This window comes from Paenibacillus sp. N22P23, from assembly GCF_059383735.1.
Map to the genome: position 1 here is coordinate 2,074,404 of NZ_JBXENT010000001.1, position 115,343 is coordinate 2,189,746.

A 115,343-nucleotide genomic window follows, 5' to 3' on the forward strand; every position below is an offset into this window, starting at 1 on the left:
TACAAGCTCGATTTGGCCCGCCTGAACGGTTAACCGTTCAGGCTTTTTTTTATGGCTAATCGTTACTATTCGCCTCTCAGCCAGCGTGCTGCATCCAGAGCATGATAAGTAATAATCAAGTCTGCACCCGCGCGTTTCATCCCTGTCAACGTCTCCAGAACAACGGCGCGCTCATCGATCCATCCGTTCGCCGCAGCCGCTTTAACCATGGAATATTCGGCGCTCACGTTATAGGCCGCAACCGGCAAATCAAAAGTCTCTTTCAGCATCCGAATGACATCCATATAAGCTAGCGCAGGCTTTACCATAAGAAAGTCTGCCCCTTCGATAATGTCCGCTTCCGCCTCACGCAGCGCTTCGCGAGCATTTGCCGGGTCCATTTGATAGGTCTTCCGATCGCCGAATTGCGGCGTGGAATGTGCGGCTTCACGGAACGGGCCATAGAAAGCGGAAGCATATTTGACCGAGTAGGACATAATCGGCACATTTTCAAATCCTGCCGCATCCAATCCTTCGCGAATCGCGCCGACAAACCCATCCATCATATTCGAAGGCGCAATAATATCTGCGCCAGCTTCTGCTTGAGATACCGCTGTTTTGACCAGCAGCTCCAGCGAGGAATCATTGTCTATTTCGGCATTGCCCGAGCGTGCATCGTGATGGATCATGCCGCAGTGTCCATGGTCCGTAAATTGGCACAAACATGTATCTGCAATAACCAGAAGCTGCGGAGCCCATTCTTTAATCGCTCTTGTTGCCTGTTGAACGATCCCGTTCGTATCGTAAGCAGAGGAACCAACAGCGTCTTTCGAATCCGGAACGCCGAAGAGGAGCACAGCTTTCACACCGGATTCAACGACTGCAGCCACTTCTTGCTGAAGCAGGTCAAGGGACAAATGATAAACGCCAGGCATCGAAGAAATCTCTTCCTTCACTCCTGTTCCATGTGTAACAAATAACGGATATATAAAGTCGTCCACGGACAAATGTGTTTCGCGCACCAGCGCACGCAGCGCGCCGGATTGGCGAAGTCTGCGGTTTCGTGTAATTGGAAATGCCATAATTTGAAAGCCTCCTTCTTAATTGCGATGCGCAAGCCTCGACTCAGCAATAGCATCAATAAGTCCATCAATGGTTGCATCTTCCGGCTGTATCGTAACCTTCAAACCGGCTTCTTCTGCCGTCTTAGCCGTTACAGGGCCGATGCAGGCGATATCAACACCCTGCAGCAATTCAAGGGGATCTTGCACGCCCATGCGACGCAGTACTTCGAATAAATTGGTTACCGTAGAGGAACTGGCAAACGTAATGACATGTACGCTGCGCTTCTGAAGCAGCTCAAGCGTCTCTTCATCCTGGTTGTCAGCTAGAATCGTTTCATAAACATCGATTTCAACAGGTGTGATCCCCTTCGCTTTAAGCTCTCGGGGGAGAACTTCTCGTGCCAGGTCACCTCTAGGCAGCAGTACGCGCTGGCCCGCGACTAGTTGGTCCGACAAGCTGTCAAGCAGATCATCTGCTTGGAACTTCACCGGCAGCACATCGACGAACAAACCGCGTTTCTCAAGCGCTTCGGCTGTCTTAGGCCCCACAGCTGCGATGCGTGCTTTGTAGAACTTCCTGATATCAATGCGAAGCTTGTTCAACCAAGTAAAGAAATAGTCTACGCCATTGACACTCGTAAACATAATCCAGTCGTAATGTTCTGCTTCATGCAGGGCACTATGGACCGAGGCCACAATCGCTGCATCTGTCGGCTCACGAGTCTCAATAACGGGGAATTCGCAAGGCTCGCCGCCGAGCTCCTCAATTCGTTCCGCCAAATCACTGCTTTGCGCTCTTGCCCGTGTAATCAGTACGCGAGTGCCGAACAGCGGCTTGAGTTCATACCACTTCAGCTTCTCGCGCTGCTTGACTACGTCACCGACGACAATGACTGCCGGCGGCTGGAAATTGGCTGCTTTGACGATCTCTTCAATCGTTTCCAGCGTCCCCGTAATCGTTCTTTGTTCAACCCTTGTCCCCCAGCGAATCAGGGCTACAGGTGTTTGTGCGGGCTTACCATGCTTGATAAGCTGTTCTGCTATATAGCCGATCTTAGCAACACCCATTAAGAAAACAAGCGTACCCGTTGCATGGGTAACTTTATCCCAATGGATGGATTGATCGAGCTTGTCCGGGCTTTCATGTCCCGTAATAATCGATAAGGAAGACGCCAAATCACGATGTGTAACAGGGATACCTGCATAGGCCGGTACCGCAATTGCAGACGTAATGCCAGGAACGATTTCGAACTCAATGTCATTGTGGTACAGCAACTCGGCTTCTTCACCGACACGACCGAAGATGGTTGGATCGCCGCCTTTCAGACGAGTCACGATCTTGCCCTCAAGTGCCAAATCAACGAGCAGCTGATTGATGTCTTCTTGTTTCATAGTGTGACGATCAGGCAGCTTGCCCACGTAAACCTTCTCTGCTCCCGGCTTTAAATAACGGAGCAGTCTGGGACTAGCTAAACGATCATAAACAACTACATCACATTTACTGATGCATTCTTGCCCGCGCAGCGTAATCAGCTTTGGATCGCCGGGTCCGGCTCCAACCAAGTAGACTTTCCCTTTGCTCTTCCCCTTCAGCAAAACGTTCATCCCCTTACTTCTGCTAAAATACGGTCTGCTCCTCTTGCTTTCAGCGCTTCTGCAGTTTGTAATCCCAATGCTGCCGGGTCATGTCCGCGTAACGTCTCTTTGAGCAAAATGCCGCCATCCGGTGAACCGACAATTCCTGTCAGCTCAAGAAGACACGATTCACCATTCTCACCGCTCTCCACAATCGTTGCATGTGCTCCAATCGGAATTTGACAGCCGCCATTAAGCGCTCCGAGGAAACTCCGTTCAGCGGATACCGTGAGAGCTGTGAGAGGGTCATTCAGAAGAGACAGCAAATGACGCACTTCTGCATCATCTGTTCGGCATTCGATGCCAAGTGCGCCTTGGCCAACGGCAGGCACACATAGATCTTCAGGCAGGTAAGAAGAGATCTTCGATTCCCAGCTCATGCGATGTAGTCCTGCTGCCGCAAGCACGATTGCATCGAAACCTTCGCTCTCCAGCTTCTTAATTCTGGAATCGATATTGCCTCGAATGGATTCGATCTGCAAATCCGGACGTGCGTTCTTCAACTGGCTAGAACGGCGCAAACTGCTTGTCCCCACCTTAGCCCCTTTAGGCAGGTCAGAGAACGTAAAACCATTCGACGTAATAATACAGTCCCTCGGGTCAACCCGTTTAGGAACCGCCCCATTCATCAATCCGTCAGGAAGCTCGTAAGGCATATCCTTCATACTATGTACGGCTAAATCAATCTCTTTATCAAACAATGCCTGCTCGATCTCTTTCACAAACAGACCTTTTCCGCCGACCTTGGATAACGTTACATCCAGAATGCGGTCGCCTTTTGTCACGATTTTGCGAATTTCGAACGTATACGGCAGTCCATGCTGCTCACTTAGTGCTTTAAGCTGATCTATAACTTGACCGGTTTGCGTCAAAGCCAGTGCGCTCTGGCGTGTGCCGACTACAATTACACGGGGTTCAACGTTGGTATGGGACATCATTATTTGCTCCTCTCAGCCGCTTGCAGCAGCCTGCTCATCCAATCTTCGATCTGATTCTCTGTATAGGTAACTCCTCGTGCATCGTTTTGTTCTGCTTGCTCTGCAACCTCTTCCGCAGCCAGTCGCAATACAGTCGTTCTGAGCTCCGGATTCAAGCTGCTCGACAGCACTCGCGTTCGCAGCAATCGAAGCCCTTCGACGTAATCTCCGTAACTTTCGTCAAATTGCTTGGATAACCGCCGCTTCAGAGCAGCAGCCAAAGCTGGGCTTGCTCCACCTGTCGTGACAGCTAGCAGCAGTTCACCACGTCTCACCGTGGAAGGCGTAACGAAGCTGCCTTCATCGCTGATATCCGCGACATTGACGAGTATACCGAGCTGATCACCCAAGGCTGCAATCTCTTCATTTACTTGACGATTATTCGTCGCGGCAAAGACAAGAATGGCACCTTGGAGATCCCCTTTCCTGTATTCCCTTTGCGTTAGCCGGATAGACCCTTCCCTAGCTAGCCCATGAAGCACAGGCGAAGCATCGGTCGCTATAACCTCTACCTGATCCGCCCCGCCATCGAGCAGCCCTTGCACTTTACGCTCTGCAACAGAGCCTCCTCCGACGACGACACAGCGCTTTCCTAGAAGCTTCACCATCACTGTATAATAGGTCTTCACGATTGCAACCAACTCCTTGGCTTCCTTTAAGACCAGCCGTGAAAATTAGAGGCTTGATTCATCAATACATTAAGCAGCATGACGCCGTAGCTGATCAAATTCAGCCTTGCGAACTTCCAGCCTGAACCGTCAAACCAGCGGTGCCCGAGCAAATTCCAGATGTATATCGCCAATGCTATAAAAGATGAAATAACCTTCAAATCAAGCAGAAGTCCATAGCGCCCTTCTATGAGAATCGAAGTAACAGCAACTGCCAGCGATAACATCAGCAGCGGAGCACCGATCAACGCTGCCCTGAACATGAAGCGATCCGCCACATCCAAGCTCGGCATTCTCTGCATACTCTTGGTCCACTGCTTTCCTTTAAGTCGAGCGAACAGAAACATATACATGCCTGAGAAAATCGCACTGATTGTAAGGGCGGCATACGCCAAAATCATCAGAATAATATGAACGACCAGCATGTTCTGCGCCAATTCCCATCTTTCAAGTGAAGCACCGGAGCCTACACCGAACAAATTGACGGTCAATACTGCGAACCCGATCACATTAACGAAGAAGACGATAAACTCCATCCTAAAAAAACGGCTCATCACCAGAGAAACTGTGATAAGCAGCCAAGAGAAAACGAGCAAATATTCAAACAATGAGATGGTGGTCATGTCCAGGTGCGAGATGATGCGATTCACTATAAAGCCTGTTTGCAGCACCCAGACGAAAATAAGCAGCCCTGTTCCCACTTGTTTCGCTTGCCGATTTCGATCAACGAAATCGGAGAAGTAAAACAGAAGGCTCAGGGCATAGATATAAAGCATTCCATCATAAAACCAATTTTGTGTAACCATAGATGGCCTCCGCAAACTTTGAACAAGTTATCTGGTAACCTAGAATCCCGCTATTGTTTACCGGATTTTAGTTTGTAATTGCCGCAATTGTACCTTTAAGTACCGGCATTGTATCTCCGTTAGACGCGACTTCTTTAGCCCCGGCAGGATTACGCTGCTCTGCGTTGTTCTCCGTTTGTTCAAGCGTGTCTTCCAAGGCGAATAGTTTCACAAACATATCCATGGCCTCGTCAGCATGCTTCTCTCCTGCCATTTCTTTAATGCGCAGAATCGGATCATGCATCATTTGGTTGACGATGCTCTTCGTCAGCTTGTGGATGACTTTAAGCTCGCGATCGCTTAAGCCCGGGAGCTTGTTCGCCAAGCTGTCCATCGTTTCCGCATGAATGTCAGTCGCCTTGTCCTGCAGCGCGCGAATTAGCGGTGCGACGCCTAATGTTTTGTACCAACCGCGGTACACATCCAGCTCAGCCGCAATCATCGTTTCAATCTTTGCAGCCTCGGCACGACGCTGCTCCATATTGCTCTCCACAATGCCTTCCAGATCATCGATATCGTACAGGAACACGTTCTTAACCGATGCAATGGCAGGATCAAGGTCACGCGGTACAGCAATATCAATCATAAAGAGTGGACGGGATTTGCGTTTCTGCATGGCAGCCGCAACTTGTTCACGGCCAAGTACGAACCCATCAGAGCCTGTGGAGCTGATGACAATATCTGCTTCATGCAAGCGGGAAATTGCATCTGCCATCGACAGCGGAGTTCCGTTAAACTTATCTGCCAGCTGCACGGCACGGTCATAGGTCCGGTTGACGACAAACACTCGTTCAACACCGTTCGCGTACAGATGCTTAGCTGTTAGCTCGCTCATCTTCCCGGCGCCGACAATCATAACCGTCTTGCCGTTGAATTGTCCGAAAATCCGTTTACCCAACTCAACTGCAGCATAGCTGACCGAAACCGCAGCTTCACCGATTGCTGTATCGGAATGTGCCTTCTTCGCAAGCGTTACAGCTTGTTTAAATATCGTATTAAACAATGTGCCTGTAGTCTTCTGCTGCTGCGCAAGAAGGAACGCATTCTTGACTTGACCCAGAATCTGCGTCTCGCCGATGACCATAGAATCTAGACCACAGGTGACACGGAACAGATGGTCAATCGCCTTCTCGTCCTCATACATATATAAATCCGAGGTGAACTGCTGTCTCGGCGTTTTAAACCACTTCTCCATGAAACTGCGTATATAATGTCCGCACAACGTCGGACGGTCAACTACAGCATACAATTCAGTGCGGTTACAGGTCGCAACAATGACACATTCCATAATGCTCTTCGTTTGCTTCAGCTGCTTAAGTGCCTCAGGCAGATCTCGTTCAGAGAATGTAAAGCCTTCCCTAACTTCAACCGGTGCTGTGCGGTAATTAAGACCGACGACTATAATGTGCATGCGCGTTCACCTGCCCTTCACTAATCATTTTTTCATCATTTAGTATAGCACAGTTAGACATGATGTACCCCTGCAAATATGAAAATTGTTTGAAAACGCGCGTCTTGGTTTATGGCATCAAAAAAGGCCACGGATTTCTCCACGGCCCCTCTTTAGTCATATGAAAATGCTACACAAGCTCAACTTGCTTCATATCCGCTTCCACGACTTGCAATTCACCCATACCGCGAACAAGCTTCTTAGCATGTGTTACTTTTGGTTTCAAAACAGACATCATGTAGTCAATCGCCAATTGCGGATCGACTGTTTCTCCACAAGTATAGCAATCAAGAGCAGCGAAGCCTCTCTCAGGATACGTGTGAATGGAAAGATGACTTTCTGACAGCAGTACGAGCACTGTTGCGCCTTGTGGCTCAAATTGTTTCGCTTGAACTGAGAGTACTGTAGCGCCGCATGCTTCTGCAGCCTCTACCATTTGGGCTTGTAAAAATTCCGCGTTGTTGAGCAGGTCAAAATCTACACCCCAAGTGTCAACAGCAACGTGTCTTCCGAAAGTTGAATATTCCATCTCTCGGTTCCCCCTTCCTAGGAATAAAATGTTTTGTAATTTCATCCGCTAGGACCTACGTCATTCACTGCCCGAGGGACTTTCCTCTCGCAACATTACCATGTCCTGAGTGAATCCTGGTTCCTATTCATTGCAACGAAAATAAAAATAACATCTATCGCTCAGAAATGCAACAGTTTTTTTTGGGCAGATTTAAGTTGACAACGTACAGAAAACTCCAGTTAACAACGTATGTATGAATTGTTGAGCTGGTGAAGGCCTCGAACAATTTTTACACAAATAAAAAAAGCCGCATATGAGCGGCTTTAAAAGAATGATTCTCTAAGGTTGTTCTTATGCCTCCATTAAGAAGAGTGCTTTCGCATGCTGTGCCAGACGTTGATCGATAAGCGATATTTGCCCGCGATCACTGCATTGATTGCGTAAATCGAGCAATTGATTAATCGCCCCTTGCACGATTTCAATTTCTTTCTCGATGTCGTTCACACGGAATGTCGCTTCAAGCTGACCGATCGTATCTTTGTATTCAAAGATCACTCTCGACTCATTGTTCTTGATTTCGACAATTTTGCGAACAGTTCCTCCGGCATAATGATAGATCATCGTATAATTAGGATAAATGCGATTGACGACTGCATCTCCGCGGAACATTGATACCGCTTTGCGCATTGCGTTCGTAAGCCTTGGATGTACAATACGGCATGAAAGTGCGCATACGTACAAATCTTGCTCACGTTCGAAAGTAAGGCGGACTTCTTCTCGTCCTGCGTCGTCCTCGAGAACCATCTCGTGATTGCCGTTCTCTAGTACCCGCATCTGCTGCTTAATATGCTGGTCTTCAAAAAACCGGACAAATCCCGCCATCTCTTCAGCCGTTAATTGCAGAGAAGCATTGACATACTCCGTGGCTATCCGCTGAGCCATAAAAATCTCCTCAATTCTATAAAGTAACGCGTTTGTAAATCAGTTGCTTACCTATATTATACCCGATCGAAGCGGTTTATTCCTGCCGCCCATTCGCGATATTCACGCATATTTCTGAATAATCAAGGAGATTTTACGAAGAGTCGTTGCTTTTATGCGTTATCCTCACTTTTCGATTGAAACTTCTTCTGTTTCTTCCGCTTCTTCGCTTGTTTCCTCTATCGATTGATTTATAATTGCCCAAAGCTCATCGCGGCCGAGGCCTGTCTCTGAAGAGAAGAGAACGTGATAATCTCCTGTTTGGAAGCCCAGCTTCTTCTTCACGATCTTCACATGCTTATCCCACTTACTCTTCGGAATCTTATCCGCCTTCGTCGTCACGACGCAAACCGGAATTTCATAATGCTTCAGCCAGTCGTACATAAGGCAGTCATCCACGGATGGCTCATGACGGATGTCGACAATAAGGAAAACCATATGCAGCGGCTCACGGTCGCTTAAGAAGGTCTCGATCATCGTGCCGAACTGTGCACGCTGTACTTTCGATACTTTGGCATAGCCGTAACCGGGGAAATCGACCAAGTATACTTCGTCGTTCACGCGGTAATAGTTGAGCTGCTGCGTCTTGCCCGGCTGCGAGCTCGTTCTGGCTAACCCTTTGCGCATAATCATCTTATTGATGAGCGATGATTTGCCGACATTAGAACGCCCTGCCAGAGCGAACTCTGGCAAGGCATCGACCGGATATTGATCTGGTCTAACTGCGGATATAACAAATTCTACATTCTTAATCTTCACGTTTGAGCAACCTGCTTTCCTAATGCGTCTGTACCGGTGCTGCTGCTTCCACCTTCACAAGCGCGTGCTTGATAACCTCATCCATCGAGCTGACCGGAACGAACTCCAAATCGGCTCTGACGCTGTCCGGTATATCGCGCAAGTCGCGCTCGTTATCTTTAGGAATCAGCACCTTCTTGATGCCCGCCCGATGTGCTGCGAGTGATTTCTCCTTGAGACCGCCGATCGGCAGCACTCGGCCGCGAAGCGTAATCTCTCCGGTCATCGCCACTTCTTTATCCACCAGACGATTTGTTAAAGCAGAAATAAGTGCCGTCGCCATCGTAATGCCTGCAGACGGCCCATCCTTCGGAATCGCACCTTCAGGAATATGGATATGGATATCATTCTTCTCATGGAATTGCGGGTCAATACCGAGCTCTATTGCACGTGAGCGTGTATAGCTGAATGCCGCTTGCGCAGATTCCTTCATCACATCACCGAGCTGGCCTGTCAATGTAAGCTTCCCGCTGCCTGGCAGCACCGTTACCTCAATAACGAGCGTATCGCCGCCAACCTCAGTCCATGCAAGGCCTGTGACCGCGCCGATCTGATCTTCGACTTCGGCCATGCCATACCGGAATTTGGACGGTCCCAGCCATTCTTTTATTTTCGCAGAATCGACCTTAATCGAAGTCACATTCTCGTCCGTTACGATCGCTTTTGCAGCTTTTCGGCACATGGCCGCAATTTGCTGCTCGAGATTACGAACTCCGGATTCTCTTGTGTATTCGCGAATGATTTGCAATAAGCCGTCTTCTCCGAGATCCACTTGTTCTTCAAGTAAGCCATGCTCGCGTTTCTGCTTCGGAAGCAAATAACGATTGGCGATTTGCAGCTTCTCAAGCTCGGTGTAGCCGGGAATGTACAGCACTTCCATCCGATCCAGCAATGGCCTTGGAATGTTGTGGATCGCATTGGCCGTCGTCACGAACATGACATTCGAGAGATCAAACGGCACTTCGATGAAATGATCGCTGAACGTGTTGTTCTGCTCTGGATCAAGCACCTCAAGTAATGCCGAAGCAGGATCGCCACGGAAATCCATCGCCATCTTATCGATTTCATCCAGCAAGAACACCGGATTGAGCGAACCTGCCGTCTTCATGCCTTGAATGATACGGCCAGGCATCGCGCCGACATATGTACGGCGATGACCCCGTATTTCAGCTTCGTCTCGAACGCCGCCAAGCGAAATGCGCACGAACTGTCTGCCAAGCGACTTCGCGATGGAACGAGCCATAGAGGTTTTACCAACCCCGGGAGGGCCAACGAGACAAAGGATCGGGCCCTTCAGCTTCTTAACGAGCTGCTGTACCGCTAAGTATTCCAGCACACGTTCCTTCGGCTTCTCGAGTCCGTAATGATCCTCGTTGAGGATACCTTCCGCTTTCGCCACATTCAGATCATCTTCCGTCAGCTTGTTCCAAGGTAGGGAAAGGAGCCAATCAATATAATTGCGGATGACACCGCCCTCGGCCGAAGTCGATGGCATCTTCTCCAAACGGTCGATTTCCTTCTCGACCTTCTCTTTCACTTTATCCGGAATACCGGAGTCCGCCATCTGTGCGCGAAGCTCTTCGACTTCGCCGGCACGGCCTTCTTTCTCGCCGAGCTCCTTCTGGATGGCTTTCATTTGCTCGCGCAAATAGTATTCCTTCTGTGTCTTCTCCATCTGCTTCTTAACACGTTGACTAATTTTGCGTTCAAGCTCCAACACTTCGCGCTCATTATTCAAAATATCAAGCAGGCGCTCAAGCCGTTCACGCACATCGATGGTTTCAAGAATATCCTGCTTATCCTTGATCTTCAGCGAAAGATGGCTGGAGATCACATCGGCAAGTCTGCCCGGCTCATCAATATCCGAGACAGCCGCCAATGTTTCCGGCGTCACTTTCTTCGACAAATTGATGTAATGCTCGAACTGGTTCAGCACCGTCCGCATGAGTGCATCAATTTCCGGATCTGTCGATTCCGCCTCCGGCAGTTCTTTAATCGTGACCTCGTAGTAGTCATCATTCGGCAAATAATCTACAATTTCGGCACGGACAACGCCTTCCACCAGTACGCGAATTGTACCATTTGGCAGCTTGAGCATTTGTCTTACTCTTGCAGCCGTGCCGACCCGGTAGATATCCTCCTGAGACGGCTCTTCAATATTCACTTCCGATTGCGAACATAGCAAAATCATATGATCGTCCAGCATGGCGCGATCAAGCGCTCGCACTGATTTCTCCCTGCCTACATCCAGATGCAGCACCATGCTGGGGTATACAAGCAGCCCCCGAAGCGGCAGCAGGGGCATACGACGACCTTTCCATTTAGCAGGTCCCATTCCAGCACCTCCGTCTTTGAAGCTTCCTCACAGATCTTTCGTAACCGATTCCCTCGGCCTTAAGTCTTAGGGCTTTCATCCATTTTATCACTCAACGGAATCCGCCTGCAAATAGGGCAGTCCGGTTGCGATAAATACATCGGCAGCAGGAGCCTGTGAAGCAGACTGAACTTGCATATCTTCAGCACCAAACACATGGCGGAACACCTCATCCACATGCTCGACAGGAATAACCTGCACACCTTGCAAATCAGCGAAAATCGCCTGCCAATTTTCTCTCGGAATCAATACGGTATCTGCCCCGGCTTGGAATGCCGCCTCTACTTTGGCAAGCACACCTCCGACAGGTTTCACATTACCGTGGATACCCACTTCACCTGTCATTGCAAGCTTATTGCTGATTGGCTCCCCTTTAATGGCAGATGCGATTGCTGTAGCCATCGCAATACCGGCAGACGGTCCGTCAATCGGTGTACCACCTGGGAAGTTAATGTGCAAATCATAATTCTCCGGCTTCATGCCCATTCTTCTGAGTACAGTAAGTACGTTCTCGATGGATCCTTTAGCCATGCTTTTGCGTCTAAGCGTTCGGCTGCTGCCACCGCCCAGCTCTTCTTCGTCTACAACCCCAGTAATCGTATAGACACCTTTTCCGGATCTTGCTCCTATTGCGCTTACCTCGATTTCCAGCAGCGTCCCCATATTCGGTCCATATACGGCAAGTCCGTTAACGAAGCCGACCTGTGGTGCAGACGGCACTTTACGGTCAGGACGCGGAGGAATTTGACTGCTGTTGACGACCCATTCAATATCAGCGGCCGAAATCGTATCCCTTTTCTCCGAAAGCGCAAGTCCGGCAGCGAGTTGGATCACGTTTACGGCTTCGCGGCCATTCGTTGCATATCGTGTTACAACATCAATGGCTTCTTGAGAAGGCGGCAAGCCGATTTTCTTGAGCGCATTAACTGCAATTTGCGATATCTCATCCGGCAGCAGAGGACGGAAATAGATCTCCATGCAGCGCGAGCGCAGCGCCGGTGGCAGCTCCTGCGGTGAACGCGTCGTAGCGCCAACAAGACGGAAATCAGCGGGCAAGCCATTTTGGAAAATATCATGGATATACATCGGGATATTGTTATCCTCGGAGTTGTAATACGCACTTTCCAGATACACCTTGCGATCTTCCAGTACTTTTAACAACTTATTCATCTGAATCGGATGCAATTCACCAATTTCATCAATAAACAGCATCCCGCCATGTGCTTTCGTTACAGCACCGGGTTTCGGCTGCGGGATGCCGGCGACTCCCATTGCGCCTGCCCCTTGATAAATCGGATCATGTACCGAGCCTATGAGCGGATCCGCGATGCCGCGTTCGTCAAAGCGAGCCGTTGTAGCGTCAATTTCCGTAAATTTCGCGTCTTGCAAGAAGGGCGAGGTTGGATTCTTCTTCGCCTCCTCCAGCACAACCCGTGCAGCGGCCGTTTTCCCGACACCAGGAGGCCCGTAAATGATGACGTGCTGCGGATTTGCACTGCACATCGCCGCTTTGAGCGCACGCAGACCGTCGCGTTGTCCCACAATATCATTAATCGTTTGCGGCCGTGTTTTCTCAGACAGCGGCTTCGTCAGCGAAACGGAGCGCAGCTTGCGCAATTTATCCATTTCTTTACGGGACTCTCGGTCGACAGCCGTTCGATTTGTTTTCTGATTGCGCAGCAAATTCCAGAAGTACAGACCAATCACGATAGCGAAAAACACTTGGATCAACATCAAAATCAAACTTAAACTCATAGCAATTACTCCTCTCTTAAGAAGACTAGCGGCGGTAGCTGATTCATTCCTCCTTCTCAGGAAGAAAGAAACGGATTCCACCGTTTTTCTTCATACAAAAAAAATCCGGCTTTGCGGGGCTCATACTGTTCAGTATTGCCCCCGGCCGGATGGAATAATCGCTATAAATACGTAAAGTTTGAATGGCTTTCCTATGTGGTTACATGAGGTCCGGGCTGATGCTTGCGCCCTGGAATTTCGCCGGTTTCTTCAAACACGCGGACAATCTCGTCAATTTCCTTCTTAAGCTCAGCAAGCAGCTCAGCTTCAGGCACTTTACGGATCATTTCTCCATAACGGAAGAGCATGCCTTCGCCTCTTGCGCCTGCAATCCCGATATCCGCTTCGCGAGCTTCGCCAGGACCGTTAACTGCGCAGCCAAGTACGGAAACCTTGATCGGCACCTTGATCTTGCTGATGTAGTCCTCAACCTCATTGGCAATGGAGAACAAGTCAATATCAAGTCGGCCGCATGTCGGGCAAGAAACCAACGTAGCCGCATTTGTAATCAGACCGAACGTCTTCAACAATTCACGTGCTACTTTCACTTCTTCAACCGGGTCCGCGCTGAGGCTGATCCGAACAGTGTTACCAATTCCCATTGCGAGCAATGCACCGATACCAGCCGAGCTCTTGATCGTTCCGGTATGAAGCGTCCCAGCTTCCGTAATACCAAGGTGAAGCGGATAACGAATAACTTCAGCCGCCATACGGTAAGCCTCGATTGCCATCGGCACATCGGAAGCTTTAAGCGAAACGATAATATCGTGGAAATCAAGCTCTTCAAGAATTCCGATATGGAAAAGTGCGCTCTCCACCATGGCTTCTGGTGTTGGATAGCCGTATTTCTCAAGCAAGTGATTCTCAAGCGAACCTGCATTAACTCCGATCCGAATCGGAATATTATTTGCTTTACAAGCTTTCACGACTGCTTCAACTTTCTCACGGCGTCCGATATTGCCCGGATTGATCCGAACTTTATCTACACCGTTCTCAATTGCAGCAAGTGCAAGGCGGTAGTCGAAATGAATATCCGCCACAAGCGGAATATGAATTCTTTTCTTGATCTCTCTAATCGCCTCGGCAGCTTCCTTATTGTTGACCGTAACCCGGACAATTTGGCATCCTGCTTCTTCAAGTCGTAGAATTTCGGCAACGGTTGCCTCAACATCAGCTGTCTTAGTCGTACACATACTTTGAATAATGACTTCATCACTGCCGCCAATCGTGAGCGGACCGACTTTGACCGGCACTGTATCTTTGCGCAAATACATCAGGTAACCTCTCCCATGAACGTCAAAGTCCACCCTTGCGATTAGCGTTGCCGCGCCGCAAGGGTGGAAGCATTTGAGGTGTTATTTATTGGATCAGGCGCTTTCTTCCTTCTTCTTGCCCTTCTTGGAAACAAGCTCTGGCATGATCCGGTCTTGAACGACCTTCTCTGTAATCATACAGCTGCTTACATCGTCACGTGAAGGTACTTCGTACATCACGTCGAGCATCAGCCCTTCAATAATCGCTCTCAATCCACGTGCACCTGTATTACGCTTAATCGCTTCTTTCGCGATTGCATCAAGTGCTGCAGCTTCAAACTCGAGTTTCACATTGTCCATCTCAAGCAGCTTCTGATACTGCTTCACGAGCGCATTCTTCGGCTCGGAGAGGATACGGACAAGCGCGCTCTCGTCAAGCGGCTCTAGTGTCGAGATAACAGGCAAACGTCCGACAAACTCCGGAATAAGACCGAATTTGAGCAAGTCTTCCGGTAGTACCATCGACAAATATTCACCCGGTTTCAGATCCTTCTGAGCATCTCCGGCAGCGTTAAATCCGATAACCTTCTTGCCAATACGGCGTTTGATCAACTGCTCAAGACCATCAAATGCACCGCCGCAAATGAACAAGATGTTTGTTGTATCGATTTGAATAAATTCTTGGTGCGGATGCTTACGTCCGCCTTGCGGTGGTACAGAAGCAACCGTGCCTTCAAGAATTTTGAGGAGCGCTTGTTGCACGCCTTCACCGGAAACGTCACGAGTAATCGACGGATTCTCGGATTTGCGAGCTACTTTATCAATTTCATCGATGTAGATGATGCCGCGTTCAGCTTTCTCCACATCGTAATCTGCTGCTTGAATAAGTTTAAGCAAAATATTCTCAACGTCTTCACCGACATAGCCGGCTTCCGTAAGGGAAGTCGCATCCGCGATAGCAAACGGAACATTCAGAATTTTAGCCATAGTTTGTGCCAGAAGCGTTTTACCTGAACCTGTAGGACCTACAAGCAAGATATTACTTTTCTGCAGTTCTACATCTTCAAGTTTATTCTGCGAGTTGACGCGCTTGTAATGGTTATAAACCGCTACAGACAGCGACTTCTTCGCTTGCTCTTGACCAATAACATATTGATCCAAGATATTGCGAATATCGCGTGGTTTCGGAATATCTTTCAGATCCAGCTCTTCTTCATGACCGAGCTCTTCTTCAACGATCTCCGTGCATAGTTCGATACATTCATCACATATATAGACGCCAGGTCCGGCTACGAGCTTGCGAACTTGATCTTGCGATTTGCCGCAGAACGAACATTTTAACTGGCCCTTCTCGTCGTTAAATTTGAACATGAGTTTTCACCCCTTCTTGTTGGTTCACGTGAACTACAGAGATGTTACGACCTTATCGATCAGACCGTAGTTCAACGCCTCTTCGGCACTCATGAAATAGTCACGATCCGTATCGCGATCGATTCTGTCATAAGGCTGCCCTGTCCGATCCACCAAAATTTGGTTGAGCTTCTGTTTTGTTTTCAGAATCCAATCCGCGTGAATCTTAATATCCGAAGCTTGACCACGCACGCCTCCAAGAGGCTGATGAATCATCACTTCACTGTTTGGCAGCGAGAAACGCTTGCCTTTGGCTCCTGCCGTAAGCAGAAGTGAACCCATGCTGGCAGCCAAGCCTACGCAAATCGTAGAAACGTCCGGCTTGATAAACTGCATCGTATCATAAATACCCATACCTGCGGTAACTGAACCGCCGGGCGAGTTAATGTACAGATGAATGTCCTTCTCCGGGTCATCGGCTGCAAGGAAAAGCAACTGCGCAATGACGGCGTTGGCAACATCGTCGTCGATCGCACTTCCTAGAAAAATAATCCGATCCTTCAATAAGCGGGAGTAGATGTCGTAAGAACGTTCTCCCCGATTCGTTTGCTCAACGACCATAGGCACCAGATTCATGCGATCAACCTTCTTTCGTAATCGACTTTTTTGAAGAAATCCACTTTTCCAGCGGTTAACGCCGAAAGCCGTTTCTTCTAATCCGTTCTTATTTTAACATGTTCCAGTTGTAATGTCATTTTTCTGACTATTACATTATACGATACGGGCAAATACATATGTATGTTTCGGTTCCCTGCCGCAAGCCGCAAAGCCGCGATTAGGATAAAATAAGGCACGTAAATACGTGCCTTATCGTTTCATTTCTTATGCAACTACTGGAGCTGTTTTGCTGTTGTCAAGCAAGAACTTGATTGTTTTGCGAAGAACAAGATCCTCTTGGATATTTTCCAAGTTGCCGTTAGCTGTGAAAATCGAACGAAGCTCTTCAACCGAGCGGCTGTATTGCTTCGAAAGGTTCTCAAGCTCTTCGTTCAGATCTTCTTCACCTGCAGTAATGCCTTCGTTCTTCGCGATTTGCTCAAGAACAAGGTTGTTGCGAACGCGTTTGATCGCGTCCGTGTGCATTTGTGTGCGAAGAGCTGTTTCGTCTTGACCGGAGAACTGGTAGTACAGATCCAAGTTCATACCTTGTTGACGAAGACGATTCTCGAAATCGCGAAGCATGAAAGAAGTTTCGGATTCAACCATTGCGTCAGGAATTTCAACTACTGCCGCTTCAGCTGCTTTCTCAACGACTGCTGTTTCACGAGCTGCTTCGTTTTCTTTTGTTTTTCTTTCAGCAAGCTTAGTTGCCAGGTCTTGCTTGTACTCTTCAAGAGTATCGAATTCACTTACGTCTTTCGCGAACTCATCGTCAAGTGCCGGAAGGCTCTTACGTTTGATTTCGTGAAGTTTCACTTTGAATACTGCAGGTTTGCCTGCAAGGTGTGCTGCGTGGTATTCCTCAGGGAAAGTAATTTCGATATCTTTGAAGTCGCCAGTAGCCATACCGATAACTTGATCTTCAAAACCAGGGATGAACGCGCCTGAACCAAGTTCAAGGGAATGACGCTCGCTCTTACCGCCATCGAATGCTACGCCGTCAACATAACCGTCAAAGTCGATTACTGCAGTATCGCCTTGTTCAGCTGCGCCTTCTTCAATCACGTTCAACTCTGCGTGACGTTGTTGCAAACGAGTAAGTTCAGCTGTGATTTCTTCTTCTGTAACTACTGCTTCAGCAGAAGGAATTTCGATGCCTTTGTATTCGCCAAGCTCAACTTCTGGCTTAACCGTTACTTTTGCAACATACTTGAACGCTTGGTCTTTCGCGAATTGCTGAACATCGATGTCAGGACGATCAACTGGAATTACGCCAGTTTCTTTCAATGCCGCTGCATACGTGTCAGGAAGCAAAATGTCGATTGCATCTTGGTACAAGCTTTCGATACCGAAACGCTTCTCGAAGATACCCCGTGGTACTTTACCTTTACGGAAACCAGGTACGTTTACTTTCAGAACAACCTTCTTAAATGCCTTGTCAATCGCTTCATTAACTTGTCCTGCCTCAACCTCTACGTTGATGGAGACAAGATTCTTGTCTATTTTTTCCCAAGTTGCTGTCATGTTATGCTTTCCCCTCCAAATTAAATAACGCTTCTGCGTCAGATCTTACCCGTAATAAACCATTCTATTATAATCAACATTTTCATTAATTTCAAGACTAGCCGCCATCACCGTCCAATTTTAATTGCGCGATTTGCCGTAACGACCTGCAGGCCTGCTCATAACGGAACCGAAGAGCGTCGGTAATCCCGTAAGTTTCCCGCACATCGTCGTCATTCACTCTGCCATATAGTGACAGTTCAAGCACTTGATGAAGTGCTGCTGAATAGCAATCCACTGTTTCATCGTCGTCAGATAGCAGCCGACTGTATGCCGTCGTGCCGTACAAGCATTGCAAGCACTCTTTCCACAGTTCTCTTGCAAAATGGGGCATCGATGCTTCCTGTACCTCTGTTACCGATTCTACCCGTTCTACGACCCTTGTAACCACAGGCGGAAAATCATCCATCGAAAGCGGAGTTGCTTCGATCTCGAGATCCACTTGCTCCCCGAGTCGTTCCAGCCTGATTGCTCCAGTTACTCCGCGCTTCTTCAAGGATTGCAGCGCCTTGAATTGAAGGACAGGATGTAAATCCGTTCTCGTCAGCCAAGTGATAATTGTTTCATCCACACTCGGATGCTTAATATAAGCTGCCCGCTCCAGTGCCAAGATTTGCTGATCGGCAACGGGATGATGCTGCATAATATAAAGAACCTGCTGCACGTAAGCTTCATCGTATTCACCGGGATTCAGTGTTTCCTGGCGAAGTGTTTCCTCATCGCCGTCCAATTCAGGTGAGTCCTTATGTATGCTGTCGTTCGAGTCTCCATAGCCCGGAAAAGCAACATCAAGCCATGATAATAAATTGGTCCATTCTTCGTAGTGACGCTTCTCTTCGCCCTGACAATTCAGCAAGAAACGAAGCAGTCCCTTAGCTTCTCCATATTGTTCGGATTCAAGCATGCGCGTCAGTTGGTTCTGATATTGATCCAGCATATTCGGAAACAAATATACATTCTCTCTGTTATCACCCTGCGAGGGGTCCGAGGTTGTAATAGAATCACCGCCTTATCAGTCAAACTGCCTGCAGAAATGCGTATTATGTACAGTTAGAGTTCGATTATATCACTCTCTGCTGTTGATTTCCATTTTAGCCTGTGCTATTATTTGTCTACTTTGTTTTTTCCATGCGGGTGTAGTTCAGTGGCAGAACGCCAGCTTCCCAAGCTTGAGGCGAGGGTTCGATTCCCTTCACCCGCTCCACCTTTTTGATAGGTGCGTAATTCAGGAAGAGAACCCTTAGTGGGTTCGAACGTTCCTAAACAATCGCTTGAAAAAAGTAGTTGCACTACCGGAACACTCCGTGATATACTACTTCTTACGTGTCCCAGTAGCTCAGTTGGATAGAGCACACGCCTTCTAAGCGTGTTGTCGGGGGTTCGAATCCCTCCTGGGACGCCATTTATACCTAGCGTTTCAGACACTACATAATCACTGACAGCCTCCTGTTGAATTATGCTTCGGCATATTTCCAGGAGACTTTTTTGTTATTTAGGCACGGATAGTGTTTTCCTATCGATTCGTTAGAATGTAAAAACAACAATCAGAAACTGATCAATTCGGCTAGAAGCCTTTGGTCGCTTGTTGCCTTCAATTATTCCCATGATTTCTCTCAAAATGTGGTACTATTAGTCTATCATTCTATCGAATAATGACTTTCAATGTCGGAGGCTGTCGAAATGAGCTCATTTGCCGATTCAAATCGCCATACGCGTAAAACCGCTTCACCCATTCAGCGTGAAAGCGCCGAGCTAAGCAGCCGAACAGCAGCCTCGCCAGCTGCCGGCAGAGAAAGCGAATCGGAACCCGGAAAGCTTCTGCAGATGCAGCGTGCATCGGGCAATCAAGCTGTGCTGCAGATGATGCAGTCAGGCAAAGGTACGATTATGCGGCAGACTGGCGCGGCTCGGATGGGTAGACCAGATCGGGTAAACAGTCCGGCATCTTCTACAGTTCCTGCGGCGCAGACACCTGTTCAAACACCTGCCCCGGCAGCGCCCGAACAGCAAGCACAAGAGGCAGCCGCTGCTCCGGTGGCGGCTCCTCCCGTTGCGGCAAGTGCACCGGCGGCTCCTGCAGCCCCAGCCGCGCCGTCTGGTCCAGCAGCGGCTGCTGCTCCTGCAGCATTCACACCACCACCTATCCCTGCCAATTTGAAGGGCAAGGCAGGGTACAGCGAGGTCTATAGCTGGCTGAAAGAGCAATCCTCGAAAGAAAAGAAATCCGCTCTCTTCGCTTACTTCGATGCCCTGACACCAGAACAGAAAATGTCTGCAATTCGAGCGATGAACGGCGGCAGCAAACGATTCGTCGACCTGGATAATGTGAAGAAAACGATGATCAAAGGTCTCATTAGTAAATCGGTCGATTGGGATAAATTTTCGTCATTCTCGCGAGACGCCAACAAAGTCGATTCAAAAAATTACAACGCGGACACCGACAAAGACTATGCCGCTTATGCTGCAATCGGCACTTCCGCTGCCACCGGCGGCGCAGGCGGTTCAGCTACAATTAGCGCCGGGTTAGGAGCGAGCCGTGCATTGCCTGTCGCGGAAGGCATCGGCCCTGCGGCCGGAGCATTAAGCGGCCTTGCTTCGATCTCCCAAATCTACAATGCCACCGACAACTATGATGAATCGCTAAGCAACACCGGCAAAGCGCAGCAAATCGTCGGAGAAGGCGGCGCCGGCGCGGCCGATCTGGCCCGTTTCAGCGCTGGCACCGTGAACAGTGTCCGTACCGTTGCAGATATGGGACTTAACGCCGGAGCAACCGTCGCAGCCGGCGCGGCTGGCATCGTTGGCGGCGCGGCCTATATGGTCAGCGGTGTAGCTGGTTATCGTGAGAACAAGAAGAACGCCAAGAACCTGCATGAGATGGAAGACAAAATGAAGCAGGCCAGCGATACGCGTGCCACTGATCTTGGACATGCCGCTAACCTGGGCGGTTCGACGCAGGAAATGAACAAAGAAAAGAACAAAGCAACAGCCGTCAAAGGCGCGCTTATGGTCGCAGGCGGTGCTGCACTCTTAATCGCAGCCGCTTCACCTGCCGGCCCGATCCTGATCGCACTCGCTGCGATTCTCGGCGGCGTTGCGGCGATCGTGAAATTTTATAAGAAATATAAACGGAAAGAATCGTTCGTCGATCGTGTCCTTAAAGTCGATGATGCGATGAAGAAGCCCGAGAATGAGAAAACGGGTAAAGATAAAGTCAGGCAGCAGCTTATTGAAGAGAAAGGCTTTAACAGCGTCGATCAGTGCTATGCCCAAATCGTGACGGATCTGGCTGGCATGCTGTTTGAATCCGGTGTACGAGGCGACGACGCGGACAGCAAGTCGATCATCGAGAGCATCGGACTCAAAGTTGACAGTGCCAAACAGAAACCAACGAAAGAAATGATTGCGAAGAAACTGCACAACTAGCAAAGGAGCTTGACTACCATGTCTTTTCAAGAAGACCTGATCAGTATCGATTACTTGAAACGTACGCTTCGCTTCTATGAGAACATCGACATTCCTTCTCAATTGATGGGGCCAACTGAAGAAGCCCCTTATACGTCCCTCATCATTCGATTTACCGAAATCGGAGAACGGGAAGCGACCATCGACTTGGAGATGAGCTTCCTGCCCGGCTTGCAGGAGCTGAATCAAGAAGGCGTGTATCTCTTTCAATCGTTCGCTGTGCTGGCTCCTCAAACAACGAAAGAACATGAAGTAGAGCTGATTAAGGCGATCAGCACCCTCAATATTCAGCTTCCGCTTGGCAGTTTCGGCGTCTTCCCTGAGGGCGGTGCACTCTATTTAAAACAAACGGCGATGTTATCGCGTGAAGGTCTCGTTAGCGGCAACGCCGTTAAACTGCTGGATCAGCAGAACGGTGTACTGCTGCATCAGCTGCATCAATTTACCGATTACTTGCTGGATGTCTCAGCAGGCAAACAGAAAGCCGAATCAACACGGTACTAAAGACGCAAACTACTCCTTGGAAAGGAGTGGTTAACAAGATGACATCCAACCAGCAAACACCACAAAGACCGACATCGTTCCCACCGCAGCATCAGAATCGACAGCCCGGGCTTGAAAGCGAAATGACCCCTCACCCGCAGTTTGAATCTTCAGCCTATAAGGCGGCAGGCAAGCTCTCAGGCAAGGTTGCCGTTATTACCGGAGGAGACAGCGGAATCGGCCGGGCCGTCGCACTCATCTATGCCAAGGAAGGTGCAGATGTTGCGATCGTCTATTTGGATGAAGACGGCGATGCGAATGAGATAAAAGGATTAATCGAAGGATTAGGCCGGAAATGCTTGACGATCGCCGGTGATATCGGAGATCCCGAATTTTGCAAGAAGGTCATCTATGATACGACTTCGCAATTGGGAGGTCTTGATATTGTCGTGAACAATGCCGCAGAACAGCATCCGAAGGATTCGCTTACGCTCATTACGCCACAGCAGCTTGAGCGGACGTTCAAAACGAATGTATTCGGCATGTTCTATCTGACCCAAGCAGCTTTGCCGCATCTATCCAAAGGTGCGACCATCATTAACACGACTTCGATAACTGCTTATCACGGCAGTGCCAATCTGCTCGATTATTCTTCGACCAAAGGAGCTCAGGTCGCTTTCACACGCTCCCTGGCGATGAATCTTGCAGCCCAAGGCATTCGCGTAAATGCAGTAGCACCAGGGCCGATTTGGACGCCTCTCATTCCGTCGACGTTCGATGAGAAGACAGTCGCGAAATTCGGCTCCGACACGCCTATGAAACGAGCAGGACAACCCGAAGAGCTCGCACCTGCTTATGTCTATCTCGCTTGCGAGGACTCCTCTTACATGTCCGGACAAGTCCTCCATATCAATGGCGGCGAGATCGTGAACGGATAATCTCCTGCCATACAAATCAAAGGCCGACCGCTAAGATAACTCAGGTAGAGTTAACAAAGCGGTCGGCCTTTATACTAAATTCGTTTTAACAGCCGCGCTATGGATCGGTCCGCCTCACGCAGTACCGTTCGTTTATCAATCGTTCTTACTCTACCTCGTTCCACAACCATCTTGCCGTCAACCCACACATCGGAAACATTCCCTCGTGAAGCCGCATAGACCACTCGTGAATATGGATCCGCATCATAGGATGGAAACGTATGAAAATCATTTAAGTCCAACAGAACGAGGTCCGCTTTCTTGCCTGGCTCAACACTGCCGATCAGATGATCCAGTCCCAGAGCCTCCGCCCCGCCAATAGTCGCCATGCGAAGCACCGTTCGGGCATTCATGGACTCCGGTCCACACCGTACCTTATGCAGAAGAGCGGTTAAACGCATCTCCTGAAACATATCCAGCGTATTGTTGCAAGGCGCGCCGTCCGCACCAATCCCCATGCCAATTCCCTGTTCCAATAGCTCTGGTACTGAGGCAATCCCTGATGACAGCTTAAGATTGGAGCCCGGACAATGGGTCATTTTCGTTCCCGTACGTCTGAGGATATCCTTCTCTTCATCATCAAGCCAAATGCAATGCGCAAGGACAAGACGCGGTGAGGTTAGTCCGATATGGTCCAAATACACAATATTTCGCATGCCGCGCTGGCGCATAACCAGCTCGATTTCTTCGCGATTCTCTGCCGCATGCGTGTGTACGAGCACCTGATAGTGGAACGATAAATCCCGTACCTCCTTCAGCAGCTCTTCCGAGCAGGAAACGACAAAACGGGGGCAGTAGGCATAACCGATTCGGCCATTGTCATAGCCATGCCACTTCTCAAGCAGTGCCGTGCTCTCCTCAACCGAACGTTTCGTATCTTCCTGCAAACCAACCGGCACATCGCCGCCGGCATCCATCATCACTTTGCCGGAGATCGCTCGAATTCCGCTGCTTGCGATCGCCTGGAAGGCAAAATCAGTATGGCTCACGGTCTCCATATCGAGAATCGTCGTCGTCCCGCTGCGCAATAATTCACCGATGCCAAGCATCGCGGAGTAATAAACCGATTCCTCATCATGCGCCGCTTCAAGCGGCCAAACCCGTGTCCGCAGCCAATCCATTAGCGCCATATCGTCTGCACGGCCGCGAAATATCGTCTGACACAAATGGATATGTGTTTGCACGAAACCGGGCAGCAGCAGCCTTCCTTTGGCTTCAACGACCGTCGTTGAGGCGGCATCATAGCCGCTCGTAATTTGGCCGCCAACAGAGACAATGACATCATCTTTGAACAATACATCGCCTACTACAATTTCATCCTGCTTATTCATGGTGACAATCGTTGCATTTCGTACCAAGGTTGTTCCCATAAGGCTGCCTCGCCTCCCTCACTTGGACTACGTGGTATTGTTTGTCAGTTATGCTTACATTGTACCATGTGTAAATGGGAAAGAGGCAGCATTTTACAGCATTAGGACCAATCCATTAATCGACCAATCTCCGCTCGAATGCCCGGGAACGACAGCACCTGTTCCTTGAAGGACTCTCGCTCCCCCCAATCCGTCTTCATCGTCGGCGTATCGAATAGTTCGTCGGTGATGTTGGTAAAGGCATTATGCATATTGTTGTCGTACCAATCGATTTCTGTCTTAGCATCGTTCTTCACAACTGCGATCATATCGTAATCGTTATCTCGAGAAGCGCCAAAGTAAGCGAGCAATTCAGGCGTGCCCGCGTCATTGGTATGAACTTCGATTTCACAGCTGGGACTACCCTCGCCTTTCACCGCGCGTCTAACGCGTGCATCCGTCACGATCATCTCAAACTCCCCTCTGGAAATAATCCCATCGTAGCAATATGATTCTTCGTCTCTGCCGAGCCCAGCTCGTACAATAGCCGATAAACATCAACAAGAATCCCATCTATACCTGCATTCATTTGTTTATCGCTTGCCGAGCTGAATGGCGTTGTGGCAAATTGGCCGGTTTGAGCTTCATCCATTGTGGCATATTCCTCAAACAGCTCCTGTAAACGGTTTAACTCTTCTTCATTTGCGGTGATCTCGAACTCAAAAGCTGTCGCTTCAGGATCCTCTAATATTGAGCCTGCCTGTACGGACACATAATAGGGTTTGCGTGCGTAAAATGACTCATCGTGATCATTGACCATATGGAAAGCACCCTCCTTCATTGCTCTAGCATCCCCCCACGGACAGACATTTTATCCATATTTTTCGCATAACCATCATAGTATCGCTGTTTGAAGCTCTAAGAGAAAGGAATGAGCACCATGTGTGGATTCACGGGCTGGATCGACTGGACCGATGACCTGACAAAACAATCCATCACTCTCGAGAAAATGACCGGAACGCTGGCTAACCGCGGCCCGGATGCATCGGGAACCTGGATCTCGCCGCATTGTGCGCTAGGCCACCGGAGACTCTCCGTTATCGATCCTGCGAACGGTGCACAACCGATGGTTCGTACGTCTGAGGACGATACGTATGTCCTTGTTTATAACGGGGAGCTGTATAACGCACCGGAACTAAAGCGTGAGCTCGAAAGCAGAGGTAGACGGTTTACGACAACCTGCGACACGGAGGTATTGCTCGTTGCCTACATGGAATGGGGCCCTTCTTGCGTGGAGAAATTTAACGGCATCTTTGCTTTTGCCCTATGGGATTCGAAGGAACAGCAGTTGTTCATCGCTAGAGACAGACTCGGTGTCAAACCGTTCTTCTACGCGAAACAGCTGGGACGGTTCGTATTCGGTTCCGAGCCGAAGGCGCTGCTCGCGCATCCTGCTGTCAAAGCGGAGGTTGGACCGGAAGGGTTGGCTGAAATCTTCATCGTCGGGCCTGCGCGTACGCCAGGTGTCGGTATTTACCGGGATATCGGTGAGCTGCTGCCGGGACACTGCGCCATCTATAACCGCTCCGGCTTAAGTGTCCGAACCTATTGGAAATTAGAAAGTAAGCCTCACACCGAAACCGTACAGGAGACTGCCAAAACAGTAGGCGATTTACTGAAAGATACGGTAGAGCGTCAGCTCGTATCCGATGTGCCGCTATGTACGCTGCTCTCCGGTGGATTGGACTCCAGTGCACTCACCTCACTTGCGGTCAATTACTACAATGAAACGGGGCAAGGTGTCGTTCATACTTTCTCCGTCGATTATGTAGATAACGATAAACACTTTAAAGCCCATGCGTTCCAGCCGAATGCGGATGCGCCCTGGATCGAGCGGATGACCACCCATCTGGGCACGATCCATCATTCGATGGTTTTTGATACGCCTGAGCTTGTTGCCTCACTGCGTGAAGCGATGCACGCACGTGATATGCCGGGGATGGCGGATGTAGATTCGTCCCTGCTGCTCTTCTGCCGCGAAATCAAGAAGGAAGCAACCGTTGCGATTTCCGGTGAAGCCGCGGACGAAATCTTCGGCGGTTATCCATGGTTCCACCGCGAGGAAGCACTCAATGCAGGTACGTTCCCTTGGTCGCTTGCGGCAGGCATGAGAGCTGATCTGCTGTCGCAGGACGTTGCCGCATGGATTCGGCCGTTAGACTATATTGGGGATCGATATTCGGATGCGATTGCCGAGGTGCCGCATCTGGCTGGTGAAGATGCTGCTGCTCGCAAAATGCGTCAGATGTCGTATTTGAACATCACAAGGTTCATGCCGACACTTCTTGACCGCAAAGATCGGATGAGTATGGCGGTTGGCCTAGAGGTACGCGTACCTTATTGCGATCACAGGCTCGTGGAGTACGTGTATAACATTCCATGGGAGATCAAAACAGCCGGTGACCGGGAAAAAGGGATCCTCCGCATGGCGCTCGAAGGTGTGCTTCCGCATGATGTGCTCTATCGGAAGAAAAGTCCTTATCCGAAGACGCACAACCCGAACTACCTCAATGCGGTGCGCAAGCAGGTCCTGGAAATCATTCATGAAGGTACCTCCCCGCTGCTGCAGCTTATCAACGTGAAGAAGATTCGCGAGCTCGCCGAATCCGAAGCTGCGAGCAGCAACTTGCCATGGTTCGGCCAATTGATGTCCGGACCGCAGCTGTTCGCTTATCTGCTGCAAGTTGATATGTGGCTGAGGGAATACAAAGTAGTCATTCGCTAATGATTCTAAATATAGGCTGTCTCAAGAGGTTGCACTTCGACTTTTGAGGCAGCCTTTTGTTGTGCCCGCCCATTATGTAGGACATGCAAAAAGACCGCCTTTACCGATACTCGGCATAAGGACGGTCTTCGTCGCGTCAATCCGATCAGCTCTTGTTAAACACCAGATACGCACGCCTGATTAAAATAATCGCCTGCTCCCTTGTTGTCTTACCAAGAGGATCGATGCGTCCGCCGCCGACACCGCCCATGACGCTTGCATTCGCGGCGAAGTGTACGGAGTTTTTGGCCCATGCTGCGATTTTGCCCTCATCTGCGAATGTCGTTTTGACACTGGTATCGTATGGACCGGTAGGTTTAGCCGCTTTGATCGCCCTAAGAAGCATCACGCACATTTCCTGCCTTGTAATCGTCGCATGCGGCGAGAACTCCGTTAACGTCGATCCGAATACGATGCCCATTTTATTCGCCTTCAGCACATCCGCGTTCGTCGTATCGGTGAACGGATTCGGGCTGATCGGATCCGCTTTCTTCCCGCTTAAGGATTCGTACAACTTCACGGCAACACTTGCAAACTCCTCGCGAGTGATCGGATCCTTGTATCGGCTTAATACAGCGTCCGTTGTCAAGTTGAGCTTGATCGCATCTTTCACATCGTGTTTGGCCCACTCGCTCGCCCCTGCCGCGAGTTTCTCCAGCATTTCTTCCGTAGGAGGCGCAGGCGGCTGCGTTGCCGGTCCTGGATCAGTAGGAGCTGGCGGCGTAGTCGTTCCGTCTCCTCCTATCGTGAGGTCCGGAAGTTTAATATTCGGGTTGAGTGCGCCTGTAATTAAGTCGTCATCCAGGAGCAGCCCAACCGTTACTTTTTTAGTTTTCACTAGAAGGCTCTTATCACCCGGCTTCAGGTAATCAGGCAGTTGGAACTGATCGATGACGGGCAGGACGGAATAGACATACAGCGTGTCGGAGCTGGTCTCTTTATCCAGATACGTCAAGCTGCCGGTATGGTCCATCGTATCGCGCACATAGAAGGTTTTGTCCGGACCCTTTCCTCCAACGCGTTTGATTTGGTAGTAGGACTCCATGTTGGTATTGTCCGACCATGACAAGGTAACAGAACCGTTCGCATGGGAAGTCGCTGTGAGATCCGTAATTCCGCCCGGTTGTCTGATTTTAAACGGACCTATTATGGTGCGTTGGTAAGTATTCGAGCCAATCAGCGGGGAGTATAACGTTTCTAACATAATTTGCGCGGAAGTAAGCGCTGGGTCCTCCGGCAAGCTGAAGGTGCCGTATGTTCCGAAGCCCGGGTCATCTACGTTCAGATTCAGAACGGGTTTCCAATTCAGTCCGTTATCCGGTGAATAAGAAAGTTTGGCATATTCCAGGCTGGTACCGAGTGCACGATCATCACCGAAACTAAAAAAGATCTCTTCTCCAGCCAGTAAATAGGGCAAACCACCCGTCTCGAGTTCAAATGCAAGCACTCTCACGGTCGCGTGTGCGCGAGTAGGCGGAATCACAACAAACACAAGCATCAAAGAGAGGATTAAGAAGGCTAACCTCTTGCCAAAAGAAAACCGAAATGCCACCACATCCACCACTCCTCATCCTACTGCACGCTATTTGTCGTTGGACACATAGCTGTCTTTTAAGATGTATATGAAAGGTCCAATGATCTGATTAACGTTGCCTCCGAAGCCGTAGACCATGATGCCGTCGCTGCCTTGCAAATCAATATCCACTTCCGTAACTTCGTCCTTTACAAGATGAATATCTTCCGTCAGCTGCTGCTTCTTACTGTTATACACTCTGACTGTCAGATCATCTTTGCCAACCAGCATCAGATGAAGTTTATTGTACATCGAGCCAAAATCCATCTTCACGTTGAAGCTCGGGCTATAGCTGCTTCGGAACGCGAAAGCACCTTTATACGTGTTGCCGCCGAATACGAGCTGACTCTTATCGATCACATCGATGAACTCAGCGCCATCATGCTGCGTCTTGACCTGTGAGGAGTAGAACGTCAAACCCGGAACAGAGGATCCGATTTGGATCGTTTTGGATTTCGGGTCGTACTTAACGGGGAGTTGGAAGCTGTTCGCCAGCACACGAAGTGGCAAATACGTAGTACCCTTGTATGTAATGGGCAGCGCTTGGTTGCCATTCTCATCTGTCGGCCGCCAGTTAGCACCATCCTTCGAAAACTTCAGGTCACCGTTAAGCACCGCTTTGATCGTGGTCACATTCGTTGTGGCATATGCGCCTCCTGCTGCGGAAAACATGGCTGTGGCAGCTAACAGTGCCACGAGTTTCTTCTTCTTCATTCCAATCCCTCCTCATACCATCCATAAAATAAATGCAATAATCTCCATCATTTTATATTGGATCGTAAGAGAACGGATATTGTCCGAAGGTAGTATATCGGTCGCAGCAGCCACTAAGAAGAAATCATGCGTCCTGCCATACTTAATAGCTGTTTCCGGTTCCTGACCTCAAGCTTCTCATAAATATGGGAGAGATGTTTCTTCACCGTCGTCTCGCTGAGATACAGCTTCGCTGCAATCTCAAGATTAGAGCGGCCTTCCATAAGCAAGGACAACACTTCCTTCTCACGACTGGTCAGCAGGTTCACATCAAGAATTTCTTCAGTCGGTCGCTCTGAAATGCCGGATAACGCAGCCATGCGATCCAGGTAAGCCTGCCGCTTATGCCCTCGCAAGTCGATAACAAACACCGGTGCAGGCGCATCCTCATCATAATCGTGATGAATGACCGGTTCTGCATCGCGCTCGCAGCCCAAGCTCTCGAAGATCGCCCTCGAAATAGGAAGAGGAGGAGGAGAAGCCACAACATAACCCGATGAAATTAAATGATTGATGAGAATAAGTCCTGAGGCTTGCATCATGACAGGATCGGCGTAATCGTAAGCATCCAGCGTCTTGACGAAGTAGCCTGCCATGAATGGGGGTTCGACTCTTAATTTGCGGAGAGCGCTCTCGGGAAGACCGGAGAAAAAAGCGGCAGAAAGTGGCTTCGTGCACAAATAATCGAGTGTTTGCGCGTTGATTGGAACAATGGCGGTCAAGCCGATTATTGCACCTTTGTCATTACGAACAAGCTTCACGATGGAAGGGTCAAGCTGATACAGTTCTTCCAATTGAATATGCTTCAGTCCATAAAGACTGTGCTGCCTCGTCAGCAGAAACTCCGTCTTCTCCCGTGTTTCCGGATGAATGAGCGAAATCGTGGTCGTCTTAGCCGTGATACGGCGATTCTCCATGTAAAACTCTGCATCAGCCCAATTGGCTGGGCTCAGTTCTTCCAAGCTGAAAGATGAAGGCTGATGGTAAAACAATGATCGGATGAGCTGATCACCGAGGTAATAAAACCAATCTTCGTTTTCCCTCATTAGAGGATCATTGGAACGCTTGAGCGTTTGATAATAGTAGCGAATGCATCGCTTCCAGAGCTTATCGCAGTAATCGGGGGCGCGCAGACGCATCTGTCTGTGAATTGCATCGCGAAGCAAATCATGCAGCAGCCAGCCATGCCCAGATCGCTGCACGAAGGAATAGCTGATTAAGGCCTTAAACTGCGCAGCCGTCACCTCTCGCTGCACAGCGAACGTGAGCAAATCCTGATTGAAATGTCGCAGGATAGCAACCGCTTCAACTAGTTCCCTCATTGCAGAATCCGGCACTTCCTTGAGCCAGATGTCTACGACCTGATCGAACACATCTTCATCCACAAAATTTGTCTGCTGCAGCCTACTGGATTGAAGCGCCGATGCAAGCAGCGAAAGCGTCAACGGATGACCTTTCGACTGTGACCAAATGTAATGAATCCCCTCTTCCTGCAGTTCATGATCCAACCTATTGAGATAATTGCGAATATCTTCATAACTCAGCTCTGCGATGGAGAGCCGTTCAATCAGTTGATTCCATGCCGGCGAAGACTGCCATTCTCCTCGCAAAGGGAAACGGCCGGAAATGATGACAAGAACAGCTGGATCAATACCGGCGATAAATTCGCGCATAAAGTGGTCCATCTCGCCGATCTCCTCATAAGTATCGAAAGCGAGTATGAGCTTCTGCTTGGTCGCAGCTTCCCTGATTGCCTTCATGCAGTTATCTTTCTGAAGGCTTGGATCATTCACTCGTCTGCGTGCTTTACGTAAATTCTGCTCGATCAGCCTATGCAGGTAGAGGCAGAAATCACCTGGATTTCGCGGCATCGTGCGGCAGTCCATAAGTATGAACCTGGCTTTTGCGCGCTCGGAAAGCCGGCGAAATTGCGCAAGAAGGAAGCTTTTGCCCGCGCCGCCCGTTCCGTGGACATTCAATATCCGTCCTTTCGGCGTCCTCTCCTTCAGTCGTTTCAGGAATAATCGGGTCTCTTTTTTTCTGCCTACAAAATAATGACGTTCCATCTGTTCAATATTTCGTGATACTGCCGCAGGCAGCTCTTCTTGAATGGACATAACCGATCACCTCTTTTACCGCGAATAAGGTTCCCGTACACGCCTCTGAAGTTTAATCAGTTATTCGGCAAAGAAGACAAACTTCCTCTTATCGGATACAAGCACATAAAAAACAGAGTCCGCAAGTTGCGAACTCTGTAAGTTGTCGATTAGTTGGCGTGTTCGTGTGATTCGTTCGTTGCAAGCTTCTTTAACAGTTCAACAAGCGCTATGCCGCGGTGGCTTATGGCCTGTTTCTCCTCAGTCGTCAGCTCTGCCATTCCTTTGCCTTGCGATCTCAAATAAAACAACGGATCATAGCCGAAGCCGCCGTTCCCTCTTGGCTGGTCCATGATATAACCGTCAACTGAGCCTTCACTTTCTATAAAGGCTTCGGAAGCAGGATCATACAGCGCCAATGCGCATATAAAGTTCGCTTCGCTCAGCAGTATCGTTCCATCCGCGAGCTTCTCCAGTCCCGAGTCATCCGCTGTGATGCGAGCCAGCTCCCGCAACAGCTTCTCGTTATTGCGCGCATCCGTCGCACCTTCACCCGAATACCGCGCAGAATATACGCCGGGTTCACCGCTGAGCCGGGATACTTGAAGCCCGGAATCGTCAGCAAGCACAGGCAGTCCCAGCGCATCGGCAACCGTCTTCGCCTTCTTGCGGGCATTCTCCGCGAACGTCGCTCCATCCTCCACCACATCCGGCAGATTCGGGTAATCGAACATGCTGACGACCTGCATGCCAAGCTTGCCGAACGCATGAGCAAACTCACGCACTTTGCCGGCATTTTTTGTGGCTACAACAATGGTATCGCCTTGCTTCATGCTTTTGGATTCCCAATCCGGCTGCCCATTAAGCCAAGCGCGTCCCGCTGCTTCGCAATCAAACTGGCAATTCCTTCTTCCGCACTGGCTAGAAGTTCATTTAACTCTTCACGCGAGAACGGCGACTCCTCGCCGGTTCCTTGCACCTCGACGAATTTACCCGCACCGGTCATGACGACATTCATATCGACTTTCGCTTTGGAATCCTCTTCGTAGTTGAGGTCAAGCAGCGTGCGCTCACCAATAACACCTACACTAACCGAGGCGAGATAATCTGTAAGCGGGTATTTGGCAAACTCATTATTGCTGTTTATCTTATGTACAGCCAGTGCCAGTGCTACGAACGCCCCTGTAATCGACGTTGTACGCGTTCCGCCATCTGCTTGAAGAACATCGCAATCGAGTGTAATCGTACGCTCGCCGAGCGCGTGTAGATCCACAACTGAGCGCAGTGCCCGGCCGATCAAGCGCTGGATTTCCATCGTGCGGCCCGTTAGCTTCCCTCTGGCCGATTCACGTTGATTCCGAACTTGTGTAGCACGCGGCAGCATCGAATATTCGGCGTTGATCCATCCTTTTCCTTGCCCTTTCATGAAGGGCGGAACGCGTTCTTCAATCGAAGCGGTGCAAAGTACCTTCGTATCGCCGAACTCGATCAGCACCGAACCTTCCGCATATTTATTAGGATTCATCGTAATCGTAACCGGCCGCAGCTCGTTTGCCTGGCGTCCATCTATTCTCATTGTGTATAGCCTCCATCTTTCTGCAGCAGTTTCATGTGCCATATGTTGGCGCAAGCGCAATCTAAACCATTTTACCAAAATGACGCGCGAAAAGCACTCGTCCCGCGGGAACCGGTCCACTACCCAAAAACAGAACAAGCTGCCGGTTCATTTGCCGGCAGCTTGATTTCGACCTATGATCGTGATTCGACCGGTCAGAATCGATTCTTATATACCTTCATTGCAAAGAAATAAGCTACGAGCAAAATTCCAACGCACCACGCTAGTGCGACCCAGATGTCATTCCCCACCGGCTGTCCTGACAACAATGAGCGGATGGCTGCAACGATCGAAGTTACGGGTTGGTTCTCGGCAAATGCCCGAACAACTTTAGGCATCGTTTCTGTCGGCACGAATGCTGAACTGATGAAAGGCAGGAAGATGATCGGGTAGGAGAAGGCGCTGGCACCATCGACGGATTTTGCGGATAGACCTGCAATGGCCGCGACCCAGGTTAGAGCAAGAGTAAATAGTGCGAGTATGCCTACTACGGCAAGCCAGTCTAGTACCCCGGCTGAGGAACGAAAGCCCATGATTAACGCGACAATGATGATGACGACAAGCGATATGGCGTTGGATACAAGCGAAGTCAGCACATGGCCCCAAAGCAAGGTAGAACGTGAAATCGGCATGGAGTGAAATCGCTCAAATATGCCCCGTTGTACATCAATAAACAGGCGGTAGGACGTGTAGGCTATTCCGCTGGCAATCGCGATGAGCAGTATGCCGGGCAACAAGTAATTCACATAGTTATCTGCGCCGGATTGAATCGCACCGCCGAATACATAGACGAAGAGCAGCATGAGTGCAATAGGTGTAATGGTAACGGAAATGATGGTGTCCATACTGCGTGTAATATGGCGCATTGAGCGTCCGAGCATGATGCTTAGATCACTGAAAAAATGTTTCTTTACTGTCTCCATTTATGCTCCCTCTTTCTTGCCAATTATGGCGAGGAATATCTCCTCTAATGAAGGCTGTTTCTCCACGTATTCCACCTTTGCCGATGGGAACAGCTTTTTGAGCTCCGATAGTGTACCGTTTGTAATAATCTTACCTTCATGTAAAATCGCGATTTGGTCAGCAAGCTGTTCTGCTTCATCTAGATACTGCGTGGTGAGGAATACCGTGGTTCCACTGTTTGCCAGGTCCTTCACAATCTTCCAAACCTCGATGCGCGCCTCGGGGTCAAGCCCGGTGGTCGGCTCGTCGAGGAAGATAATTTGAGGTTTTCCCACCAAACTCAAGGAGATGTCGAGCCTTCGACGCATACCGCCCGAATAGGTGGATACTTTGCGGTCGGCAGCCTCCGTCAAACCGAAGCGTTTCAGTAAGTCTTCCGCGATCTGACGCGGATTTGGGAGATAGCGCAGCTTGGCGATCATAATCAGATTTTCCCGTCCGGTCAAAATTTCGTCTACGGCTGCGAATTGTCCGGTCAGACTTATCGCTTGTCGTACATGATCCGGTTTGGACCCTACATCGAAACCGTTTATGGTGGCGGTCCCGCTGTCTTGTTTTAGCAGCGTGGTGAGGATTTTGACAACCGTAGTTTTACCCGCGCCGTTGGAGCCGAGCAGTGCGAAGATACTGCCCTTCTCTACAGCGAAATCAACGCCTTTTAGGACTTGAAGCTGCTTATAGGATTTCTGCAGTCCCTTTACCTGAATCGCGTGGCTTTGCATATTCATTCCCCCCTTATTGAACTGTAACGTTGGACAATTCGGCTCCCATTCCTTTGAGCGAGGCATAGGTCAACTTATCCATCGTTGCGCCGTCAAAGCTAATGGTTTTGATCATACGATAGTACTTATTCGTGAGAGCGAACCCAGGCTGGAATGAAACATTCTTTAATGTAGCTCCTTTGAACGACGCATCACTTAGTGCCGCTTTGTTAAACTTAACGCCGATAAACGTCTGTCCGTCAAAACGTTGTCCGCTAAGATCGGTGTATTTGAAGTCAACGCCATCGAATAAGCAGCCTTCAAAAACTGTTTTTCTAAGGTCGGTCATCGCTAAGGAGACGTCAGTCATTCTTACTCCTTTGAATTTGACTCCGTCAAGGCCTGACTTGCTGAAATTGGTTCTTACAAGAATCGATTTATTGAAGCTTGCATTTCTCAGGTCAAGTGTGGTGAAGCTGCAGTCCGTCAGATTGGCGCCGTCAAAATTAGCTTCACTTACGTCGCTGCTCTTAAATGTGCTGCCGGTCAAATCTGCGCCCGCAAAGTCGGAACCGCGTAATGCGCTGGCATTAAATTGTCCCTTACGGGCCGTAACGCCTGCAAAGTCGCTCTGAGGCAGGTTGCTCGCGCTAAAGTTTGTCAGTACCTGACGCTCCAACGAGCGAGAGAGGTTGGAAACTTCCAGAATTGTTTGCTCGATATCACCGATACTCTCAATGGTCAGCTTAAAAGCCGTTTCTTCGTCTTTGCCCTCAGCTCTCAGTTCGTTGTACCGCTCCTGTAAATCGGAGTGCAGGTCAGCCTTTAGCTCAGAAACACTTCTTACGCCTTCGTAGGGTGTAAATACACCGTTCAAATAGTTGGTTACGTTCGAATTCATAGGATCAACTCTCCTTATAATAAGTTTTCTAGTACACGCTGTGCGTACTCCCAATTGCTTTTGTTCTGAACATAAGTGTCCTTACCCTTCTCGGTAATTCGAAAATACTTGCGTCTTCCACCCTGCGATTCATCGCCCCAATACCACTCGATATCGCCGTCCGTCTCAAGCCTCCGGACACTCGAGTACATCGTCGCTTCCTTTAACTCATACTCGCCGCTCGATCGCTCGGCAATTAACTTGACGATTTCGTACCCATAACGATCCGCTTCGGAAAGGAGCCGTAAAATCATCGTATCTGTATGTCCTCGCAGGAGGTCGGATGTAATTTTGTTCTCGCTCATTTGATCACCTCTCCTAAACACATAATACAGCACACTACCATGACTGTCAAGGTACTATTTTTATTATAATACCCAATTTGTAATTGCTGTATACTTCTGCAGAAATCAAGGAACTCGCTCCTGTGTAGATGCCGAATTCAACCCGCTTCAAAAACAAAAAAAAGACCTGCCGCGCACCTCGGGAGGTGCATCTCGGCAGGTCTTCTATTCACGCAGCTTGCTTACGATTTAAATGCGTTCACATGCTCAGGTCGGCTAACCGGCTCACTATAAGACTGGTTCTTCGTATCCACGAAGTCCGTTTTGCCATTAAGCTTGATTTGAACCTTGCTTAGCCCAGTGTTCTCGGTCAGTGCGAGCACGACTGCCTCCAGCATTTCAGCCGGTTCCTGTTGACCGATCTGGTAGCTGTCATCCTGAAGCTCGACGGTGACGATGCCATCCTTCTTCGTGACGTTCTTCACGAGCACATCAGGCGTCATAACGGCTTTGAGCGGCAAATCGTTGATCGGTCCGCTGATCAGCTGCTCGATCGCAGTCTTCGCCTTATTGTTCGAGCGGTTAACCAGACGCGTCACAGGTACGTAGTAGGGTTCGTTGTCCGGCGTAACTGCGGAGAAGTAGATCGTAACCGGCGTCGATTGGCTGTAATCGACACCATCTGCCGCCTCAAGGTTAATACCGACCGCACGAGTCAGCTGCTCGTCGATTGGCAATCCATCCTGCGGCATTTCGCTCAGCTTCTGCCCTTCAAGATCGATTTCGACGTTTTGCACGCCTTCAAGGCTTGTCAGCGTCCACGTAATGGCTTCAACGATTTTACGCTCGTCCGCTGCATTGTAGTCGGAGAACGATTTCGTGAAATCGACAACGGCGAGCTTCTGATCCGGGACGATATTCAGTCCCTTCACGGTTGTCCCTTTTGGCAGCACCGCTTGGAAGCCATCCGGAATTTCACTCTCGTAAGCGCCGCCTTCCACCATCATCTCAAGCGCTTTCTGACCCAGCTTCTCATCCGGTCCAAGCGTTGCCATTACCGTAACCGGCGCCAGTAAGCCATTGCGGTCCTTCAGGTACAGCGTCATCTGCGATTGATCGCCCTGGGTTACAGTTTGTCCAGGATTAATGTCGGCGTCGACGTTCTGAGTGCTGTTTTGCGGTGGATCGATCGATTCACTGGCAGGCTGTGAGAATAAACCGCAGCCGGTCGTCAAGATGGGCAAAGCAAGCACTCCGGCGAGCGCAGCCCGGCGAAACAGTCGATTGTAAGTCATTGTTCATTTTCCTCCCCATTTGAATAGTTCGATTGCTTTGGTACAAGTTCTGCTTTTGTAGTACTATATATACGAGCCCTCCAAATCAATTAGACCAGTTTTGTCCACCATTTTGAGACAAGGGGTGTAGCGATGACGAAGTCCAGTGATTACCGCCTAAACAGTACGAAAATCGCGGAAGCGACGCGGGAATGGCTCACTAAACGCGGTGTCGAGGTCCCGCAAATCGCAGAGCTGGTTCTATTTCTGCAGAAGGACTATTATCCGGAGCTCACAATGCAGGAATGCGAATTGTATGTAGAAGCTGTGCTGACCAAGCGCGAGGTACAGAACGCCATCTTGACCGGCATCCAGCTGGATCTGCTTGCTGAGGAAGGCAAGCTGCTGTCGCCGCTTCAAGAGATGATAGAGAATGACGAAGGGCTATACGGGTGTGATGAGATTCTTGCTCTGTCCATCGTGAACGTTTACGGCAGTATCGGCTTTACGAATTTCGGCTACGTCGACAAATTAAAACCAGGCATACTGAAGCATCTGAACGACAAAGAAGATGCGCAGTGCCACACGTTCCTCGATGATATCGTTGGTGCCATTGCAGCTGCCGCAAGCAGCCGGGTCGCTCACCGAAAGCAGGCGGAGCGTGAAGGGAGAGTCGGACCTCCGATCGATTAATGGATACCGAAGATCAAAGAAGCTTACCGCGCACCGATCCTAATCGACGACGCGGTAAGCTTCTTTATTAACCAAACAACAATTCTAATGCGGCTCGATGTCATCCATTCCGGAATGGAGAATATTCACCTGAACGTTCACCCTCTTTAAAGAATCCTCCGTCAACAGGAGTTCACCGCTGAAACCGGATGCTCGCATCCTCTTCCACTCTTTATTTTTATTCCTATACAAGGATTGCTCCAAGCCATATAAATCCACATGATTTGCAATCCCAATCTTAAAGGTGCTCAGAACTTCATTGCGTATTCCGCTCTCGGCCTTATCCCTAATTGTGTCTACCGGCGAACTATCTATGACTTCCTCTATAATACCTGTAAACTTCAAGTCCATCGAAAATATCGGTTTGCCATCCTCCATCGTAATATGGATTTTCTTTCTCGGATTGAACAATGTTACCATTCCGATCGTTTTATGATTCCGTGTAACAGGAATAACGGCTCGCTTCATCTGCGACTGAATCCACTTCACACCATGTAATTGTTTTTCGGAGAAGCTGTGCTGTGCTTTGCCATTATTCAGTGCAAACGCACCATTCATGAATAATACAGGTTGAGGCTTATCATTATCCTCCCAGTCTTTCTTATCAACACTTAAAGTAGGTATGAGATCCGTTTCTCCCGGCTCCCCTTCATTGGCCAACACTTTATTGAGCCGAATCGGTGAAATGACCGACAATTGCTTATGGAGCACTAATGGATTGTGTAAGAGGTTAGAAATGGGAGAAAAGTTGAAAAAGGTGGAATGCTTAAATAACTCATCAATGGACTCATGCGTCCCGAAAACCCATGAATTATACCGAATCTGCGGGAATCGGGGGATCGAATCAATAAATCGGTTGAGATCTTTCCGAAGTACATTCTCACTTAAAACAATCGCCATGAGATGATCCCAATACAGGCTTTGCTGTCCGGTCTTATATAATTCATTTATAGCTGAGAACAGCGTCTCTCCTTCACCCTTTCCTACCCAGACTTTCGTTCGTTTATCCCCTCCATCCCCACCTTCCTCTTGATTACTAATCGAGCCGAAATCCATTAATTCCGTATAAATCTTATATTGGCCTTCCGAATAATCAATGCCGAGTGCAGTTACGAAATTATAGTCGGATATCGTCTTCACATCCCAACATCCCGTAAGAATGAAACCGGCACATAGAATCATACATAGAACTCCGACTATTTTGTTCATTTCCTATTCTCCTTTCTAATGCGGTCCTCTGTTCGGTAAATGAGGGGTCTTGTCCGGTTAAGCATTCTCGGCTTGGTCATTATTGCCATGAGCAAATCTTTAAATACCGGCGGCGACATAGGTGCCAAATACGGGACGCCAAAGGATTCGAGTGTCGATAAATATAAGAGAATCGCGAATATCCCAAGAAAAAAACCATACATCCCCAAAAAAGCGGCGCAACCTAAAACGAACAATCGCAGCGCCGTAACCAACCCGCCCAGTGATTGATTGACTAATGTGTATGTAGAGACCATCGACATCGCTGTAACAACCAGCATTGCCGGGGAGGTCAAGCCCGCCTCGATTGCGGCTTGACCTATAAACAGTCCTCCTACGACCGTTACCGTTTGTCCAACCCCTTTAGGAAGTCTGATCCCGGCTTCGCGAAACAATTCAAACGTTATTTGCATGAGGAATGCTTCCAAAGGCGCCGGAATCGGGAGCCCTTTTCGTACATTTATCACGCTTGCTAAGGTTGTAATTGGGATTTGATCCATGTGAAACGTAGTCAGCGCAATGTAAAAGCCGGGAACGATTATCCCCAAAAACAGCCCTATATACCTCAGAAGAGATTCGAAGGCTACATATAAAAAGGAGGCATGTATATCTTCAGGCGTCTTCAGCAGCGATGACAGCGTGGCCGGTGCAATTAACACCATTGGCGTGCCGTCTACAATCACGATGAATCTCCCCCGCAGCAATGCTTCAACCGCAAAATCCGGACGTCCGATATAATCGATCAACGGGAACAATCCAAAAGGCGAATCAGAAATCGCCTCCGCGAGCTCTTCACTGCTGACCAAAGCATCTACATCAATCCTTTGTATTCGCTGTCGTGCCATCTCAATAATATCCGAATTAATAATATCGCTTTCGTAAAGAAGGGCCACCTTGGTCCGAGATCTTCGGCCAATCACATAACTCTCACAGCACAACGATTCCGTTCGAAGGCGTTTACGGATAAGTGCTATATTCGTCGAAATCTGTTCCGTGAAACCGTCTCTCGGACCTTTAACCGATACTTCAGTGTTGGATTCCTCTGGCTGGCGCTGTGGGGGATTCGCAATATCAAGCATAAATATTGAGCTGTTTTTATCGAACAATAGCAGGAGCTTACCCGAGAATACAGCATCAACAATCGTCCGTTCGTTGTTTTCCAACGGTTGAAAGGATAGGTTTCCGATCTTGCCGTCTACGACTTGATCCATCGATAGCTTCTCAAGCTGAGGCATAACAAACTGATCGATCAGTTTACTGTCCGATAACCCCTCACAGTGAATCAACAGCACTTCCCAACTATCATCTTCGTTGAGCAAACGGACACGTTGGATGATGACATCCGAGCTTCGATCGAACAAATTGCGTAACGATTTTTCGATAGATTGATGGTTTAAATCAGCCGTCATTAACCCGGACTCACCCTTTCTTTCACGCGTACGATTAAGGAGAAAAGGAACAACAACGAAACAACGACAACAACAAGGATCAATAAAATCGAATAGTAGAACTCACGCAAAAACCATACGAATAAAGCATCGCTTATCGGCAGCAATGGAACGATAAACATGATTATGGTAATCACAAAAAGGATAAGCTTGCGAAAACCCGCCTTCTTCAGTTGAAGAAGCTCAACCATCAAATACATACATAATGAGATTCGGATAAAAGAACCGCTTAACCATTCGAAGATCGATAAGAAATCTAAATGGGCGACATTTTTCCCCAAGGTGACAAGCCCCCACTGTTCAAAGGTAGGAAAACGCTGCCTGGCCGCTACGGCTGGTCCGAAATCGACAATGGATTCCAGTAACGGACCGAGGATCATGCCTACTGTTACAATCAACAGAATAAAAAAAGAGCTATACCGTACCTTCTCCTTCAAGTGTTGTTGGATCAAAAGGAGGATTAGGATCTCCAGGACCCCATTGGTTGAATAAATAAGTCCTTGTGATAGGGGAGTAAAGCCGTTTGCCACCATCGGCGTAAGATAATGAATATTTTTAAATTGAATATTCGCTGTTACCATAAAGCCTTCGAACACAAAGACAAATGGAAGCAGAATACCCGCACATACCGTTATGGACCACAGTCCGGCGTTAGCAGCAAAGAAACAGATTACGGTCAAAGCAGCGGCTGTTACGAAACCCGGCGTCTCCGGCAGAAACGTAACATCAACCCAATTTGTCGTATCCTTCAATGCAATGAGACAACTCGAGAATAAGTAAAGGAAAATGATTAGACCGAGAAATACACTTGCGAAAGAGCCGAATTTACGCTTCACCCACGGAATAATGGATTCGTGGGCAGTCGTTCTCATAATATGTTTGATCGAACATAACAATAGAATGCCTGGGACTAAGGCCAGCAGGACGCTCATCCATGCATCTCTTCCGGCAGAGTCTAGAAGGAGTGGGACTATAATATTTTGATTCGTAATAGCCGTAGTCGTAATAAGCAGCAGAAATGCTTGTAAGACCGAGAGCTTCCTTTGGCGCATGGTTTGTTTCACACCTTAACGATATTTGTGTTTATTCTTTCCTCATTTCCCAAAATAATCCGAAGCGTGAAATTGAAGACATGAAAAAAAGAGTGTCGACTATGTCGACACTCTTTCGCGTTTAGAACTCCATGCAAGATCGCCACTCCATAATCGGTGTGACGATCTTCTATTTAAACTCGCCCAGCAGCGACTTGTAGACGCCGGAAGCGGCTTCTTTCCCTTGGCGGATGCAATCCGGCAGCCCGACACCATCGAATGCGGCGCCGGTTAACCATACGCCGGGCATCGCTGCACGCAGCTTCGTACGAAGCTGTGCGGTCTTCTGTAGATGACCGACCGGATATTGCGGCATGGAATGATGCAGACGGGTAATCTCCGTGAACAGCGGCTCAGCCGTGATTCCCATCACCAGTCGAATGTCGCTCCGAACGGCTTCTTTCAGTACATCGTCAGGCAAGTCGACAACGGCTTCATCGCCGGCACGGCCGACATAACAACGCAGCAGCACTTTATTGCCTGGGCTGGAATGCAGCCATTTGGCCGATGTCCATGTACAAGCCGTAATTGTGGTGCCCTCCGAACGCGGAACGACAAACCCTGAACCATCGAAATCAACGCCAAGCGTTGCTTTATCGAAGGCCATGACGACGTTGGCTACAGATACGTAACGAATGTCACGAAGCGCATCAACGTTCATATGAGGATCCAGCAAATCTGCGGCATCATAGGCAGGCGCAGTAATGACGATGCCATCGGCCTCCAGAATTTCACCGTCGCTCAGCAGCACTTCGTACGGCGCTGCATCTTCGCCATGCTCGTCGGGATCATTTTGACGGAATGCGACTGCCTTCCGTCCCATACGCCGATCCACATTGGATAAAGCTGCGTCCAGCGCCTCCAGCATCGTAGCGAGACCGCCCTTAAACGTGAGGAACATGCTGTTCTTGACTGCGGCGGGCACTCTGCTCACGCTTGGCGCCGCTGATGCTGCTTTCCGTTTATTGGCGCGCATCCCACGAATCAAGCTGCCATGCTTGCGCTCTGCATCCCGAAACTGCGGGAATGTCGCAGCAAGGCTGAGATTCCGCAGCTCACCGGCATAAATACCCGCGAGCAGCGGCTCCGCAACCCGCTCCATGACTTCGCTTCCCAATCGGCGAGACAGAAAGTCTCCGATCGATTCGTCTGCCGTTTCCTTGCTCGCAGGCAGGACGAAATCCAGCATTGCGCGAAGCTTGCCTCTCCAAGTCAGCAAGCCTGTCTTGGCAAAAGGTGCAATTTCCGTTGGTACTCCAAGCACAAGACCCGGAGGCATCGAATGCAGCTTGCCGTGATGAAGAATATAAGTTTTCTTGGCAGCCGGGTTGGTGCCGGTCAATTCATGCTCGATGCCAAGATCATAGGCCAAATCAATAATCGGCGTCTTGCGTGCCAGAAAGGAATCCGGACCGCGCTCAATAATGAAGCCGTCGCGCCGAAGCGTGTTGATTTTGCCGCCGATTCTCTCCGATGGATCCACGAGCGTAATGACTGCTTCCCGGCCGCGCTGCTTCGCTTCCTTGAGCAAATAAAAAGCGGAGCTGAGTCCGCTGATACCGCCTCCGATAACGACGAAGCGATCGAGCTTACCGTTCCCCCGCATGCGAGTCATCTCCTCTGTAATAACGCTATCCGCTAAACGAAAATCGCTCTTGCCGCGTCCTGTACGGAATCGGCCAATGTTTCCATATAGAGCGGATCTGTACCCAGCATCTCTATTCTCTGCAGCTTGACTCCGAGTTCACGAGCTTCCGCTTGCGCTTCGATATCAAGATCGTACAGAACTTCCAAATGCTCGGATACGAAACCGATCGGGGCAGCCAGTACGCCTTTGTAGCCTGCGGCAGCGGTTTCCTTCATCGTTTCGAGGATATCCGGTCCAAGCCATGGCTCACGTGTGCGGCCAGCGCTCTGCCACGTAAACTGCCAATCCGCAATACCGGCTCCATCCGCCACAAGCTTGGATGTCTCCAGCAGCTGCTGCTCGTAAGGATCATCCATCTCGCGGATTTTGACTGGTAAGCTGTGTGCGCTGAATAGTACCTTCACGGGCTGAACATCCCGAAGAGCTTCATAGGCAGATTTAACCCGTGTGACAAGCGCTTCAATCAGCTTCGGATGTGTATGATAGCTATCTACCGTTGCAAATTGAATGCCAAGCTCTTGCGCCTTCTCTTGCGCGCGTTTCATATAGCTGCCAACACTCATTGTGGAATAGTGCGGAGCTAGTACAATGCCTACAGCATGCTTAATGCCATCTGAAGCCATCGCGGAAACGCCATCTTCAATATATGGGCGCGCATGCTTTAAACCTTGGTAGCAGCTATAACGTCCAGGTGCTGCAGCGTCAAGCGCAGCCTGCAGGCCGGCTACTTGACGGTTCGTATTCTCACGCAGCGGGAACACGCCGCCGACAATCGCTTCGTAACGATTGCTCAGCTCAGCCAGCTGTTCCGGTGTCGGCGCATGGCCTCTGCGGATATGCGTGTAATATTCTTCGATCCCGTCCATGCTCTCCGGTGTTCCGTAAGACATGACGAGAACGCCAATTTTACCGTTACCGATTCCGTTACCGTTAACCAAGGCGAAGCTCCTCCTGCTTACCGCCTAACGCTTTAATTGCTTCAGCGGAGTAGTCATGTACAAACTCGGTCAGCTCACGCAGCTTGTCGAGCGATGCTTCCGGGAACAAGCCGTGTCCCAAGTTGAACACAAAGCCTGGCTGCTTGATGCCCTCATCAATAATTGCTTTCGCATGTTCTTTGATGACTTCCATTGGTGCAGTGAGTACATACGGATCAAGATTACCCTGGACAGCGAATGAACCGCCAAGTCTGCGGCGACCTTCTGCGATCGGCACGCGCCAGTCCAAACCGATGACATCGGCTTTGACATTCGTCAGTGTTGGAAGCAGCTCGCCGGACGCTACGCCCGGGAAGTAGATTTTCGGCTGAGGCAAATCCGACAGCTCGCTGAAAATCCGTTCAATCGTCGGCAGCACGAACGTCTTGAAATCATGTGGAGCAAGCGCGCCTACCCAGCTGTCGAACAGCTGGAACGCCTTACCGCCTGCGCCGATATGCGCACGAAGGTAAGCAATAACCATATCGCCAAGTTTGTCCATCAGCTTAAACCACACTGCCGGTTCCGAGTACATAAGTGACTTCGTTCTGATGTATGACTTCGAAGGACGTCCCTCGATCAAGTAGCTGGCAATTGTAAACGGTGCACCGGCGAACGTAATAAGCGGCACATCAAGCTCGCGGTCCAAGATACGAATTGTCTCTAGTACGTGAGACAAATCGCCTTCCACATCGATCGGCTTCAGCTTATCGACATCTGCTGCCGAGCGGATCGGATTCGCAATGACAGGGCCCACATTAGCCACGATGTCAAAATCGATTCCGATCGACGCGACCGGATTCATAATATCGGAATACAAAATCGCCGCATCTACACCGAGTTTCTTAATCGGCATAAGCGTTACCTCAGCGGCCAATTCCGGTCTTTTGCAAATTTCTAGCAGCGAGTAATTTTCTTTTATTTTACGGTAATCGGGATCGTAACGTCCCGCTTGTCGCATATACCAGACGGGTAAGCGATCGACTTGTTCTCCTCGGCACGCGCGGAGGAATCGGTCGTTGTAGCTCATTGTATTTCCCCATTTCTATCGTTTTCCCTACGTTTCCATTATGCCCTTTTTGCCGAAGTGTAACAACCGCCCGTCCCCGTCTATCATTGACAAACATATGACAATGTTAGGTTTCGGCTGTGCTATACTGGCGATATGTTGTTTACAGTGTAACTATTCTTACTCATAGGATCGGAGAATCGAAATGGAACAGTGGAAGAAAAATCTGGCCGTCCTCTGGTTCGGTCAATTTCTCGTCATGGGTGGAATGACGATGATTATCCCGTTTATGTCCCTCTATTTGCAGTCTGAACGCATCGGATTAACCGATAAGCATGCAATCGCGACTTGGGCCGGCGTGATTTTTGCAGGCAACTTCGTGACGGCTTTCCTCTTTCAACCGTTATGGGGGAAATTATCTGACCGCTATGGACGCAAAATGATGCTGCTTCGCTCCGGCTTCGGCATGGCCATCGTCATGATACTAATGGGCTTCGCCACTTCCCCTTGGCACTTGCTGCTGCTGCGGATGGTCAATGGCACGATTTCCGGCTTTAATCCAGCTGCAGTCTCGCTCATCTCGATATCGACGCCAAAAGAGCGGATGGGTTTCGCGATGGGGACGCTGCAATCCGGCGGAATCGCGGGCAGTATACTAGGCCCGTTCATCGGCGGATTGCTCGCAGATGCCGTCGGTTATCGACCGATTTTCTATCTGACCGGGAGCTTGCTGTTCGGCGCTTCCCTGCTCGCCTATTTCATCGTTCGCGAGAGCTTTAATCGGCAAGAGGCGGCCTCTCGTCCTAACATGTCGGTGATTGACGGCTTTCGCCAACTCTCACGCGTGCCGCAGCTGATGTCACTGTTCGCCGTTACGTTCCTGCTCCAGTTTGCGATTATCGGTCCAATGCCGCTCATGCCGCTTTATGTGCAGGACTTACACGGCACAGTCGTCAATCTGGCGTTCTGGGCCGGGTTTGTCGGCTCCGCAGCAGGCATATCCAATATGGTCGCCTCCCCTCTCCTCGGAAGGCTGAGCGACCGAATTGGCCAAGAGCGCATACTCGGCATCTCGCTGATCGGAGCGGCGCTGATGTTCATCCCGCAGGCCTTTGCAGGTTCGGTGTGGCAGCTGCTGCTCTTCCGATTGCTGCAAGGCTGCTTCCTAGGCGGTCTCATCCCTTCGGTCAATTCGCTCGTCCGCCGGTTTACGCCGGACGGGATGGAAGGCCGCGCGTTCAGCCTTAACAGCAGCATGCTGTCTCTTGGCAACATGATCGGCCCGATCGTCGGCGGCTTTATCTCGGGCTGGACGGGGATTCGCGGCGTGTTTCTCATCTCCTCGGCGTTGTTTGTCATCAATGCCGTATGGGTCAGGCAGACGCTTGTATCCAAGCGGTCGGCGTCTGGTGGCGCAAAACAGGAATAGAAAGCTGGCACAGGGGGGGAGCCTGTGCCAGCTTTTAGCTGTTGGCGAAAGTTGTGATCTGCTCACGGGGGGCTGAACGTTCGCCTGCGTGCGTGCCAGGCGCCGCTCGCCTAGTGCCCCTCAGCCAAGCGGCAATTCGCATACCTGCGCTCACATTCTCGCATCTTACACTCCGTTGTCCAGCATCTCACATCACACATTCCTACAGCTCACACTCCGCGTACACATCTCACTAGCCGCGAATCGCTAACGAATCGTAGAAGCCTTATTCATCGCGATTTCGGAGTTTCGAAATTCTAACGATTCGTAGAAGCCTTATTTGGTGCTAGTTGACTCCTAACACCCCAAAAACCACCAAATAAGACCGCTACGATTAGTTAGAATTTTATCCGAGCCATTTATGGACAAATAAGCCCTGTACGATTCGTTAGCGCATTCTGCAAGCCCCGCGCACTAGCCACTAGCATAACGAAGCCACCTTCGCTTCCAAATCAAACAAAAAAAGTGGCTGAGCGTCGAACATGCTCAGCCACTTTTGCCACTCCATAATCCTACTTCACAACCGCAACAGCAAGGCCGTCATAAGCCGGCAGCAGCGTGCCAATGAGCCGCTCGTCGCTGACCATCGATGCATTGAACTCGCGCATCGCCAGTACCGATGGACCATTCTTCTCGGGGTCGATCGTTCTGCCGTGAAGCAGCGCATTGTCTCCCGTGATGACAGCGCCTGGATTCGCAAGCTTGATCGCCCACTCCAGATAGAGCGGGTAGCTCTCTTTGTCCGCATCGATGAAGAAGAAGTCAAACTTGCGGCCTTCTTCAGCGAGTACAGCCAAACTTTCTTTGGCATCTCCGACTCGGTATTCCACGCGATCTCCAAGACCCGCTGCTTCCAAGCTCCCACGTGCAACATCCGCATAGTTCTGCAGCAGTTCAAGCGAAGTCAAACGTCCGCCATCGGATAAGCCTCTGGCAAGGCAAATCCCGCTATAGCCGCCAAGCGCGCCGATCTCAAGTACGTTCTTCGCACCGGACATACGCACTAACATCGTGAGCAGACGACCATAACCGGCTGCAATCGAAATCTCCGGCATACCTAATTGTTGGATCGTCTGATGGACCCGTGCCAAATCCGCATCTTCCCCAAGCAGTTGTTCTACGTACTGTTCCGTCGACATCGTTTCCTGCCCCTCTCCATAATAACGAATGTAATGTTTGTAATTAATCCCTTGGATGACCTATACTTGATTGTATGATTTTTATGAAAGATAAGAAAGTATAAGTTTCACCATATACGATGCTTATCTTTCTACGGAATGAAACGCGCTGCGTCGCCTAAAGGACGACGACAGCCGTTTCACCTTGGACCGGAAACAACCGGAGTCGTGAAGGCGGAGTGATACACAAATGGACAAACTGCAGCTGATTGCAACAGCTCCTATGGGGCTAGAGGCGGTCGTCGCACGTGAATTGATGGATCTTGGCTATACGGATCAGAAGGTGGAGAACGGACGCGTTATTTTTACAGGTGGGCTGGCTGATATTTGCCGCGCCAATCTATGGCTCCGTACCTCTGACCGCGTATTGATCAAAATGGCGGAGTTTCCTGCCAGAACGTTTGAAGAATTGTTCGAAGGCACCAAAGCGGTCAATTGGCCGGATTGGATTCCGGAGGACGCAGAATTTCCGGTAGAAGGGCGTTCGCATAAGTCACAGCTGACCAGCGTGCCTGCCTGCCAAAGTATCGTGAAGAAAGCTATAGTGGAAAAAATGAAATCGGTCTACGGTACCGAGTGGTTCCACGAGGATAATGGACAGCGTTACGTCATTGAAGTCTGGCTGCTGAATGACATAGCGATGCTGACGCTGGACACTACCGGCCCTGGATTGCATAAACGCGGATACCGTAAGCTAGTAACCGAAGCGCCCCTCAAAGAAACGATGGCAGCCGCAATGGTTCTGCTCAGCAGATGGCGCCCTGAACGGCCGCTGTATGATCCGTTCTGCGGATCCGGCACCATTCCGATAGAAGCCGCGATGATTGGCTGGAACATCGCACCGGGACTGCGACGCACGTTTAACAGTGAAGGCTGGTCCCTTATCTCGGAGCAAATGTGGGAGCAAGCCCGCGAGGAAGCATTCGACTCCGTGAAGGACAATGTCCCGCTTCAGATTACGGGCTCGGACATTGACCCGCGCGCACTTGAAATCGCAGAAGCGGCTGTCAAGAAAGCCGGCTTCTCGAAGGAGATCAAGCTGCAGCAAATGGCGGTTTCCCGTGTGAAGCCGGAAGGCGACTACGGCTGCATCATCACCAACCCGCCTTATGGAACAAGGCTTGGCGACGAGGACGAAGCAGAGAAAGCGATCAGACAGCTCGGACTGAGTTCCCTTTATATTCCGACATGGTCGATGTTCGCTTTAACACAGTCTCGCACGTTCGAAGATACGATCGGCCGCAAAGCGGATAAGAAACGGAAGCTGTTCAACGGCCGTATTGAATGTACGTATTATCAGTATTTTGGACCGCTTCCTCCGCGTAACAGAACGGACAGCCCTTCCAAATCGTAAGCTGCTGTGAAAGGAATACGTAACCCATGACTATACCATCTCGAAGCATAAAACGGCGCCGGCAACGGACGTCGTTTTATGCTATTCCCCTCCTGATCGCGCTTGAACCGCTGCTCTTCATCGGACTCATGCTGTTTAAGCTAATCTTGTTCGACCGGCTCGTTCATGTGCCAAACATGGCCATGAACCGCGATGATTGGATGACCGCCACCGGAACGCTAGCGCTTACCTCCTTCTGGACCTTATGGCTGCCGCCAAAGGGACGAAGAATCGCGCTCATTGTACTAAACATCGTTCTGACAGCAATCATCTATTCCGATCTTATCTACTTCCGCTACTTCCAGGATCTCATCTCAGTTCCTGTACTGTTGCAGGCCGGACAGGTTGGCGCGCTCGGGGAGAGCATTGATTCCTTGCTAAGCAGTATAGACCTGTGGTTTTTTGCCGACTGGCTGCTGCTGCTTCCCCTTGCCGTATTTACCTTCTATCGGATGAGTAGAAACAAAGGCAACGGCGCGCAGCTTTCGTTCATCAGACCGAATCGAATCAGAGTCACTCTTCGGCGTTTAGCCACAGGACTAGTCGTGTTCATCATCGGCTTCATGCTCGTCTACGTCCCCGTTCATAAAGCGAAACAAACCTGGGCAGCGGAGCTCTTCACGGGCAACTGGTGGAATCTATCCCTGTACAATGTGACCGGCGTAATCGGCTTCCATGGCTATGATCTGTATCGATATGCGAATGAGCATTGGTTTCAAGACAGCACCGTCACTGCCGAGCAGACGGCCGTAGCCAAACAGTGGTTCGAGACCCGCGCTGCGCAGCGCAAAGCGCTCGAAACCGATGCCTTATTCGGCAAATATAAGGGGAAGAACGTAATCTTGCTTCAACTGGAGGCCTTTCAGAACTTCGTCATCAACCAGCGGATTAACGGCGTCGAAGTCACGCCGAACATCAACAAGCTGCTTGGGTCATCGCTGTATTTCAGCAATTTCTATCATCAAACATCGCAGGGACGCACATCGGATGCCGATCTTGCTGCCAATGTGTCCCTTCAACCGCTGCCTACCGGCTCCGTCTTCATCCGTTATGCACAGCATGACTACGACAGCATGCCGCAAACGTTGAAAGACCACGGCTACACCGCAAACGTCTTTCACGCCTATGACGGAGGCTTCTGGAACCGCAACATGATGTATGACCGCTTAGGATACGACACCTTCTATAGCAAGAATGCCTACCAAATCGATGAGCCCATCGGTTGGTCGCTTGGAGACAAATCATTCTTTAAACAGTCCGTGGATCGGATGAAGGACGAGAAGCAGCCTTTCTATTCGTTCCTCATATCGCTCTCCAGCCATCATCCCTACCAGCTGCCGAAATCCGCGCAGACACTGGATGTCGGCCCCTTTAAGAACACCATTTTCGGCGATTATCTGGAATCCGTTCACTACGTGGACGCTGCAATTGGCAGTCTGATCGATGAGCTCAAAGCAGCCGGCTTATGGGATCAATCGATATTTATGTTCTATGGGGATCACGATAATTCCATCCGGGAATGGGAGCCCTTCGAGGCGTTCCTCCGTCATCCATTAAACGAGACCGAACAATTTCGAATTCTGAAAGGGATCCCGTTTGTCGTGCATTTGCCAAACGACGACCGGGCTGGAACTTACGAGCAGGTCGGCGGGCAGTTGGATATCACGCCTACGGTTCTCCATCTTCTCGGAATCTCAAGCGCAGATAAAACAATGATCGGAACGCCGCTCATCACTGCGCAGCCTGATAAGCAGCAGCATCAGAAGCGGATCGTTTTCCGAAACGGCGCATTCACGGACGGAGCTATCCTCTATCTGCCGGCTGAGGATGGACTACCGCAGCACAGTAAGTGTTACGCCTTCTCAACTGGTGAAACGGTCACAGATTCAAGCGTCTGTAACGAAGGAACAGCGGCCGCTCGGCTTGAGCTTGAATCGTCAGATCTCGTTATCGAGCATGACCTGGTCAAGTCGATGCACGTTGTTGTTCCTCAGCAATGACACCTATACAAAGAACCCCCGGCAAGCTTCACGCGGAAGCCTGCCGGGGGTTCTTTATCTTATTTCTTCACATATTTGCGTGCCTTCTCGATGACTTCATCCTCAGTCGGGGCCGTAATATAACGGCCGTTAATGAAGACGAAAGCAAATCTCGAACATGGACCGCAGTACGATTTGCACGCGACTTTGATCTCTGTGCCAGGTGCCATCTGCTCGAGCTTCGGCAGCATGGATTTCGTACGCATATGTTTGCATTTATCGCAAATGAGTATATCGTTAGCCATGTTTCTCTCCCTAACCGTTTACAAATTAATGGTCGCCGTGGTTGCCTTTAGTCGGGTTGGAAATCATGAAGCCTTCCTGAGGTACGTAGAAGTAGTCGATTCTGACACCGTCCAGCAATTCTACACCTTTCTCCAGAACAACCTTGATGTCTTTATCCGTCTCAATGATTTCGTCCTTGTCTGTAGCATCGTCCATCTTCATGCCATAGTGGGCATGGTCACCATGCGAATGCGTAACGAAAATACGCAGAAATTTACCTTCGTTCTCTGGCTTGTCCACTTCTTCGCGAAGCACTTTCGCGGCGTTGCGTGTAATTTTGCAAATCATCGTCGATTCATCTCCTTTATTTATGGATGCAGCCGTTGAACGTTCATCCGGCGTTCCTGATTTTCCTTCATCTCTCCTATTGTAAAGAAACGATGACCATTGTTCAACCGCTATCTCAATCGATCACTGTATTTGCGCTCCATATAACGCGTGTACCATTCAGCGGCAATCATCGTAACCGCGATATCATCGATAGGCAGAAAAGGGAGCACGTCAGGCATAACCCAGTACAACAGTACCGGTATGACATACAGCAGCTTGTCCATCAGCCGAACTTCCCTTGCGATCAGCAAGCGGTAAATTCGGACAAACACCGTCCGCCAGTGGCGGAGCGAAAGCAACTTCCTCATAGGGAACGCCTCCTTCTTCCGCCTATTATAACATATCCGGAATGGCAGCCTCTATGGCAGTAATGAGCAATGGCCTTATTTCGTCATACAGCTCATGAAACGACGATACCGGCAGCGGATTAACCCCATAACCGACCTCTACAGTATAACCCGGTTTCCGATAATCCTGGATAAACCAATCCTTGTAGCCGGCATCGCTGCCTGTCAGCTTCACCGCTTTATATCCGCTTGCTTTGGCCAGTTTGGCAGCAATCAGCTCCGCTTCCGGCGGTTCATAGCCGCGGTAGTTCCAGTAGATCTCTTGCCCCTGCGTATGCAAGGCAACGACGAGATCAAATTGCTCCTCCTCTGTAAAAGCAGCTAGTGCCTGTGCCTCAGGTTCCGATAACGGCTGTAAGCCGGGATAATCCCGTGGACCGGGACCTGCCGCGTCGCGCCGCTCTGCTTCAACTTCCCAGAAAGCCGGGAATTGATCATTCAGGTCTACGCCGCGAATGTTCGCCTTCCACTTCGAGAATCGGATTGAACCGTTATTCCAGTCCAGCAGCTCATGATAATACGGATGTTCCTCACTCATGCCTTCTTGAACAAGCTCAGCCCCGTCCGGATTAATAAGCGGCACGAGCCACAATGTCACTTTGCGCAGCAGTGCTCTAATATCGACGTGACATATCCGAGTCCCAGCCGCTGCCGCCTGCGCCAAGTCCTCTGCGAATGTCATTAAGAGCGGTGTCGTAATCCATTCGTTTGCATGCATGCCTGCATTGATGTGCACTTTGGCTGGCCCTTCACCGAGACTAATCGCCGTAATTGGTTTGCCCATGACGCTTTGCCCGATTCGCCTGCATTGCAGAAATGGATAGCTATTCTGAAGCTGTTCGATATCCTTCATTAGCTCCCTCGCACCGTATTCTGCACTTCCATCCACGATGCGACCTGCGCCTCCGACAGGGATACTGATCAATTGCCCTTCTTGAAGCAGCGTAAGATCAAGATGATGATTCACCGCAATAAGCGAATGAGTGGAAACAGCAAAGAGAGCTGCAATACGAAGCAGCGTATCGCCGGCATTTACCCGATACGTGAATGTTGGCTGTGCGGGTACGGCAAGCAGCAGCCCCGGCTTTAATCGTTCGCTCGCAAGGAGTCGCGGATTGGAGGCTAAAATGGCTTCGGGATTCATTCTGAAATTGCGGGCAATACGAAGCAGCGTATCGCCGCTCTGAACAATATAAGGATGCAGCATGTGATCACCTCTGAACTGGTCTAGTCACATGCTATGCCGCTCCATTCCCCGGCATGCCATTTCATAGGAAAGAGCCGCCTCGTCATCAAATGCTAATGGAGGCGGCTCCGATTCGTTGGCGGAACATCTATACGATATTGGGCACCTGCCACACGACAGGCGTTAGCTCGATTTGCTCACCTAACCATTGTTGCGCAATCTTTCTAAACATGCGCGGGTCTCCGCTGCAGAAGAATTGATGCACGGGAAGATCTCCGTCACGCGTCAACCGATTGCGATCATGCAGAATCGTGCTAATCTCGCGAGCGGTTTCATCTGCGGAGTTGATCAGTGTCACATCACTACCCATTACAGAAGCGATTGTATCTGATAAATACGGATAGTGGGTACACCCTAAAATTAACGTATCGATATCGCGTTTCTTCAGCGGTGCCAGTGACGATTCCACCACTTCTTGTGTTTCTTTCGAGCGGAAATTCCCTTGTTCGACAAGCGGGACAAACCGCGGACATGCTAAGCTGATTACTTCAATGCTCGGAGATAGCTGCTTAAGCGCATGTTCGTAAGCGCTGCTGCGAATCGTCCCTTCCGTACCAATGACACCGACAATCCCTGTTTGCGTGCGACCATTCGCAGCGCGAGCACCGGGATGAATCACGCCGACTACCGGAATAGCGACACGGGAGCGGATATCTTCAAGCGCGACTGCTGTTGCCGTATTACAGGCGATAACAATCATTTTCGGACGATATTGGATTAAATACTCAACGATTTGCCTAGTAAACCGAGTCACCTCTTCAGCGGGCCGCGGGCCGTACGGGGTACGTGCGGTATCGCCGAAATACATGATTTTTTCCCGGGGAAGCTGGCGCATGATTTCTTTGACGACTGTTAAACCGCCTACACCAGAATCCAATATTGCGATCGGTTGTTGCACAGACACACCGCTTTCTTGAACGTTTTGGCAGGACTTCAATAGAATATGAATACGATGAAGAAAAGGTACCTACATCTTAGCGCAATTCTAGACAAGGTTCAACAAACGTCCCCATGCCAGGTTGATCCCGGAAAATTAAAAAAAAAGCCGCCCCAACTGCCAGAGCATCTAATTCAGCTCAAGCAGCCGGGGCGGCTTTGTTTATGGTTTCGACTTATTTGTAAGCAGGAAGCCAGTCGCCATGTGCTTCGATCAGATCATCGCACATTGCTTTGATATCATCCATCGACAGCTCTGCACTTGTGTGCGGATCAAGCATCGCAGCGTGATAGATATGGTCACGTTTGCCTGTAATCGCAGCTTCGATCGTGAGCAGCTGCGTATTGATGTTCGTGCGGTTAAGAGCAGCCAATTGCGGCGGCAGATCGCCAACGAATGTCGGCGTTACGCCGTTGCGGTCGACGAGGCAGGATACCTCTACGCAAGCTTCTTTCGGCAAGTTGGTAATCAGTCCTGTATTCATCACATTGCCGCCGATTTTGAACGGAACGTTCGTTTCAATCGCCTCAAAGATATACGAAGCATATTCATGCGTACGTTTATGCTGCAGCTCCGGATTGTTGATCAGCTCTTCTTTCAGCTTCTTCCAGCCGCTAATTTGCTCGATACAGCGGCGCGGGTACTCATCCAGCGGAATGTTGAAGCGTTCGATCAGCTCCGGATAATTACGCTTGATGAAGTACGGGTGATACTCGGCGTTGTGTTCGGACGATTCGGTAATATAGTAGCCGAAGTTGAGCATCATTTCGAAACGCACCATATCCCAGTGCTGTTCTTTCTGCTTCTCACGAGCGCGGCGCTTGATTTCCGGATACAGGTCTTCGCCATCCTTGGAAACCTCAAGCAGCCAAGCCATATGGTTGATACCGGCGATCTTCGATTTGACGCCAGTCGCATCCATGCCAAGATGACTAAACAAATGATCCACGCACACTTGAACGCTATGGCATAGACCGACCGTTTTGATCCCGCCGTACGTGTTCATGACATTCGTCAGAACAGCCATTGGGTTCGTGTAGTTCAGGAACAGAGCGTCCGGACAAACCTCTTGCATGTCCTTAGCGAAGTCGAGCATAACCGGAATCGTACGCAGGTTTCGGAAAATGCCTCCGATTCCAACTGTATCCGCGATTGTTTGGCGCAAGCCGTATTTCTTCGGAATTTCAAAATCGGTAATCGTACAAGGATCGTAGCCGCCAACTTGAATGGCATTGACGACGAATTTGGCACCGCGCAGTGCTTCTTTGCGGTCCGTATACGCTTTAATTGTGGAAGTGCTTCCGCACGTGTTTTTGATATGGTTCAGCAATGTTTCGGATTCGGACAGACGCTCCGGATTAATGTCAAACAAAGCAATCTCGAATCCTTGCAGCGCTGGTGTGTGCAAAACATCGCCAAGCACGTTCTTCGCAAATACAGTACTTCCCGCTCCGATAAATGTAATCTTCGGCATGATAGTCCTCCTTGAAAATGGTCCGCCATGTAAGCGGATTAATGTCTTCTTCTACTATCTACTATAGTGCAGGGAATAGCGGATTGAGTAGGAAATAAAGCATGATTTATATGTACATTTGTAGTTTTTTGAACTACACTGAACGTACTGAAATCATGAAGATTGGGGCACTGAACAATGCCGGATACAAGCCAAAAAACGTCTATGATGCGCCGTACTTCCGATCACTATAAATTTACCGATTACAGCAATACGCAGCCGGCCCAAGGCGAATTGTCGCTTCTCTTCAGCGGAGAAGGCAAACCCGTTGGCGGCCATTTCATTGGACCAGCCGTTCATAACTATTACCTGGTGCACACGGTTCTATCAGGCCGAGGAACATTCGAGATCGATGGGGTCCGGTATTCGTGCGTGAAAGGCGATACCTTTATTATTTTTCCGGACGAGCTGTTCACCTATAGAGCCGATGAGAAAGATCCATGGCATTATATGTGGGTCGCATTCAAAGGTCATATCTCCGAGCACCTGCTGCTGACGCTCGGTTTCTCCCCGGCACGTCCCATCGTTCATACGGATGACGTTCGTCCGCTCGCTGCGCTATATCGCAAAATTCGCGGAGCGTTGGAAGCAAACCCATTTCCTGAACTTGCTGATTTGGAAGCAAACGGACTGCTGCGCATCTACCTGAAGGAGCTTGGCCTATTGAATGCAGGCAATCTGGCCTTTAATTCGATCGCTATCGTTTCGGACATCGACAGGCAAATTAAACAGGCAGTCCGCTGGTTGTCGTATCAATATGCACAGCAAATATCAATCGAGGATTTGTCGCGAAGCTTAGGCTACCATCGCACGCATTTATCCAAAATGTTCAAGCAAGTAACAGGCGTATCTCCCATGCAATTTCTACTTAAAGTGCGGATGGAGCGAGCAAAGGAGCTGCTGAATGGACAGAATCACCTGTCGATCGACCAGGTTGCTTCTTCCGTCGGCTACACCGATGCCCTCTATTTCTCCAAGCAATTCCGCAAAACGTTCGGTTATTCGCCGTCCGAGTACCGTTCTCAGGCTAGAGGTAGCAAGTAGGACGCAAAAAAGAAGGCTTCGCCGCATTGACTATGCAGCGAAGCCTTCTTGATTATTCACATGAATTAGCTGATCGTTTGAAGTTCCTCTTTGCGGTCTTGCGTCAGCTCTTCAACCTTATCTTGAACGGCTTCGCCTGCTTCATGCACGAGCTCGCCGGCTTCATCCAGCACTTCAGCTGCCTCTTCTTTGCCTGCTTGGCGCCAACTGCGAACATTGTCAAGGACCGTGCTTGCTGTTTCTTTTGCCTTGCCTGCAGCTACCGTTACGCCGCCGCTAACTTGTTTCGCAATACGAGTCGTCGAGTCGCCGACTTGACCGGCAATTCGAACGGTGTGCTCGGAAACAACCTGTGTTCCGTCTGCAATATCTTTACGAAGCTCGCGACCTGATTTAGGAGCAAGCAACAGAGCTGTTACGGAACCAATTACGCCACCTGCAATCGCACCAACTAAGAAACTTTTCTTTCCACTGCTTTTTGCCATCTTCAATACACTCCTTTGGTACAGCGGCTTGCACTGCTTTCGAATACGCAGCAGCATAGCAACCGTATGATTAGTTAGTAGTATCCTGCCCTTGGTCATAGCTTGAGCATGCAGAGGTGCGGCTATCTTTCCGTTTGTTCTGCCAAAACTGCCACACCGCATAACTGACCTCAGCCCAATCAAGCGCTTCTGTGATGCCATGCTTCACTTTCTCGCCTGACCTTGCAGCATGCCGTTCTACCGTTTCGTTCAGGTCTGTGGAAACCCGGTTCACGGTAAAAGATAATTGATTCGCTGCATCGCCAATTCGTTTCGTCGCTTCTGCCAATTTGGACATGCCATCCAATTGCTTCTGCACCGTTCTAACGGTTGCGGTCACAGGATCCATCAGCGCAGTCACCTGAGCTGCCGCATGCTGTGTATACTGCTCCATCGCTTCGGCCGTTTGAATCAACTTCGCCAACTTACGATCTGCAGATCGCAGCCAGAGCAATATCCCAATTACCAATGCGACGAAAGCAGCAACGGCTGCTCCCTCAAGCCATATCCGATCCATGAGCGGACACCTCCTAACGTACTGCCTAGCGGGCGAATGCCCATTTACTTACTGACATAATACCCACCATAGGCTTGTTTTGACACAACACACGAAAAAAAAAGAGGCGTTAGGACCATATCCTAACACCTCTTTATGCTTATATACCCGCTATTCGGTAGCTGCACTTGCCGCCGCCTTTAGCCAAACATTCGGTTCGTTCCACGTCCGTTCCAAGGAGCTGCTGGAATAAAGACAGCTCGCACTGACAGGCTTGCTGATAGCGATTCGCCACCTGCGCGATGGGACAATTGTATTCATGCATCACTAGGCCGTTCTCATCGTTCTCGATTGCAACCATATAGCCGCCTTCATTCTGAATAGAAGCAAGCTCGGTTACTTTCTCCTCCAGTGACTTCCCATCCATGCGATAGGCATACCGTTCGATCAGCTTGCGTTTACGTCCTTCAAACAAGCGGTCAACGATAATGGCCGTCTCGGGATCATCCTCCAGCTCTTCCAGCAAATCCAGCGCAAGGACATGGTAGTTCTTCGGAAATAACAGCTCGGCTTGCTCCGTTAGACTGAACATATGGGTAGGTCGCCCCATAGCCTGACGCACGATGGTAGGCGCAATAAGACCGTCCCGCTCCAGTGTGCTAAGATGTCGGCGTACAGCCATTTCCGTAATTTGCAGATGCTTCGCGAGCTCTCCGGCATTCATCTGTCCGTTTGTCTTGAGCAGCCTGAGCACCGTTTGCCTTGTCGAGCCTTCCAGCCTGAATAGCGGCTCATTCTGCATACTCGTCGGAGTTCCATTCTGTTCCATTTCCTCACCACCTTCGGCACTACAGCGCGTTCTAATGTCGTCATTGTAACGCATTTTCGCCGATTCGTAAATCAACAACAGCCGTGAACAGCTAACTGCCCAGCTCTTGCACGAGATACATTTCTACGGCGGATTTAAATGCAGTCAACGTTGCCGGCAGCTGCGTCGTTAAGGGATGAAGGTCAGCCCGGTTCCATTCAAAATAATCTTGTACAAGCGGTTTACGCAGCCGAACAAGCTCAAGCAAGATCTCTTGCAGCTCTGCCGGATACACGCGCTCACCCTCAATAATCGTAACAATGTCTTCATAGCTGCTCGCATCGCGCATAATAAATCCGTCAATCAGATAGCTTCCGATATCTGTAACGGTTTCAATGGCTAAATGCAAGGCGCGCTCCTGAGCTAGGCCTTGCAGCAAACTGCCGTCCCAATTCTGCTCAAGCAGCGTTAACGCGGCTGTCACTTCCGGGATGACCGACAGCCGTACAGCAAGCTGCTCGCGGTTCACATAATACATACCTGCAAAACCCCTGTTCCGTTATTACCTCTTGTTCTTGCGTGCTTTACGTTTCAACCAGACCGTCATCACAATCGCACTGATGATTACGACGATCAAGTACGTCATCATTTCAAATACATCGCCCATGATTTAAATCGCCCTTTACCCTTTTCTTAGCTCTCGTAGTCCACACAAACGGATGCCTCGCGGACTTCCGCCATATGCGCGATCACTTCTTTATGTACCGGATGAACTTGATAAACAGCCAACGCATCCATGGATTCGAATTTCGTAATGAGCGCGATGTCATACGAACGTTCCGAATGCAGCACGTCAGTACCTACTTCAATGGACAGCAGCTCATCGATTTTGCCTTCCATATTGGTGAGCACTTGAACGGTACGAGCAACGCTTTCCGGGCTGCCGTCCTTCAATTTGAACAATACGATATGCGTTATCATAATAAGTTCGCTCCTTTGAATTTGGAATGGGATGCGAAGCATCCTTTTGTCACATAATAACCCAAGGTGCCGACTATCGGCAATCTTCCAGTAAAGGAGATTCAACGCATGCGCTATCCGGTAACGATTGCAGCAACGCTTATCGGCGTCGCTTTATGCCTTTATAACTCCACAGGCTACGACCCGCATAATCTGGTGTTCTTCATGTTCAGCGTTCCTGCATGGATTACAGACATGATTGTGGACATTCATGAGGTCAACGTGTACCTGATGTATGTGCTGACGATTGCAAGCTGGGCGCTGCTCGGCTACATCTGCGACTATGCAGTTGCCAGAAGCCGCAGAGGCCGTCGCCGCTCGTATGATTGAACTGTAAATGAATGATAAAAAAGGAGCCGTTTGCGGGCTCCTTTTTGCTTGTTATTCAACGATTAGAACGGACTTCATCTCCAGATGGCCTGTTCCGCAAGCAACGGCGCAGTGCATCTCGTATTTACCCGGTTTATCGAATACCACTTCTTGCTCCATCTTGTCGCCTTGAAGATCAATACCCAGATCAGGAATGGCAAGACCGTGAACGCCACTCTTATTGATCAATTTGAGTTTTACTTTATCGCCTGCTTTTACTTTGTACTCTTCTTTGTCGAATACGAAGTCAGATGAGGCTTCCACTTTCAATAATGTAACGCCCGGCGGCAATGATGCTGCCTCATCAACCGGCTTACCCGGAAGCTGAGTAGTCAGCAAGTATACGCCCAAAACCGAAGCTGCTGCGAAAACGATAAACATAATCCACTTATGCATTGCTTCTTGCTCCCCTTTTCATCAAATGTCTACTCCCTATATTACATAAGATCGTCCGTTCTTCTCAACCTTAAACCGCTTCTGCAAATAAACTTTTTTCGGCTTTTTGACAAAATGATGAACGTCACTTCGTCAAGTAGCTCTTCAACAGCCGCTCTGATTCCGCCTTCACGAAGGTCCAAGGCATAGAGAAGGAATGCCGGTAGCCCATGCAGCTGTAATCTGCACAAAGCCCTGCCGTGCTGCGTTTGTCCTTGTCAACGCTGATGCCGCCGTCCCGAAATTGTCTGCGCATTGCAGCCAGCTCAAGCAGCACCCGGTCCTGGAGCCCGCGGATCATCGATTCATAAAGTCTCGGCAGCTTCGTAGCTGTTGCACCAATGATTCGAATATCGTGGTCGAGAATTTGATTCACGATACCAAGCAGCACGTATCGCTTCACCAATTCCAGCTCCTTGCCGATCTGAACGGGCGGTGAAGACCCCACCATATCTACAGCCATACTGACCCCTCCAAGCACTTCGCATAAGAACATTTGTTCTCATTATAACAAGTGCATTTTGAAGTTGCAAGCGGTGTAAGGATAAGAAAAAGACCATCCCAAACAGGATGGCCTCAAAACAACTGAGCTATACTTTACTTTTTGTTCTTCAGCACTTCTATGAGTTGACGGAGGCGATCCGGCATCGGAACGCCGATTCTTCCCAAATTTTCCGTAATGGAAATCAGTTCATTCGCCAAGTAGAAGTAAATTGCTCCACCCATTGCAATGCTGCTTAGCTCTAATAAGATGTCAATGCGGTGCGCCAGAAGAATTACGAGGAGCATAATTCCTTTCCTAGCAATCCCCCATGAACCTATGGAACTGTTTAGTTTTTTCTCCTTAATAGCAGCCGTTATCCCTGTGATATAATCCGTCCCCATCGCAACGAGAAGGAGTGTTAAGGATTCCGGCCACATACCGAAAGAGAAGGTTACAAGTGAACCAAACAAAGCTGTGATGGTGCAGACGATGGTGTGCGGCACAACCTCACTCTCCCTTCGCAGTGCGCTTACAATCTATCATATGCAAGAGATTATGAGGTTGTCCGTCAAATAGCCCTAGAAACGTATATCGTTTGTATATGTTTTCTATGACCTATTAGTAAATCTATAACCGTGCTGCGAATCGATATACGGTGCTGAAATAATCGCCATGCGGCAACGATTTGGCTACACCGACATACATCAGCTCATCGCCGCCTACGACTTCATCTGTACCGATCCATTCATAGCTGTAGTCACTGTTCAGTCCTTTAAGCTTCAGTCTGCTAAGCGGCGCGTTCGGCTCATTAAGTTCAACAACATGGACGACCAGCACTTCCCGCTGATCCGGCGACACGAACATCCATGCCGTCTCATTCCCTTCAAACGGGCTGAGCAGCCTGTAGAAGGTGCCGTATTGCACCAGTTCACGGACTTCCTTTACGAGCTCAACTTGGCGCTTCACTTCTTCCTTCTCTGCTTCCGTAAATGCCGTCAAATCAAGCTCATAACCAAAATTGCCGGACATCGCCACATCCCCGCGTGTCTTAAGCGGTGTATTGCGGCCAACCTGATGGTTCGGCGATGCTGACACGTGTGCGCCCATCGAGCTGATTGGGTACACAATGCTGGTACCGTATTGAATCTTCAGCCTGCTGATGGCATCGGAGTTATCGCTTGTCCACGTTTGCGGCATATAGTACAGCATGCCGGGATCGAAGCGACCGCCGCCGCCGGAGCAGCTCTCGAACAAAATATGCGGGAATGCGGTCGTAATTTGCTCCAGCACGTTATAAAGCCCCAGCATGTAACGGTGCGCCGTTTCACGTTGACGTTCCGGAGGCAGCAGCGCCGAGCCGATCTCCGACATGTTGCGGTTCATATCCCATTTCACGTACGTGATCGGAGCACTCTTCAGAATAGAGCCAACGGACTCGATAATGTAAGCTTGCACATCTTCACGAGAGAGGTCGAGAATGAGCTGCTTTCGACCCTCGGAGCGGCGGCGCCCCGGTACATGCAGACACCAATCCGGATGCGCACGATAGAGATCGCTGTCCGGTGATACCATTTCCGGCTCAAACCATAGACCGAACTGCAGACCATGGCTCCGTACACGCTCGGCCAAATCTTCCAAACCCTGCGGCAGCTTCTTCGGATCGACGACCCAATCACCGAGCGAACAGTTGTCGCTGTCGCGTTTGCCGAACCAACCGTCATCCAGCACGAACAGCTCAAGTCCGAGCTCGCTGCCTGCTTTGGCAATGGATTCGATTTTGTCAGCGTTGAAGTTGAAGTATGTCGCTTCCCAGTTGTTGACTAGGATCGGTCTTACCGCATCGCGGAAAGCACCACGGCACAGCCGCGTGCGATATAACTCGTGGTAGGTCTGTGACATCGCACCGAGCCCAGCAGAAGAGAAGACCATTACGGCTTCCGGTGTCTGGAACGATTCCCCTGATTCCAATCTCCATGAGAAATCGAACGGATTGATGCCGATATATGCACGAGCCGTGTGGTACTGATCTACCTCGACACCGGCTGTAAAGCTGCCGCTGTATACGAGACTGAAGCCATACACGTCGCCGTGATCCTCTGTCGCCCCTTCGCCAAGCAGCGCGAAGAACGGGTTGTTGGCGTGGCTGCTTGATCCGCGGCGGCTCTCGATAGCCTGAACGCCTGGCGTCAGCGCGCGCTTATGAATATAACGCTCGCGTGCCCATGTGCCGGAAAGCTGCAGCAGCTCAAACTCGTCATGCGGCAGGTCGACGCTGACACTAAGTGCTCGGGTCAACTGCATAACGGATTGGCTGTTGTTTACTATACGAGACGAGCGAATGACCGCATCATAGGCTTCAAACACCGAATAAGAAAGTTCCACAGTAAGGCCTGCAAGCTTGTCCGTCAACGTGACGATTAGAGTTTGCGCTTCCTCCTCTGTTTCCGCATAAACTGCAGGCAGTCCTTCCAATACTGGTTTACCGCTTACAATGCGGTGTGAGTCATAGATCAATTCCGTAACCGTCGAACCATTGGCAAGCTGCACCGCGTAGGCAGGGCTGCGCAAATCGCCAGAACCGTAACCGGGGTATTCCTGCGGCAGCGTGTCCAGTGATATCGTGCGGTCTTCCGGAATCGGATTCGGGCTGAACGAGCACCGTTCCATGCGCTGAAGCAGACGCGACGCATCCGGATTATTGATTTTGCGTCCCCAATAAAGATGAGTTGGAAATCCGTGCAAAGCTTGGAAAACATAGCTCATAGACCGGGTTTGAAGGTGAAAGAGATTGGTAGCGGATTGATAGATAATCGACATGAGCAGCTCTCCCTATTATGGAATAAACGACTCTCCTGAGAGATCGTTCGAAACGACTAAACCGTAGTCGTCTACCAGTATAGGGCCTTAAGCTCCCGTTCTACATGGATGCTTTTAGCGGTCATATGGATGAATGTAGGATGTAACGATGAGACGAAACAAGCTGCTGAATCGTTCGTTTTTCATTTGCCCGAATAAAATAAAAAGCTTAAACACAAAATACCAAAAAAATGAAGAGAGGATGAATATTTCCAAGGTGAACGTGGATGCTAAAGATCTTGAAAAATTGCTCACAATGTCCCGGCAGTCCAGTGATTTCGTTACGAATAAGCTATCGTTCACCGAACCTCCATTATATATTTCGTATTACAAAACAATGATTGATAGTAAACTGCTTCAACAACAATTCATGAGCGCGCTGCAAATTCATAATCGATTAGAACTGAAATGTCTGGAGGACATAAAAGCTCTCCTTCCCTTTGATGGAATCGAAATTACTGACAAAATCGATGTCATACAATCCAAGCTGTTGAAGGGTCACGCCATCGTTCAATGGAAAAAACATGATCCATTATGCGCATTAGTTCCATTGGAAAGCAAAGATGGCTTACGCAAGTCCAATGAAACCGAGAATGAATTCAGCGTTCTGGGACCGAAAGTCGGGTTTGTCGAAGATCTGGACACGAATCTTCATCTGCTTCGCTTGCAATTGAACGTCCCGAATCTGATCGCGAAAGAATTGACGATTGGAAGTCTATCCAAATCGAAAGTAATGATTCTCCATATTGAAGGCGTCGCAAATAACGAAAACGTTGCAAAAGTTGAGAAAAGGTTATCGGCTATTGATTTCGATGTTATTTTTGATACGCTGACTCTGGATCAACTCATCTCCGACAATTCCTTTTCCCCGTTTCCTTTGTTTATTACAACGGAACGAAGGGATCGGGTCGTCTATGCCTTGCTGCAGGGTCAAGTGGCAATGATCAGCGAAGGTTCTCCCTATTTTGTAACGGGGCCTTCGACGTTATATGACTTTTTTACCTCTCCCGAAGATTATTATTTGCCATGGTTATTAGGTTCATTCTTCAGAGCAATCCGAATATTCGGTGTCATATTCTCGCTCTTTGCTTCCGCCTTGTATGTTGCTATTACGACATATCATTACGAGGTGGTACCGCGGGATTTGCTTGTCCGCTTGATTTATTCACGACAATATGTCCCATTCCCTCCCGTTCTTGAGGTACTGCTCCTTGAGATCACGGTTGAAGCTCTTCGGGAAGCCGGTGCGCGGCTGCCGAGCAGGGTCGGCGGAACACTCGGCATCGTAGGCGGCATTGTTTTGGGTACTGCTGCAGTAGATGCAGCATTGACCAGTAACATTCTCATCATCATTATTTCTTTATCGGCGTTAGCCTCTTTCGTAACTCCGATTTACAAGATGTCCAGCACGATTCGCTTTCTCCGATTCCCCATTATCATCCTAGCCGATTTCTGGGGAGGCATCGGCATTTTTATCGGCGTCAGTTTTTTGCTCGTCCATATCACGAGACTGAGATCTCTGGGATATCCATACAGCGTGCCGTTGTACCCTTTTCGGATCAAAGATATGAACGACAGCTTTGTACGATCGAGTCTGCAATTTACCAACACGAGACCAGGTTATTTAAAACCGGACTCCCACCTTAGATATAGACCTAAAAAAGTGAATTCGAAGAGTGATTTTAATGAGGAATAAAGCTGCCGTTCGGGCAAGATTTTTAAGGTATACAGGCTGCATATGGATCCTTGTTTTGACCTGTTTGCTTATTTGTTCTTGCAGCGATCGAAGAATCGTGGATCAAGTTACGCTGATACAAAGCGCAGGTTATGATATAGACGGAAAGCGCGTCAAAAGCACGCTATTGTTCGGCGATTATTCGGAGAAAGAGAAAACAAATATCAAAATACTAAGTACCGAATCGATTTCCAGCCTGGAAACTTTGCAGAAGCAAAATACTAAATCCAACAAATCCATTCAAACCGGTCAGATGAGTATGGTGTTGTTCGGCAAAGAGTTTGCCAGACAAGGAATCGGATCCATATTGGAAAGATTATTCCGCGAACCTTCGATTTCAAGCCGAATGCAGCTGGCAGTATCCGGTACGACCGCTGCTGAGCTTTTGTCCTCTACCGTTAAAACGCACGACACTGTGTTTATCACGAATTTGGTCGAGCAAAATGGGAAGTGGGGTAACTTGCCGAAATTGAATCTTCAATCCTCGCTGTATAATTATTATACAGCGGGACGAGACCTGTTCCTGCCTTATTTAAATATGGAAGGCGACGCCATAAAAATCGATGGTATCGCCTTGTTTAAGGATGATAAATTCGTAACCAACGTGGATAATCGCGATGCCTTCATTCTGAAACTGCTTACCGAAAACGCTCGGCATGGAAGCATTTTAATGCCATTGAAAGCGTCTGGCTCGCTTCATGATGATTATATTTTGATTAGAAACATCGCTTCGAATAGGACTTTCCAACTCGTCACACAGGAACCGGCACCTGCCATCCTCATAAAAATTAAGATGAAGGTTTCCTTACGGGATTCACCTGAGTATTTACATTTTGAAACGAAAGAGGAGATAGCTGCTTTTGAACAAAAATTGGCTGCGTATATAGTTAAGAAAGCCGAAGACTTTATCTCCCTATGCAAGTCGAAACAGGTCGATCCGATTGGACTAGGCGACTTTTTGCGAAGCAAGTCGAGGGGGTGGAATGAAAAAGAATTTCAAGCATCTTACTCGTCATTAAAGACCATGATCAAGATTGATCTAACAATTGTCCAGACCGGTCTTTACGAATAAAGGCTTTAAGGAAGAGGAGAAAGGGGCTTATGAGCAGCATGATTAGCGAAAAATTCACCGTTTCTCCTATCCATCTGTTTTTTATTTTGTACGTGAGTATCATAGACATCAATTTTTTGAGCTTTCAACATGATGTTGTAATGGATGCAGGCCAAGATGCTTGGGTCTCTACTCTTCTTATCTGGTTATGCACACATCTTTTAGTCTGGATGATGTTTAAAATCCTTTCCAATCAAAATCCCGTTACCGCCGATTTCGTTTCCATCAATCCTGCCTATTTCGGGAAATTCCTTGGCGCATGCCTGAACCAGGCGATTATCCTGTATTTCGTTTTAGGAGCACTCGTTGCGTATCGAAGTTACCTGGATTTGATTCAAATTTCTGCATTTCCCACAATGAATTTATGGCCAATCAGTATTGTCTTTCTCGTGCTTATTTACTATACGGTGTCAGGCGGCTTTCAAACCGTTACAGGGATCTGTTTCTGGGCCTTCTTTATTGTAATCATTATATTACTGCCCATTATTATCCTGTTAATGTTAATACCTAATCTGTATCCTCAAAACTTATTGCCTTTCTTTAATCATTCCCCGATGCAGATCCTGAAGTCATCTCATCAGATGGCGTTTAGCTTTTTGGGAGCCGAGGTTTTACTAGGGATATATCCGTATATACAAACGCAAGCGAAGTCGCAAAAATGGGCGCATATTGCAGTGGGGATTTCCGGCTTGTTTTTTTTAGTCTCCTTGGTCGTTTGCCTATTGTATTTCAGCCAAAGTCAACTCCGTCACATGGTGTGGCCGGCGCTGAAAGTGATCGGAATACTTGAAATACCGCTGTTTCAAAGAGTGGAGTACATTCTACTTTCGATATGGCTGCTTAAAACGCTTGCCAACGTCTCTGTCAGATTATGGATTGCTTGTCATAGTTTGAAGATGTCCTGGCGGACAAAACCCATTCACAATTTAATTGTTATCCTTGTCCTATATGTAATCTTACAGTTGTTTATTAAAGACCCCGAGCATTTAAGAACAGTGAAAATGCTGCATTCGAAAGTTGGGTTTTATTTTGCCTACATCTACATTCCGATTGTGTTCTTCCTTACCATGGTAAGGAAGAAGTTCAGTAAGGGGATGTTCCAGCAAAGTTGACACCTTGAAGAGCAGATCAGTTGTCGAGTCGTACTAATCGGCATTTTCCATAACCATGAAGTGCCTTTTGTGCCAACAAACTTACTACAACATAAAACCCCGAATCCACTAGCGGGAAACAGGGTCTTTAATGCTGTAATTCATTTTAGTTGTATTGGATTCGTTCAAGTTAGACGATAACGCCTTTCTTGAGAATGAGATTGGCATATAAGGCACTTTCACTTGTAGCGATAATTGCATAGGCTTTGCGCGCACGGTCGTAAAACTCGAATCGTTCAATCATTTCGAAGGTCTCGGTCTTCCCGGTCCGCTCGCGGATGATCGTTTCGAAGGTGCCCCAGATCGGCGTCTCTGCCTTGTCACCCGGCACAACCTGCATGAGCGTCACCGGCTTCTCGACGTATTGATCCAGCGGGAACAATTGCAGAATGGCGCTCAGTACCTCCGGCACATTATGACCATCACAGCGAACCAAGCGCTGCGCGTTGCTGGCTGCAGGGTAATTGCCGTCCCCGATGACGATTTCATCGCCGTGTCCCATTTCCATTAAGATCTTAAGCAATTCAGGGGAGATTATATTAGGGATTCCGTAGAGCATGATTGATCCTCCTTGAGGTTTTTAATCTTATTTGTACAGCGCTCCGAAATTGTTACATGCACGGTAGTCGGCGCTCTCCGGATTGTCCGTACCAAACAGCGACCAAGCGCGCGGACGGAAAATGTTCTCCTCCGCCACATTGTGCATATTGACCGGAATACGGAGCATGGAAGCAAGTGTAATCAGATCCGCGCCGATATGGCCATAGCTGATGGAGCCATGGTTCGCGCCCCAATTGTCCATGACATCATACACGCTGCGGAACGCACCTTTGCCGGTCAATGTTGGTGCAAACCAAGTTGTCGGCCATGTCGGATCCGTCCGTTTGTCGAGCGTATCATGGACATGCTCCGGCAGGTCGACCGAATACCCCTCTGCGATTTGCAGAACCGGCCCGATCCCTTTCACCAGGTTGATGCGGGACATTGTCATCGGCATACCGCCGCGGGTCAAATAATCCGACGAATAGCCGCCGCCTCTGAAATATTCCAAGGAAGCCGGGCGCCATGAGGTAGCATCCAAGCAGCGCTGCGCTTCCTCCTCGCTGATTTCCCAGAAAGGCTTCATCACCGGTTTGCCGTCACGTTCTTGCTGACCTGTTCCGTCAAGCGTTGCCGGACCGGAATTGATCAGATGCAGAATGCCGTTCTCGGCATGTCCTTCCAAACGGTGGCCCGTCACGCGTTCAACGGAATCCGGGCTCCAGAACGTACGCACATCGGCGAAGATTTGAGCGGTATTCGTCAGGAGGGTGCCGAAGAGCATCACTGCGCCGTTCAAGCTGTCATTCTCAGTCGCCACGATGTATGGCGCACGAATGCCGTTCCAGTCGAAGGAGGAATTCAGAATCGCCTCCATGAAATCACCATTCGGGAAGTGGTCTGTCCACGCCCGCTGTCCCTGAAAACCTGAAACGATGGCATTATGGCCAAGTGCTTCCTCACCGTAACCTAGTTCATCTAGTCTCGGATTGCCGACCATGAGGTCACGTGCGATCTGCGTCATTTTGACAACGGTTTCCCAATCCTTATCCTTCTGTTCACGGGTTGTTCGAATGGATTCCGGATTGTTGTCCGGCCCTTCCAAGCAGTTCTTCTTCACCCATTCCAGCGCTTGCTCGTATTCGGCAGGATCGTAGATGCCCTGCTCCATCCGGCGGACAAACTCTGTCATATCCACATAGTCAGTGCGCATGCCGAGATATTCCTGGAAGAACGCATCATTGACGATCGAACCTGCGATCCCCATAGAAACCGAGCCCATGGACAAGTAGGTTTTCCCTTTCATTAACGCTACGACCAGACCTGCACGAGCAAATCCTAACAGCTTATCGCGTACATCCGCTGGAATCGACGTGTCGCCTGTATCTTGAACTTCGTTACCGTATATGCCGAATGCAGGAAGCCCTTTCTGCGCGTAACCGGACAATACAGCCGCCAAATAGACAGCGCCAGGACGCTCCGTACCGTTGAAGCCCCAAACCGCTTTCGGAATGGAAGGATCCAAATCGATGGTTTCCGTGCCATAACACCAGCAAGGCGTTACGGTGATGGACACCCCAACGTTCTCCCGTGCAAACTTAGTGCCGCAAGCCGCAGCTTCTGCTACGCCGCCAATACATGTATCCGCAATCACGCATTCCACCGGTTCCCCGTTTGGATAGCGAAGATTCTCCGAGAATAGTCTGGCTACAGACTTCGCCATCTCCATCGTTTGCTCTTCCAGCGATTCGCGGATTCCCTTGCGTCTGCCATCAATCGCGGGCCTAATCCCGATCTTAGGAAATGAGGATTCAAATCGAGTGCTGATATCTGCCACAGCTTACCCCTCCATTATCACTGTTTTGAATTGATGTTACCGATAACCTTAAAATAGCAATGAAACCGCTTGCTGTCAATCCGTTTGTTGTATATCATTAGTGCATGATTTGTCGATAAGGGGTACGGATAGCATGGTTACAATCTATGATATTGCGGCGCAAGCGAATGTGTCGGCAATGACCGTTTCGAGAGTTATCAATAACACTGGCAAGATCAGCGAGAAAACCCGTTTGAAAGTGAAAAAGGTTATGGATGAGCTGGGTTATGTGCCTAATCAGATGGCGCGAAGTCTCGTATTACAGCAAACCCGAATCTTGTTCCTGCTTATAACGGATATTATGAACCCTTTCTATACGACGCTCGCGCGCGGTGCCGAGGATGCTGCACGCAAACAAGGCTACCGCCTGCTGTTCGGCAACAGCGACGAGAGCCTTGAGAAGGAAGGAGAATATATCAATACGATACTTACGACTCGGGTTGACGGCGCACTGCTGGCACCGGCAGGCGACCCGTCGCTTCCACACTTGGAGCAGCTTCGGAAGCATAACGTTCCGTTTGTTCTCCTCGATCGCGAGGTGCCCGGCATCGTTTGCGATATCGTGCTCGGTGACAGCAAGGATGGCGCACGCTCGCTGGTTGAGCATCTAGTTGAGCAAGGGCATCGTCATATCGCACTCGTGAACGGCTCTCCTTCGATTTCGAGCGCACGCCTCCGTTTACAAGGATTCCAAGAAGCGATGAAGCTGAACGATCTGACGCTGCGCGCGCAGGACGTTCATGAAACCACCTTCGGTCCGCATTTGGATGTGGAGGCTATGGGGCAATGGATTGATAGTTTGGTTGGCGAATCGATGCCTACTGCAATTATGGCGGGAAACAATGTCCTAGCGGTCGTCCTCATTCGGCTGCTTCGCGAACGCGGACTGCGCATTCCGGAAGATATCTCGGTTGTCTGCTTCGATGATTTCGGGTTGAATTCCGAAATGGATCCATTCATCACGGTTGCCGCGCAGCAAGCCTATCAATTCGGTTATTTAGGGATGCAAATGTTGATTGAGCGTATTCAGGAGCGCAACAGCATGCCTCCATGGAAGCGGGTCATGCTGCCTGCTGAGATCATCGTGAGGCGGTCGGTGAAGAAGCAGGACTAGAACGGTATACTGGATCAGATTAGATTTAGCTCCTAGAAAAAAAGGACCGGGAAAAGCCTCTAACGGCTTCTTCCGGTCCTTTGTTACTACCTATTCAAGCTCTCAAAGCACCTTAACATGCTGTTCTACATATTCACGAACTGCATTCGCGTCTTCCAGCTCCAGCACCTTATCGGCCAGGTCAGCAAGCTGTCCGCGATGAAGGGTAGAAATGAGCTCGCGAGCCGGCAATACCGCCGAAGCGCTCATGCTGAACTCGTCGAGACCCATGCCGAGCAGGATGGGCAGCGCCATCGGTTGGCCGGCCATTTCGCCGCACATGCCTGCCCATTTCTTCTCCCGATGGGCGGCCCGGATGACCATCTCGATTAGCCGAAGCACTGCCGGATGAAGCGGATCGGACAAGTAACCGAGCTTCGGATTCATCCGATCGGCAGCCATCGTGTACTGGACCAAATCGTTCGTTCCGATGCTGAAGAAGTCCACCTCGCGTGCAAAGCGATCAGCCAGCAAGGCTGCTGCGGGAATTTCGATCATAATGCCCGCCTCAATCCGCTCGTTATATGGAACGCCCTTCGCAGCGAGTTCTTGCTTGCACGCTTCCAGCTGCCCTTTGGCCCTTCGCCATTCATCCAGCGTGGCGATCATCGGAAACATCACTTTCAGATTGCCGAATGCGCTGGCTCGCAGAATCGCCCGCAGCTGCGTCTTGAACAAGTCAGGGCGATCGAGCGAAATCCGAATTGCCCTGTAGCCGAGGAATGGATTATCCTCATGTTCGAGCTGTAGACTAGGCAGCTGTTTATCCCCGCCGATATCCATGGTGCGTATGACGATCGGCGCATCGCCGCCGAACACTTCTGCCACCGCTCGGTAAGCAGCGAATTGCTCTTCTTCCGTCGGCAAATCCGGACGTCCCATATACAGAAACTCGGTGCGGAACAAGCCGATCCCTTCCGCGCCTTGCCGCCGTGCTTGCTGCGCATCCTGAACGGACCCGATGTTGGCCACTAGCTCCGCGCGATGACCGTCGGCACTTACCGTCGGCAAGCCGAGGAACGCATTTAGACGCTCCCGCCTTGCCGCCTGATCGACCTGAAGTTCGCTATAATGCGCAAGCTCGCTATCCGTCGGCTCCACTAGCACAACGCCTGCTTTCCCGTCCACGATCACAAGCTGGCCATCCTTCACTTCGTCAAGCGCCTTGCCCGCGCCAACAATCGCGGGAATGCCCACCGAGCGGGCGATAATCGCTGAGTGCGATGTACGGCCGCCAATCGCGGTCACGAATCCGGCTACCGCTGCCGGATCAAGCTGCGCCGTATCGGACGGCGTCAGATCATGTGCGAACAAGATCGATTTCGTAGCGGTGGAGTCGGCAGCATTTTCCCCATGGGCACTCCCGGCAGTCTCCGTACCGCTTCCGCCGCGCAGTGCGCGAAGCACCCGGCGGCTCACGTCGCGGATATCGGCAGCCCGCTCCTTCAGGTAGGCGTCGTCCAAGCTGGCAAGCAGCTCTGCCACTTTCTCCGCTGCATCAGACATGGCCGATTCAGCCGTGTAACGTTCCGCACGGATGGACTCCTGCGCCTGCCCGATCAGCTCCTCGTCTTCTAACAGCATGAGGTGCGCTTCGAAAATTTCGGCTTCTTGCTCCCGTCCGTCGGTCGCCATTCGGCTGCGCAGCGACTCCAGTTCGTCAGTAGCCCAAGCGACTGCCGCAGCAAATCGCTCAAGCTCCGCCTCCTCACGGCCTGCCTCGATATATTCCGTTTCTTGAGGGCCAGCCTCCTCGCGCATCACAACCGCACGGCCGATCGCCAAGCCTTCCGACGCGGCAACCCCCTTCAATTCCCACTGTGCCATGGCTTCAGCCTCCTAGTGTACTTCCACGGCTGCAAACACCGCTCCGATCGCCTCAACCGCAGCTTCTGCCTGCTCTCCTTCAGCGCTTACCGTTACCGAATCCCCAAGCTTGGCACCGAGCGTAAGCACATTGACGAGGCTTTTCGCGCTCACCTTCTTGCCTTCCTTCTCAAGGAATACCGTACCGCCGCACAGCTTCGCAGCCTCGACGATTTTTTTAGCCGGACGGGCATGAATGCCCGTCGGGTTGACTACTACGAATGATTGCTCCATCCTTACTCCTCCTCTACATCTTGCGTTTAATTTGCTCCTTCAGCCGCTCCGACTGCGTTCCGAAGATCGCTTGAACCGCGCCTTTGCCCAATCTCATGACGCCTGCTGCTCCGAGTCTCTTGAGCTCCGAGTCGTTGACCGCTTGATCGTCCTTCACGACCAGACGCAGTCGGGTAATGCACGCATCGATGCTCTCAATATTATCCGAGCCGCCAAGCGCCGCAAGCACCCGCTCCGCTTTATCATCCTCGGAACTGCTGCCGGGCTTCGCGATCGCCGCTTCTTCGGCGGTATCGTCTTCTCGTCCCGGCGTCTTCAGATTAAGCGCAACGATCATGACGCGGAACAACACATAATAAACGATTGCGTACACCAAGCCGATCGGTATCAGCAGAAGGGGCTTAGTTGCGAGCGGGTAGTTAATGGCGTAATCCAGGAAGCCTGCCGAGAATCCAAAACCGTGATGGATGCCGAGCTCGGTGACAACCCACGCGGAAACCCCTGTTAGGATCGCATGCACGACGTAAAGCAGCGGTGCCACGAACATAAAGGCGAATTCCAGCGGCTCCGTAATCCCGGTCAAGAACGAACAAAGCGCCGTACCGATGAAAATCGAAGAAACCATCTTTCGTTTCTCCGGCTTTGCCGTATGAATGATCGCGAATGCCGCTGCCGGCAAGGCGAACATCATAATCGGGAAGAAGCCCGTCATGAACATGCCCGCGGTCTTGTCTCCAGCGAAGAAGCGATGCAAGTCGCCATGTACCACATTGCCGGCCGCATCCGTATAGTCGCCGATCTGGAACCAAGCAATGGAATTAATAACGTGATGAAGTCCGAATGGAATCAATAAACGGTTGGCCGTCATGAAGATGAACGCGCCAACGCCGCCGAGCCCGACGATCCACCGGCCGAATTCGTCCAGCGCCTCTTGTACCGGCCCCCAGATCAAGCCGAATACTAGACCGACCACGACCATGACGAACGAGGTAATAATCGGCACGAACCGTTTGCCGCCAAAGAAACCCAACCAATCCGGAAGCTTGATATCGTGGTATCTTTTGTATAAGTACGATGCGACAAGACCTGCGAGGATCCCGCCTAGGACGCCCATATTGAGCTTCGTCTCCGGATCGACCATGGTCGTAAATACGGTCGGGACCTTCGTCAATACATTCGTCAGCACCAAATAGGCAATGACCGCGGCCAAAGTAGCAACCGCATCGCCGACCAATCCAATCGCAACCCCGATTGCGAAGATGAGCGGCAAATTGTCAAATATCGCAGCGCCGCCTGCGGCCAGGAATGGAGCAATATACTTGTTCAGGAACTCGCCTGCCCCGGCCATATTGAAATCCTTGACGTAATCGATATTACCGAATCGCAGCAGCAGCGCCGCTGCCGGTAAAGCTGCTACGGGAAGCATCAACGACCTCCCGATTTTTTGCAAGAAAGCTAACATGGATGTCTTATCCTCCTAGGTGAATGAAATTATGATGAGCGTAACGTCACTTTTAAAGCTGCCGGATCGCCGGCTTTTACGGTATGGAACGAACAATCCACCTTCTCTGCCCCTTCTTCGTTCACGACAATGATTGGCGTTACCGTAGAATACCCGGAACTACGAATGAATGCCGGATCGAATTCGATGAGCGGCTGACCGGTTTTCACCTTATCGTCCGTGTTTACCAACGCCTTGAAGCCTTCACCCTTCAGTGCGACCGTGTTAATGCCGATATGAATCAGCAGCTGCAGGCCGGACGAATGCTCCACGATAACAGCATGATGCGTATCGATAACATGGCTGATCACGCCGTCGAACGGCGCAACGACTACCCCCTCCGACGGTTCGATCGCTACGCCGTCTCCCATCAAACCTTGCGCGAATGCATCATCCGGTACGCTTTGCAGGGGAACAAGCTCTCCAGTTGCCGGTGCTGCGATGTCTACTGTTTTTTTCGAGGCTTTCCCGCCAAAAAGTTTAGATATCATAATGCCCCACTCCTTATTAATCTTAATGTCAGGTTGTTAGGATTGAACGCCTATATCCATGGATCGGTTTAACCGGTATAAGTGCATCATGAGATATCCGATCTCATCCTGAGGGACTTCCACGCCAAGCATTTCATGAATCATCTGCGCCACTTGCCGCGCCAGCTTAAGCTCATCCGGGAACTGATCCCACAACTCCTTGACGAACGGATTGTCGACCACTTTATGCTGGATGATCCGCTCAAGCGCATACCGTAAGTGAGTGATGAGCCGTACGTAATCGCCGCTATCCTTGGAAACCGGCCTTCCTCGCCAGTTCTCGATCCGTTCGACTATCGCATGCATCGCTTCCGTCAGCCTGACAAGTTGTCCAGCCGACACGGCTCCGGATGCCGAATGAATGTGAAACGTCAGAAAGCCGATTTCATCCTCTGGTATGACGACATCGAATTGATTACTGATCATCTCTGCCGCGCGGGTGGCGACGTCATAGTCCTCGGGATAGCACATTTTCGTTTCGTACAGGAATGGATTCGTGATGTCCATTCCATTACGGAGCCGATACACCGCAAATTGAATATGGCTCGGCAGTGCGAAATAAACTTTCGGGTCAACCGGTGAACCGCGCCGCTTCTGCACGTCGTCGATGATCTGCTCGGATATTCGGATAACAGCCGGATCCAGCTCCTCAAGCAAAGTTTGATACTGGCGTGCTTGATCTTTATCATCGAGCCGGTATCTCTTCTCGATGCGTGGGTCCTCCGCATCGATGTGCGCTTGACCTTTAAAGGCGAAGCCAAGTCCTTTACCGAACAGCACGTATTCCAGCGAAGATACCGGATCAATCGATAGAAGGACATTGTTGCCCACAATGCGATCAATCCGAAGAAGCAAGCCCTGAACCCCCACGAATAACCCTCCTTTGCCCTTAAAATCCCCACTTGAACGCAAAAAAACCAAGGAAAGAGCCACCGGGTTTCTTGTTCCGGTGCGAACTCTTTCCTTGGCTCATGCCTAGTCGGGCTAGTAACACGCCAAATGGCTTGTTTATTCATGTTCGTAATGAAATTAATATAGAGCATGAAAGCGATATCGTCAACAAGGATTTTTATTCCATCGGCTATCGGTATTGCATGCAAGATATAAGCAACTGGGCAACCTACAACCATTGTTTGCAAGGAGTGTGGATTCGCATGAACATGTTGACCTTTGATTCTCAGGAGAAATTGAACGAAGCCGGGGCAAATATTATAACCAGCCTCGTTCAGACGAATCCCCATGCGGTGCTTGGTTTAGCCACAGGTGGAACGCCGGTCGGCATTTATGAGCAGATCGTGAAAGATTACAAGCGCGGTCTGGTCAGTTTTCGCGGGATTACCTCGTTTAATTTGGACGAATACGTAGGTCTGCCGAGCAATCATCCCGAAAGCTATCGCAGCTATATGCAGGAACATTTATTTGCCCATGTGGACCTGCAGCCCGAGCAGGCTCATATCCCTAATGGCAACGCGGCAGACCCAGATGCAGAATGCCGCCGCTATGACGAGCTGATCGAACGCGTCGGTCCGATCGATTTACAGCTGCTTGGCCTAGGCCATAACGGGCATATCGGCTTTAATGAACCCGCCCATGCCTTACTGCGCGGCACGCATATCGTGGAACTGGCCGAAGAGACACGCCTGGCGAATGCTCGTTTCTTTGATCAGCCGGAGCAGGTTCCGCTCCAAGCCATCACGATGGGCGTCGGCACGATTTTGCAGGCTAAGATGATCGTTCTCGTCGTACGAGGCAAGGACAAGGCCGATATCGTACACCGGGCACTGAACGGACCGATTACGACGGAATGCCCCGCGTCTCTGCTGCAAACTCACCCTCATCTCGTTGTGCTGCTTGATGAAGCGGCCGGAAAGCACGTAAAGGGGCTTGCCTAGCAGCTTGGTTATAAGAATGCGTGAACCCAGTTGGATCAGATTGGATTTCGCTCATGGTGGATAGACAAAGAGACGTGTTCCAGTCAATCCGCTTGGAAGCGGATTGGCCGGGCACGTCTCTTCGTGTTTCAATTACAGTTCATCACTGATCCCGATATCATCCATCATGACTTTCCCTTGACTGCTTGTGAAATAAAAGGTGACACGCGACAATTCGGCAGGGTCGAACGCCGGATTCGCTTCCTCGAAGCGCTTGAATGGCAGATTGTACGTCTGAAATACCGCTTCTGTCGGCACTTTATACTTGCCATTCTTGATGGTCTTCTCGAGCCACGGAAACCGCGTAAAGATCGTGTAAGGCAGCGGCGTTACGGGTTTGAATTCATCCAGCGGCAGGCGAACCGTTGCGCCATCCTCGCTCTTAAGCTCGACATCGATGTCCGGAAGCGGGATATCAAGCCCTTCATCATCATCCATCAAGTCTTGTTCGAGGTTCGTCATCGAGAAGATGAGCTGTTTGTCGTCGCCGGCTTCACCTACCTGCCCCCCGACTGTATCCGGCAGTTCGAGTGTAAAGCTGCCATCCTCTTCTTTCCACTGCAGCACGACACCGCGGGAGCCTTTCTTATTGCCGTCTCGGTCCTCTGCGCCATCTTCGGTCCACTGCAGATTCTCTGCTTTCGCCTTCACGCCGCCGCTCATCTTCGACTTGTCGTAATCCTCGTCTATTCGAGCGAGCGGTAAGAAGCTGCTGTCTTCGTAACGATTGATGTACGTGGCTTGTGGAAGCCATTCTAAACCTGTGCGATAGTCGCTGAACAGCGGCTCGTATTCCTTCTTCCCATACAGTGCTGCTTCCAGAAATGCGCTGATATAGACCTTCGCTATTTCACGCTGATCTTCTGCAGGAATCATACCGCTTCTTCGCAGCAGCAGACCGCCGGGCAGGCTGTCATCCATCGTTCCCCAGTCCGTATTAAATCGACTGTGGTTCGCCTCCCCAATATAAAGTGTCGCCTTAAATCGATCTGAGTCAGGAGAGAATGATGTGCGAATATACTGACGCTCACCGTTAAAGGTATCCACGTCGCCATCGCTTGCACCCTGCAGCGACAAATAATATTTGTCCTTCAGCTCAGCTTTCACCTTATCCACGTTCGTATCTGTCGGCGCCACGCCAACAACGGCTTGAATGTTGATGTTGTTCAAAGTGGTCAACGTTTTGTCATCCTTGAACCATTTGTTGCGGTCAGCCGCCATGGCAACGGCCTGTCCGCCCCGGGAATGGCCAATTAATGCCACTTGCTGCAAGTTAACCGATTGATAGAACGGATTATCCTTCTGCTCACTAAACACTGAAATTTGCTGCAAATGCTTAAGCAGAATCCAAGCTCGAACTTTCATATCATTGTTCGGGATGTTGCCCCAGAAGGAGTAATTCAGGAAGTTCTCATCGACTGAAACAGCAATAAATCCTCTGCTTGCAAGCATTTCACCGAGATACTCATATCCCCCGTCCGAGAATTGCTCCATGAGGTGATTCCCGTGAACGATGAGTACCAGCGGATAATTCCCCTTCTCCTCGGGCATCCAAACGCGGCCATTAAGAGGCAGCTCTTGCTGATCAAATCCCCAGAAGAAATGGCGCAGCCAGTTCCAGCGTTTGATGTATTTCGATGCATCCACGGATTGTGAAGTCATATCCACACCAGAGCCGAACTCGTCTCGATGCGTATCTTTCCCGCTGCCATAGGTGAAACTACGTACACGATAAAGTCCGGGCTCGGACGGATTGTCGGCTTGCAGCAGTTCTACTCCCGAACCTGAATCTTCAACAGGCAGTGCAGTCACAGGAAGTGCAGCAGACTGTGCATTCATCGGCCACTTATCAAAGGTCAAACCGGACAGCGTAATCGCAATAACCAGCGTCACCTTAAGCAGAACCGCGATCCGGCGGCTTGCAAGCACTCCGATAAACAGTCCGCCTATCACGCCGATTACGGCGAAGCTAACGCTCATAATGATGGATAACGGATTTCCGATATCTGTTTCATCACAGATTTTATACACAATTGCCCCGGCAGTGGCGAACACAGCCAGCGTGAGCCGAGGGACAGGCACATAGCAAAGTGCCAGCAAGTAAGCGCCAATCGCACCTGCTGCCCCGATAACGATAACCCCAAGCAGAACGATAAGCACGCAGTCAAAAAGGACCCCCATACCTGTCGGCATCCCAAGTGCTGCAATAATTAGTAATGTACTGCAAACGATCCAGACTCCGACTAAGGCGTACCGCCAAATGGTAGTGTCATAGTGAAACGTATGTTTAGCCCGATCCAGCAGCCAACTCGCAAGTCTCTTCCAGAAGCGCTCTCTCGCCGGAGGCGCCGGCATCGGATTTATGAGTTCAAGTTCCATAGTTGGCTCCTCGGATTCATAGATTATATCTCGATTATACGCCGCATTCAGGCCTCAACCAACAGCTATTTGTTGTCATTGCTGGGATTCGCCGAAATTCACCTTGATCGATAATATCTCGCTTCGACTACCAATTCGAATTGGCGGCCCCCACGTACCGAACCCGGAAGAAACAAATGCATGCAGCTGGCCTTTAAGCAAATAACCGTAATCCAGCTCAAATATCCGTCTGGTCACCCAATGATTCGGTGCCATCTGCCCACGATGCGTATGGCCATGTACGGAAAGATCGACTCCCGTCTTAGCAATATCGCCGATTGAGCTTGGCTGATGATCCATAAGAATAAGCGGCAGCGACCGATTCAGCCCCTCTACCAACTCCGCAGCTGATTTTCGCTTATGATCGGATTTATCCTTGCGCCCGATGAGATAGAATCGATTGTCAATGAGCTGTGTTTCATCAAGCAGCACCGGAATGCCGACTTCCTTCATTTCCTCGACATAAATAGGTACGCCGCCGCCATAATTCTCATGATTGCCGAGAATAGCAAACGTGCCGTATTTTGCTTTGATTTCCGCCAGTTTGCGTCCATATTTATGCTTAACGAATGGCTCAACAGCATCGTCCAATACATCGCCGGGGAGCAGCATAAGATCAGGTTTCAGCGCATTGACCCGATCCACGAGACGCTGCAAATGTCTTCCGCCTACCGTCGTCCCGAGATGAAGATCCGAGGCAACCGCAATATGAAGCTGCCGCATATCGCCTGCAGCCTTCGGAATCGTAACTTCGTAGCGCCTAATAATCGGACTCCATGCATGGAATGAGCCAACTGCCAGAATGACGCAGACAATCACGATGACAGCAAGGCCGGTTATTAGGATGGAATCTCCGTTTGAGAACGAACCTGCGCGAAGGCCCCATGCAGCCAAATCGGCGAAAGGGAGAATTATTACACTATACTGCATCACCGCGATCCAGTATGAGCCGATCCATTTCAACCCTTCCCCCATAAATCCGGGTAATGCTTTGCGAAGCAGCCTCGCTAGGATATAAGAGAATGCTATAATACCAAACACCGGCCAAAACAACCCAGCCGGGACATTGCCGCCCGCTTCTGAAATAAATAACTGCAAATGCCAACCGATGTAAACCTGCAAGCCTAGAAATATCGATAGAATAACTGTCAATCTGACTGCCATAGTGCCTCCCCGCATGGAGCTTCTCCACGATTTCTTTGTTCTTCGATTGTCCAAAACTCACTTCTATCAGTATACCGATTCCAGACGCAAATAGCGATTTCACTATAGCCGGCATAACCTTCCGCACGACGCAAAAAAAAACCGGTCAAGCTCTGCTGGGGGGCGAGAGCCGGACCGGGTGATACCGAGCGGTTATGTTATTGTTTCCGGAATAGTCTTGGCGGCAAACTGAATCGTTTCTTAAACGCACGTTCAAAATGCGGCAGCGTATTGAAACCGGAAGCGAAGCAAATTTCCGTGACAGGCAGCTGTGTCGTCTTGAGCAGCGACTTGGCAAATTGCAGCCTCAACTCCTGAACATAGCTTTGGAAGGTGGAGCCTGTCCCTTTACGGAAGCATTCACTGAAATAATTAGCGGACAGTCCGCAATAGGAAGCTACTTCCTCAAGCGGAATGGCCTCGCGGAAGTGATGCTGGATATAGATCAGCGCTTTACGCACCGATGATTGAACCGGTTGCATGGGGTCAGGTGTTGCTACCTGCGTCGGCTGTGTACCTTTACACTTGCGTGACAGGTCGATTAGCAATCGCTCCACACTGCCTTGGATCAACAGATCGCTGCCCGCTTGCCAGTGCAGCGTTTCGTCCCAGACGCGTTCGTATTCCCGTTCAATCGCGTCAATTTCTTCACCAACGTACCAGTACGTATGCTCCGTATTCGGACCGAAGAGCAGTTCGAACAGCGGTTCTCGGATAAATTGCTCTTTGAAAATAAAATCATACAGCTGGAGTGTCTCTCCGGGATCGGACTTTAAGCTGTGAAAGTCAGCTGGGGTCAGTAGAAATGCCGAACCCCTCGTTAGCCGTGTAGGCACGCCGTTCAGCACATGCGTACCACTTCCGGAAACGACAAAGCCCATTTCAAAAAACTCATGCCAATGTGTATCGATCAATCCGTCAATGGAATGCTTGAAGAGGCGGAAGGGAGCAGACAAAGTCATATAACTGTCGTTTAATAATCGTTCTGGGCCTTTATAGACGCTCATCTCACTCTACCTTTCGCCTGTTGTAGCTGGTGTGGTACTTATACCGTTATCCGTATTATACGTTAACGAAGTCACTTCCTGCGATATCTTTACCGCGAGCAAGCCAGATCTTGAAGTTCGGGTTCTTCTCTGGAATAACGCGTGCTTCTGTCGAGAAGTAACGCATCGTGTATCCGCAGCGGCGGAACGGGCTAGGATTCGGCGTAGCGCCGTGAATGATCCGCGAATCGTGGATCGAGCATTGTCCCGGTTCGAGCTCGAAATAAACGGCTTTAGATTCATCAATGTTCTTGATCTGCGTTGTGAAGATGCTGTCATCGGTATCGATATCTTCATAATCGGAGAAACCGTTGCTGTGTGTACCCGGAATAACGCGCATGCATCCATTGTCTTTCCAGCTGCGGTCAATCGCGAGCCATACGGTAGCGATTTTGTCATAACGGCTCAGACGGCCTTTCCAATACGCGGAATCTTCATGCCAAGGTGTCTGTTTGCCAATTAGCGGCTCCTTACAGATAAAGTGGCTCGACCACAGACCGATATTAGGACCAATGATGGGTTCTACCAAATCAAGCACTTCATCACTCAGCAGAAACTTCAATAGACGCTCGTCGCGGAAATGCGGCGTGTCGAGCTCGCTGTTCAGACGGCGTCCGACCAGTTCCCATTGTTCCTCGAAAATGGCGGATAATTCAGCTTGCTTCTCCGCACCGAATACTTGGTTCTTATACAGCATATACCCGTTTGTATTGTAAAAATCGACTTCTGCTTGTGTCAATCGACCGTTTGCGATATTGGACATTGGAATGCCTCCTAAGCGATATTATCTGCTTCTATTATCGCTCGACTCGCCATCCGTCTGCTTCGCATCTTCACCGATAAACTATGCATATCTTCGGCAATACATACAAACCGCATCACCAACCGGTGCTGCGGCTCGCATAATGATCTCATTAATGATACGTAAATTCTCCCATTTCTACGCCGCATGGACCGCCGTCCGGATTTCCCTCCAGAGTGACTTGAGAACCGTCTGCTTTGTAGAGCGGATTGTAATGCACGTTAATCTTGCTCGCGGAAGAGTTCGCATAATGGCAAATGAACGCACGGCGGAACTGGTCCTTCGTCTTGTTCCGATAGGAACCGTGGATTAAATTCCCGTTAAAGAACAGTACGTCCCCCTTCTCCATAATGACCGGCATAACAACACCGTCTTTAGGCGGTTTCACGTAGTGAGTAGTGAAGGATTCCGTCGTATCGGCCTGATCCGGACATGAAATTTCATGCGCATGAGTCTTCGGAACAACTAACAGGCCGCCATTCTCCTCATAAGAATCATCGACTGACGTCCATGCTGCGATGCAGTTCCCGGGTTCGACCTGCAAATAGAAATTATCTTGATGAAGCGCTTGGCCTCTGGATCCCGGCGGCTTGTAGTAGAACATACTTTGCGCCGCATACGCCTCTTCTCCGTATAGATCAGCCAGCACTTCCATAACTGGGTTATGAAGCATATATTTCTTCGCCGTTTCGTTGAAACGGTGTGGATGCATAACACGCGGATAACGCTGCAGCGGATCGGTAACGTCCGGTTTAAGGTTGGGCTCAAAATAGCCCGGAATCGTCTCATGGCTCATCGTATCAAAGGTCTCTACAATTTCAGTTAGATGTGAGGGTGAGAACAATCCCTTCACAATGAGATAACCTTCCTTATCGAATTGCTGCTTTTGTTCGGCTGTGAGAACTCGCAAAGCGTCTGACATTCCTCTTCCCCCTAGTAAATAAGTAGATGATGACAGTACATCACTGTACTTTTATTGTAGATAATTCCACGCTGATACAGAAGTATGTATGTTGCTAATTACTCCTACAATCCTGCTATAATGAGTGTAAGAGGAGTGAGCCGGACATGAGCGCGAAGGAACCCGAATTACCGTCCTATATCAAGGAACAAGGCGGAAATATGGTCATCGCCAACCATTTTCAACAGCCTGACAACTACTCCATTAAACGGTCGGAAGGGATGGGGGATTGGCTCATTACTTATACGCTCGCAGGCGAGGGGTATTTTCTGATTGATGGAGAGGAACGATTCTGCCAGACGGGCGATGTGACCTTGATGCAGCCAGGTGTCCCCCACCAATATGGCACTCGTAAGGGCAGCACATGGAATTTCGTCTGGGCACACTTCACGCCGCGATTTATGGAAACCAGCCTGCTCCCAAGCGAGAGACTGCTTATACATGCGATCGACAGCAACGTGGCACGGAATCGCATCTATCAAGCGTTCAACCGGCTGATCTCCGATTCCATCGAGCGCAGCCTGTACTGGAACGAGTTATGCGAAAGTACGATGCGTGAAATCCTGCTGCTGCTCGCCCAGCGGCTTTCGAGGCAGGTGGATCCTCGTATTGAAGAGATTCGGCATTTGCTCTCATCGCGTATGCAGGACCCGATTCGAATCGATGAGCTGGCCAGAGCAGTCGGCCTATCACCATCAAGGCTGTCGCATTTATATAAGGAATCAACCGGATCATCCATTGTTGATTCACTTAACGACATGCGCATCCGCCAAGCGGCCCTCCTACTGGAGCACACCGACCGCCAAGCCTCTGAGGTCGCACTCGATGTCGGCTTCCAGAACTACAACCATTTCGCAGGTCAATTTCGCAAACGGTACGGTATGAATCCGCGTGCGTATAAACATCGCGAGTTGTAAGGAGGCGGGAAGGGGAGCGCTTACTAGTTCCAAACACTTATATCTCCCAACTACTTCCATGTGCTATACTGAATCTAGACGAAGAACGTCCTTTTTTGCCGCACGCGGCGAAAGAGGCGTTCTTTTTTTATTTCCATAGGGAGAAAGGAGAAGTTGTAATCATGTTGGATTTTGAAGAAGAGCATGCACGGTTTCTGAAACTGCATCTGTCCAAGCGATTAGGAGAGCGCAAAGGGAGATTATTAAGAGGGCATCAATATGCGGAAAAACTATTGCTGCAAAATGTGTGGTGGCCGCTATTCGGCAGTTTCGAGCATTTGCATCCGGAGTATGAAATTCATGACTGGAACCGCAAATCACAATTTCTAGACTTCGCGTTTCTCCCTCCTTACGGACGATTTGGCTTGGAATGCGACGGCTATCAAAGCCATATCAAAGATATGGACCGAGAAAGTTTCAGTTATTCGCTCAATCGTGATACCTTTCTGACGGGAATGGGTTGGAAAATGATTCATTTCTCCTTTGACGATGTGCTTAAACGACCCGATGTATGTCGCATGCTGCTACAGTTGGTTATCGGCCCTTACCTAATTCGACCGCATTCAACGGAGTTGCTCCCAGCAGATGAGAAAGATGTGCTTCGGTTCGCACTCCAGCTAAGCAAATCGGTACGACCTAGGGATGTTATGCTTCAATTTCATATAAGCTTCCGCAGCGCTCGAAACCTACTGCAAAACCTGGCCCGTCGTGGTCTGATGCAACCAATAACTCGTAACAGCTATACCACCTGCTACGAGTTAACCGAAGGTGCTGTTTATCATTTGTTATAGCTTCCTCAAGGCCAGGTGCAATACCTCACACGATGCAAAATGTTGCATATTATGCATTATTTCAACCAACTCTCAATTCTTTCTTGAGCAATTGTTGCGCAAACTGCAACATTTCCGCTGGAAAGTTGCCTGTAAAGCTCAAAGTGGCGGCAAATGTTGCATTCCAAGCAACAATTTCAAGATGCAAGCTGTTTCCCCATCACTTTGTTGCTTCTTATGCAACATTTTCCATCTTCAGCACGCAGTACCCTTATGGAAACAGAAAAAAGCCCGAACGCGGGCTTTTTTCTGTTCTATCAATTATCCTTCAGATATTGTCACTTCTATCTGTTCATAAACGGCGACGCGGTTGCGTGTCTTTTTCGCTTCATAGAGGCATTTATCTGCGTTAGCGATCAGTTTCTCCTCGTCTTGCTCATAATCCGGTATCAAAGTCGCCGCTCCCAAACTGATCGTCAGATAAGTGCTCACCGTCGATTTGCTGTGAGGAATGCGATTATTCTCCACCCGTATTCTTACGAACTCCGCCAATTCGGCAGCCTGCAGTTTCGTCGTATTTGGAAGCACGATGCCAAATTCCTCGCCCCCATAACGAGCGATGAAAGAATCAGGCATGTGGAGCGAATCTCGAATCTCGGATGCGACTTTCTTAAGGCACATGTCACCGCCTTGATGACCGTAGGTGTCATTGTAGCTTTTGAAGAAATCAATATCCAGCATAATTAGCGACAATGGCGCACGATCGACCACATGTTTCTCCCACTCCACGCGCAGCTGCTCATTGAAGTATCTCCGGTTGTACACGCCAGTCAACCCATCCAAGGAAGACAGTTTCTTCAGCTCTTCATTAGCCAGTTGAAGCTTGGACTCCACAGCAATCCGGCTAGTAATATCCGAGAGTGAGACCAGCACACTAGTAATCTGCCCATGGCTGTCGATAACAGGAGAAGCATTACAGGAAACCATGACCGTGGACTGGTCGGCCCGCTTGTACACGAATTCGCAATTGGACACCACTTGCCCGGTTCGAAATGCATGTGCGACCGGATAGTCGTCCTTCGGAATCAGCTCTCCGTTAAAATCGTACAATATCCAAGCCTCATCCGCATAGGTTCGACTAAGAATCGCTTCCTTATCTAATCCGAAAATATCCTCCGCCATCTGGTTGGCCATCGTAATTTGTCCGGTTGCATCCACGACGCAAATCGCGTTCGGGACCGTTTCGACAATGGTGCTCAGTCGTGATTCGCTCTCTTTTGCCGCTTGCTCCAGCTCTTTGCGCTTCGTCACATTCTGGAAATAGATGGACAGTCCATCCTTCGAAGGATAAATATGCACCCCATACCATGATTGCAGGAACGGAAGATACTCCTCCGCGAAGACCGGCACCTGCTGCTCCATCGCTTCTCGATAAGAGTTGAATATGGCAGTCCCGATGATCTTAGGGAAGCAATCCCATAGCAGCCTGCCCATAATAATCTCGCGATTCTTGCCGAGAATCCGTTCAGCCTCGCTGTTGACATAGGAGAACGTCCAGTCATTGTTCAGCGCCATAAACGCATCCGTAATACTTTCCAAAATATTATTCAAACTGGCTTGCGTTACCTGGAATGCTTCCTCCGCTTGCTTCAGCTGCGTAATTTCTCGGCTGACGGACACGACGCCTTTCACACGGCCAGCATTGTCACGGAGTGGCGAGTAGGATGTTTGGTGGTAAGAAGTCGAACCTGTCGGCGAGCTGATCGACCAATCCAATACCGTGTTTCGCGCTAGCAGCGCTTTCTGCTGGGCTTCTACATGAAGCTTCGCGTTGTCGGCATTGAGCAGCTCATGAATGGTCTTTCCGGAATAGAAGGGATGCTGATCATGGATGTTCGAATCCATAGATCTGCCATAAACACCTGTGAGCTTCAACTCCGTATCAAAAGTAGACACCACTTCGTCCATCGACCCGACCAACAGTCTGATCCGCTCTTCATTCTCAATCATCGCCTGCTCAACCAAACGCTGCTCCGTCACATCAATGCCGATGCTAATAATGGAATGCTGCTCGCCTTGCTGCCCCTCCAGAATCGTATTCGACCAAGCAATCAGCCGCAGTTCTCCGGCCTGTGTACGCCAGTGATTCTCGTGACGAGTCTTCCCATTCACTGTCATCAAATTACCGAAATGCACGCGTACAGCCGCCTGTTCTTCACTAGGAACGAGAAACTCAAAGATGGATCGATCCTGAACATCTTCGAATTGATAGCCGGTAATCGTTTCACAGCTATGATTGAACCGAATGATGCGTCCATCCGGATCGATGACTACAACGAGAGAAGCAGCCGTCTCGATAATCGAAGAGGCAAAGTTCCGTTCGGCACTTAGAGCCCCGATCTGATGCACAATGGTATCCGACATAGAGTTATACAGTCTGCACAGCTGCTGAAATTCCAGTGTTGCATGTTTTAACATTTCAGGTTCGATGCGGTAATGGTAGCCGCCTTCTTTGATCATCTTCACGCCGGTTAACAGATGGTTAATAGGCTCTGTGATCTTCCTCGCTGTTCGGAACATAATGAAGACCGCTGCCGCCATCGCGAGCAGAATAAATAAACTCGTATATTTGAGCTCCGTATAGAGCGAGGCAAACACATCCGCCTTGGCCGCTTCACCGATCACAAGCCATCTGCCGTTATTCGCATAATTGTACGCGCCATAAACGATTTCTCCACGATAATTCGTATAGGCAGATTTGGACTTGCTGCCCGTCTTTGCCCTTTCTACAATGGCAGACTGAATAGGCTTCGAATCGAATTCTCCTGTTCCCAGGCTGTCTCCCGTAATTAACATCCCATCCGAATCGACGAGATAGGTTTGTCCACTCTTCCCATAAGCGAATTGCTTCATTAAACGTTCAATTGTCGTCAGATCAACCGTTCCGGCAACAAGGCCAATAAACTGTCCGGTCGCATCGAGTACCGGCGCCGCGAACACGATGATCCGCTTTCCATCTTTTCGTGACACAATCACATCCGAAATGGACTCTTTGCCTTGCTGCGCAGCGATAAAATATGCCCGGTCCTTCACGTTCAAATCACTTTTGGTTAAAGCGCTAAAGCCGGCTTCGTCGATCAAACTCATAGCTTTAAATTCCGTATGTTTGCTTTGGGACAATTTCAGTATGGAGGCAATCTCATTTCGCTCCCACTTTGTTACTGTAGGAAGACTAGCAATCATACTAATTTCCGACATTCGGTCGGACATCCATTTATCAATATACTGCTGCTGCAGTCTAATGGTTTGATTCAGTTGATGATGAATATCGCGTTCTTGATGATCCAGCTCAAAGTAAGAGAAAATTGCCGTGCAGAAAACACCGACGATGAGTACGAATATGACACCTAGCATACGGAGTCTGCTGTTTAGCATGTTGATCTTAATGCTTTTTTGAAGAAAGTTTTTCAAGTGGCAGTCAACTCCCCAGCTGTAAGTCGTAAACATATTTATCCTTCTTTTAGCATTTATTCGACATTCGTTCGAGTAAATCCTCTATTAAAGTCCTTAATTTTTGTCGACTTATGTCGAGTGAATGGGCATCAAAAAAGCCCGCATACAGCGCGGGCCTTCTCCTACTATTTCTCGCAAGCAATGCCATCCTTGTCACCGTCAAGCTTCGTACTGTAGCCTGGATCCCCTTTGTGCAGCGGGGCTTTGCCGGCTTCCTTAACGGCAGCGCAGCTCCGGTAAACAACGGCTTCGCCCGGCGAAGTCTTGCCATCCTTAGTAGCAGCGGAATCCTCCGCTTCATCCAGCGGCGATGTAACTTCAAGCGCATCCTCTGCGATAATCGGCGTAATCGCTTGAAAGCCTCCCGTGTCCTCCCACATTTCTTGAAATTGCGCTGCGAAGGACTCGGCAACCTCGCTGTTCCGAAGCACCATCAGCACTTCATCGTTGTCGGTGCTCGCCGATTTCGAATAATTGAATGAACCCGTCGTCGCAATGGCGCCATCGGCGATCGTCATTTTCAAATGCATGAGCCCGCTGTGCTTGTTGATTTTCATCGGAATACCCGCGCTGCCAAGCAGCTTGAGCGCTTCTTTCTGTGCTTTGCCGCCCGACTGAGTTTTGTCGGTTATGATACGAACGGCAACCCCACGTTTCTTCGCCTTCTTGATCGCATCGACGATGTCCGGTTTCGTCAAACTGTAAATCGCGATATCAAGCGAAGTTTCGGCATCATTGATCACGCCTATCAGCAGTTGATCTGGCTGTCCGCCAGCCTGCGTAAACGCCCATTCCGCTTCGATGTCTTTCACGATAGCGGGCTCGGAGGACGAGGAAGAGGCATAAATAACGCCTACCGCGGCACAAGCTGCCACAAGGATAACGGAAAGGATGTATTTCAAGAATTTCATGCTGAATTGGCTCCTTCACTTGCCCGTTTTCTCCTAGTTTACCACGAAGAGGCAAACATCAGCCAATGGACTCTTACTGTTCATTTACAAACGATACAGCTGCCACTCCCTTCTATTTGCATAAAAATCCCAGCCCTTCTTCATACTAAAGCAAGGCCATTATAGGATACGAAGAAAGTGTGGAATTTCTTGTGAAGGATGCAGGGAAGAAAACCGAACCTGAAATGCTTAGCCGGACGCTTCACGCGCTCAACCATTGTGCTGACCTCGTACACCAGAAGTTCCCCCTTCATGCCATAGATCTGATTTATTTCGCTCATCTGACGGGAAAAGAACAACTGCGCAAGGATGTGCTGGAGCCATTCGGCGCAGTTGACAACCATGAGGCAAAAATCGAAGAGCAGCTGACACAATCCCAATATGTAAAAGCCACTTCATCGGAACAGTTAATTCAAGGCATACTTGGCGGACAAGTTGCCATTTACTACAGCGGGCAAGCTTATTTGTACGACTCTTATTCGCCGGACGCCCGCTCCATCACCTCGTCGGATACAGAAACCGCCATCAGCGGACCGCAGGATTCGTTCACGGAATCGCTAAGCACAAATTTATCCCTCATCCGCAGACGACTTCAGGACGCCCGGTTAAAATCGCTCTCCTTCAAGCTCGGCAGCGAGTCAGAGTCGACGATGTCTCTGCTCTATCTGGAAGGCGTAGCCGACCCCGACGATCTGCAGCTGATGTGCGAGAAACTTCATGCCATTCGTACGGATACCGTACTCGACACGAACACGCTCACGCAATATTTGGATCCTAGACCTTTCACAATTTTCCCGCAGTTTCTGACAACTGTACGACCAGACGTAGCAGTGAGTAAGCTCGCAAAAGGTAATCTGGTCGGTCTGTTGGATGGAAGCCAGGTTGCATTCAGCGCACCTGCTACCTTCTATGAATTTTTCTCCTCACCAGACGATTATTACATGTCATGGCTAGTCTCTTCCGCTATAAGGCTTCTCCGGTATATCGCATTGTTTATTACGCTTGGCTTTACGGCGTTCTATGTTACTGTTGTCACCTACCACTACGAGATGATTCCGCCTTCGCTGCTAAATAACTTGATGGAGTCTCGCAACAAGGTTCCGTTTACGCCTTTAATGGAAGCCATCATTATGGAGTTTACCATCGAGCTGCTGCGTGAAGCGGGTGCTCGTCTGCCAACCAAAGTTGGGACAACCATCGGCACCGTCGGAGGTATCGTCATTGGCCAAGCTGCTGTACAAGCCGGAATCACAAGCAATATTCTCATTATTTCCGTCTCGATATCTGCAATTGCATCCTTTGTCATCCCCAGCTATTCCATGAGCTCGGCAATCCGGCTATTTCGGTTTGCTATCATTGTACTGGCTGGTTTACTTGGCAACTTCGGGCTCGTTATCGGGCTTGCCTTGTTCGTCATCCAGCTGTCTGGAAAAAATGCGTTCGGTGGTGCCGGTGCATACATGTCACCTGGCAATTGGCTCGATATGATCGTACGTGCACCGGTGCAATGGATAGATAAAGCCAGAAAGCACGCCAAATCGTCCTCACGCTAGGAGTTCCATATGAATGCGAAACTAACCTTTTCACAAGTCATCATCCTGGCCATTACGTTGCAGTACGGCATTATTTCGTTCGAAATGCCGCGCTTTCTCGCTGAAGAATTTGGTTATAATGGCTGGCTTGCCCTGTTCGGATTCGGTGCGATCGCGTCCATCAATTTATGGCTGATTGCTTTAGTCTATCGATTCAGCAAAGGTGTCAGTATTTACAAGATCGCGAGAAGTGTACTGCCTTCCGCTATCGTGGTTCCTCTATTCAGTTTGCTTACCCTGCAATGGACCGTGTTAGGCGTCCTGATCAGCAAGCAGTTTTTGCTAATATTGCGGTCCACGTCGTTTCCGACGATTAACCCTCTCTACCTGTACATTCTGCTCGGAGCTCTCGTTGTATTGCTTCTGGGCAAAGGCATTAACGGCATCGCCACGGCTACAGTGATCTTCTTCATCTGTGTATTCTGGCAGCTTATCCTTGTTCCGCAGACGATGCTGAATCAATTCAACTTTACTCGATTCACACCTTATATGTTTAAAGATGCGGCGTTTACCTTGCAAGGTATTTTCAACATCTATTTTGCATTTCTAGGCTACGAATTGTGTCTATTGCTATTTCCTTATTCAGGAAAAAAGACTCGCTTAATGCAAGGTTTTCAAATCGCAAACCTCGTTGTGACGCTGGTTTATTGTTTTATTGCGTTTCTAACCTTCAGCTTCTATAGCTTTGAACAGTTGAAGCAGCTCGCATATCCGTCCTTAAATACGTTATCGTTTATCCGCTTCCCGTTCGTGCAGCGCGTGGATGATTTCATCTTCAATCTCTTTCTGCTTCGAGCACTTATTATTACGACCATGTATCTTTGGGCGGCACTTGAATTGGTCAAAAATATGATCACTACCGCAAAGAAGCGGATTATTCCTTATTTGGCAATGGCCATTCTCGCTGCGATCGTCGTGACGTGGAATCGCGGTGATTTGCAGAAGACCGAACAATGGCTTCATTACATGGGTATTACGGAAATCGGAGTCGCGTTTCTATTGCCCGCATTGCTGCTCATACTCATTTATATCCATCATTTGAAGGGGCGGCGAAAACATGTATAGACGCGGATTAATCCTGCTTCTGCTCCTGCTGCTCACAGGATGTATCAAAGAACAGAAGCTTGAGGACTTGGGAATGGTAAACAGCGTTGCTGTCGATGCGGTGAAACAAGAGGATGGTACTTCGAAAGGGAAAAAAATCGCCGTTGCCATTGCGATACCCCGCATTGGCCTCGGAGGGCAGACACAAGTGACCAATTTGCAAACGGAATCGGAGTCTACGAAGGAAGCACGCCGAAAGCTTTCACTCAAAACGAGCCAAATACTCGTTTCCGGTCAGCTGCAGAATTTGATATTCGGCAATGAACTGGCAGCAGCCGGCATTTGGAATTACTTGGACTCTTATCGTCGGGACTATTCGGTTGGCGAGAAGATCCGTATCATCATTGCAAATGGGAACGCGGTTAAGTTACTAACTCATCCATACCCTGGCATCCCCTCGATTAGTGATCATATCAGCGCTCTCGTCGAACAGAAAAGTAAAATAAACGAAGTGCCTCCCGGCGGCCTATACGAATTTGTGCGCGATTATTACGATGACGGCATCGATCCGATCCTGCCGCTCATTGCGCAGGAGAAAGACTATGTCGAAATTGATGGAATCGCACTGTTTAGTGGTGACAGCTACAGGGGAAAGATGGCTTCCGATGAAGCTGTCCCGTTCTTCTTGCTGCTTAAGAACGTGAAGAATGGCGAGCTGCTTATCAAATTTACCAATAGCGCTGCCGGCTCGCAAGAGCGGGCCATGCTCACTCAATTGATTACGAAACGCTCGATCTCCGTCAAGAAGGTTGGATCCTCTCACGAGGTCACGTTAAACGTCCGAGTTAGCGGCGTTATCCTCGAATATGAAGGCAAACAGCATTTGGACAAAGATACCCCCTTCACCCAGTTGGAGCAAGATATGTCGAAGGCATTACGTGAAGAATTACAATTAATCGTTACCCGGCTGCAATCCCTTGGTACCGACAGTTTAGGTATCGGCATCGCCGTGCGAAACAGCATGTCTTATGAAACTTGGAAACATCTCGATTGGAAAACCGTCTATCCTAAACAGCCTGTCAAAGTGAACGTGCAAATCAACGTCCGAGATGCGGGGATGATTGAATCATAGCGGGCTAAAATAAAACCGGCAATAGCGAAGTCCGTGGAGCTCTTTGGCATCCGCGAAACTTCGCTTAACGTTTTGCCTGAATGCTCTAACGAACCGTACGGCGCTTATTTGCCCATTATCGGCTCCGAAATACTTCTAACGAACCGTAGGGGCTCTATTTGACGGTTTTTGAGTTTTTGGGAGCGATTATCCCCAAATAACGCCTCTACGGTTCGTTAGATTTTCACGAGATGCAAGATGAGGAGTGCGAGATGTCGAGATTTTATCGACAGCATCAAACAAGGATAGCACGAAGACTATCCTTGTTTATTAGCATGGCTATTAAATTAGCAGTCCACCTATATTCATTCCCTCTACGTAGAAATCCTCCGGCGACACGGGACCATTCATCGAACGGATCGCCAATTGCTCCCCGGGAAGCAGCGTCAAATAATTACGATCCAGATGGATAAGCTGACTTGCATCACGCTGGATCAAATACACACCAATGGCAGCCATCTCTGACATATTGGCCATAATAAGCTGTTCCGGTCGGTCGCCTTGCCGTACTCGAACATCAGCCGCAGGTAGCCTTCGTAGCGGTTCAAGCGGACTAGCTGCATTCACGGTAAACAGATACTCATTCGCTGCAATCTCCCGATTATGCTCGTCACTTACAGCCAATCGCAAGACCATCACAGAGCCGGGCACATCCTCTACTTGCCATTCCAACTTGCCAATATAATCGTTCACACGCGCGACCGAAGCCAAGAAGCGTTGGCTCTCAAGCACCGAGCCGTCTGCCTGCAACAGCTGAGCATTCACTGCAAATGGCACCAGCTGCTGATCCGCCCGATCCGCATGCAGGAAAATCTCGCTGCCAAACGACTCACCTACACCGTACGAAAGGCGATCATACTTCGCAGATACATGCAAACCGCCAAACACCTTCTTCATCGCATAGTAAACCGGCTTTGGTATCGCGTCATATTCCAGCATGGACGTGTTGGCATTGTTGGCGAACGGTTCGTTGCCCATCCAGATAATAAAACCCGAGGATCGCGGCTCTCTTCGACGTGTCGCCTCCGCCATGTACCGCAGCGATTCCAGCTGCAAATACCGGCTGGCCTGGCAGTACTGCTCCAGCTCATCCCGCTCCAGCTCCCATGGCCCAAACATAGCGGAGAGCTGCTCCCATTGAATCCACCATGCGCCGCGGTGCAGCCAATAGGCATTATCCTTCGTCGGCGGCCAAGGGGACATGCGATCAGCTAACTCGCGGATCCTCTCCACTCTTGACGTTCCGGGCGTTCCTGTCTCCGTCTGCACCAAGCTGTCATTGTGATTGAAGAATCGATAGTGGTTCTCTTCCCCCAGATAGAGCCAAGGTCCATGAACATCATGATGCAGCCCTTTGCCGAACTCCTCTTCAGTTGCACCGAATCTAGGGCCGGACGCGCTTGACGGGAAGAACGGACGACCGGGATCCAGCTCTTCCACCAGCTTCTTCAGCATCGCAATATTCCCATGTCTCTCGTCCACCGGTGAGAAATTCTCCCACATTAGCTCATTTCCGCCACACCATGCCATCAAACTCGGATGCGATCGCTTCTCGAAAACAGCAGCCCGCGACACGCCCGCGAGCTCCTTCAGAAATGCAGCATTATCCGGCGGACAGTTGTTCAACCCGCTAGATGACTGCAGAAACTCCTGCCATACCAGCAAACCGTTGCGGTCGCAATAGGCATAGAAATCTTCCTTCTCCGTAATCGCTCCGCCCCATACGCGCAACAAATTCACGTTCATCGCCTTAAATCGACCAAGGTAATGCGCATACTCTTCGCTCGTTACGCCGCCAAAGAACGGTGAAATGGGTACCCAGTTCACGCCATTCATGAAAACTCGCTCGCCGTTTACCAACAGCGTATAAGGCAGCGCACCCGGAGGGGAGTCCTCGTTCGGAACAAACTGAATGGTGCGAAAAGCTACTATCTTCGCATCTGCTGCACATACTCGACCTTCCGTATCATAAACTGTGATCCTCGCCATATAGATCGGCTGATCCCCATAGCCATTCGGCCACCAGCGGCGAACAGCTTTAATGGACATTTCATGCTCAATTCGACGTATTCCACCGCCACGAATATCATAGATATTCTTTTCACTATGTACGATTTCGCCCACTGCATCGACTAATTCACAGGCCAACGTGTAGCTGCCCGGCCGCCAAATCTCAGCTTCCAAACCATACTGCACCACACCGCCGTCACCATCCTCGGCCGGAACAGCCTTCGGATAGAAATCAACGAGCTTCAGCGCAGTGTAAGTCCGCAGACTTACACCCTTCCATATCCCAACAGGTACGATGCGCGGGCACCAGTCCCAGCCGTAATTGAAGCGCGACTTCACTTTGCTGATCTCATTCGAGTAGCCGATCTGCCCATCCACCTCAGGACTCGGCAGGAAGACAAGCTGAAGCCTATTCTCATTCCCCTTCCCCACACGCAGTTTAGCCGCAACATCAATGGTTACCGGAAGAAACATCCCTTCGAAAGCTGCAATTTCTTCGCCGTTCAGATAGATGAATCCACAGAAATCCAGTCCTTCAAACACCAATTCACAGCGGTCCTGCACCCAGCCTTCCGGAACTTCAAACCTTCGCTCATACACCCAGTCGCGATGGTTCACCCACTCCAGTTCCATGCTTCGCAAGCCTTCGTTTGGATCGGGCAGCCAGCCTGCCGCGATTAAATCTCTTTGCACTGCCCCCGGAACTACAGCCTTCATTGCCGGGAGCATCGGATTGATGCTAAAGCCCAGCTCCATGCTCATGCCGAGCTTCCACTGATTGCGATTCCATCCGGTCACGGTCCATTCCGATCCGCTAAGCAAGATGCGATTAGTCATAAACAAGCCCCTTTCGAGAATTCGTGTTCAAGGTGGAACGGATGTCCGCTTTCTGCTGCTTGGATTAACATGGAAAAGGCGGGGCAATGCCCCGCCCGTTCTTCTCGCTCCCCTTACTTGCCTGCTGTAAACGCTGCATATTGCTTATTCAATTCGTCAACGATGACTTGTCCTCCTGCTTCTTTGGCCGCATCAACAGCAGATGCAAATCCTTGCAGGCTAACAAGACAAGCGTAATCTTCTTCTTCATTGTTATTCTCCTTTGTGATTCGGTTAGTTGGTCCATCCTTCTACTGCTGACTTTCCTCCAAGCATCTCCCTTCTGCCACCGCTAGATTGAATCATCTTGTATGCGCTTTCATATCCACATCATAGTTTTACTGCCTATTCGGAGCAACTCTGTTTTTCATAGATTCATCATATTATCTAAGCTTTGAGACTACGAATTACACAGTTTATGGCAATTGTTATATAAAAAAATGTCGAGAAAGTCCCATGGACTCTCTCGACACCTCATTCGCTAACCTATCCCTACAAAAACCAGCGTCAAAACACAGAGCAGCACATTGACTACCATAACGGCAAGTTGAATAGGTTTTCGTTTAACCGCAGCAATGAAAGCAGTGAGCGATTCATTCCGAAGGTTTTGCTCCAAGTACCTTTTGCATGAAATTTGAAAAATCCCAGCAAGCGTCAAGCTGTTCGCACGCATGATTAGCCACAATCCGGGATTCCACGCTCCGAGTACAATCAGCAGCGGAGCAATGAGTACAGCAATATGGTAGAACCCGATCTGCTGCTTGAAATTGTAGATGACGAAGTTCCAATTCCAGAGCGTATAGGCAATCGCCCAATAGATCATCGCTTCGTTAGTCGTGACGTAATAGGTTCCGAGCCATTCGCCTTGTAGAACAAAGGATGAAGCAATCAAAGCAATGCCTGAAGCGACATTATAGTAGCTTCTATTCTTGTAATCGGTCAGTGCCGCTTCCAGAATATTGATGCGAAGCAGCCACACAATGGTTGGAACGAGCCAGTTGTCCGGAAAGAAACCTAGGAAGGTCACGACAACCAATATTCGGCCGATTAACAGCGTGGAAAGCTTCAGCTTTTCAAAGAAATCAGCTTTTAAGACCAATAAAATAACGATCGGAACAACGACATTAATAATCCCATTCCCATAAAGAGGTGAGAATGCGGTGATGACCGTACCACCGACGATTACAGCCAGAATGAGTTCGAATAGTATGGATTGCGGAAGTGGTGCTGGCTTCATCGACATCGAAATTCCTCGCAGTTCATGATTGTTGTGAAGCTAGTTGATTGATATCATCGCTTTCAATGAACGGTGTTGAATAACCTTGCTGCGTAACGACGATCATGGCGCGTCCGACTTTATCCGATGACGTGATGGCGCTCTTAAAGCTTCTCTCCAGCAGCGGATAGAACGGTCTCATAACTGTGTATAATGCTTGATATAGCTTAGTCTTAGACCTGACACCATGGCGAGGTATAATCCCCCCGGGCCTGAACATATACGCCGCTTTGAACGGAAGCTTCAGCAGATCGTTCTCTGTTTTCCCCTTCACTCGCGCCCACATGCTGCGGCCTTTCTCCGTGCTGTCCGTGCTCCTGCCCGACACATAAATGAACGTCATCAGCGGATTCAACCGCGCCAATATCTTTGCCACACTAATCGTCAGATCATAGGTAATCGCGGTATAACGCTCCTCGCTCATTCCCGCAGACGATATACCGAGACAGAAGAAGCAGGCATCAAAGCCCGTTAATTGATTCTCGATTGCAGATAGATCAAGCAAATTAGCCTGTTTAATCTCATGCAGCTTGGCATGCTTCTGACCGGTTACATTTCGTCCGACTGAGGTGATCGCGGTCACTTGTGGATCTACAAGGCATTCACGAAGCGCGCTTTGCCCGACCATGCCCGTTGCCCCGAATATGAGTACCTTCATGCTGAGTGCCTCCTCTCTATTCTTCTCCTTGATCTATCAACGATAGCAAAATAAACGATCGCTGAATAGTAGATATAAGGTTCATGTCCATGAAAAAGAAAAAAGCTGAGCAGGTTTCCACCTGCCCAGCCAGTCAATCTGCCACACGCTTAACGTAAATGTTCTGCCTTTAGTCGTTCCGTTTCCTGCACCAGCGCATCCATCTCTTGCACGGCCGATGCTAGGACAGCCCGCTCCGGCGATAGCAGTGAATAGCTCCGTTCAATCCGATTCGTGAAGTCAACCGGACTTATCTGGAAGGCCGCACATGCTGCGACCGCACCTTTCTCATTCAGCATATAGGTACGATTGAGTGCGAATAGCACCTGTGTCATGCAGCTGACCGTGCGAAACAGATGGCCCGCGACATAAGAAACATCTCCACGCTTCACGCCTTTATGCGCATTAGCAATCGAGAAGCCCGCTTCCCACAGGAAGGTATCCGAAACCGCCTTCATCAGCGCATCCGGATATGGCGTACACAAGATCTTAAGCTGCTCAATCCGGCCTTTCGGGTCCCATAAAATTCGGCAAGCAGCTGCTTCTCCCATGTAGATGGGACTGCAGAAGGCATGCGGATGACCCGGCTGATAATGAACGGATATGCTGCCACGCCGGCAGTCCATCGCTACAGCTGTCACTTTATCCAGCTCCCGGTATAACAAATCGACGGCAATTCCCCCGATACGGAGCCAGCCTCCGCCATTGATCCATGGCCCCCAACCCCCGATTGGCGTGACGAGCTCTTCCCTTCCCGAGTCGTCCATCTCTGTCGCGACCGCGGACAGTACTTCAATATCGATTGGCTCAGCCGCATCATAATAGAGGCCGATATCTACATCGGATTCATCGGTATGTGTTCCCGTAGCACGAGAACCGCCGAGCACAATGCCAGCAATGCCGGGAACCCGCTTCAGCTGCTCTACGATAACCGCCAGCCTTTGTTCCATTTCCAACTTTATCACCTCAGGCTTCTTGCGTTTCTCCTTATTATGCCCCTTCGATCTCAATCTCTTCAACGACTCTGATATCAGGGTTGTAGAAGAACAGCTTCTTATCCAAAATATTTACATAGTAAACCTTATCATCGCTTAGCTTCTGAGTAGTGTGATCCAGCAGATTCAGCCGATATAATTGCTTGCTGTATTCACTATAGTTGCTGAAATAGAGCCTATCTCCTTGAATATTAATATTGCGCGCATCCAGATCAGAGATTTTCGTTAAAGACGTTCCGTCTGTACGCATGCTGTACAACTTCCCTTTGAAATTAAAATACAGAGACTGCCCTTTCACTTCGACCCATGTAATGTAGTCCCCCGTGAGCAGTTTCTTCTTATTGCGTCCGTCCGTATCCATCACAAATAGCTTCTGAGCTTCAATTGTATAATAAATTTTCCCATTCATCACCGCAATGCTGGATACCTGGTATTTCTCAAGCAGCTCTCTGGATGTTCCGTCCAGCTTCATGCGATACAGCGGCTTATACATATAGGTGCCTTGTGTATAGTAAATCCAATCTCCAACGATGGATACCAGGTTTACCCCCACTCCAAAATCATGCACAAGCGTCCGGTTCGCCCCATCGATATCACACTTGAAAAGCTTGTTGTCGCTTGTATAGTACAATTGCTCACCAACTAGATTCAATGCCCCTATATACTTGTCGTCACTGACCAACTGACTCTCCGAGCTATCATACTTCTCTTTATAAAGCCTGCCGCTGTCATCCTGATTGTTGAAATAGATCCATTCTTTGTCGCTCACGTACCAGCCGCCGTTATTGAGATTGCCAATGGAATTGCCATGGATTGGCTCCGGAATATCGGTGCGGATGAGAACTTGATGGTCCACGTATTGGACCGTTGCTCCTAACACCTCCGAGAGAAAACGAAGCGGCACGAGCGTTCGGCCCTCTATTAGCTTAGGTGCTGCCAGAAGCTCGTGCTGCTCCTGATTAATCGATATCTGTTTTGAACCAATGTGCATACGGATCGTTGCGGTACCTTTCGCGACGATTACTTCATTGTTGCTCCAACCTGTAATTTGGCCGCCCAGCTCATCAACGACAAAACGAAGCGGGACAAATAAGGTTCCATGATCATTCATCGGTTTGGTATCAAACGCTATGACGCGATCGTTTACGGTAACTGTAATCGATGCATCCGCTTGCACCTCGCCTGCTTGTGCGAAGCGGCTTCCCGAGCTTAAGAGGCACGTACAAACGAGCATGCTGATCAACCATTTCTTCATTATAAGGACACCTCGTCTATTAGAATGATTAGGTAGAAAATGAGTCTCTTCCTTTGTAGACGAAGCTCAGTGGAGATTGTTGCACAAAAAAACTGTCCCAAAAGCCAATAATGGCATTTTGAGACAGCCTCTCACTAGCTGCTATAGCGTAAACTCTTTCCCGCCTGCATAGACTTTCACGCCGGAAGCATCGCCATACAGCACCTTGACGTCGATCTCAACGTCGCCATCCTTCTGCTTCTGACTGTACGTTCCCCACGCACGGCCTGTGCTCCAGAAGCCGGTATAATCCGCTTCATTAATGACTGGCGCAAACTTCATTTCGCCGCGAGCCATATCGAATTCGAAACCGCTCAGCGCAATCAGAAGTCCCCAGCTTGACATCGACCGTGCATAATGATGGCCGCACTCGACTTCATTCCAAGGGCTGCGGCGGAATCCGTCTTGACGGTCGCGTACCGCTTTTACAATCGTAAGTCCCTCTTCTATAAAGCCTTCGTAAATCAGATGCGTCGCCACATGGTACTCAATGCCGGTCCACACCTCATCGGAATAGACGAATGGCAGCTTCGGACGGCCGCCTTCCGGCCACGAACACAGCACTAAGCCCTTCTCATCATTAAGCGTGTACGTCCGCTGACAATTGACATGGTTGTAGAAATCCTCTTTGAAGTTATGCTTGAACACCGCATGAATCGCGCTCTGCACACGTTCCTTCGGCAGCAAATAACCAAGTCCATACAGATGTGCGAGCTGCTGGCCAAGCAGCTGATCCGACAAACAGCCAATGCCGTGCTGATACTTATGTGCATCCACGTCTTCAAGACGCTGCACATAGTACTCGCCGTTCCATGTCAGCTCATCAAGTCGCTTCGAGCTCGTTTCGAACGCAGCCGCATACTTCTTCGCTGTCTCTTCTTCGCCCAGATATAGAGCCATCTCGGACCCCGCGCGAAGCGCGCCTAGGAAGAATACACCGGTAAGCGGGTTCGGACCATAAAATTCAATATCATACGTATTATGCTGCACACCGTCAAACACCAGGTCGCCATCGGTATCCCAGTGCAGCGGCGCATAATTCAACGTTTTCTGAATGGAAGGCCACAGCTCACGCAGAAAATCATCATCGCCTGTCAGCTTCCACTCGCGATAGGCACGCATGATCGTGCCCATCTGACCGTCGGCTGCTGCCGGTGCAGAAGTGCCTTGCCACGTCCACTCCGACTGGAACATCTTAAACGCACGGAAATTCATTTTGCCATCTTCTTCGACTTCCGTCAGAAACTCTGTTCTGCGCATGCTCTGCTCAAGCTCAGGGAAGAGGAACGCAAGCGTTTGAGCGTAGTTCCATACATGCGTGCAGCTTCCGTCACAGCAGCCTTGATGATCAAAACATCCCTCGTAGCCGAAGAACCGCCCGTCGATAAACCGGAAGCAGGTGGGGCTGCGAAGCACCGTAATGTTGCTCGATAATGCATCAAGAACATGAGATGGGAGCGTGGATTCGAACAGCGCACTGTGAAACAGCTTCGTTTCTTGCGTCAGTCGCTCTTGATTGCTCACCAGATAGGAAGCCGCAGACCACGCGCTGTCGAATAAGCCGGCGTAGTAGTTTTGCGTAATATGTCGTGCTTCTTCCTTCACGCAAATATGGTCATTCCAGCCGTTGACACGGTTTGGAAAATGCCATGCCAGCATGAATGCAAACGTCTTCGTCTCACCAGGCGCCAACGTTTCGCATACGCCAAGGGAGCCGGTATCCGTCCGGTTCTGCTCGGAAGGCGTGTCGTAGCCCAGGTCATTCAGCTGGCCGTCTTGGACAAAATCATCCCAGAACTCTTGCAGAAAATCATACCAGCCGCCGCGAAACCATGCGCGTTTATGCGTCACCTTCGGATTCGTCGTCACCAGCGAGAGGCTGCCGAAATTCAATTCCCCTTCGCCAAATGCGTTCGAGGTGAAGTTCAAGCCGGTAAATCCGTCTTCCTCTCGGAACTCGTTGAAGTTCCCCCCTGTATTACGTACATCCAAGTTACCAAACGAGTCGTAATTCAATCCGCCGATCGGATTCATCAGCGAGCCTGCGATCGTCACATCGACCGATTTATCCGACGTATTGGTGACCGTGTAAGTCATGTATGCGCCAGGAATGCTGGAATCGTTCGTATTGAGCGGAATAAACGGCGTGAACGCTTCAAGCGAAACCTGTACAGGCAGCTCCTTATCTTCAAAATCCACCCAAACGAGCGGATACTCACCGCGCATCGTTGACTTCTCTAGACGAGGCAATCCGGCACCTGTAATCGGATGGTATCCGTGCGATCGGCTGTGAGGCAGCGGCAATCTCGACTCTAGCACTTTCGCTACTGGCGCTTCGCCTTCCGGCTTAACCCAGATGGAGAAATAGGTGTTCGGCAGCAAGTCGCCTTTGCCCGGGCGGTTAAAGATTTCCCAATCTCTAAACTCCCCGCGGCTGCCGATTGAGATATTACCCGTACCGATTCCGCCTAGCAGAAAAGCAGCTTCCTTCGCTTCTTCCGAATACGTACGCTGCCCTGATGAATCGAATAATTGCTCTTTCGAATAAACCATCTTGTCGATCGCTCCTTATAGGCTCGTTTATCGTTCAGTTATGAATGATGCGCAACTAGGAATGTTATAATGGCTTGCACGGAATCACCGTGCACGTGAACGATTTTAATTGTAACAGTCATGTATATTTTTGTAAACGCTATTATTTATGATCTTCAACTTCATTTTCCGCACACCGTGCACATGAACGGATTGACCTGCACCCTCATTCTATACTACGATTATCGCAAAACTATGAATCCAAAGTCGGGAGCTGCCAGAATCTGATGAAAGTGACGAGCAAACAAATCGCGGAGCTGTGCGGAGTAACTCGGGGTACGGTCGATCGTGCGCTAAATAACCGTCCCGGCATCAATGAAGCTACACGCGAGAAGATCATGAAGGTTGCCAGTGAACTGGGGTACCGACCGCATTTTCTGGCCCAAAGTTTGGTCAAAGGAGAAACGAAGACGCTTGGCATCGTGCTGTTCGACGTCTATAACCGCATCTTCTCGCAGCTGTTCCACTCCTTCGAGGCTGAAGCAAGAAAACACGGTTACTTCGTCTATCTCGTACTGACCAATAAGGATAAAGCGCTGGAAATGGAATACATCAACAACCTGCTGGACCGTAAAGTCGACGGCATTGCGCTGTCACCGGTTAATATGGGCACGACCTTCGATACCTTCTTGAAGCTGTCCGGCGTACCGATCGTCACGTTCGCCAATCGGGTGTCTGCTAAGCTGCCATTCGTCTGGATCGATGACAAACAAGCGATGAGAACAGCCGTTCATCATATCGCATCGAAAGGTTACCGCCGGATTCTGTATGTAAGCCCGCCTCTGCGTTACAAGGGTAAGAGCAATATCTACGTGCCGGAGCAGCGTTATAAAGGGTTTGTCGAGGCTTGCGAAGAGCTTCCGGATATCCGTTATACGTTGATTACAGATCAGGATTACATGGAAAGCATGCTGCAGCTAATAACGGAATCGGACGAGAAGCCCGCGATTCTCTGCAGCAGCGATATCTATGCCCTCGACATAATGCGGTTTCTGAAGGCGCACCATATCCGGGTACCGGAGCAGGCAGGCGTCATGGGCTTTGATAATATCGACATTCTTCACTATGTTGATCCTGCGCTGACTACGATTGATTTTCACGTTGACGAGATCGGACGCAGAGCCGCCGAACAATTAATCGCGAGCATCCAAGGCCGCCAAGACATCCCGCAGCGCACGAATGTCGCTTACTCCATTATTGAACGGGATTCGCTCTAGCATCTACCTCATAAACCAGCCGATCAATCTGTAACTCACCATAGACAGGCTCGTAGAACGGCTGACCGTCACGAACACCTGCAGTGCCAAACCCGCTGTTTGTCGATAGGAAGCTTCGGAAATCTCCCGCTTTGGAAGGCGTGAGATACAGCGTCCGCTCGATTGCATCATACCGGACACCTGTGAGTCCTTGAATGAGTCCAAAGGATGCCATCGCTCTGCCATACCAGTGACCGCACTCAATTTCGTCGAACGGATTGCGAATGGAACCATCGTAACGATCGCGGCAGGTTCTGACGATCTGGAGTCCTTCTTCGACACAGCCAACCAACATTAGGTGGGAAGCGACTTGATATTCGATGCCTGTCCACACCTCGTTGCTGTACACGAACGGCAGCGCCAGCTGCCCGCCGCGCGGCCATGTGCAAAGCAGCAGCCCTCCCTCATCGCCAACTGCAAAACCGGATCGCTGCAAGTTCGTATGCTCGGTGAGATCCTTCTTGTAGTTGTACTTGAACACGCTGAGCAGATGGCTTTTCACTTGATTTCGATCCAGAATATCCCCTAACCCGCACATCTCTGCAATCCATGCCCCGATAATGCCATCGGACAAACAGCCCTTCCCATATTGGTACTTCGGCCCTTCCTCCTTGAAGAGCTGAATCGCTTCAGGCGAATAATTGATATTAATAGAAGCGATTTCGAGCGGCGATTGTGCCTTCAGCCCCTCCCATTTGATCTCCTGCTCATAATATTCGCCGTTGAACAGCTGCTGCTCCATGATGAGTCTGCCATTTCGATAGAGTGTCTGATAGAGGTTTGAGGATTCGTCTCCAACTTTCTCCGCCATGAGCGAAGCTGCTTTCAGTGCCCCTAAATATAACGATGTGCACATGCCGTTCGCACCCCAGAATTCGATATCGTAGGTGTTATGATGAGGTTCTTCAAGCACACCGCTATGTCTCGGATCCCACGAATCGATGCAAAATTGCAGGCTTTGCTTCACTTTAGACCATAATTCTGCGAGCCACTCCGAATCTCCGCTAATCCGCCATTCCCGGTACGTATTCATAATGCTGCCCAGCTGTCCGTCTGCCGCCGCATGGAAGGAATGCGTTGCCGGTCTGATCGGTAACGGTGCTCTGAAATTCTGATGTCCGTGCTCATCTTGGCATTCATTATGCTCCGTCTTGCGCAATTCGCGTGAAGCTTCCGGGAACAGATGCGGCAGCGCTTGTGCGTAATTCCAGACATGTGTACAGGAGCCGTGGCAGGAGCCGCTTGTTTCATTTACGCCTTCCCATGTCCATAATCTGCCGTCTGTCTGACGAAGCACTGTTGGTGCTTTCAGAATCGATAGATTAGCGGCAGCGGCTTCAACGATCTCAGCCGGAAGCGTCGAATCATAATAACAATCGCTAAACTGCTTGCTCATCCGATATAACGCGTCGTATCGGTTGGACCAGTCGCGCGAAACCGCTCTAATATCATCGTATCGGCCTGCGTACCACGGTTTATGAGTACGCGGACTTCCGTCCTCCGGCAATGCGGAATCCCCATGATGGTAGTTCGTTTCCGGCACATACCATGCGAACCTCAGCTTAACCGTCTGCTGCTCGCCGGGTTCAAGCTTGAGGGGCACAAACAAGCTGGCTCCAGGACTTGGTTTGCCTTCGGTTATTGGCGGATTCTCCGGCATCTCGCCTGATTGCACGGATTGCCAGGCCATCGTTTGCGAATCGAACCAGCCTCCTCGAAACCACGCATAGTTGACGCTGCAAGGCCGCTTATCCACTACTGCGCTGAACGCTCCCTGCTCCCACGGCTTCCCTTCTACCGGAGGCTGATTCAGAATAAATCCGTTATCGGTAGCGAGCACCTCACCTGAATCTTCTGTTGTGGCCATGAAATTCTTCGCGTGGAAGGAATAAACGAGTTCAAGAGGATGATCCGAACGATTGGTAAATGTATATTCAAGTGCAGCTGCAGGCAGCGAAGAATCATCGGTTTGAAGGGGGGCAAATGGACTCCAGCCTTTGATCTCCACGTCGAGCGGCAGCTTATCGTCTTGTAATTGAATGAGGCCAAACGGGAATCGAGATTGAAAAGAACTCCGTTTAAAGCGAGGTAATCCATAATTTCTTAAGTAATGTCCCGGATCGACATCTGCTTGATGATAGCCGAACAACTTCCAGCGCGGAATCGGACCTTCCAGCACTCGCGCGATATTGCCTGTTTCTGACTTCACACAAACGGCTGAATACAGATAAGGTTCATGGGCTAGATCAGGGTTATTTCGCAGCGATACCTGCGATAAGGACCCGCTTCCTGTGAGGCATAACATCCCTGCCCCCATACCTCCCATTGGGAATGCGATGCGGCTGTTCCAACTATCCGGATAAACGTCGTTATAGGTTCTGCCTGTCATGGACGGGATTCCTCCTCTGCTTCTCTTCCATTTCTACGGAAAGACATGTCTAATGATACCTCCGCAGGTAGGCTGATAACAGGGAATCCTGTCATGGAAGGGGGTGAAATTGGTCTTCTAGCCAGGCTGTCGTTCATACTTATAGGGGACGTAATAAGAAGTATAAGAGGAGGAATCGCGTTAATGACCAATCCTACCCCCGACGATAGGAAGCCATTTCACATTCCGCAGCCGATCAGAAGCGACGGTGCGGGAGGTCTTGATTTAGGCCCTCGCGATATTTTGAGAGATATGGAGAATCCGGATATGCTAGTGCCTCCTTCAACGGATGCAGGCTTGGTGCCGAATTTGAAAATGTCGTTCTCCGATACCCATATGCAGCTCAATCATGGCGGCTGGTCACGTGAAATTACAGTACGGGATCTGCCCATTGCAACAACGCTCGCCGGCGTGAATATGAGCCTGACGCCGGGAGGCGTTCGCGAGCTTCATTGGCATCAGCAGGCAGAATGGTCCTACATGATTCGAGGCTGCGCGCGCATTACGTCCATGGACTGGCAAGGGCGCAATTTTATTGCGGATGTCGGTCCAGGAGACCTGTGGTATTTTCCGGCAGGTTTGCCGCATTCCATTCAAGGGTTAGAGGAAGGCTGTGAATTTCTGCTCGTCTTCGATGACGGGGCTTTCTCTGATTTGAATACCCTCTCCATCTCCGACTGGTTTGCCCATACGCCCAAAGACGTGTTATCCGCCAATTTCGGCGTGCCGCCAAGCGCTTTTGACGCCATTCCGAATGATCAGGTGTATATCTTCCAAGATAGTATTCCCGGAACGATTGCGGAGCAGGAAATCCAATCGCCGTATGGAACTGTGCCCCTAACTTTCAAGCACAGCTTACTCGCCCAAACGCCGGTCAAATCTTCGGGAGGAAATGTCAGAATCGTAGACTCCACCAACTTCCCGATATCACGAACAGTAGCTGCCGCACTTGTCGAAATTGAACCCGGCGGCATGCGGGAGCTGCACTGGCATCCTAACAATGATGAGTGGCAGTATTATCTGACCGGGCAGGGAAGAATGACGGTATTTACCGGAAACGGTGCGGCGCGGACATTTGATTATAGAGCGGGTGATGTCGGCTATGTCCCTTTTGCCAACGGTCATTATATTCAGAACACAGGCAGCCAATCGCTATGGTTTCTTGAAATATTCAAGAGCGATCACTTTGAAGACATTTCCTTAAATCAATGGATGGCACTGACGCCTCGGAACCTCGTAGCGCGCAATTTGAACGTCGGTCCTACGGTGCTCGATGCGCTGCGTAAAGAAGAACAGGCTGTCGTTAAATTCCCAGGCTTCACGTACTACCCCAAATAACGTTCTCGAGTAAGAGCAACTGAGCCCATTATGACCCTGCTTCCTGCTTCTTTCGTTTCTTTAAGCTGTAATTGAACATCATCCGAAGCAGCGGCGGAACGGCGAAGAAAATAAAGAACGTGCGAAACAGCTGATAGCCTGCCACCATCGACAAATCTGCCTGAATTTCATGTGCGATGATGCCCATCTGATCCATGCCTCCCGGCGCGAGACTTAGCAGTGCTGTAGGCATGGAGATCGGATGCAGCTTCGTCAGCACAAATCCGAATACTGAGGCGCCTAGAATCAGCAGTATGCCGCTCCCGAGTGCGAGCGATATCGTCCTCAGTTTATTCGGCAGCTGCTGCGGTTTCAAGAGCAGCCCTACATAGGTACCGATCATGAACTGAGCCGCATCAATAAGGAGTGATGGCAGAGCCGGACCATGCATTCCGCTGAGCTGCAGGATCGCCGTTCCAAGTGCTGGTCCGAGCAGATAGGCGGTAGGAAAGTTCACTCTGTTGCCAAACACTGCGCAAGCTATGCTGACTGGCGCGAAGAGTAGAATATTCGGAAACAAGCTGCCCCAATCAGCGGTTGCTGTTGCTATAGACTGCGATACTGCTGCTGCTCCATCCGCATGCGCTTGGCCGAAGAACGGATTAAATATGAGAAGCGGCACACAAATAATGATCAGCATCAGCCGGATGACCTGCGTCACGGTTACGATCGTCAGATTAACCCCTTCGGTCTCTTCGGCAAGTGCAAGGACCTGCGTTAATCCGCCGGGGATGCTGCCGAGCAGCGCCGTTTTGAAATCCGTATGCGATAGTTTCGAGACGAGATAAGCCATTCCCGTACAAAATAGCAATAATAACACGATCATCAGCATCATGGATGGAAGCTGATAGGATATCTCCCTCAGTGCTTCTGCCGTCATCGACAGACCGATCGTATACCCAACGATGATCATGCCGGCATTTCTCGCTTGCATCGGCCACTTATACGTTCTGCCTAGCAGATTAGATCCAATCAACACCGCAATCATCGGTCCGAGCAGCCACGGGATCGGAGCATGCATCAGCTTAAATGCGAATCCCCCGATCAGTGCCGTCAGCAGCGTACTCCACATTTACTTACACCTTCCTGCTCTTCTAACATCTTTTTACCATACAACGACTTCACCTTTAACGCAAAAAATACATCTCTGGCCCAATAGAAATGCGGCGTGTAAGATGAAGAGTGCGAGTTGGGATTTTACTATTATAACGCTGTTCGAAAAAAAATGGCCGCCCGAGACTTTCTCGGGCAGCCTGACACCTATTTAGGCGTGTTTGTTCGACCACTAGCAAGACGATGCCTTCTAAAAAAACGGAAACACGTTCTCGCCACAATCGACATAACATATCCCATGCCAAATGCCTATTAAACAAGGAAAGCAGGGAGTGCTATGACGGTTTCATACATGGACTACACGTCTCCGTCGGTTCAATTCACGTATAATCTCAACAACAATACTACGTTCAGGAAAGATGCACGCAACTACATTAATACGTTATCCAATCAACAGCTGAATACGCTCGTCGATGTTTCGCTGCTGGATATCTTCATGAGCAAAGGAAATATTGTCGAGCCACACTATCATCAGAACGCGGCCGAACTCGTGTACTTAATTTCCGGTGCAATGGTTGTCTCGTTAATCAACCCTTTTACGAATGAGCTGCTTAACTTCCCGATCAGCCAGCCGGGACAGGTGGTCAATATTCCGCAGGGTTGGTGGCATTACGAAATCGCAACGATGGATAATACCCATGTATTAGCCATATTCGACGCTCCTGTTCCTCAATTCATCGGAGGCTCTGATCTGCTGCGTCTGACTCCACCGGCTGTTCTCGCGCGTGCTTATTGTCTCAATGAAGCGATGGTGAAGGAAACCGTAGCGCCAATTACGCAAACCGTATTTATTGGCCCGCCAAATACGTGCAACACAGCAGGACAAATGGTGCAAGGCGTGGCAGCGGCGGCCCCAAGTATACCTGTAACCGGCTATTCTTATCCCAAGCGCTCTGTCATCGGTAACGGATGGAATCAGTATTAGTTAGAGCTGAATAGTTGGCGAGGCAAGCAGAACTGCCGCGATAAAAACAAGCTGGAGCACTGTTCGGATCAGGAGTCCCGGCACGGGTTTGCCGCCGATGGTGAGCTTCTCCCGTGCCGCGCGCACATTCGCTGGGAACATCGCCGTTAAGAGCAGCGATAAACAGATCGAAGCGACAGGAGCGGCGAGAGGAATAAGAATGGCTGCCGCTCCGGCAAGCTCCAGCCACCCGGTTGCGCTCACGATCCATTCGCGTTTCGGCAAGGATGGCGGGACCATCCGGATCAGATCCGGCCGCCTGCTCCCCCAGTGGGCCGATGCGGTGAGCAGCAGCATAAGGGCAACCGCTGCTTGAAGCGGCGTCTGCCAGCCGTCAAAGTAAGACATGCCTACCCATCCGAAGACGCGAAACAACAACCATGAACCTGCCAAGACGATAAAAGGTGCCATACTACACATTCCTCCTAGTTTGGATTCGGTTTAAGCATGCCGGCAATAAACTGAGCGAATTGTGCAGCTGTGAAATGACCGCTTACGATGGAGAATGAAGAGCGAACTCGCAGTCCAAACGAGATCAAGACGAATAGCTCCGCCGTACGATCCGCATCAATTGCAGCCGGGATTACGCCATGCTGCTGACCTGCGGTAATCCAGCTTCGAGACAGTTGAACCGACCGCTCATAGAATTCATTCAGTGCCTTGGCTACTGCAGGCTCCTCTTCCTTACCAAGCAAATAAACAAACACCTTGTTCGTGACGTCATCCGCTTCTTCCAAGCTGTCCAAGCGGCCTGCTATGCTCCCCATCGGGCCTTCAAACTCGCCGCCTTTTCTCCCCACTTCGCTCATAAATCGGCTGTTTGTTTCTTCAAGCCGCTCCAGCAGCACCCAGGCGAACAATTCATCCTTGCTCTTCACATAATGAAAGATTGCTCCTTTCGAAAGCTCCGACCGCTCCATGATGTCCTTCAGCGTTAACGACGAGCAGCCCTTCTCTCGAACAAGAGATTTGGTTGCGTCCAGCAATAAGCGTATGGTTTGCTCCCTGCGTTCTCCCTGCTTCATCTTGTGTCCCTCCCTCCTCGTTATTTTAGTTGCCATTTGTTGGCTGTTGCCTTTATTATACAAACCGACCATCGGTTTGTAAATAGGTGAATAGGGAGGCCAAGCCTCAATTTTAAGTTGCTTGGCCTCTTTTTCTTAATTCTTACGCTGAGGGAATTTGGTTGTAGCTCTCCTGGTGTGCTTCTTTGGGCTAAATGCTGTTAATTCGCTCGATGTAGATCTCCTGGTGTGCTTCTTTGGGCTAATTGCTGTTATTTCGCTCGATGTAGCTCTCCTGGTGTGCTTCTTTGGGCTAATTGCTGTTATTTCGCTCGATGTAGCTCTCCTGGTGTGCTTCTTTGGGCTAAATGCTGTTATTTCGCTCGATGTAGATCTCCTGGTGTGCTACTTTGGGCTAAATGCAGTGGCATTGGCCTTCTCAGCTGCAACTGCTACCCAATCGTAACAAATTCCCTCTTGCTTCCATTCACTTCAATTGTACATTCTGGATCACTTATGATCTCCACAACACGATTCCCATCCAAACGAATTCCAACTAAGATGCCATTTGTAATCGCGATCGTATTCCCTCTAAAGGTAAAGCTGCAGTTGATTCGCGCCTCCCATCGTCCGGTTATCGATAGGAAAGCTATGTCTCCATCATAGGATACTTTACTGACTGTATCCGGTGGAAGATCCAGCTCACGCACATGCGTAAGTGTTGCCAATAAGGTTTCAAAATACGGTGTGAGCGGCATTTCAAACGAGAAGTATTCCACATTCGATTTGCTGACCCCTATGATATCACCATCGTGAATCAGTCTCGTTTCGCCATCTAATAACGTTAGCGGGAAGGCTTGCATATCGATTTTGGATTTGGCGAACCAGATATCCCATTCCACGTATTCATACTCGCCTTCGTATAGCTTGCCAACAAGCGCGTTTCCGCTTTGCGCCCCGGTTAACTGCTCAAATTCACTGCGAATATCTCTGCCCTCCACCGTACACTGCGCCGGTGGTCCAATGATGATCACTTTTCTGCCTGAAGCTGCATAGCTTTGAATCGATTGCCATGCAGCCTCCGGCATCATCGAAGGCCATAATACGATTAACGTTTCATACCGCTCCAAATCCGATTCACTCGTCGGAATGAGATCGATTTCGTAGTGCTGCTGCATCATTTTATCGAGAACGGCCTTCAGACTGAGCCTGTGGTAATGCATGTATTCATTGTTGAAGAAAGCTACCGATTCCCAAACATACATCATCGCCAGCTTAGGTCTGCTTACTGCCTTGCCAATGAATTGCTGGAAGGTTTTCTGTCTCTCCAGGCAAACCTTCGTATCCTCCCACGTGCTGTGATCGGGATATCCTGGGCCAAATGGACCGACATATCCATAAGCATGACCAACCCATCTCACATTGCGTACAGCTAACAGCCGCTGGTAATAATCCAGTTTCTCTTTCGTCGTGTTCCGATCCCAGCACATATTATAGGCATTGCCGCTCGAAGAATATTTGGCAAGCGATTCGGCAAGCATCGTCATCGACACCATCGTTCGCTCGGCATCAAATTGCGAATCGACAAATCCGCCGCTCAAATTGTCGGTCAGCCTGAAATAGTCGATATTTCCGGCCCATAGGTCGCCTGAATTGCCTTCCCCCCACCACGTGCTGTGAAAGCCGCCGAACAATTCCTCGCCGAAGCGCTCCGTATAGCGATCCTTTACATACTTCTGTAAGCCATAGGTGAGGTCCATCGTCAATTGATAGTAATCGAATCTCACTTTGCCCGCCGCACTAACATCGATCGCTTCATTCTTCAACAGGTAGATCCGGTCCAGCAAATCGTAGCCGTATTTGGCTTTGAACGCTGCAAGAAAATGGCCGCCTACAAAATACACATCGTCGCTCGATCTGCTGCCTGCTCCGAATTCATCAATGGCATAGCCATCCAGCGGCAAACCCTCATACTGGTCCAAGAACGAATCTACGGATTTATGCATGTCGTTATATGCAAAATCCATATAGTCGGTATCATATCTCGCATACACGAGAATTTCCCCATCCTGCTCAAAGGTGCCGGAGAGAGTCGTCTCGATGTTCATGTCAATGGCGTGCGTAATCCGGTCGGTAATGTCGACGGCTTCTAGAATTGTTCGGCCATCTCTGACGATGTGAAACGCTTTGGCAATTCCGCGGACTCTGGGATCGGTATTCACGAATCCGACATTATGCACGCGTTTTATGGATATGGAGAAGCGGTTATTGATGACTTGACCGGTATGCTCTACTGCCCAAGATTGACGTGCTTCCGGATGTTCCTTGACGATGTTTGGACCGAGCATTGGCATAATCATAAGAAATTGCAAGCCTAGCTTCGTGCATTCCTCTGAAACCACTTGAACCGCCGCCTTGCCCTGCGGATCATATTCATCATAGATATTGTTGCGGAACTCCACACAAACCGTATCGAAGCCCTTGTCGTTAATATCAGAAACTGCCTGCCGAATGCGAGGATGATCAATCGTCATGCTGGTATCCAGCAATAACATTATAGGTGCCGAGTACATATAACCTTCTCCTTCTTATCAGCAGCACTAGCCGCTCCCGCGTGAAATGTATCAATTAATGATTAGAAGCCCGTCTTTCTCGAATGGCGAACTTCCGACGAATTCGTTGCCTTTAAACTGACCAATTGCCGCATTACGTTCTCCGTTCTCAGGGTTCCACCAAACTGCCGACTTCCCGTTCATATTTGTCCCGCTTATATCCAGACGAATCTCGCATCTTTCCGGCAAATAAGCCAGCAGCAGACAGCCATCCGCCGTACATGCAACCGACACCGTGAACGGTTGTTCACTGCGCAATTTCTCAGGCGAAGGCTGGAGGTCGAACCACGGCAAAGCGGTTAGCAGCTGCATCATGCGGACCAAATCATAGGCGCCGGGCAGCTCTAACGCATCTCTCCAGCTGTATTGCGAAGGTGTTCCGTTAAGCGGAGCTTCGCCGCTCTTCGCCCAATTCCAAATCCAATACGCACCATAGGTGATGCCTGTTAACGAGCCCTCCAGCACACTCCGCCACCCGGCCCGTCGAACACCGTATCGGTCGAATCGCCTTTCCCGTCCACTCCTAGGATGATGCTCATAACATGGTTCTGCATTGAGCACCGGCTTAGGCGGCTGCTTATCCCATTCCTCACGGATAAAGCCCAGATTATACTCCTGATTTAAGCCATGACCACTTTGCACCATATTGAAATCAAGCCAGCTCGCATCAT

General features: G+C 49.8%; 101 protein-coding genes and 2 tRNA genes (2 of these 103 cut by a window edge). 26 read left to right on the forward strand and 77 right to left on the reverse strand.

The genetic code is table 11. The annotated features are described in order from the left end of the window. Positions 1–33, forward strand: the 3' end of a protein-coding gene (locus tag AC506A_RS09720; RefSeq protein ID WP_495460723.1) for a Crp/Fnr family transcriptional regulator. Its footprint begins 630 nt before the window's first position; the window shows 33 of its 663 coding nt (coding positions 631–663); its start codon lies off the left edge, out of view; its stop codon occupies positions 31–33. 32 nt (positions 34–65) lie between these two features. Here the strand turns inward: AC506A_RS09720 and hemB are convergent, their stop codons facing one another. The 16 genes from hemB to AC506A_RS09800 all read right to left on the reverse strand — a co-directional run bounded on the left by hemB (position 66) and on the right by AC506A_RS09800 (position 18,851). Next, entirely contained in the window at positions 66–1,061 is a 996-nt protein-coding gene (hemB, locus tag AC506A_RS09725) for a porphobilinogen synthase (RefSeq protein WP_495460724.1), read from the reverse strand. Between the two features lie 18 nt (positions 1,062–1,079). After that, the gene (gene cobA, locus AC506A_RS09730; protein WP_495460725.1) at positions 1,080–2,648 is read right to left on the reverse strand and encodes a uroporphyrinogen-III C-methyltransferase; all 1,569 of its coding nucleotides are present in this window, start codon (positions 2,646–2,648) and stop codon (positions 1,080–1,082) included. Continuing rightward, positions 2,645–3,616 (reverse strand): hydroxymethylbilane synthase, encoded by a 972-nt coding sequence (hemC, locus tag AC506A_RS09735; protein WP_495460726.1) that lies wholly within the window; start codon positions 3,614–3,616, stop codon positions 2,645–2,647. The genes cobA and hemC overlap by 4 nt, the downstream gene beginning before the upstream one ends. After that, complete coding sequence (locus tag AC506A_RS09740) at positions 3,616–4,284, reverse strand: precorrin-2 dehydrogenase/sirohydrochlorin ferrochelatase family protein (protein WP_495460727.1); 669 nt, start codon at positions 4,282–4,284, stop codon at positions 3,616–3,618. The genes hemC and AC506A_RS09740 overlap by 1 nt, the downstream gene beginning before the upstream one ends. 26 nt (positions 4,285–4,310) lie before the next feature. Further along, on the reverse strand, positions 4,311–5,129 hold the full coding sequence (locus AC506A_RS09745; RefSeq protein ID WP_495460728.1) for a cytochrome C assembly family protein: 819 nt from the start codon (positions 5,127–5,129) through the stop codon (positions 4,311–4,313). 67 nt (positions 5,130–5,196) lie between these two features. Continuing rightward, positions 5,197–6,579, reverse strand: a complete 1,383-nt coding sequence (hemA, locus tag AC506A_RS09750; RefSeq protein ID WP_495460729.1) for a glutamyl-tRNA reductase — start codon at positions 6,577–6,579, stop codon at positions 5,197–5,199. A 169-nt stretch (positions 6,580–6,748) separates the two neighbouring features. Next, complete coding sequence (gene speD, locus AC506A_RS09755; RefSeq protein WP_090983026.1) at positions 6,749–7,147, reverse strand: adenosylmethionine decarboxylase; 399 nt, start codon at positions 7,145–7,147, stop codon at positions 6,749–6,751. A 333-nt stretch (positions 7,148–7,480) separates the two neighbouring features. Continuing rightward, positions 7,481–8,071, reverse strand: a complete 591-nt coding sequence (locus AC506A_RS09760; RefSeq protein WP_495460730.1) for a non-ribosomal peptide synthetase module — start codon at positions 8,069–8,071, stop codon at positions 7,481–7,483. A 165-nt stretch (positions 8,072–8,236) separates the two neighbouring features. After that, entirely contained in the window at positions 8,237–8,869 is a 633-nt protein-coding gene (gene yihA, locus AC506A_RS09765; RefSeq protein WP_495460731.1) for a ribosome biogenesis GTP-binding protein YihA/YsxC, read from the reverse strand. 19 nt (positions 8,870–8,888) lie between these two features. Beyond that, complete coding sequence (gene lon / locus AC506A_RS09770) at positions 8,889–11,243, reverse strand: endopeptidase La (RefSeq protein WP_495460732.1); 2,355 nt, start codon at positions 11,241–11,243, stop codon at positions 8,889–8,891. Between the two features lie 87 nt (positions 11,244–11,330). Further along, positions 11,331–13,037, reverse strand: coding sequence for an ATP-dependent protease LonB (lonB, locus tag AC506A_RS09775; protein WP_495460733.1), 1,707 nt, complete (start codon positions 13,035–13,037; stop codon positions 11,331–11,333). Positions 13,038–13,228: 191 nt separating this feature from the next. Next, positions 13,229–14,350 carry a flavodoxin-dependent (E)-4-hydroxy-3-methylbut-2-enyl-diphosphate synthase gene (gene ispG, locus AC506A_RS09780; RefSeq protein WP_495460734.1) on the reverse strand — a complete coding sequence of 374 codons (1,122 nt, stop codon included), beginning with the start codon at positions 14,348–14,350 and terminating at the stop codon, positions 13,229–13,231. 93 nt (positions 14,351–14,443) lie between these two features. Continuing rightward, entirely contained in the window at positions 14,444–15,700 is a 1,257-nt protein-coding gene (clpX, locus tag AC506A_RS09785; RefSeq protein ID WP_495460735.1) for an ATP-dependent protease ATP-binding subunit ClpX, read from the reverse strand. Positions 15,701–15,733: 33 nt separating this feature from the next. Continuing rightward, on the reverse strand, positions 15,734–16,315 hold the full coding sequence (gene clpP, locus AC506A_RS09790; RefSeq protein ID WP_090983012.1) for an ATP-dependent Clp endopeptidase proteolytic subunit ClpP: 582 nt from the start codon (positions 16,313–16,315) through the stop codon (positions 15,734–15,736). Positions 16,316–16,561: 246 nt separating this feature from the next. Continuing rightward, entirely contained in the window at positions 16,562–17,863 is a 1,302-nt protein-coding gene (tig, locus tag AC506A_RS09795; protein WP_495460736.1) for a trigger factor, read from the reverse strand. A gap of 97 nt (positions 17,864–17,960) precedes the next feature. Then, entirely contained in the window at positions 17,961–18,851 is an 891-nt protein-coding gene (locus tag AC506A_RS09800; RefSeq protein WP_495460737.1) for a hypothetical protein, read from the reverse strand. Positions 18,852–19,032: 181 nt separating this feature from the next. Between AC506A_RS09800 and AC506A_RS09805 the strand changes: the two genes are divergently transcribed. The 5 genes from AC506A_RS09805 (at position 19,033) to AC506A_RS09825 (ending at position 22,788) form a co-directional block, all read left to right on the forward strand. Continuing rightward, positions 19,033–19,106: transfer RNA gene (locus AC506A_RS09805), tRNA-Gly, on the forward strand. A gap of 121 nt (positions 19,107–19,227) precedes the next feature. Next, positions 19,228–19,304, forward strand: a tRNA-Arg gene (locus AC506A_RS09810). Between the two features lie 278 nt (positions 19,305–19,582). Next, positions 19,583–21,328, forward strand: coding sequence for a hypothetical protein (locus AC506A_RS09815; RefSeq protein WP_495460738.1), 1,746 nt, complete (start codon positions 19,583–19,585; stop codon positions 21,326–21,328). 18 nt (positions 21,329–21,346) lie between these two features. Next, positions 21,347–21,871 carry a hypothetical protein gene (locus tag AC506A_RS09820; protein WP_495460739.1) on the forward strand — a complete coding sequence of 175 codons (525 nt, stop codon included), beginning with the start codon at positions 21,347–21,349 and terminating at the stop codon, positions 21,869–21,871. 38 nt (positions 21,872–21,909) lie between these two features. Continuing rightward, positions 21,910–22,788, forward strand: coding sequence for an SDR family oxidoreductase (locus tag AC506A_RS09825; protein ID WP_495460740.1), 879 nt, complete (start codon positions 21,910–21,912; stop codon positions 22,786–22,788). A gap of 74 nt (positions 22,789–22,862) precedes the next feature. Here the strand turns inward: AC506A_RS09825 and AC506A_RS09830 are convergent, their stop codons facing one another. The 3 genes from AC506A_RS09830 to AC506A_RS09840 form a co-directional block, all read right to left on the reverse strand. Then, positions 22,863–24,197, reverse strand: a complete 1,335-nt coding sequence (locus AC506A_RS09830) for a 5'-deoxyadenosine deaminase (protein WP_495460741.1) — start codon at positions 24,195–24,197, stop codon at positions 22,863–22,865. 101 nt (positions 24,198–24,298) lie between these two features. Then, positions 24,299–24,646 (reverse strand): hypothetical protein, encoded by a 348-nt coding sequence (locus AC506A_RS09835; protein ID WP_495460742.1) that lies wholly within the window; start codon positions 24,644–24,646, stop codon positions 24,299–24,301. After that, a complete protein-coding gene (locus tag AC506A_RS09840; protein ID WP_495460743.1) occupies positions 24,643–24,996 on the reverse strand; it encodes a hypothetical protein in 354 nt (117 codons plus the stop codon). The genes AC506A_RS09835 and AC506A_RS09840 overlap by 4 nt, the downstream gene beginning before the upstream one ends. Before the next feature lie 120 nt (positions 24,997–25,116). Here AC506A_RS09840 and asnB point away from each other — a divergent pair, with 120 nt between their 5' ends. Then, positions 25,117–26,961 (forward strand): asparagine synthase (glutamine-hydrolyzing), encoded by a 1,845-nt coding sequence (gene asnB / locus AC506A_RS09845; protein WP_495461013.1) that lies wholly within the window; start codon positions 25,117–25,119, stop codon positions 26,959–26,961. Positions 26,962–27,106: 145 nt separating this feature from the next. On the opposite strand, the gene AC506A_RS09850 is transcribed toward asnB, so the two are convergent. The 10 genes from AC506A_RS09850 to AC506A_RS09895 form a co-directional block, all read right to left on the reverse strand. Further along, positions 27,107–28,552 (reverse strand): S-layer homology domain-containing protein, encoded by a 1,446-nt coding sequence (locus tag AC506A_RS09850; protein ID WP_495460744.1) that lies wholly within the window; start codon positions 28,550–28,552, stop codon positions 27,107–27,109. Positions 28,553–28,582: 30 nt separating this feature from the next. After that, the gene (locus AC506A_RS09855; protein WP_495460745.1) at positions 28,583–29,287 is read right to left on the reverse strand and encodes a stalk domain-containing protein; all 705 of its coding nucleotides are present in this window, start codon (positions 29,285–29,287) and stop codon (positions 28,583–28,585) included. 113 nt (positions 29,288–29,400) lie between these two features. Then, the gene (locus tag AC506A_RS09860; protein WP_495460746.1) at positions 29,401–31,443 is read right to left on the reverse strand and encodes a LuxR C-terminal-related transcriptional regulator; all 2,043 of its coding nucleotides are present in this window, start codon (positions 31,441–31,443) and stop codon (positions 29,401–29,403) included. A 149-nt stretch (positions 31,444–31,592) separates the two neighbouring features. Then, on the reverse strand, positions 31,593–32,255 hold the full coding sequence (locus AC506A_RS09865) for an XTP/dITP diphosphatase (protein WP_495460747.1): 663 nt from the start codon (positions 32,253–32,255) through the stop codon (positions 31,593–31,595). Continuing rightward, positions 32,252–32,998 (reverse strand): ribonuclease PH, encoded by a 747-nt coding sequence (gene rph / locus AC506A_RS09870; protein ID WP_495460748.1) that lies wholly within the window; start codon positions 32,996–32,998, stop codon positions 32,252–32,254. Before rph ends, AC506A_RS09865 begins: the two co-directional genes overlap by 4 nt. Before the next feature lie 194 nt (positions 32,999–33,192). Next, the gene (locus AC506A_RS09875; RefSeq protein ID WP_495460749.1) at positions 33,193–33,960 is read right to left on the reverse strand and encodes an ABC transporter permease; all 768 of its coding nucleotides are present in this window, start codon (positions 33,958–33,960) and stop codon (positions 33,193–33,195) included. After that, positions 33,961–34,722, reverse strand: coding sequence for an ABC transporter ATP-binding protein (locus AC506A_RS09880; protein WP_495460750.1), 762 nt, complete (start codon positions 34,720–34,722; stop codon positions 33,961–33,963). Between the two features lie 13 nt (positions 34,723–34,735). Further along, positions 34,736–35,602, reverse strand: a complete 867-nt coding sequence (locus tag AC506A_RS09885) for a pentapeptide repeat-containing protein (protein WP_495460751.1) — start codon at positions 35,600–35,602, stop codon at positions 34,736–34,738. 14 nt (positions 35,603–35,616) lie between these two features. Next, entirely contained in the window at positions 35,617–35,946 is a 330-nt protein-coding gene (locus AC506A_RS09890) for a PadR family transcriptional regulator (RefSeq protein WP_495460752.1), read from the reverse strand. A gap of 221 nt (positions 35,947–36,167) precedes the next feature. Beyond that, the gene (locus AC506A_RS09895; protein WP_495460753.1) at positions 36,168–37,220 is read right to left on the reverse strand and encodes a GerMN domain-containing protein; all 1,053 of its coding nucleotides are present in this window, start codon (positions 37,218–37,220) and stop codon (positions 36,168–36,170) included. 132 nt (positions 37,221–37,352) lie between these two features. On the opposite strand from AC506A_RS09895, the gene AC506A_RS09900 reads away from it, so the two are divergent. Beyond that, on the forward strand, positions 37,353–37,892 hold the full coding sequence (locus tag AC506A_RS09900) for a phosphatidylglycerophosphatase A family protein (protein ID WP_495460754.1): 540 nt from the start codon (positions 37,353–37,355) through the stop codon (positions 37,890–37,892). Positions 37,893–37,976: 84 nt separating this feature from the next. Here AC506A_RS09900 and AC506A_RS09905 read toward each other — a convergent pair whose 3' ends face one another. The 6 genes from AC506A_RS09905 to hemE all read right to left on the reverse strand — a co-directional run bounded on the left by AC506A_RS09905 (position 37,977) and on the right by hemE (position 45,373). Further along, positions 37,977–39,140 carry a Ger(x)C family spore germination protein gene (locus tag AC506A_RS09905; protein WP_495460755.1) on the reverse strand — a complete coding sequence of 388 codons (1,164 nt, stop codon included), beginning with the start codon at positions 39,138–39,140 and terminating at the stop codon, positions 37,977–37,979. Next, positions 39,137–40,588: a spore germination protein gene (locus AC506A_RS09910; protein WP_495460756.1), complete on the reverse strand. Its 1,452-nt coding sequence runs from the start codon at positions 40,586–40,588 to the stop codon at positions 39,137–39,139. The genes AC506A_RS09905 and AC506A_RS09910 overlap by 4 nt, the downstream gene beginning before the upstream one ends. Continuing rightward, positions 40,588–41,679, reverse strand: coding sequence for an endospore germination permease (locus AC506A_RS09915; protein WP_495460757.1), 1,092 nt, complete (start codon positions 41,677–41,679; stop codon positions 40,588–40,590). The genes AC506A_RS09910 and AC506A_RS09915 overlap by 1 nt, the downstream gene beginning before the upstream one ends. Before the next feature lie 169 nt (positions 41,680–41,848). After that, positions 41,849–43,324, reverse strand: coding sequence for a protoporphyrinogen oxidase (hemG, locus tag AC506A_RS09920; RefSeq protein ID WP_495460758.1), 1,476 nt, complete (start codon positions 43,322–43,324; stop codon positions 41,849–41,851). Between the two features lie 32 nt (positions 43,325–43,356). Then, complete coding sequence (gene hemH / locus AC506A_RS09925; protein ID WP_495461014.1) at positions 43,357–44,256, reverse strand: ferrochelatase; 900 nt, start codon at positions 44,254–44,256, stop codon at positions 43,357–43,359. A 40-nt stretch (positions 44,257–44,296) separates the two neighbouring features. After that, positions 44,297–45,373: a uroporphyrinogen decarboxylase gene (gene hemE / locus AC506A_RS09930; protein ID WP_495460759.1), complete on the reverse strand. Its 1,077-nt coding sequence runs from the start codon at positions 45,371–45,373 to the stop codon at positions 44,297–44,299. A 184-nt stretch (positions 45,374–45,557) separates the two neighbouring features. Between hemE and AC506A_RS09935 the strand changes: the two genes are divergently transcribed. Then, complete coding sequence (locus AC506A_RS09935) at positions 45,558–46,781, forward strand: MFS transporter (RefSeq protein WP_495460760.1); 1,224 nt, start codon at positions 45,558–45,560, stop codon at positions 46,779–46,781. Positions 46,782–47,332: 551 nt separating this feature from the next. On the opposite strand, the gene AC506A_RS09940 is transcribed toward AC506A_RS09935, so the two are convergent. After that, positions 47,333–47,959, reverse strand: coding sequence for an O-methyltransferase (locus AC506A_RS09940; protein ID WP_495460761.1), 627 nt, complete (start codon positions 47,957–47,959; stop codon positions 47,333–47,335). Between the two features lie 229 nt (positions 47,960–48,188). Here AC506A_RS09940 and AC506A_RS09945 point away from each other — a divergent pair, with 229 nt between their 5' ends. Both AC506A_RS09945 and AC506A_RS09950 read left to right on the forward strand, forming a co-directional pair. Beyond that, entirely contained in the window at positions 48,189–49,352 is a 1,164-nt protein-coding gene (locus AC506A_RS09945; protein WP_495460762.1) for a THUMP domain-containing class I SAM-dependent RNA methyltransferase, read from the forward strand. Between the two features lie 26 nt (positions 49,353–49,378). Beyond that, entirely contained in the window at positions 49,379–51,391 is a 2,013-nt protein-coding gene (locus tag AC506A_RS09950; protein ID WP_495460763.1) for an LTA synthase family protein, read from the forward strand. A 59-nt stretch (positions 51,392–51,450) separates the two neighbouring features. Here AC506A_RS09950 and AC506A_RS09955 read toward each other — a convergent pair whose 3' ends face one another. From AC506A_RS09955 to AC506A_RS09980, 6 genes are all read right to left on the reverse strand, one after another. Then, a complete protein-coding gene (locus tag AC506A_RS09955) occupies positions 51,451–51,675 on the reverse strand; it encodes a YuzB family protein (RefSeq protein ID WP_090982961.1) in 225 nt (74 codons plus the stop codon). Between the two features lie 25 nt (positions 51,676–51,700). Beyond that, a complete protein-coding gene (locus AC506A_RS09960) occupies positions 51,701–52,003 on the reverse strand; it encodes an iron-sulfur cluster assembly accessory protein (RefSeq protein WP_495460764.1) in 303 nt (100 codons plus the stop codon). A 110-nt stretch (positions 52,004–52,113) separates the two neighbouring features. Continuing rightward, positions 52,114–52,353 (reverse strand): hypothetical protein, encoded by a 240-nt coding sequence (locus tag AC506A_RS09965; RefSeq protein ID WP_495460765.1) that lies wholly within the window; start codon positions 52,351–52,353, stop codon positions 52,114–52,116. A gap of 25 nt (positions 52,354–52,378) precedes the next feature. After that, positions 52,379–53,599 carry a M14 family zinc carboxypeptidase gene (locus tag AC506A_RS09970; RefSeq protein WP_495460766.1) on the reverse strand — a complete coding sequence of 407 codons (1,221 nt, stop codon included), beginning with the start codon at positions 53,597–53,599 and terminating at the stop codon, positions 52,379–52,381. A 127-nt stretch (positions 53,600–53,726) separates the two neighbouring features. Next, positions 53,727–54,536: a glutamate racemase gene (racE, locus tag AC506A_RS09975; RefSeq protein WP_495460767.1), complete on the reverse strand. Its 810-nt coding sequence runs from the start codon at positions 54,534–54,536 to the stop codon at positions 53,727–53,729. Positions 54,537–54,750: 214 nt separating this feature from the next. After that, the gene (locus tag AC506A_RS09980) at positions 54,751–56,049 is read right to left on the reverse strand and encodes an alpha-glucosidase/alpha-galactosidase (protein ID WP_495460768.1); all 1,299 of its coding nucleotides are present in this window, start codon (positions 56,047–56,049) and stop codon (positions 54,751–54,753) included. 177 nt (positions 56,050–56,226) lie between these two features. Between AC506A_RS09980 and AC506A_RS09985 the strand changes: the two genes are divergently transcribed. Beyond that, on the forward strand, positions 56,227–57,132 hold the full coding sequence (locus AC506A_RS09985; RefSeq protein WP_495460769.1) for a helix-turn-helix transcriptional regulator: 906 nt from the start codon (positions 56,227–56,229) through the stop codon (positions 57,130–57,132). A gap of 65 nt (positions 57,133–57,197) precedes the next feature. Here the strand turns inward: AC506A_RS09985 and AC506A_RS09990 are convergent, their stop codons facing one another. The 5 genes from AC506A_RS09990 to AC506A_RS10010 all read right to left on the reverse strand — a co-directional run bounded on the left by AC506A_RS09990 (position 57,198) and on the right by AC506A_RS10010 (position 59,941). Further along, a complete protein-coding gene (locus AC506A_RS09990) occupies positions 57,198–57,617 on the reverse strand; it encodes a YtxH domain-containing protein (RefSeq protein WP_495460770.1) in 420 nt (139 codons plus the stop codon). Positions 57,618–57,687: 70 nt separating this feature from the next. Then, on the reverse strand, positions 57,688–58,173 hold the full coding sequence (locus AC506A_RS09995; protein ID WP_495460771.1) for a hypothetical protein: 486 nt from the start codon (positions 58,171–58,173) through the stop codon (positions 57,688–57,690). Between the two features lie 139 nt (positions 58,174–58,312). Next, complete coding sequence (locus AC506A_RS10000) at positions 58,313–58,981, reverse strand: helix-turn-helix transcriptional regulator (RefSeq protein WP_495460772.1); 669 nt, start codon at positions 58,979–58,981, stop codon at positions 58,313–58,315. Between the two features lie 91 nt (positions 58,982–59,072). Beyond that, entirely contained in the window at positions 59,073–59,498 is a 426-nt protein-coding gene (locus AC506A_RS10005) for a DUF86 domain-containing protein (RefSeq protein ID WP_495460773.1), read from the reverse strand. A 155-nt stretch (positions 59,499–59,653) separates the two neighbouring features. Then, on the reverse strand, positions 59,654–59,941 hold the full coding sequence (locus tag AC506A_RS10010; protein ID WP_495460774.1) for a Dabb family protein: 288 nt from the start codon (positions 59,939–59,941) through the stop codon (positions 59,654–59,656). A 108-nt stretch (positions 59,942–60,049) separates the two neighbouring features. Here AC506A_RS10010 and AC506A_RS10015 point away from each other — a divergent pair, with 108 nt between their 5' ends. After that, a complete protein-coding gene (locus AC506A_RS10015) occupies positions 60,050–60,310 on the forward strand; it encodes a hypothetical protein (protein WP_495460775.1) in 261 nt (86 codons plus the stop codon). A 51-nt stretch (positions 60,311–60,361) separates the two neighbouring features. Here AC506A_RS10015 and AC506A_RS10020 read toward each other — a convergent pair whose 3' ends face one another. The 4 genes from AC506A_RS10020 to AC506A_RS10035 all read right to left on the reverse strand — a co-directional run bounded on the left by AC506A_RS10020 (position 60,362) and on the right by AC506A_RS10035 (position 64,085). Continuing rightward, positions 60,362–60,745 carry a cupredoxin domain-containing protein gene (locus AC506A_RS10020; RefSeq protein WP_090982941.1) on the reverse strand — a complete coding sequence of 128 codons (384 nt, stop codon included), beginning with the start codon at positions 60,743–60,745 and terminating at the stop codon, positions 60,362–60,364. 124 nt (positions 60,746–60,869) lie between these two features. Next, the gene (locus AC506A_RS10025; RefSeq protein ID WP_495460776.1) at positions 60,870–61,247 is read right to left on the reverse strand and encodes a YhjD family protein; all 378 of its coding nucleotides are present in this window, start codon (positions 61,245–61,247) and stop codon (positions 60,870–60,872) included. A 134-nt stretch (positions 61,248–61,381) separates the two neighbouring features. Continuing rightward, positions 61,382–61,771 carry a phage holin family protein gene (locus AC506A_RS10030; protein ID WP_495460777.1) on the reverse strand — a complete coding sequence of 130 codons (390 nt, stop codon included), beginning with the start codon at positions 61,769–61,771 and terminating at the stop codon, positions 61,382–61,384. A gap of 124 nt (positions 61,772–61,895) precedes the next feature. After that, entirely contained in the window at positions 61,896–64,085 is a 2,190-nt protein-coding gene (locus AC506A_RS10035; protein ID WP_495460778.1) for an alpha-galactosidase, read from the reverse strand. 241 nt (positions 64,086–64,326) lie between these two features. Here AC506A_RS10035 and AC506A_RS10040 point away from each other — a divergent pair, with 241 nt between their 5' ends. The 3 genes from AC506A_RS10040 to AC506A_RS10050 are packed head-to-tail and all read left to right on the forward strand — an operon-like array spanning position 64,327 to position 68,082. Continuing rightward, entirely contained in the window at positions 64,327–65,820 is a 1,494-nt protein-coding gene (locus AC506A_RS10040; protein WP_495460779.1) for a spore germination protein, read from the forward strand. Then, on the forward strand, positions 65,810–66,931 hold the full coding sequence (locus AC506A_RS10045) for a Ger(x)C family spore germination protein (protein ID WP_495460780.1): 1,122 nt from the start codon (positions 65,810–65,812) through the stop codon (positions 66,929–66,931). The genes AC506A_RS10040 and AC506A_RS10045 overlap by 11 nt, the downstream gene beginning before the upstream one ends. Before the next feature lie 29 nt (positions 66,932–66,960). Beyond that, positions 66,961–68,082 (forward strand): GerAB/ArcD/ProY family transporter, encoded by a 1,122-nt coding sequence (locus tag AC506A_RS10050; protein WP_495460781.1) that lies wholly within the window; start codon positions 66,961–66,963, stop codon positions 68,080–68,082. A 169-nt stretch (positions 68,083–68,251) separates the two neighbouring features. Here the strand turns inward: AC506A_RS10050 and AC506A_RS10055 are convergent, their stop codons facing one another. Both AC506A_RS10055 and AC506A_RS10060 read right to left on the reverse strand, forming a co-directional pair. Then, positions 68,252–68,680, reverse strand: coding sequence for an RbsD/FucU family protein (locus AC506A_RS10055; RefSeq protein ID WP_495460782.1), 429 nt, complete (start codon positions 68,678–68,680; stop codon positions 68,252–68,254). Between the two features lie 27 nt (positions 68,681–68,707). After that, on the reverse strand, positions 68,708–70,498 hold the full coding sequence (locus AC506A_RS10060) for an L-fucose isomerase (protein ID WP_495460783.1): 1,791 nt from the start codon (positions 70,496–70,498) through the stop codon (positions 68,708–68,710). Between the two features lie 133 nt (positions 70,499–70,631). Here AC506A_RS10060 and AC506A_RS10065 point away from each other — a divergent pair, with 133 nt between their 5' ends. Next, positions 70,632–71,651: a LacI family DNA-binding transcriptional regulator gene (locus tag AC506A_RS10065; protein WP_495460784.1), complete on the forward strand. Its 1,020-nt coding sequence runs from the start codon at positions 70,632–70,634 to the stop codon at positions 71,649–71,651. A gap of 102 nt (positions 71,652–71,753) precedes the next feature. On the opposite strand, the gene ptsP is transcribed toward AC506A_RS10065, so the two are convergent. Genes ptsP through AC506A_RS10090 form a run of 5 tightly spaced genes read right to left on the reverse strand, consistent with a single transcriptional unit; the run spans position 71,754 to position 76,691 of the window. Next, a complete protein-coding gene (gene ptsP / locus AC506A_RS10070; protein WP_495460785.1) occupies positions 71,754–73,517 on the reverse strand; it encodes a phosphoenolpyruvate--protein phosphotransferase in 1,764 nt (587 codons plus the stop codon). A 12-nt stretch (positions 73,518–73,529) separates the two neighbouring features. After that, the gene (locus AC506A_RS10075) at positions 73,530–73,790 is read right to left on the reverse strand and encodes an HPr family phosphocarrier protein (protein WP_495460786.1); all 261 of its coding nucleotides are present in this window, start codon (positions 73,788–73,790) and stop codon (positions 73,530–73,532) included. A 13-nt stretch (positions 73,791–73,803) separates the two neighbouring features. Beyond that, a complete protein-coding gene (gene nagE, locus AC506A_RS10080; RefSeq protein WP_495460787.1) occupies positions 73,804–75,252 on the reverse strand; it encodes an N-acetylglucosamine-specific PTS transporter subunit IIBC in 1,449 nt (482 codons plus the stop codon). A 29-nt stretch (positions 75,253–75,281) separates the two neighbouring features. Beyond that, positions 75,282–75,782, reverse strand: a complete 501-nt coding sequence (locus AC506A_RS10085) for a PTS sugar transporter subunit IIA (RefSeq protein ID WP_495460788.1) — start codon at positions 75,780–75,782, stop codon at positions 75,282–75,284. A gap of 36 nt (positions 75,783–75,818) precedes the next feature. Then, complete coding sequence (locus AC506A_RS10090; protein ID WP_495460789.1) at positions 75,819–76,691, reverse strand: PRD domain-containing protein; 873 nt, start codon at positions 76,689–76,691, stop codon at positions 75,819–75,821. A 284-nt stretch (positions 76,692–76,975) separates the two neighbouring features. Here AC506A_RS10090 and nagB point away from each other — a divergent pair, with 284 nt between their 5' ends. Continuing rightward, a complete protein-coding gene (gene nagB / locus AC506A_RS10095; RefSeq protein WP_495460790.1) occupies positions 76,976–77,713 on the forward strand; it encodes a glucosamine-6-phosphate deaminase in 738 nt (245 codons plus the stop codon). A gap of 132 nt (positions 77,714–77,845) precedes the next feature. Here the strand turns inward: nagB and AC506A_RS10100 are convergent, their stop codons facing one another. From AC506A_RS10100 to AC506A_RS10120, 5 genes are all read right to left on the reverse strand, one after another. Then, on the reverse strand, positions 77,846–80,131 hold the full coding sequence (locus AC506A_RS10100; RefSeq protein WP_495460791.1) for an alpha/beta hydrolase family protein: 2,286 nt from the start codon (positions 80,129–80,131) through the stop codon (positions 77,846–77,848). 75 nt (positions 80,132–80,206) lie between these two features. Beyond that, positions 80,207–81,334, reverse strand: coding sequence for a metallophosphoesterase (locus tag AC506A_RS10105; protein ID WP_495460792.1), 1,128 nt, complete (start codon positions 81,332–81,334; stop codon positions 80,207–80,209). Positions 81,335–81,531: 197 nt separating this feature from the next. Next, complete coding sequence (locus tag AC506A_RS10110; RefSeq protein ID WP_495460793.1) at positions 81,532–82,380, reverse strand: helix-turn-helix domain-containing protein; 849 nt, start codon at positions 82,378–82,380, stop codon at positions 81,532–81,534. Between the two features lie 55 nt (positions 82,381–82,435). Next, positions 82,436–83,182 (reverse strand): phytanoyl-CoA dioxygenase family protein, encoded by a 747-nt coding sequence (locus AC506A_RS10115; protein ID WP_495460794.1) that lies wholly within the window; start codon positions 83,180–83,182, stop codon positions 82,436–82,438. Between the two features lie 151 nt (positions 83,183–83,333). Continuing rightward, entirely contained in the window at positions 83,334–84,143 is an 810-nt protein-coding gene (locus AC506A_RS10120; protein WP_495460795.1) for a phytanoyl-CoA dioxygenase family protein, read from the reverse strand. A gap of 146 nt (positions 84,144–84,289) precedes the next feature. Between AC506A_RS10120 and AC506A_RS10125 the strand changes: the two genes are divergently transcribed. Together AC506A_RS10125 and AC506A_RS10130 are read left to right on the forward strand one after the other, a co-directional pair. Continuing rightward, positions 84,290–85,099, forward strand: a complete 810-nt coding sequence (locus tag AC506A_RS10125; RefSeq protein ID WP_495460796.1) for a helix-turn-helix domain-containing protein — start codon at positions 84,290–84,292, stop codon at positions 85,097–85,099. 161 nt (positions 85,100–85,260) lie between these two features. After that, positions 85,261–85,929, forward strand: coding sequence for a putative endonuclease domain-containing protein (locus tag AC506A_RS10130; RefSeq protein WP_495460797.1), 669 nt, complete (start codon positions 85,261–85,263; stop codon positions 85,927–85,929). A gap of 300 nt (positions 85,930–86,229) precedes the next feature. On the opposite strand, the gene AC506A_RS10135 is transcribed toward AC506A_RS10130, so the two are convergent. Both AC506A_RS10135 and AC506A_RS10140 read right to left on the reverse strand, forming a co-directional pair. After that, a complete protein-coding gene (locus AC506A_RS10135) occupies positions 86,230–89,379 on the reverse strand; it encodes a PAS domain S-box protein (protein WP_495460798.1) in 3,150 nt (1,049 codons plus the stop codon). Positions 89,380–89,546: 167 nt separating this feature from the next. Further along, positions 89,547–90,332 carry a phospholipase D-like domain-containing protein gene (locus AC506A_RS10140; protein WP_495460799.1) on the reverse strand — a complete coding sequence of 262 codons (786 nt, stop codon included), beginning with the start codon at positions 90,330–90,332 and terminating at the stop codon, positions 89,547–89,549. A gap of 179 nt (positions 90,333–90,511) precedes the next feature. On the opposite strand from AC506A_RS10140, the gene AC506A_RS10145 reads away from it, so the two are divergent. The 3 genes from AC506A_RS10145 to AC506A_RS10155 are packed head-to-tail and all read left to right on the forward strand — an operon-like array spanning position 90,512 to position 94,139. Beyond that, entirely contained in the window at positions 90,512–91,924 is a 1,413-nt protein-coding gene (locus tag AC506A_RS10145) for a spore germination protein (RefSeq protein WP_495460800.1), read from the forward strand. 9 nt (positions 91,925–91,933) lie between these two features. Next, positions 91,934–93,028: a GerAB/ArcD/ProY family transporter gene (locus tag AC506A_RS10150; RefSeq protein WP_495460801.1), complete on the forward strand. Its 1,095-nt coding sequence runs from the start codon at positions 91,934–91,936 to the stop codon at positions 93,026–93,028. Then, positions 93,021–94,139: a Ger(x)C family spore germination protein gene (locus AC506A_RS10155; RefSeq protein ID WP_495460802.1), complete on the forward strand. Its 1,119-nt coding sequence runs from the start codon at positions 93,021–93,023 to the stop codon at positions 94,137–94,139. The genes AC506A_RS10150 and AC506A_RS10155 overlap by 8 nt, the downstream gene beginning before the upstream one ends. 321 nt (positions 94,140–94,460) lie before the next feature. Here the strand turns inward: AC506A_RS10155 and AC506A_RS10160 are convergent, their stop codons facing one another. From AC506A_RS10160 to AC506A_RS10185, 6 genes are all read right to left on the reverse strand, one after another. Then, positions 94,461–97,025, reverse strand: coding sequence for a glycoside hydrolase family 2 protein (locus AC506A_RS10160; protein ID WP_495460803.1), 2,565 nt, complete (start codon positions 97,023–97,025; stop codon positions 94,461–94,463). Positions 97,026–97,545: 520 nt separating this feature from the next. After that, entirely contained in the window at positions 97,546–98,307 is a 762-nt protein-coding gene (locus AC506A_RS10165; RefSeq protein WP_495460804.1) for a DUF5692 family protein, read from the reverse strand. A gap of 16 nt (positions 98,308–98,323) precedes the next feature. After that, complete coding sequence (locus AC506A_RS10170; RefSeq protein WP_495460805.1) at positions 98,324–98,998, reverse strand: NAD-dependent epimerase/dehydratase family protein; 675 nt, start codon at positions 98,996–98,998, stop codon at positions 98,324–98,326. A 149-nt stretch (positions 98,999–99,147) separates the two neighbouring features. Next, entirely contained in the window at positions 99,148–99,987 is an 840-nt protein-coding gene (locus tag AC506A_RS10175; protein ID WP_495460806.1) for a nucleotidyltransferase domain-containing protein, read from the reverse strand. Positions 99,988–100,027: 40 nt separating this feature from the next. Next, positions 100,028–101,287 (reverse strand): DUF5050 domain-containing protein, encoded by a 1,260-nt coding sequence (locus AC506A_RS10180; RefSeq protein ID WP_495460807.1) that lies wholly within the window; start codon positions 101,285–101,287, stop codon positions 100,028–100,030. Between the two features lie 141 nt (positions 101,288–101,428). Further along, positions 101,429–103,879 (reverse strand): GH116 family glycosyl-hydrolase, encoded by a 2,451-nt coding sequence (locus AC506A_RS10185; RefSeq protein WP_495460808.1) that lies wholly within the window; start codon positions 103,877–103,879, stop codon positions 101,429–101,431. A gap of 266 nt (positions 103,880–104,145) precedes the next feature. Between AC506A_RS10185 and AC506A_RS10190 the strand changes: the two genes are divergently transcribed. Further along, positions 104,146–105,135, forward strand: coding sequence for a LacI family DNA-binding transcriptional regulator (locus AC506A_RS10190; protein WP_495460809.1), 990 nt, complete (start codon positions 104,146–104,148; stop codon positions 105,133–105,135). On the opposite strand, the gene AC506A_RS10195 is transcribed toward AC506A_RS10190, so the two are convergent. Further along, on the reverse strand, positions 105,113–107,563 hold the full coding sequence (locus AC506A_RS10195) for a GH116 family glycosyl hydrolase (RefSeq protein ID WP_495460810.1): 2,451 nt from the start codon (positions 107,561–107,563) through the stop codon (positions 105,113–105,115). The two genes, AC506A_RS10190 and AC506A_RS10195, sit on opposite strands and share 23 nt — an antisense overlap. 183 nt (positions 107,564–107,746) lie before the next feature. On the opposite strand from AC506A_RS10195, the gene AC506A_RS10200 reads away from it, so the two are divergent. Continuing rightward, positions 107,747–108,940 carry an oxalate decarboxylase family bicupin gene (locus tag AC506A_RS10200; protein WP_495460811.1) on the forward strand — a complete coding sequence of 398 codons (1,194 nt, stop codon included), beginning with the start codon at positions 107,747–107,749 and terminating at the stop codon, positions 108,938–108,940. Between the two features lie 28 nt (positions 108,941–108,968). Here AC506A_RS10200 and AC506A_RS10205 read toward each other — a convergent pair whose 3' ends face one another. After that, complete coding sequence (locus AC506A_RS10205) at positions 108,969–110,051, reverse strand: AbrB family transcriptional regulator (protein ID WP_495460812.1); 1,083 nt, start codon at positions 110,049–110,051, stop codon at positions 108,969–108,971. A gap of 318 nt (positions 110,052–110,369) precedes the next feature. On the opposite strand from AC506A_RS10205, the gene AC506A_RS10210 reads away from it, so the two are divergent. After that, a complete protein-coding gene (locus AC506A_RS10210; RefSeq protein WP_495460813.1) occupies positions 110,370–111,017 on the forward strand; it encodes a cupin domain-containing protein in 648 nt (215 codons plus the stop codon). On the opposite strand, the gene AC506A_RS10215 is transcribed toward AC506A_RS10210, so the two are convergent. The 4 genes from AC506A_RS10215 to AC506A_RS10230 all read right to left on the reverse strand — a co-directional run. Beyond that, positions 111,018–111,467: a DoxX family protein gene (locus AC506A_RS10215; protein ID WP_495460814.1), complete on the reverse strand. Its 450-nt coding sequence runs from the start codon at positions 111,465–111,467 to the stop codon at positions 111,018–111,020. It lies immediately after the preceding gene. Positions 111,468–111,481: 14 nt separating this feature from the next. Continuing rightward, positions 111,482–112,081, reverse strand: coding sequence for a TetR/AcrR family transcriptional regulator (locus AC506A_RS10220; RefSeq protein ID WP_495460815.1), 600 nt, complete (start codon positions 112,079–112,081; stop codon positions 111,482–111,484). Positions 112,082–112,512: 431 nt separating this feature from the next. Next, positions 112,513–114,633 (reverse strand): hypothetical protein, encoded by a 2,121-nt coding sequence (locus AC506A_RS10225; RefSeq protein WP_495460816.1) that lies wholly within the window; start codon positions 114,631–114,633, stop codon positions 112,513–112,515. Positions 114,634–114,684: 51 nt separating this feature from the next. Then, a protein-coding gene (locus AC506A_RS10230; protein WP_495460817.1) for a glycoside hydrolase family 140 protein crosses the window boundary here: on the reverse strand, positions 114,685–115,343 show its 3' portion. The gene runs 646 nt beyond the window's last position; only the last 659 of its 1,305 coding nucleotides appear in the window; the start codon falls outside the window, past its right edge; the stop codon is at positions 114,685–114,687.

Excerpts from the sequence above, each read along its gene's own strand:
- hemB (WP_495460724.1), bottom strand. The coding sequence starts at position 1,061 with ATGGCATTTCCAATTACACGAAACCGCAGACTTCGCCAATCCGGCGCG.
- cobA (WP_495460725.1), bottom strand. The coding sequence starts at position 2,648 with ATGAACGTTTTGCTGAAGGGGAAGAGCAAAGGGAAAGTCTACTTGGTT.
- hemC (WP_495460726.1), bottom strand. The coding sequence starts at position 3,616 with ATGATGTCCCATACCAACGTTGAACCCCGTGTAATTGTAGTCGGCACA.
- AC506A_RS09745 (WP_495460728.1), bottom strand. The coding sequence starts at position 5,129 with ATGGTTACACAAAATTGGTTTTATGATGGAATGCTTTATATCTATGCC.
- hemA (WP_495460729.1), bottom strand. The coding sequence starts at position 6,579 with ATGCACATTATAGTCGTCGGTCTTAATTACCGCACAGCACCGGTTGAA.
- speD (WP_090983026.1), bottom strand. The coding sequence starts at position 7,147 with ATGGAATATTCAACTTTCGGAAGACACGTTGCTGTTGACACTTGGGGT.
- AC506A_RS09760 (WP_495460730.1), bottom strand. The coding sequence starts at position 8,071 with ATGGCTCAGCGGATAGCCACGGAGTATGTCAATGCTTCTCTGCAATTA.
- lon (WP_495460732.1), bottom strand. The coding sequence starts at position 11,243 with ATGGGACCTGCTAAATGGAAAGGTCGTCGTATGCCCCTGCTGCCGCTT.
- lonB (WP_495460733.1), bottom strand. The coding sequence starts at position 13,037 with ATGAGTTTAAGTTTGATTTTGATGTTGATCCAAGTGTTTTTCGCTATC.
- ispG (WP_495460734.1), bottom strand. The coding sequence starts at position 14,350 with ATGTATTTGCGCAAAGATACAGTGCCGGTCAAAGTCGGTCCGCTCACG.
- clpX (WP_495460735.1), bottom strand. The coding sequence starts at position 15,700 with ATGTTCAAATTTAACGACGAGAAGGGCCAGTTAAAATGTTCGTTCTGC.
- clpP (WP_090983012.1), bottom strand. The coding sequence starts at position 16,315 with ATGAATCTGGTGCCTATGGTCGTTGAGCAAACGAATCGGGGAGAACGT.
- tig (WP_495460736.1), bottom strand. The coding sequence starts at position 17,863 with ATGACAGCAACTTGGGAAAAAATAGACAAGAATCTTGTCTCCATCAAC.
- AC506A_RS09815 (WP_495460738.1), top strand. The coding sequence starts at position 19,583 with ATGAGCTCATTTGCCGATTCAAATCGCCATACGCGTAAAACCGCTTCA.
- AC506A_RS09820 (WP_495460739.1), top strand. The coding sequence starts at position 21,347 with ATGTCTTTTCAAGAAGACCTGATCAGTATCGATTACTTGAAACGTACG.
- AC506A_RS09825 (WP_495460740.1), top strand. The coding sequence starts at position 21,910 with ATGACATCCAACCAGCAAACACCACAAAGACCGACATCGTTCCCACCG.
- AC506A_RS09830 (WP_495460741.1), bottom strand. The coding sequence starts at position 24,197 with ATGGGAACAACCTTGGTACGAAATGCAACGATTGTCACCATGAATAAG.
- AC506A_RS09835 (WP_495460742.1), bottom strand. The coding sequence starts at position 24,646 with ATGATCGTGACGGATGCACGCGTTAGACGCGCGGTGAAAGGCGAGGGT.
- AC506A_RS09840 (WP_495460743.1), bottom strand. The coding sequence starts at position 24,996 with ATGGTCAATGATCACGATGAGTCATTTTACGCACGCAAACCCTATTAT.
- asnB (WP_495461013.1), top strand. The coding sequence starts at position 25,117 with ATGTGTGGATTCACGGGCTGGATCGACTGGACCGATGACCTGACAAAA.
- AC506A_RS09855 (WP_495460745.1), bottom strand. The coding sequence starts at position 29,287 with ATGAAGAAGAAGAAACTCGTGGCACTGTTAGCTGCCACAGCCATGTTT.
- AC506A_RS09860 (WP_495460746.1), bottom strand. The coding sequence starts at position 31,443 with ATGTCCATTCAAGAAGAGCTGCCTGCGGCAGTATCACGAAATATTGAA.
- AC506A_RS09865 (WP_495460747.1), bottom strand. The coding sequence starts at position 32,255 with ATGAAGCAAGGCGATACCATTGTTGTAGCCACAAAAAATGCCGGCAAA.
- rph (WP_495460748.1), bottom strand. The coding sequence starts at position 32,998 with ATGAGAATAGATGGACGCCAGGCAAACGAGCTGCGGCCGGTTACGATT.
- AC506A_RS09875 (WP_495460749.1), bottom strand. The coding sequence starts at position 33,960 with ATGGAGACAGTAAAGAAACATTTTTTCAGTGATCTAAGCATCATGCTC.
- AC506A_RS09880 (WP_495460750.1), bottom strand. The coding sequence starts at position 34,722 with ATGCAAAGCCACGCGATTCAGGTAAAGGGACTGCAGAAATCCTATAAG.
- AC506A_RS09885 (WP_495460751.1), bottom strand. The coding sequence starts at position 35,602 with ATGAATTCGAACGTAACCAACTATTTGAACGGTGTATTTACACCCTAC.
- AC506A_RS09890 (WP_495460752.1), bottom strand. The coding sequence starts at position 35,946 with ATGAGCGAGAACAAAATTACATCCGACCTCCTGCGAGGACATACAGAT.
- AC506A_RS09895 (WP_495460753.1), bottom strand. The coding sequence starts at position 37,220 with ATGACTTACAATCGACTGTTTCGCCGGGCTGCGCTCGCCGGAGTGCTT.
- AC506A_RS09900 (WP_495460754.1), top strand. The coding sequence starts at position 37,353 with ATGACGAAGTCCAGTGATTACCGCCTAAACAGTACGAAAATCGCGGAA.
- AC506A_RS09905 (WP_495460755.1), bottom strand. The coding sequence starts at position 39,140 with ATGAACAAAATAGTCGGAGTTCTATGTATGATTCTATGTGCCGGTTTC.
- AC506A_RS09910 (WP_495460756.1), bottom strand. The coding sequence starts at position 40,588 with ATGACGGCTGATTTAAACCATCAATCTATCGAAAAATCGTTACGCAAT.
- AC506A_RS09915 (WP_495460757.1), bottom strand. The coding sequence starts at position 41,679 with ATGCGCCAAAGGAAGCTCTCGGTCTTACAAGCATTTCTGCTGCTTATT.
- hemG (WP_495460758.1), bottom strand. The coding sequence starts at position 43,324 with ATGCGGGGGAACGGTAAGCTCGATCGCTTCGTCGTTATCGGAGGCGGT.
- hemH (WP_495461014.1), bottom strand. The coding sequence starts at position 44,256 with ATGTCTTACGGAACACCGGAGAGCATGGACGGGATCGAAGAATATTAC.
- hemE (WP_495460759.1), bottom strand. The coding sequence starts at position 45,373 with ATGAGCTACAACGACCGATTCCTCCGCGCGTGCCGAGGAGAACAAGTC.
- AC506A_RS09935 (WP_495460760.1), top strand. The coding sequence starts at position 45,558 with ATGGAACAGTGGAAGAAAAATCTGGCCGTCCTCTGGTTCGGTCAATTT.
- AC506A_RS09940 (WP_495460761.1), bottom strand. The coding sequence starts at position 47,959 with ATGTCGACGGAACAGTACGTAGAACAACTGCTTGGGGAAGATGCGGAT.
- AC506A_RS09945 (WP_495460762.1), top strand. The coding sequence starts at position 48,189 with ATGGACAAACTGCAGCTGATTGCAACAGCTCCTATGGGGCTAGAGGCG.
- AC506A_RS09950 (WP_495460763.1), top strand. The coding sequence starts at position 49,379 with ATGACTATACCATCTCGAAGCATAAAACGGCGCCGGCAACGGACGTCG.
- AC506A_RS09955 (WP_090982961.1), bottom strand. The coding sequence starts at position 51,675 with ATGGCTAACGATATACTCATTTGCGATAAATGCAAACATATGCGTACG.
- AC506A_RS09960 (WP_495460764.1), bottom strand. The coding sequence starts at position 52,003 with ATGATTTGCAAAATTACACGCAACGCCGCGAAAGTGCTTCGCGAAGAA.
- AC506A_RS09965 (WP_495460765.1), bottom strand. The coding sequence starts at position 52,353 with ATGAGGAAGTTGCTTTCGCTCCGCCACTGGCGGACGGTGTTTGTCCGA.
- AC506A_RS09970 (WP_495460766.1), bottom strand. The coding sequence starts at position 53,599 with ATGCTGCATCCTTATATTGTTCAGAGCGGCGATACGCTGCTTCGTATT.
- AC506A_RS09980 (WP_495460768.1), bottom strand. The coding sequence starts at position 56,049 with ATGCCGAAGATTACATTTATCGGAGCGGGAAGTACTGTATTTGCGAAG.
- AC506A_RS09985 (WP_495460769.1), top strand. The coding sequence starts at position 56,227 with ATGCCGGATACAAGCCAAAAAACGTCTATGATGCGCCGTACTTCCGAT.
- AC506A_RS09990 (WP_495460770.1), bottom strand. The coding sequence starts at position 57,617 with ATGGCAAAAAGCAGTGGAAAGAAAAGTTTCTTAGTTGGTGCGATTGCA.
- AC506A_RS09995 (WP_495460771.1), bottom strand. The coding sequence starts at position 58,173 with ATGGATCGGATATGGCTTGAGGGAGCAGCCGTTGCTGCTTTCGTCGCA.
- AC506A_RS10000 (WP_495460772.1), bottom strand. The coding sequence starts at position 58,981 with ATGGAACAGAATGGAACTCCGACGAGTATGCAGAATGAGCCGCTATTC.
- AC506A_RS10005 (WP_495460773.1), bottom strand. The coding sequence starts at position 59,498 with ATGTATTATGTGAACCGCGAGCAGCTTGCTGTACGGCTGTCGGTCATC.
- AC506A_RS10010 (WP_495460774.1), bottom strand. The coding sequence starts at position 59,941 with ATGATAACGCATATCGTATTGTTCAAATTGAAGGACGGCAGCCCGGAA.
- AC506A_RS10015 (WP_495460775.1), top strand. The coding sequence starts at position 60,050 with ATGCGCTATCCGGTAACGATTGCAGCAACGCTTATCGGCGTCGCTTTA.
- AC506A_RS10020 (WP_090982941.1), bottom strand. The coding sequence starts at position 60,745 with ATGCATAAGTGGATTATGTTTATCGTTTTCGCAGCAGCTTCGGTTTTG.
- AC506A_RS10025 (WP_495460776.1), bottom strand. The coding sequence starts at position 61,247 with ATGGCTGTAGATATGGTGGGGTCTTCACCGCCCGTTCAGATCGGCAAG.
- AC506A_RS10035 (WP_495460778.1), bottom strand. The coding sequence starts at position 64,085 with ATGTCGATTATCTATCAATCCGCTACCAATCTCTTTCACCTTCAAACC.
- AC506A_RS10040 (WP_495460779.1), top strand. The coding sequence starts at position 64,327 with ATGAATATTTCCAAGGTGAACGTGGATGCTAAAGATCTTGAAAAATTG.
- AC506A_RS10045 (WP_495460780.1), top strand. The coding sequence starts at position 65,810 with ATGAGGAATAAAGCTGCCGTTCGGGCAAGATTTTTAAGGTATACAGGC.
- AC506A_RS10050 (WP_495460781.1), top strand. The coding sequence starts at position 66,961 with ATGAGCAGCATGATTAGCGAAAAATTCACCGTTTCTCCTATCCATCTG.
- AC506A_RS10055 (WP_495460782.1), bottom strand. The coding sequence starts at position 68,680 with ATGCTCTACGGAATCCCTAATATAATCTCCCCTGAATTGCTTAAGATC.
- AC506A_RS10065 (WP_495460784.1), top strand. The coding sequence starts at position 70,632 with ATGGTTACAATCTATGATATTGCGGCGCAAGCGAATGTGTCGGCAATG.
- ptsP (WP_495460785.1), bottom strand. The coding sequence starts at position 73,517 with ATGGCACAGTGGGAATTGAAGGGGGTTGCCGCGTCGGAAGGCTTGGCG.
- AC506A_RS10075 (WP_495460786.1), bottom strand. The coding sequence starts at position 73,790 with ATGGAGCAATCATTCGTAGTAGTCAACCCGACGGGCATTCATGCCCGT.
- nagE (WP_495460787.1), bottom strand. The coding sequence starts at position 75,252 with ATGTTAGCTTTCTTGCAAAAAATCGGGAGGTCGTTGATGCTTCCCGTA.
- AC506A_RS10085 (WP_495460788.1), bottom strand. The coding sequence starts at position 75,782 with ATGATATCTAAACTTTTTGGCGGGAAAGCCTCGAAAAAAACAGTAGAC.
- nagB (WP_495460790.1), top strand. The coding sequence starts at position 76,976 with ATGAACATGTTGACCTTTGATTCTCAGGAGAAATTGAACGAAGCCGGG.
- AC506A_RS10100 (WP_495460791.1), bottom strand. The coding sequence starts at position 80,131 with ATGGAACTTGAACTCATAAATCCGATGCCGGCGCCTCCGGCGAGAGAG.
- AC506A_RS10105 (WP_495460792.1), bottom strand. The coding sequence starts at position 81,334 with ATGGCAGTCAGATTGACAGTTATTCTATCGATATTTCTAGGCTTGCAG.
- AC506A_RS10110 (WP_495460793.1), bottom strand. The coding sequence starts at position 82,380 with ATGAGCGTCTATAAAGGCCCAGAACGATTATTAAACGACAGTTATATG.
- AC506A_RS10115 (WP_495460794.1), bottom strand. The coding sequence starts at position 83,182 with ATGTCCAATATCGCAAACGGTCGATTGACACAAGCAGAAGTCGATTTT.
- AC506A_RS10120 (WP_495460795.1), bottom strand. The coding sequence starts at position 84,143 with ATGTCAGACGCTTTGCGAGTTCTCACAGCCGAACAAAAGCAGCAATTC.
- AC506A_RS10125 (WP_495460796.1), top strand. The coding sequence starts at position 84,290 with ATGAGCGCGAAGGAACCCGAATTACCGTCCTATATCAAGGAACAAGGC.
- AC506A_RS10130 (WP_495460797.1), top strand. The coding sequence starts at position 85,261 with ATGTTGGATTTTGAAGAAGAGCATGCACGGTTTCTGAAACTGCATCTG.
- AC506A_RS10140 (WP_495460799.1), bottom strand. The coding sequence starts at position 90,332 with ATGAAATTCTTGAAATACATCCTTTCCGTTATCCTTGTGGCAGCTTGT.
- AC506A_RS10150 (WP_495460801.1), top strand. The coding sequence starts at position 91,934 with ATGAATGCGAAACTAACCTTTTCACAAGTCATCATCCTGGCCATTACG.
- AC506A_RS10155 (WP_495460802.1), top strand. The coding sequence starts at position 93,021 with ATGTATAGACGCGGATTAATCCTGCTTCTGCTCCTGCTGCTCACAGGA.
- AC506A_RS10160 (WP_495460803.1), bottom strand. The coding sequence starts at position 97,025 with ATGACTAATCGCATCTTGCTTAGCGGATCGGAATGGACCGTGACCGGA.
- AC506A_RS10165 (WP_495460804.1), bottom strand. The coding sequence starts at position 98,307 with ATGTCGATGAAGCCAGCACCACTTCCGCAATCCATACTATTCGAACTC.
- AC506A_RS10170 (WP_495460805.1), bottom strand. The coding sequence starts at position 98,998 with ATGAAGGTACTCATATTCGGGGCAACGGGCATGGTCGGGCAAAGCGCG.
- AC506A_RS10175 (WP_495460806.1), bottom strand. The coding sequence starts at position 99,987 with ATGGAACAAAGGCTGGCGGTTATCGTAGAGCAGCTGAAGCGGGTTCCC.
- AC506A_RS10180 (WP_495460807.1), bottom strand. The coding sequence starts at position 101,287 with ATGAAGAAATGGTTGATCAGCATGCTCGTTTGTACGTGCCTCTTAAGC.
- AC506A_RS10185 (WP_495460808.1), bottom strand. The coding sequence starts at position 103,879 with ATGGTTTATTCGAAAGAGCAATTATTCGATTCATCAGGGCAGCGTACG.
- AC506A_RS10190 (WP_495460809.1), top strand. The coding sequence starts at position 104,146 with ATGAAAGTGACGAGCAAACAAATCGCGGAGCTGTGCGGAGTAACTCGG.
- AC506A_RS10195 (WP_495460810.1), bottom strand. The coding sequence starts at position 107,563 with ATGACAGGCAGAACCTATAACGACGTTTATCCGGATAGTTGGAACAGC.
- AC506A_RS10200 (WP_495460811.1), top strand. The coding sequence starts at position 107,747 with ATGACCAATCCTACCCCCGACGATAGGAAGCCATTTCACATTCCGCAG.
- AC506A_RS10205 (WP_495460812.1), bottom strand. The coding sequence starts at position 110,051 with ATGTGGAGTACGCTGCTGACGGCACTGATCGGGGGATTCGCATTTAAG.
- AC506A_RS10210 (WP_495460813.1), top strand. The coding sequence starts at position 110,370 with ATGACGGTTTCATACATGGACTACACGTCTCCGTCGGTTCAATTCACG.
- AC506A_RS10215 (WP_495460814.1), bottom strand. The coding sequence starts at position 111,467 with ATGGCACCTTTTATCGTCTTGGCAGGTTCATGGTTGTTGTTTCGCGTC.
- AC506A_RS10220 (WP_495460815.1), bottom strand. The coding sequence starts at position 112,081 with ATGAAGCAGGGAGAACGCAGGGAGCAAACCATACGCTTATTGCTGGAC.
- AC506A_RS10225 (WP_495460816.1), bottom strand. The coding sequence starts at position 114,633 with ATGTACTCGGCACCTATAATGTTATTGCTGGATACCAGCATGACGATT.